Annotated in this window: 105 protein-coding genes, 1 tRNA gene and 1 other RNA gene (1 of these 107 cut by a window edge); 53 read left to right on the forward strand and 54 right to left on the reverse strand. The window is 61.0% G+C overall.

The features are described from left to right. Positions 1-1,646, reverse strand: the 5' portion of a protein-coding gene (gene lepA / locus HB676_RS18325; RefSeq protein ID WP_213739272.1) for a translation elongation factor 4. Its footprint begins 160 nt before the window's first position; only the first 1,646 of its 1,806 coding nucleotides appear in the window; it begins with the start codon at positions 1,644-1,646; the stop codon falls past the left edge of the window. A 114-nt stretch (positions 1,647-1,760) separates the two neighbouring features. Here lepA and HB676_RS18330 point away from each other — a divergent pair, with 114 nt between their 5' ends. Continuing rightward, positions 1,761-3,392, forward strand: a complete 1,632-nt coding sequence (locus HB676_RS18330) for a glycosyltransferase family 39 protein (protein WP_213739274.1) — start codon at positions 1,761-1,763, stop codon at positions 3,390-3,392. Between the two features lie 123 nt (positions 3,393-3,515). On the opposite strand, the gene HB676_RS18335 is transcribed toward HB676_RS18330, so the two are convergent. The 5 genes from HB676_RS18335 to HB676_RS18355 form a co-directional block, all read right to left on the reverse strand. After that, positions 3,516-3,845 carry an HPr family phosphocarrier protein gene (locus tag HB676_RS18335; protein ID WP_213739275.1) on the reverse strand — a complete coding sequence of 110 codons (330 nt, stop codon included), beginning with the start codon at positions 3,843-3,845 and terminating at the stop codon, positions 3,516-3,518. Beyond that, positions 3,842-4,243 carry a PTS sugar transporter subunit IIA gene (locus HB676_RS18340; protein ID WP_024509305.1) on the reverse strand — a complete coding sequence of 134 codons (402 nt, stop codon included), beginning with the start codon at positions 4,241-4,243 and terminating at the stop codon, positions 3,842-3,844. Before HB676_RS18340 ends, HB676_RS18335 begins: the two co-directional genes overlap by 4 nt. A 132-nt stretch (positions 4,244-4,375) precedes the next feature. Next, positions 4,376-4,903 (reverse strand): HPr kinase/phosphatase C-terminal domain-containing protein, encoded by a 528-nt coding sequence (locus HB676_RS18345; RefSeq protein WP_213739276.1) that lies wholly within the window; start codon positions 4,901-4,903, stop codon positions 4,376-4,378. Next, positions 4,900-6,720 carry a sensor histidine kinase gene (locus HB676_RS18350; RefSeq protein WP_213739278.1) on the reverse strand — a complete coding sequence of 607 codons (1,821 nt, stop codon included), beginning with the start codon at positions 6,718-6,720 and terminating at the stop codon, positions 4,900-4,902. The genes HB676_RS18345 and HB676_RS18350 overlap by 4 nt, the downstream gene beginning before the upstream one ends. Positions 6,721-6,844: 124 nt before the next feature. Next, positions 6,845-7,546 (reverse strand): response regulator transcription factor, encoded by a 702-nt coding sequence (locus tag HB676_RS18355; RefSeq protein ID WP_029587720.1) that lies wholly within the window; start codon positions 7,544-7,546, stop codon positions 6,845-6,847. Positions 7,547-7,755: 209 nt separating this feature from the next. Here HB676_RS18355 and HB676_RS18360 point away from each other — a divergent pair, with 209 nt between their 5' ends. The 3 genes from HB676_RS18360 (at position 7,756) to HB676_RS18370 (ending at position 13,104) form a co-directional block, all read left to right on the forward strand. After that, complete coding sequence (locus HB676_RS18360) at positions 7,756-8,517, forward strand: DUF2470 domain-containing protein (RefSeq protein ID WP_213739279.1); 762 nt, start codon at positions 7,756-7,758, stop codon at positions 8,515-8,517. 68 nt (positions 8,518-8,585) lie between these two features. After that, entirely contained in the window at positions 8,586-11,204 is a 2,619-nt protein-coding gene (locus HB676_RS18365; protein WP_213739280.1) for a tetratricopeptide repeat protein, read from the forward strand. 283 nt (positions 11,205-11,487) lie between these two features. Beyond that, on the forward strand, positions 11,488-13,104 hold the full coding sequence (locus HB676_RS18370) for a phosphoenolpyruvate carboxykinase (protein ID WP_213739282.1): 1,617 nt from the start codon (positions 11,488-11,490) through the stop codon (positions 13,102-13,104). Positions 13,105-13,283: 179 nt separating this feature from the next. Here the strand turns inward: HB676_RS18370 and HB676_RS18375 are convergent, their stop codons facing one another. Continuing rightward, a complete protein-coding gene (locus HB676_RS18375) occupies positions 13,284-14,099 on the reverse strand; it encodes a thioesterase family protein (RefSeq protein WP_213739283.1) in 816 nt (271 codons plus the stop codon). Between the two features lie 189 nt (positions 14,100-14,288). Continuing rightward, the gene (locus HB676_RS18380; RefSeq protein WP_213739284.1) at positions 14,289-16,814 is read right to left on the reverse strand and encodes a glycogen/starch/alpha-glucan phosphorylase; all 2,526 of its coding nucleotides are present in this window, start codon (positions 16,812-16,814) and stop codon (positions 14,289-14,291) included. Between the two features lie 444 nt (positions 16,815-17,258). Between HB676_RS18380 and HB676_RS18385 the strand changes: the two genes are divergently transcribed. Next, entirely contained in the window at positions 17,259-17,690 is a 432-nt protein-coding gene (locus HB676_RS18385; RefSeq protein WP_213739285.1) for a hypothetical protein, read from the forward strand. 162 nt (positions 17,691-17,852) lie between these two features. On the opposite strand, the gene HB676_RS18390 is transcribed toward HB676_RS18385, so the two are convergent. Beyond that, entirely contained in the window at positions 17,853-18,605 is a 753-nt protein-coding gene (locus HB676_RS18390; RefSeq protein WP_213739286.1) for a DUF2865 domain-containing protein, read from the reverse strand. A gap of 225 nt (positions 18,606-18,830) precedes the next feature. Next, the gene (gene pyrE / locus HB676_RS18395; protein ID WP_213739552.1) at positions 18,831-19,394 is read right to left on the reverse strand and encodes an orotate phosphoribosyltransferase; all 564 of its coding nucleotides are present in this window, start codon (positions 19,392-19,394) and stop codon (positions 18,831-18,833) included. Positions 19,395-19,581: 187 nt separating this feature from the next. On the opposite strand from pyrE, the gene HB676_RS18400 reads away from it, so the two are divergent. Then, complete coding sequence (locus HB676_RS18400) at positions 19,582-20,208, forward strand: glutathione S-transferase family protein (RefSeq protein WP_213739287.1); 627 nt, start codon at positions 19,582-19,584, stop codon at positions 20,206-20,208. A gap of 54 nt (positions 20,209-20,262) precedes the next feature. On the opposite strand, the gene HB676_RS18405 is transcribed toward HB676_RS18400, so the two are convergent. After that, entirely contained in the window at positions 20,263-20,898 is a 636-nt protein-coding gene (locus tag HB676_RS18405; RefSeq protein ID WP_213739288.1) for a LysE family translocator, read from the reverse strand. Further along, positions 20,898-23,936 carry a DNA polymerase I gene (gene polA / locus HB676_RS18410; protein WP_213739289.1) on the reverse strand — a complete coding sequence of 1,013 codons (3,039 nt, stop codon included), beginning with the start codon at positions 23,934-23,936 and terminating at the stop codon, positions 20,898-20,900. Before polA ends, HB676_RS18405 begins: the two co-directional genes overlap by 1 nt. A 150-nt stretch (positions 23,937-24,086) precedes the next feature. Between polA and HB676_RS18415 the strand changes: the two genes are divergently transcribed. Further along, positions 24,087-24,680, forward strand: coding sequence for a hypothetical protein (locus tag HB676_RS18415; RefSeq protein WP_213739291.1), 594 nt, complete (start codon positions 24,087-24,089; stop codon positions 24,678-24,680). A gap of 49 nt (positions 24,681-24,729) precedes the next feature. Here the strand turns inward: HB676_RS18415 and HB676_RS18420 are convergent, their stop codons facing one another. Next, complete coding sequence (locus HB676_RS18420) at positions 24,730-25,788, reverse strand: acyltransferase family protein (protein ID WP_213739553.1); 1,059 nt, start codon at positions 25,786-25,788, stop codon at positions 24,730-24,732. A 177-nt stretch (positions 25,789-25,965) separates the two neighbouring features. Here HB676_RS18420 and HB676_RS18425 point away from each other — a divergent pair, with 177 nt between their 5' ends. From HB676_RS18425 to HB676_RS18440, 4 genes are all read left to right on the forward strand, one after another. Further along, positions 25,966-27,276 (forward strand): UDP-glucose/GDP-mannose dehydrogenase family protein, encoded by a 1,311-nt coding sequence (locus HB676_RS18425; RefSeq protein WP_213739292.1) that lies wholly within the window; start codon positions 25,966-25,968, stop codon positions 27,274-27,276. Positions 27,277-27,449: 173 nt separating this feature from the next. After that, the gene (gene hrpB / locus HB676_RS18430) at positions 27,450-30,050 is read left to right on the forward strand and encodes an ATP-dependent helicase HrpB (protein ID WP_213739293.1); all 2,601 of its coding nucleotides are present in this window, start codon (positions 27,450-27,452) and stop codon (positions 30,048-30,050) included. Positions 30,051-30,178: 128 nt separating this feature from the next. Beyond that, positions 30,179-30,700, forward strand: coding sequence for a TIGR02281 family clan AA aspartic protease (locus HB676_RS18435; RefSeq protein ID WP_213739294.1), 522 nt, complete (start codon positions 30,179-30,181; stop codon positions 30,698-30,700). Positions 30,701-30,849: 149 nt separating this feature from the next. After that, positions 30,850-32,349 (forward strand): phosphomannomutase/phosphoglucomutase, encoded by a 1,500-nt coding sequence (locus HB676_RS18440; RefSeq protein WP_213739295.1) that lies wholly within the window; start codon positions 30,850-30,852, stop codon positions 32,347-32,349. A 154-nt stretch (positions 32,350-32,503) separates the two neighbouring features. Here the strand turns inward: HB676_RS18440 and HB676_RS18445 are convergent, their stop codons facing one another. The 6 genes from HB676_RS18445 to HB676_RS18470 all read right to left on the reverse strand — a co-directional run bounded on the left by HB676_RS18445 (position 32,504) and on the right by HB676_RS18470 (position 37,615). Further along, positions 32,504-33,982: a methyl-accepting chemotaxis protein gene (locus tag HB676_RS18445; protein ID WP_213739296.1), complete on the reverse strand. Its 1,479-nt coding sequence runs from the start codon at positions 33,980-33,982 to the stop codon at positions 32,504-32,506. A gap of 25 nt (positions 33,983-34,007) precedes the next feature. After that, positions 34,008-34,295: a hypothetical protein gene (locus tag HB676_RS18450; RefSeq protein WP_249780321.1), complete on the reverse strand. Its 288-nt coding sequence runs from the start codon at positions 34,293-34,295 to the stop codon at positions 34,008-34,010. Between the two features lie 300 nt (positions 34,296-34,595). Then, positions 34,596-35,105 (reverse strand): Lrp/AsnC family transcriptional regulator, encoded by a 510-nt coding sequence (locus tag HB676_RS18455; protein ID WP_213739297.1) that lies wholly within the window; start codon positions 35,103-35,105, stop codon positions 34,596-34,598. 71 nt (positions 35,106-35,176) lie between these two features. Then, positions 35,177-36,139 carry a sugar kinase gene (locus tag HB676_RS18460; protein WP_213739299.1) on the reverse strand — a complete coding sequence of 321 codons (963 nt, stop codon included), beginning with the start codon at positions 36,137-36,139 and terminating at the stop codon, positions 35,177-35,179. A gap of 81 nt (positions 36,140-36,220) precedes the next feature. Beyond that, the gene (nudC, locus tag HB676_RS18465; protein ID WP_213739301.1) at positions 36,221-37,171 is read right to left on the reverse strand and encodes an NAD(+) diphosphatase; all 951 of its coding nucleotides are present in this window, start codon (positions 37,169-37,171) and stop codon (positions 36,221-36,223) included. A gap of 18 nt (positions 37,172-37,189) precedes the next feature. Then, positions 37,190-37,615 carry an HIT family protein gene (locus HB676_RS18470; RefSeq protein ID WP_213739303.1) on the reverse strand — a complete coding sequence of 142 codons (426 nt, stop codon included), beginning with the start codon at positions 37,613-37,615 and terminating at the stop codon, positions 37,190-37,192. Between the two features lie 96 nt (positions 37,616-37,711). Between HB676_RS18470 and ffs the strand changes: the two genes are divergently transcribed. The 5 genes from ffs (at position 37,712) to HB676_RS18495 (ending at position 41,168) form a co-directional block, all read left to right on the forward strand. Further along, positions 37,712-37,808, forward strand: an RNA gene (gene ffs / locus HB676_RS18475) — signal recognition particle sRNA small type. A gap of 109 nt (positions 37,809-37,917) precedes the next feature. After that, positions 37,918-39,765 carry a DNA polymerase III subunit gamma/tau gene (locus tag HB676_RS18480; protein ID WP_213739305.1) on the forward strand — a complete coding sequence of 616 codons (1,848 nt, stop codon included), beginning with the start codon at positions 37,918-37,920 and terminating at the stop codon, positions 39,763-39,765. A gap of 20 nt (positions 39,766-39,785) precedes the next feature. Continuing rightward, positions 39,786-40,106, forward strand: a complete 321-nt coding sequence (locus HB676_RS18485) for a YbaB/EbfC family nucleoid-associated protein (protein ID WP_213739306.1) — start codon at positions 39,786-39,788, stop codon at positions 40,104-40,106. Position 40,107: 1 nt separating this feature from the next. Beyond that, a complete protein-coding gene (recR, locus tag HB676_RS18490) occupies positions 40,108-40,713 on the forward strand; it encodes a recombination mediator RecR (protein ID WP_213739307.1) in 606 nt (201 codons plus the stop codon). 23 nt (positions 40,714-40,736) lie between these two features. Next, on the forward strand, positions 40,737-41,168 hold the full coding sequence (locus HB676_RS18495) for a hypothetical protein (RefSeq protein WP_213739308.1): 432 nt from the start codon (positions 40,737-40,739) through the stop codon (positions 41,166-41,168). 54 nt (positions 41,169-41,222) lie between these two features. On the opposite strand, the gene HB676_RS18500 is transcribed toward HB676_RS18495, so the two are convergent. Together HB676_RS18500 and rmuC are read right to left on the reverse strand one after the other, a co-directional pair. Beyond that, positions 41,223-42,584 carry an MFS transporter gene (locus HB676_RS18500; RefSeq protein ID WP_213739556.1) on the reverse strand — a complete coding sequence of 454 codons (1,362 nt, stop codon included), beginning with the start codon at positions 42,582-42,584 and terminating at the stop codon, positions 41,223-41,225. 191 nt (positions 42,585-42,775) lie between these two features. Then, positions 42,776-43,984, reverse strand: coding sequence for a DNA recombination protein RmuC (gene rmuC / locus HB676_RS18505; protein ID WP_213739310.1), 1,209 nt, complete (start codon positions 43,982-43,984; stop codon positions 42,776-42,778). 190 nt (positions 43,985-44,174) lie between these two features. Between rmuC and def the strand changes: the two genes are divergently transcribed. The 3 genes from def to truA all read left to right on the forward strand — a co-directional run bounded on the left by def (position 44,175) and on the right by truA (position 46,593). Further along, a complete protein-coding gene (gene def, locus HB676_RS18510) occupies positions 44,175-44,699 on the forward strand; it encodes a peptide deformylase (RefSeq protein WP_213739311.1) in 525 nt (174 codons plus the stop codon). A gap of 90 nt (positions 44,700-44,789) precedes the next feature. Next, a complete protein-coding gene (gene fmt / locus HB676_RS18515; RefSeq protein ID WP_213739313.1) occupies positions 44,790-45,722 on the forward strand; it encodes a methionyl-tRNA formyltransferase in 933 nt (310 codons plus the stop codon). A gap of 133 nt (positions 45,723-45,855) precedes the next feature. Beyond that, positions 45,856-46,593, forward strand: coding sequence for a tRNA pseudouridine(38-40) synthase TruA (gene truA, locus HB676_RS18520; RefSeq protein ID WP_213739314.1), 738 nt, complete (start codon positions 45,856-45,858; stop codon positions 46,591-46,593). Positions 46,594-46,633: 40 nt separating this feature from the next. Here truA and HB676_RS18525 read toward each other — a convergent pair whose 3' ends face one another. The 12 genes from HB676_RS18525 to rpmH all read right to left on the reverse strand — a co-directional run bounded on the left by HB676_RS18525 (position 46,634) and on the right by rpmH (position 56,776). Next, positions 46,634-47,185, reverse strand: coding sequence for a 5'-methylthioadenosine nucleosidase (locus HB676_RS18525; RefSeq protein WP_213739315.1), 552 nt, complete (start codon positions 47,183-47,185; stop codon positions 46,634-46,636). Beyond that, positions 47,182-48,336: a succinyl-diaminopimelate desuccinylase gene (dapE, locus tag HB676_RS18530; protein ID WP_213739316.1), complete on the reverse strand. Its 1,155-nt coding sequence runs from the start codon at positions 48,334-48,336 to the stop codon at positions 47,182-47,184. The genes HB676_RS18525 and dapE overlap by 4 nt, the downstream gene beginning before the upstream one ends. Next, positions 48,333-48,995, reverse strand: coding sequence for a DUF805 domain-containing protein (locus HB676_RS18535; protein WP_213739317.1), 663 nt, complete (start codon positions 48,993-48,995; stop codon positions 48,333-48,335). The genes dapE and HB676_RS18535 overlap by 4 nt, the downstream gene beginning before the upstream one ends. Positions 48,996-49,124: 129 nt before the next feature. Next, on the reverse strand, positions 49,125-49,970 hold the full coding sequence (gene dapD / locus HB676_RS18540) for a 2,3,4,5-tetrahydropyridine-2,6-dicarboxylate N-succinyltransferase (RefSeq protein WP_213739318.1): 846 nt from the start codon (positions 49,968-49,970) through the stop codon (positions 49,125-49,127). A 208-nt stretch (positions 49,971-50,178) separates the two neighbouring features. Further along, complete coding sequence (locus tag HB676_RS18545; RefSeq protein ID WP_213739557.1) at positions 50,179-50,868, reverse strand: pyrimidine 5'-nucleotidase; 690 nt, start codon at positions 50,866-50,868, stop codon at positions 50,179-50,181. Positions 50,869-51,027: 159 nt separating this feature from the next. Beyond that, positions 51,028-52,014: a DUF1036 domain-containing protein gene (locus tag HB676_RS18550; protein WP_213739319.1), complete on the reverse strand. Its 987-nt coding sequence runs from the start codon at positions 52,012-52,014 to the stop codon at positions 51,028-51,030. Between the two features lie 32 nt (positions 52,015-52,046). After that, positions 52,047-52,943, reverse strand: a complete 897-nt coding sequence (gene argB / locus HB676_RS18555) for an acetylglutamate kinase (protein WP_213739321.1) — start codon at positions 52,941-52,943, stop codon at positions 52,047-52,049. A gap of 210 nt (positions 52,944-53,153) precedes the next feature. Further along, positions 53,154-53,531, reverse strand: a complete 378-nt coding sequence (locus HB676_RS18560; RefSeq protein ID WP_213739323.1) for a DUF423 domain-containing protein — start codon at positions 53,529-53,531, stop codon at positions 53,154-53,156. Next, the gene (yihA, locus tag HB676_RS18565; RefSeq protein ID WP_213739324.1) at positions 53,531-54,181 is read right to left on the reverse strand and encodes a ribosome biogenesis GTP-binding protein YihA/YsxC; all 651 of its coding nucleotides are present in this window, start codon (positions 54,179-54,181) and stop codon (positions 53,531-53,533) included. The genes HB676_RS18560 and yihA overlap by 1 nt, the downstream gene beginning before the upstream one ends. Before the next feature lie 191 nt (positions 54,182-54,372). Beyond that, positions 54,373-56,235 (reverse strand): membrane protein insertase YidC, encoded by a 1,863-nt coding sequence (gene yidC, locus HB676_RS18570; protein WP_213739325.1) that lies wholly within the window; start codon positions 56,233-56,235, stop codon positions 54,373-54,375. Positions 56,236-56,252: 17 nt separating this feature from the next. Then, on the reverse strand, positions 56,253-56,615 hold the full coding sequence (rnpA, locus tag HB676_RS18575) for a ribonuclease P protein component (RefSeq protein ID WP_213739326.1): 363 nt from the start codon (positions 56,613-56,615) through the stop codon (positions 56,253-56,255). A gap of 26 nt (positions 56,616-56,641) precedes the next feature. Beyond that, positions 56,642-56,776, reverse strand: a complete 135-nt coding sequence (gene rpmH, locus HB676_RS18580; protein ID WP_006609582.1) for a 50S ribosomal protein L34 — start codon at positions 56,774-56,776, stop codon at positions 56,642-56,644. A 477-nt stretch (positions 56,777-57,253) separates the two neighbouring features. Between rpmH and HB676_RS18585 the strand changes: the two genes are divergently transcribed. The 21 genes from HB676_RS18585 (at position 57,254) to pstB (ending at position 79,346) form a co-directional block, all read left to right on the forward strand. After that, a complete protein-coding gene (locus HB676_RS18585; protein ID WP_249780341.1) occupies positions 57,254-58,705 on the forward strand; it encodes a HAMP domain-containing sensor histidine kinase in 1,452 nt (483 codons plus the stop codon). Positions 58,706-58,878: 173 nt separating this feature from the next. Then, a tRNA-Arg gene (locus tag HB676_RS18590) sits at positions 58,879-58,955 on the forward strand. A 354-nt stretch (positions 58,956-59,309) separates the two neighbouring features. Next, a complete protein-coding gene (locus HB676_RS18595) occupies positions 59,310-59,723 on the forward strand; it encodes a sigma factor (RefSeq protein WP_249780322.1) in 414 nt (137 codons plus the stop codon). A 477-nt stretch (positions 59,724-60,200) separates the two neighbouring features. Next, positions 60,201-61,028, forward strand: coding sequence for a universal stress protein (locus HB676_RS18600; protein ID WP_213739328.1), 828 nt, complete (start codon positions 60,201-60,203; stop codon positions 61,026-61,028). Between the two features lie 320 nt (positions 61,029-61,348). Further along, complete coding sequence (locus tag HB676_RS18605; protein WP_213739329.1) at positions 61,349-62,464, forward strand: efflux RND transporter periplasmic adaptor subunit; 1,116 nt, start codon at positions 61,349-61,351, stop codon at positions 62,462-62,464. Beyond that, positions 62,461-65,196: a ribosome-associated ATPase/putative transporter RbbA gene (gene rbbA, locus HB676_RS18610; RefSeq protein WP_213739330.1), complete on the forward strand. Its 2,736-nt coding sequence runs from the start codon at positions 62,461-62,463 to the stop codon at positions 65,194-65,196. Before HB676_RS18605 ends, rbbA begins: the two co-directional genes overlap by 4 nt. Before the next feature lie 4 nt (positions 65,197-65,200). Beyond that, positions 65,201-66,325 (forward strand): ABC transporter permease, encoded by a 1,125-nt coding sequence (locus tag HB676_RS18615; protein WP_213739331.1) that lies wholly within the window; start codon positions 65,201-65,203, stop codon positions 66,323-66,325. A gap of 268 nt (positions 66,326-66,593) precedes the next feature. Beyond that, positions 66,594-68,357, forward strand: a complete 1,764-nt coding sequence (locus tag HB676_RS18620) for an alpha/beta fold hydrolase (RefSeq protein WP_213739332.1) — start codon at positions 66,594-66,596, stop codon at positions 68,355-68,357. A gap of 5 nt (positions 68,358-68,362) precedes the next feature. Then, positions 68,363-69,775, forward strand: a complete 1,413-nt coding sequence (locus HB676_RS18625) for a bifunctional enoyl-CoA hydratase/phosphate acetyltransferase (protein WP_213739333.1) — start codon at positions 68,363-68,365, stop codon at positions 69,773-69,775. Continuing rightward, complete coding sequence (locus tag HB676_RS18630; protein WP_213739334.1) at positions 69,772-70,956, forward strand: acetate/propionate family kinase; 1,185 nt, start codon at positions 69,772-69,774, stop codon at positions 70,954-70,956. The genes HB676_RS18625 and HB676_RS18630 overlap by 4 nt, the downstream gene beginning before the upstream one ends. Before the next feature lie 14 nt (positions 70,957-70,970). Continuing rightward, positions 70,971-71,750, forward strand: coding sequence for an enoyl-ACP reductase FabI (gene fabI / locus HB676_RS18635; protein WP_213739335.1), 780 nt, complete (start codon positions 70,971-70,973; stop codon positions 71,748-71,750). A gap of 65 nt (positions 71,751-71,815) precedes the next feature. Next, the gene (gene atpD, locus HB676_RS18640) at positions 71,816-73,270 is read left to right on the forward strand and encodes a F0F1 ATP synthase subunit beta (RefSeq protein WP_213739561.1); all 1,455 of its coding nucleotides are present in this window, start codon (positions 71,816-71,818) and stop codon (positions 73,268-73,270) included. Next, positions 73,267-73,689: a F0F1 ATP synthase subunit epsilon gene (locus HB676_RS18645; protein ID WP_213739336.1), complete on the forward strand. Its 423-nt coding sequence runs from the start codon at positions 73,267-73,269 to the stop codon at positions 73,687-73,689. Before atpD ends, HB676_RS18645 begins: the two co-directional genes overlap by 4 nt. Continuing rightward, the gene (locus HB676_RS18650; protein WP_213739337.1) at positions 73,686-73,967 is read left to right on the forward strand and encodes an AtpZ/AtpI family protein; all 282 of its coding nucleotides are present in this window, start codon (positions 73,686-73,688) and stop codon (positions 73,965-73,967) included. The genes HB676_RS18645 and HB676_RS18650 overlap by 4 nt, the downstream gene beginning before the upstream one ends. Next, the gene (locus HB676_RS18655; protein WP_213739338.1) at positions 73,964-74,269 is read left to right on the forward strand and encodes an ATP synthase subunit I; all 306 of its coding nucleotides are present in this window, start codon (positions 73,964-73,966) and stop codon (positions 74,267-74,269) included. Before HB676_RS18650 ends, HB676_RS18655 begins: the two co-directional genes overlap by 4 nt. Beyond that, entirely contained in the window at positions 74,266-74,964 is a 699-nt protein-coding gene (locus HB676_RS18660; RefSeq protein ID WP_213739339.1) for a F0F1 ATP synthase subunit A, read from the forward strand. Before HB676_RS18655 ends, HB676_RS18660 begins: the two co-directional genes overlap by 4 nt. Next, positions 74,961-75,206, forward strand: coding sequence for a F0F1 ATP synthase subunit C (locus HB676_RS18665; RefSeq protein ID WP_213739340.1), 246 nt, complete (start codon positions 74,961-74,963; stop codon positions 75,204-75,206). The genes HB676_RS18660 and HB676_RS18665 overlap by 4 nt, the downstream gene beginning before the upstream one ends. A 4-nt stretch (positions 75,207-75,210) precedes the next feature. Beyond that, a complete protein-coding gene (locus HB676_RS18670) occupies positions 75,211-75,954 on the forward strand; it encodes an ATP synthase F0 subunit B (RefSeq protein ID WP_213739341.1) in 744 nt (247 codons plus the stop codon). Beyond that, positions 75,938-77,488, forward strand: coding sequence for a F0F1 ATP synthase subunit alpha (locus HB676_RS18675; RefSeq protein ID WP_213739342.1), 1,551 nt, complete (start codon positions 75,938-75,940; stop codon positions 77,486-77,488). The genes HB676_RS18670 and HB676_RS18675 overlap by 17 nt, the downstream gene beginning before the upstream one ends. Continuing rightward, on the forward strand, positions 77,485-78,339 hold the full coding sequence (locus HB676_RS18680) for a F0F1 ATP synthase subunit gamma (RefSeq protein ID WP_213739343.1): 855 nt from the start codon (positions 77,485-77,487) through the stop codon (positions 78,337-78,339). The genes HB676_RS18675 and HB676_RS18680 overlap by 4 nt, the downstream gene beginning before the upstream one ends. Before the next feature lie 215 nt (positions 78,340-78,554). Further along, a complete protein-coding gene (gene pstB / locus HB676_RS18685) occupies positions 78,555-79,346 on the forward strand; it encodes a phosphate ABC transporter ATP-binding protein PstB (protein WP_213739562.1) in 792 nt (263 codons plus the stop codon). Positions 79,347-79,388: 42 nt separating this feature from the next. Here pstB and HB676_RS18690 read toward each other — a convergent pair whose 3' ends face one another. The 5 genes from HB676_RS18690 to HB676_RS18710 all read right to left on the reverse strand — a co-directional run bounded on the left by HB676_RS18690 (position 79,389) and on the right by HB676_RS18710 (position 87,831). Beyond that, complete coding sequence (locus HB676_RS18690; RefSeq protein WP_213739344.1) at positions 79,389-80,399, reverse strand: dihydroorotate dehydrogenase-like protein; 1,011 nt, start codon at positions 80,397-80,399, stop codon at positions 79,389-79,391. Positions 80,400-80,408: 9 nt separating this feature from the next. Further along, positions 80,409-84,065: a pyruvate:ferredoxin (flavodoxin) oxidoreductase gene (gene nifJ, locus HB676_RS18695; protein ID WP_213739346.1), complete on the reverse strand. Its 3,657-nt coding sequence runs from the start codon at positions 84,063-84,065 to the stop codon at positions 80,409-80,411. Further along, positions 84,062-85,732, reverse strand: coding sequence for an NAD(P)-binding protein (locus HB676_RS18700; RefSeq protein ID WP_346347382.1), 1,671 nt, complete (start codon positions 85,730-85,732; stop codon positions 84,062-84,064). The genes nifJ and HB676_RS18700 overlap by 4 nt, the downstream gene beginning before the upstream one ends. A gap of 1 nt (position 85,733) precedes the next feature. Then, complete coding sequence (locus HB676_RS18705; protein WP_213739348.1) at positions 85,734-87,062, reverse strand: MFS transporter; 1,329 nt, start codon at positions 87,060-87,062, stop codon at positions 85,734-85,736. Positions 87,063-87,279: 217 nt separating this feature from the next. Further along, entirely contained in the window at positions 87,280-87,831 is a 552-nt protein-coding gene (locus HB676_RS18710; protein ID WP_213739350.1) for a general stress protein, read from the reverse strand. A gap of 304 nt (positions 87,832-88,135) precedes the next feature. On the opposite strand from HB676_RS18710, the gene HB676_RS18715 reads away from it, so the two are divergent. The 7 genes from HB676_RS18715 (at position 88,136) to HB676_RS18745 (ending at position 95,979) form a co-directional block, all read left to right on the forward strand. Next, the gene (locus HB676_RS18715; RefSeq protein ID WP_213739563.1) at positions 88,136-88,792 is read left to right on the forward strand and encodes a BON domain-containing protein; all 657 of its coding nucleotides are present in this window, start codon (positions 88,136-88,138) and stop codon (positions 88,790-88,792) included. Positions 88,793-89,188: 396 nt separating this feature from the next. Continuing rightward, positions 89,189-89,410, forward strand: coding sequence for a hypothetical protein (locus HB676_RS18720; RefSeq protein WP_213739351.1), 222 nt, complete (start codon positions 89,189-89,191; stop codon positions 89,408-89,410). Further along, positions 89,407-91,836 carry a response regulator gene (locus HB676_RS18725; RefSeq protein WP_213739352.1) on the forward strand — a complete coding sequence of 810 codons (2,430 nt, stop codon included), beginning with the start codon at positions 89,407-89,409 and terminating at the stop codon, positions 91,834-91,836. The genes HB676_RS18720 and HB676_RS18725 overlap by 4 nt, the downstream gene beginning before the upstream one ends. Then, a complete protein-coding gene (locus HB676_RS18730; protein WP_213739353.1) occupies positions 91,820-92,125 on the forward strand; it encodes a GlsB/YeaQ/YmgE family stress response membrane protein in 306 nt (101 codons plus the stop codon). Before HB676_RS18725 ends, HB676_RS18730 begins: the two co-directional genes overlap by 17 nt. A 45-nt stretch (positions 92,126-92,170) precedes the next feature. Next, entirely contained in the window at positions 92,171-93,802 is a 1,632-nt protein-coding gene (locus HB676_RS18735; RefSeq protein WP_213739355.1) for an oleate hydratase, read from the forward strand. A gap of 206 nt (positions 93,803-94,008) precedes the next feature. Further along, positions 94,009-94,848: a slipin family protein gene (locus HB676_RS18740; protein ID WP_213739356.1), complete on the forward strand. Its 840-nt coding sequence runs from the start codon at positions 94,009-94,011 to the stop codon at positions 94,846-94,848. A 93-nt stretch (positions 94,849-94,941) separates the two neighbouring features. Beyond that, positions 94,942-95,979, forward strand: a complete 1,038-nt coding sequence (locus HB676_RS18745) for a zinc-dependent alcohol dehydrogenase family protein (protein WP_213739358.1) — start codon at positions 94,942-94,944, stop codon at positions 95,977-95,979. A gap of 29 nt (positions 95,980-96,008) precedes the next feature. On the opposite strand, the gene HB676_RS18750 is transcribed toward HB676_RS18745, so the two are convergent. The 7 genes from HB676_RS18750 to HB676_RS18780 form a co-directional block, all read right to left on the reverse strand. After that, entirely contained in the window at positions 96,009-98,384 is a 2,376-nt protein-coding gene (locus tag HB676_RS18750) for an HAD-IC family P-type ATPase (protein ID WP_249780323.1), read from the reverse strand. Between the two features lie 84 nt (positions 98,385-98,468). Then, positions 98,469-98,876, reverse strand: coding sequence for a hypothetical protein (locus HB676_RS18755; RefSeq protein ID WP_213739360.1), 408 nt, complete (start codon positions 98,874-98,876; stop codon positions 98,469-98,471). Positions 98,877-99,121: 245 nt separating this feature from the next. Continuing rightward, positions 99,122-99,439, reverse strand: a complete 318-nt coding sequence (locus tag HB676_RS18760; protein ID WP_213739362.1) for an HPF/RaiA family ribosome-associated protein — start codon at positions 99,437-99,439, stop codon at positions 99,122-99,124. A 692-nt stretch (positions 99,440-100,131) separates the two neighbouring features. Next, positions 100,132-100,407 (reverse strand): hypothetical protein, encoded by a 276-nt coding sequence (locus tag HB676_RS18765; RefSeq protein ID WP_213739363.1) that lies wholly within the window; start codon positions 100,405-100,407, stop codon positions 100,132-100,134. A 116-nt stretch (positions 100,408-100,523) separates the two neighbouring features. Then, complete coding sequence (locus HB676_RS18770; protein WP_213739365.1) at positions 100,524-100,976, reverse strand: hypothetical protein; 453 nt, start codon at positions 100,974-100,976, stop codon at positions 100,524-100,526. Between the two features lie 144 nt (positions 100,977-101,120). Beyond that, positions 101,121-102,203 carry a histidine kinase dimerization/phosphoacceptor domain -containing protein gene (locus HB676_RS18775; protein ID WP_213739366.1) on the reverse strand — a complete coding sequence of 361 codons (1,083 nt, stop codon included), beginning with the start codon at positions 102,201-102,203 and terminating at the stop codon, positions 101,121-101,123. A gap of 512 nt (positions 102,204-102,715) precedes the next feature. Beyond that, positions 102,716-103,408 carry a Crp/Fnr family transcriptional regulator gene (locus HB676_RS18780; protein ID WP_213739368.1) on the reverse strand — a complete coding sequence of 231 codons (693 nt, stop codon included), beginning with the start codon at positions 103,406-103,408 and terminating at the stop codon, positions 102,716-102,718. A gap of 372 nt (positions 103,409-103,780) precedes the next feature. On the opposite strand from HB676_RS18780, the gene HB676_RS18785 reads away from it, so the two are divergent. After that, on the forward strand, positions 103,781-104,497 hold the full coding sequence (locus HB676_RS18785; RefSeq protein ID WP_213739565.1) for a Crp/Fnr family transcriptional regulator: 717 nt from the start codon (positions 103,781-103,783) through the stop codon (positions 104,495-104,497). Positions 104,498-104,534: 37 nt separating this feature from the next. Here the strand turns inward: HB676_RS18785 and HB676_RS18790 are convergent, their stop codons facing one another. Beyond that, positions 104,535-104,930, reverse strand: a complete 396-nt coding sequence (locus HB676_RS18790; protein ID WP_213739566.1) for a response regulator — start codon at positions 104,928-104,930, stop codon at positions 104,535-104,537. A gap of 248 nt (positions 104,931-105,178) precedes the next feature. Between HB676_RS18790 and HB676_RS18795 the strand changes: the two genes are divergently transcribed. After that, positions 105,179-105,592 (forward strand): hypothetical protein, encoded by a 414-nt coding sequence (locus HB676_RS18795; protein ID WP_213739369.1) that lies wholly within the window; start codon positions 105,179-105,181, stop codon positions 105,590-105,592. Between the two features lie 103 nt (positions 105,593-105,695). Then, positions 105,696-106,139 carry a Spy/CpxP family protein refolding chaperone gene (locus HB676_RS18800; protein ID WP_213739370.1) on the forward strand — a complete coding sequence of 148 codons (444 nt, stop codon included), beginning with the start codon at positions 105,696-105,698 and terminating at the stop codon, positions 106,137-106,139. 100 nt (positions 106,140-106,239) lie between these two features. Here the strand turns inward: HB676_RS18800 and HB676_RS18805 are convergent, their stop codons facing one another. From HB676_RS18805 to HB676_RS18810, 3 genes are read right to left on the reverse strand one after another with little or no spacing between them, the layout of a single operon-like run. Then, positions 106,240-106,785 carry an FAD-dependent monooxygenase gene (locus HB676_RS18805; RefSeq protein ID WP_213739372.1) on the reverse strand — a complete coding sequence of 182 codons (546 nt, stop codon included), beginning with the start codon at positions 106,783-106,785 and terminating at the stop codon, positions 106,240-106,242. 22 nt (positions 106,786-106,807) lie between these two features. Then, entirely contained in the window at positions 106,808-106,981 is a 174-nt protein-coding gene (locus HB676_RS33880; RefSeq protein ID WP_249780324.1) for a hypothetical protein, read from the reverse strand. Then, positions 106,978-107,478, reverse strand: a complete 501-nt coding sequence (locus HB676_RS18810; RefSeq protein ID WP_249780325.1) for an NAD-dependent epimerase/dehydratase family protein — start codon at positions 107,476-107,478, stop codon at positions 106,978-106,980. The genes HB676_RS33880 and HB676_RS18810 overlap by 4 nt, the downstream gene beginning before the upstream one ends. A 91-nt stretch (positions 107,479-107,569) precedes the next feature. On the opposite strand from HB676_RS18810, the gene HB676_RS18815 reads away from it, so the two are divergent. Together HB676_RS18815 and HB676_RS18820 are read left to right on the forward strand one after the other, a co-directional pair. Further along, positions 107,570-108,394 carry a helix-turn-helix transcriptional regulator gene (locus HB676_RS18815; RefSeq protein ID WP_213739374.1) on the forward strand — a complete coding sequence of 275 codons (825 nt, stop codon included), beginning with the start codon at positions 107,570-107,572 and terminating at the stop codon, positions 108,392-108,394. A 77-nt stretch (positions 108,395-108,471) separates the two neighbouring features. Further along, positions 108,472-109,482, forward strand: a complete 1,011-nt coding sequence (locus HB676_RS18820) for a hypothetical protein (RefSeq protein WP_213739375.1) — start codon at positions 108,472-108,474, stop codon at positions 109,480-109,482. Between the two features lie 625 nt (positions 109,483-110,107). Here the strand turns inward: HB676_RS18820 and HB676_RS18825 are convergent. The 4 genes from HB676_RS18825 to HB676_RS18840 all read right to left on the reverse strand — a co-directional run bounded on the left by HB676_RS18825 (position 110,108) and on the right by HB676_RS18840 (position 113,444). Further along, positions 110,108-111,136, reverse strand: a complete 1,029-nt coding sequence (locus HB676_RS18825) for an alpha/beta hydrolase (RefSeq protein ID WP_213739377.1) — start codon at positions 111,134-111,136, stop codon at positions 110,108-110,110. Between the two features lie 120 nt (positions 111,137-111,256). Continuing rightward, positions 111,257-111,490, reverse strand: coding sequence for a hypothetical protein (locus tag HB676_RS18830; RefSeq protein WP_213739378.1), 234 nt, complete (start codon positions 111,488-111,490; stop codon positions 111,257-111,259). A gap of 208 nt (positions 111,491-111,698) precedes the next feature. Further along, positions 111,699-112,511, reverse strand: coding sequence for an SDR family oxidoreductase (locus HB676_RS18835; RefSeq protein ID WP_213739380.1), 813 nt, complete (start codon positions 112,509-112,511; stop codon positions 111,699-111,701). Positions 112,512-112,568: 57 nt separating this feature from the next. After that, positions 112,569-113,444, reverse strand: coding sequence for an alpha/beta hydrolase (locus HB676_RS18840; protein WP_213739381.1), 876 nt, complete (start codon positions 113,442-113,444; stop codon positions 112,569-112,571). A gap of 119 nt (positions 113,445-113,563) precedes the next feature. Between HB676_RS18840 and HB676_RS18845 the strand changes: the two genes are divergently transcribed. Further along, entirely contained in the window at positions 113,564-114,193 is a 630-nt protein-coding gene (locus HB676_RS18845) for a TetR/AcrR family transcriptional regulator (protein ID WP_213739383.1), read from the forward strand. Positions 114,194-114,249: 56 nt separating this feature from the next. Here the strand turns inward: HB676_RS18845 and HB676_RS18850 are convergent, their stop codons facing one another. Continuing rightward, complete coding sequence (locus tag HB676_RS18850) at positions 114,250-115,197, reverse strand: sensor domain-containing diguanylate cyclase (RefSeq protein ID WP_213739384.1); 948 nt, start codon at positions 115,195-115,197, stop codon at positions 114,250-114,252. Positions 115,198-115,343 lie beyond the last annotated feature (146 nt).

The raw sequence follows: 115,343 nt of genomic DNA on the forward strand, positions 1-115,343 counted from the left end.
GCGCGCACGGTTTCGCGGGCGATCACCTTGCCGCCGATCGCGGCCTGGATCGGGATCTGGAACATGTGCGGCGGGATCAGTTCCTTCATCTTCTCGACCATGGCGCGGCCACGGCCTTCGGCGCGCGTCTTGTGGACCAGCATCGACAGCGCATCCACCGGCTCGTTGTTGACCAGGATCTGCATCTTGACGAGGTCGGCGGGCTTGTAGTCGGTGAGGTGATAGTCGAACGAGGCGTAGCCCTTGGAGACCGATTTCAGGCGGTCGTAGAAATCGAACACCACCTCGTTGAGCGGCAGTTCGTATTTCACCATCGCGCGGTTGCCCACATAGGTGAGCTCTTTCTGCGAACCGCGGCGGTCCTGGCACAGCTTGAGCACGCTGCCGAGATATTCGTCCGGGGTGAGGATGGTGGCCTCGATCCAGGGCTCTTCGATCTCGGCGATCTTCACTACGTCGGGCATGTCGATCGGATTGTGAATCTCGATCACCTGTCCGTCGGTGAGACGCATTTTGTAAATGACCGACGGCGCGGTCGCGATCAGATTGAGATCGAATTCGCGCGACAGCCGCTCCTGGATGATCTCCAGATGCAGCAGGCCGAGGAAGCCGCAGCGGAAACCGAAGCCGAGCGCAGCGGAGGTTTCCATTTCAAACGAAAAGCTGGCGTCGTTGAGCCGCAATTTGCCCATCGCGGCGCGCAGCGTCTCGAAGTCGTCGGCGTCGACCGGGAACAGGCCGCAGAACACCACCGGAATGGCCGGCTTGAAGCCGGGCAGCATGTCCGTCACCGGCTTGCGGTCGTCGGTGATGGTATCGCCGACGCGCGTGTCAGCGACTTCCTTGATCGCGGCGGTGATGAAGCCGATCTCGCCGGGGCCGAGTTCCTCGATCTGCTGCATCTTCGGCGTGAAGAAGCCGACGCGCTCGACGTCATAGGCGGCGTTGGTGCCCATCATCCGGATGCGCTGATTTTTCTTCATCACGCCATCAACGATCCGGACCAGCACCACGACACCGAGATAGACGTCGTACCAGCTATCGACCAGCAGCGCCTTTAACGACGCGTCGCGGTCGCCTTTCGGCGCCGGCAGCCGGTTGACGATCGCTTCCAGCACGTCATCGATCCCAAGGCCGGTCTTGGCCGAAATCATCACCGCATCCGACGCATCGATACCGATCACGTCCTCGATCTGCTTCTTGACCTGGTCCGGTTCCGCCGCCGGCAGGTCGATCTTGTTGAGCACCGGCACGATCTCATGGCCGGCATCGAGCGCGTGATAGACGTTGGCGAGGGTCTGCGCCTCGACGCCCTGGCTGGCATCGACCACCAGCAGCGAGCCTTCGCAGGCCGCCAGCGAGCGCGACACTTCATAGGCGAAGTCGACATGGCCGGGTGTGTCGATCAGGTTGAGGATATAGGTTTTGCCGTCCTTGGCCGGGTAGGTCAGCCGCACCGTCTGCGCCTTGATGGTGATGCCGCGCTCGCGTTCGATATCCATGGAATCGAGCACTTGTTCCTTCATCTCGCGCGCCTGCAGGCCCCCGGTGGTCTGGATCAGACGGTCGGCCAGCGTCGATTTGCCATGGTCGATATGCGCAACAATGGCGAAGTTGCGGATGTTGGAAATAGGGATGGATGTCATGGGCGCGGGATAGCATTCGGCCCCCGACGCGGCAACCATATTACGCCATTTTAGCGGCGGTTCTTCACGCCAAGCTGATTCCACTTCCGCGAAAAACGCGCTACGCACAGGGCCATGTCAACTGCATCATTTTTGCCCGCTTCGTCCCGTGCGCGCCGGCGGCGGCGACCGAGTTTCCGGCGGCTGACGGCGTGGCTGGCGGGGTGGGCTTCCAGCCGCAAGAACGCCCCGTGGCTGGTGATCGGTTTTGCCACCCTCCATGCGTGGTTCTGGACCTTCATCCTGATCAACCTGAAGGCCGCGCAGGACGTCCATATGGACGTCGCCGAAGCGTTCGCCTGGGGTCAGAAATTCCAGCTCGGCTATGGCAAGCATCCGCCGCTGGCGGGCTGGGTCGCGGGTTTGTGGTTCAAGCTGTTCCCGGTCACCGACTGGGCCACGTATGCGCTGGCGATGGCGACCTTGAGCTGCGGCCTCGTGGTTTGCTGGTTGATCGCTGTGCGCGTGGTGGATTACCGCCGCGCCTTTTTCGTCGTGGTGATGCTGGCGCTCTATCCGATCTTCAATTTCAAGGGCTTCAAATATAATCCGGATCTGCTGCAACTGGTAACGCTGCCGCTGGTGGTGCTGGCCTATCTGAACGCGTTCGAAAAGCGCAGCGTCAGATCGGGCCTGTGGCTCGGTCTTGCCGGTGCGCTGGCGCTGATGACGAAATACTGGGTGCTGACCATGATCGGCGCGGTCGGGCTCGCCGCGCTGATTCATCCCGACCGGCTGTTGTTTCTGCGCTCGCCCGCGCCATGGGTCGCCATCGTCACGCTGCTGGTGGCGATGATCCCGCATCTGATTTGGCTGAAGGAAGTGGACTTCGTGCCGCTGACCTATGCCGGCGACGTCTATGGATTGTCGAGCCGCACGCAAAGCGCCGGACTCGTGCTCGGCTATATCGACCACAATCTGGCGCTGCTGGCGGTGTCCGTGGCGCTGGCGGTGCTTGCGCTGGCGCTGCGGCCACGATGGTGGGTGACGCTGCTGCGGCAGCCGCTGGCATTGCTGACGCAGCCCTGGTCGCGGGGCCTGAATGCGGGCGTGAACCTGTCGCAGGCGCTCAACATCTGGATCATCCAGATCGTGGTCGCGATCGGGCCGCCGCTCGGCGGCTTGTTCTTCACGATCTATATGAAGACCGATTGGGGTATCTCGCTGTTCTTTCTGACCCCGTTGGCGCTGGTCGCGATACCGGCGCTGCGGCTGCAGAAGATCGCGCTATTTAATATCGTTGCGATCTGGTTCGTCGCCACGATGGCGGTGCTTTTCGCGTCGCCGCGCATCGCGGCCTACGAGATGAAATTGAACCCCAACGGCGCTTCAGCTTACGGCGCACGCTCTCAACTGGCCCGCCAATTGACGCAGGAATGGCATACGCGTTTCAACACGCGATGGGCTGTCGTCGCCGGCACGACGGAGATCGGCGAACCCATGACGTTCTACAGTCCCGATCATCCGGCGCCGTTTACGCCGGGCGAAGTCTGGTCGTCGGGGCTGACCTCGCTTGAAGAAGCCAGGCGGCTCGGCTTCATCGGCGTCTGTGATACGACGGACACGCGGCTGCCGGTCTGCGAGGCCTGGATGGCGGCCAACGGCAAGGATGCAGAGCAGGTGGCAATCACCACGCAACGCTTCTTTGCGGGTCATCCCGGTCCGGCGATCACCTGGAAGGTCTATATCGTTCCGCCGGGGAAGTGAGCGATTGCGCGAGTCCTGAAGCTCAGCGTCATTCCGGGGCGATGCGCATCGAGCCCGGAATCTCGAGATTCCGGGTTCACGCTTCGCGTGCCCCGGAATGACGTCGAGAAAATTCCCTGCCGCTCACAGGCCTTCTTCGTTGAACTTGCTGCCGACCAGCTCGGTAATCGCGTCAATCGCCGCTTCGGCTTCGGGACCGATCGCGGAGACGGTGATCGATGTGCCGGGGCCTGCGGACAGCATCATCAATCCCATGATCGAGGTGCCGCCGACGGTCTCAGTGCCTTTGGTGACCCAGACTTCGGCGTTGAAGCGCTCGACCATCTGGACGAATTTGGCGGAGGCGCGGGCATGCAAGCCGCGCTTGTTGATGATGGGAAGTTCACGGGACACGGCGCCGGCCGGGACGCTCGGTCCGGCAATTTCTTCGGGCGACGCGTCGTCCTCGCTCATTTGCCTGCGAGGACCCGGCTCGCGATGGTCACGTATTTGCGCCCGGCTTCCTGGGCCATCGCAATGGCGTCGGGAAGCGATCGCTCCTCGCGAACCTTGGCAAGCTTGACCAGCATGGGAAGATTGATCCCCGCGAGCACTTCCACCTTCGGGCGGCTCATACAGGAGATCGCAAGATTTGAAGGCGTGCCGCCGAACATGTCGGTGAGGATCGCAACGCCATCGCCACTGTCGACGCGATTGACCGCTTCGATAATGTCACTTCGACATAAATCGGAGTCGTCTTCGGCACCGATTGTCACGGCTTCGATTTGTTTTTGCGGGCCCATGACGTGTTCGAGCGCCGCCTTGAATTCGTCGGCAAGGCGCCCATGGGTCACAAGTACTAGACCAATCATCGGAAACTCCTCGTGGGTGCTTTTTGGTGCACCGCACGAACGCGCCACTTTGACCATCCAGAGCCCTCGCGCAAGGGGGCATTTTCGCGATTCTCCCTGAATTTAATGCTTGGCAGGAGAGTCAGCGCCGGTCTATTCGGTCGCGAGTGTGGGACTGATATGGTTACCAATTCCCTTCGCACAACTGGACGAAGGTTGAGTATGAGCATAACCCGGAGTTGTCGTTAGTTCAGCTACAATCAAGGGAAGTGCTGAGTAACCCGCTTCTACGGGAATTCGCGGTAAATTGACACCGTGAAGGCGGGTCACCAAGGCTTCCGGTGGCGGCAGCCGCTCGGCGTCCGCCGCGTTGAGGTCGACAACCAGCCCGACAATGGCCTGTTCGGCAAAATCGCAGCGCCGAATGCCTAACCCCCTGATTTCGATCAGGCCCGCCAGCTCGCGCGCCGGTCGCACGATGATGCGGTCCTGGCGGGTCTCGAGATGGACGCGGTCATCGCCGATCAGCACCGCCGGTGCGATCTGCCCGGCACGCCCGGCCAGGATCAGATCGAACGCCAGCCGCGACTTGCCGGCCCCAGACGGCCCGCGGATCAGCACGGCGCAATTTCCAACCAATACCGCCGAAGCGTGGACGCTCGCATTGGCTGCGTCCGTCATGGCACGGGCAGCCTGACCACAAAGCGCGCGCCGGCGATGGTCGCTTCGCCATCGGCACTGACGGGGCCTGCGCGGTTCTCTGCCCAGATACGCCCGCCATGGGCTTCCACGATCTGCTTGGAGATCGATAGCCCCAGTCCGGAATTCTGTCCAAAACCCTGGTGCGGGCGGTCGGTGTAGAAGCGCTCGAAGATCCGTTGCAGCGCGTCGTCGCGAATGCCCGGGCCGTCATCGTCGACCACGATTTCGATTTCCGACTTGATGCGGCGGCAAATGATGCGGACTTTGCCGTCCGCCTCGGAGAACGACTGGGCATTGACCAGTAGATTCGAGATCACCTGGCCCAGCCGTGAATCATGGCCGGGCACCGAGAACGTATCGCCGTGGTTTCGGCCTTCGAAGCGGACTTCGACCGCGACGTTGTTGCCGCGCTTGGTTTCGTTGGCGACCGTGGTCAGGGTGGTCAGCAAACGACGCAGATCGACCGACGTCATATCCTGCCGCTGCAATTCGGCGTCGAGCCGGCTGGCATCGGATATGTCGGAGATCAGCCGGTCCAGCCGCTTGACGTCATGCTCGATCACGGCGAGCAGCCGTGAGCGGCTGTTCTCGTTGCGCGCCAGCGGCAGCGTCTCGACCGCGGAGCGCAGCGATGTCAGCGGGTTCTTCAATTCATGGGCGACATCGGCGGCAAACATCTCGATCGCCTCGATGCGGTTATACAGCGCGTCCGTCATGTCGCGCAGCGCGCCGGAGAGATGCCCGATCTCGTCGCGGCGGCGGGTGAAATCGGGAATCTCGACGCGGGTGCGGATCCGGCGCCGGACGCGCTCGGCGCTGTCGGCCAACCGGCGCACCGGGCCGGCGATGGTGCTCGCCAGCAGCAGGGACAGCGCGATCATCACCACCGCGGCAACGCCGCCGACTTTCAGGATCGCGAGCCGTTCGGCGGTCACCATCTGGTCGATGTCGTCGCCCTGGGTCGAGAGCATCAGCGCGCCATGCACCGCGCGGAAACGCTGCACCGGCACCGCCACCGAGACGATCACCTCGCCGCGTTCGTTGACCCGCACCATGCTGCTCTTTTGGCCGTCCAGCGATTGCGCGACTTCCTGGTAGCCATTGCCGTTCTCCGGCCCGAGCTCGCGATAGAGCGGCAGGTCGCCGCGATTGAGCCATGTACGGACCGCAATCGTGGTGCGTTCGGCGAAGCCCGGCTTCTCCACCGTCGGCGGCGGCAGTTCGAAGCGCAGCACGTCGCCACGGCCGTAGAGATTGCGGCTGTCGAGGATGAGTCCGCCGTCGCGGTCGAAAATTCGGGCCCGGGTCTTGGTCGGCGAGATCAGCCGCCGCAACACCGGCGCGACGCGCTCCGGATTGATCGGAAAATCGAGGCCGGCATATTCGTCCGGCGCGCCGTAGGTTTCACCGGGCTTGAGATCCTGCAGCCGGTCGGGATCGATGGTGATCGTATTGGTCTCGACCGTCGCCGAAGCCGCGATCGCGCCGGCGATGATCTCGGCCTGCACCAGAAGGCTTTGCGCCCGCGCATCGATCAGGCCGGCGCGGAATTGCGAGAGATAGAGAATGCTGGCCACCAGCGCGAGCAGGCCGGCGATGTTGAGTGAAACGATGCGGCGGGTCAGGCTGGAGAAACTGAGCGTCAAGAAAAACTGGCCGAGCCGGCGCAGCCAATCGAGCGGCCGCTGCCAGCCCGGCACCGCCGGCGTGGTGTCGGCGACGACGGCATCCTGCACGGCGGACGACGAGGCGTCCTCGGCATTCAGGCTCGGATCAGGCGGCGTTCGATCTAGCAATGGCCAAAACCGCTGTTGTTTCTCAAAGTCTCGCCTTGGCAAGTCGACTTAGTAAGTCACCTTGGCATGGTACCCCAGACGCGCGGCTGCGTCAGTCAACAAGCCGCGCGCAGAAGTCTTTCAATCAGGTTTCCTTGAAGCGGTAGCCGACGCCGTACAGGGTTTCGATCATCTCGAAATCGTCGTCCACGACCTTGAACTTCTTGCGCAGCCGCTTGATGTGGCTGTCGATGGTGCGATCGTCGACATAGACCTGATCGTCATAGGCCGCGTCCATCAGCGCATTGCGGCTTTTCACGACGCCCGGGCGCGTCGCCAGCGCCTGCAGAATCAGGAACTCGGTCACCGTCAGGGTCACCGGCTCGTTCTTCCAGGTACAGGTGTGACGCTCCGGATCCATCCGCAGCAGCCCGCGATCCAGCGCCTTGGCATCGGTTTCCTTCGGCACGGCGGTCGGATCCTTTGGCGCGGCGCGGCGCAGCACGGCCTTGACGCGCTCGACCAGCAGCCTCTGCGAGAACGGCTTGCGGATGAAATCGTCGGCCCCCATTTTGAGACCGAACAATTCGTCGATTTCCTCATCCTTGGAGGTGAGGAAAATCACCGGCAGATCGGATTTCTGCCGCAGCCGCCGCAACGTCTCCATGCCGTCCATGCGCGGCATCTTGATGTCGAGGATGGCAAGGTCCGGCGGACTGGTGCGGAAGCCGTCGAGCGCGGAAGCACCATCCGTATAAGTCATGATGCGATAGCCTTCGGCTTCGAGCGCGATCGAGACGGATGTAAGAATGTTGCGGTCGTCATCGACCAAGGCGATTGTGGGCATGAGCCTGCTTTCCGAGACGGTGATAGTGGCGAGCACTTCAGCGATGCGCCGTATAAAGGGCTGTGAACGCGGTCAACGAGCAATGCAAGCTGGGCTGAAGTGTGACCGAGTTCCCGAAATGCTTGGCGGACCAAAGCTGCCGAGCCTATATACATTTTACTTTAACCGGAAAAAGGCTCTCATTGCAATGAGATATGCGGATATAAGCAATGCAACCCGCGGCTGATTTCAACCCCTCGAAATTGGCCAGATTGCTGCTGCGGCGTAGCCGGCAGGGGGCTTTGGCAACCCTGATGGCCGGCAGCGGCGATCCCTATTGTTCCCTGGTGAATGTCGCCAGCCATCCCGACGGTTCGCCGATTCTCCTGATTTCGCGCCTCGCTCTCCACACCAAAAACATCCTCGGCGATGCCAGGGTTTCCCTGATGCTGGACGAGCGTGCCGAGGGCGACCCGCTGGAAGGGTCGCGGATCATGCTGGCGGGCCGGGCGGAGGAAGAAAGTGACGCGGATGAGCTGGCTATCTTGCGCCGTCGCTATCTCAATGCGCATCCGTCCGCCGAACTATTCGTGGATTTCAAGGATTTTGCGTTCTTCAGGATCCGGCCCTTGGGCCTGCATCTGGTCGCGGGGTTCGGCCGGATCATCGATCTCAAGCCTGAACAATTCCTGACCGATATTTCCGATGCGGAAACGCTGCTGGAGGCCGAGCAGGGCGCGATCGAGCATATGAATGAAGATCATCTCGATGCGATGAACCTCTACGCAACCAGGCTGCTTGGTGCAGATTCGGCCGATTGGCGCTGCACCGGTTGCGACCCCGATGGCATCGACATGGCGGCCGGGGCGAAGGTGCTGCGGCTGGATTTTCCGGAGCGGGTGACCGGGCCCGGGGGGGTGCGAAAGATGCTGGTGAAGCTGGTGACCGACGCGCGCGCCACGGATGGCGGATCGTCACAGGCGCCCGTTTGAACTGATACGGCCGGTGTCGCGACCCATGGCAGGCCTCGCGCTTGGGGCGCGGTGAGGTCTTGCTGGTCATGAAATCGGGCAATCGGCTGGTCCTGACGCTGGGTGTGGCGCTGGTTGTCGGGGCCTGCCTCAGCGCGCCATCTTCGGCGCAAAAGATCGACATCGCCGCGCGCAGTTCCGCGATCGCCGAACTCAGCCGTGCCGGAAAATACAGCCAGGCGATCCCGCTGGCGCAGCAGTTGCTCGCGGACCTGGAAAAGGCCCGCGGTCCGTCCGACGCGGATGTCGCGGGTGCGCTGAACAATCTGGCGATGCTGTATGGCAGCCAGGGACAGGATGCCGACGCCGAGCCGTTGTATCGGCGGTCGATCGCGATCCTGGAAAAACTTCATGGGCTCGACTCATCCGGGATCGCCCCCGAGCTGAACAATCTGGCTGCGCTGTACCAACGGCAGCAGCGTTACGCTGAGGCGGAGCCGCTGTTCAAGCGCGCGCTGGCGATCCGCGAGAAGGCGCTCGGCCGCGATCATCCCGATCTGGGGCAGTCCCTGAATAACCTTGCGACCAATTATGAGAAACAGGATCGCCACGCCGATTCCGAACCGTTGTTCAAGCGCGCTTTGGCGATCTATGAGAAGGCAGCCGGTCCGCAGCATCCCGCGGTCGCGACCTTGCTGAACAATCTCGGCCAGGTGGACAAGGTTCAGGGCCGCCTCAGTGAAGCCGAGCCGCTGATCAAGCGCTCGCTGGCGATCCGCGAAAAAGTTCTCGGCCCCAATCATCCCGATGTCGCGAGATCCCTCAACAATCTGGCGGATCTGTACGAACGGCAGGACCGCCTCGCCGATGCCGAGCCGCTCTACCAGCGCGCACTGGCGATCCGCGAGCGCGCGCTGGGCATGGCGCACCCCGATGCCGCGACCTCTGCGAATAATATGGCCTTCCTGTACCAAAAGGAGGGGCGCACCGCGGACGCCCTTCCGATCGTGGAAAGAATGATCGCCGGCGGCAATGCGCAGCCGCGTGTGGCGCTGGCGGTGTTGCTGGGTGCGCAGCGGCAGCAATTGATGCCATCAGAGAAAGCATTGGACGGCGCGCTCAATGCCATTCAGCGCGGCACCCAGTCGTCGGCCGCGACCGCCGTGAACAAACTCGCGGTTCGGCTCGCCGCCGGCAACGACCGTCTCGCCGAACTGGTGCGCAGGGATCAGGATCTGTCGAGCGAAGCGGAAACGCTGGACAAGGCGATCGTGGCCGCGGTTTCGAAAGAACCATCGAAGCGCGATGTCGCCGCCGAGCAACGCAGCCGCGACCGGCTGGCCGCGATTGCGGCCGAACGCGCAGGCTTGCAAAAAACCTTCACCTCCGAATTTCCCGACTATGCGGCGCTGTCTAATCCGTTGCCGATGACGGCGATGGAGATTCAGGCGCTGCTGTCGGCCGATGAGGCCATGGTGTTGTTCGCGGTCGCCGACAAAGAGAGCTACGTCATCGCGATCACGCGCGAGCGCTTTGACTGGAAGCCGCTGCCGTCAGGCGCCGAAGCGCTCTCCAACAAGGTCGCGGCCTTTCGCGGCGGGCTGAACGTTGCCGCTGCGAGCGATGCGTCCGCCAAATCCGGGCTTTTCGATCTGGCGCTCGCCAATGAGATGTATGCAACGCTGCTGGGTTCGGTCGAGCCGCTTATCAAGGACAAAAGCAGCCTTCTGGTGGTGCCGGAGGGCGCGCTGACAGCGCTGCCGTTCCATCTCCTGGTGACGGAAAAGCCGGCCGCCGCAATCCCGGAAAAAATGGAGGGCTACCGCGATGCGGCCTGGCTGATCAAACGCCAGGCGGTGTCGGTACTCCCGTCAGTTTCGAGTCTGAAATCGCTGCGCGCGTTTGCGCACAGGGATCAAGGCATCAAGCCGATGACCGGCTTCGGCGATCCCGTGTTCAACCCAACGCAGGAAAATAGCGGCGGCGCGCGTGCCCTCACCAAATCGGCGTCGCGCAGCGTGACGAGCGCGGCCTATACCGATTTCTGGCAGGGCGCGGGGGTCGATCGCGCGAAACTCGCGCAGGCCTTGCCGGCATTGCCGGATACCGCGGATGAGTTGAACGAAGTCGCGAAAGACCTTGGCGTTTCGGCTTCCGACATCCATCTCGGCGCGGATGCCAGCGAAACCACGGTCAAGCATGCGCCCTTGGCCGATTACGGCATCATCTATTTTGCCACGCATGGTCTGGTCGCGGGCGACGTGAAAGGCCTTGCCGAACCGTCGCTGGCGCTGAGCATTCCAAAACAGCCGTCCGAACTCGATGACGGCCTGCTCACCGCCAGCGAAGTGGCGCAATTAAAACTCAACGCCGATTGGGTGGTATTGTCGGCGTGCAATACGATTGCCGGGGACAGACCGGGTGCCGAGGCCTTGTCCGGCCTTGCACGGTCGTTCTTCTATGCCGGCGCGCGGGCGCTCCTGGTCTCGCATTGGGCAGTGGATTCGGAAGCCGCTACGAGGCTGGCGACCTCGACCTTTCAGCGCCTGAAATCAGATCCCAAAGCCGGCCGGGCTCAGGCATTGCGGCAGGCGATGCTGGCTTATCTCGGCGACACTTCGTCGCCCCCGGGCGATATCTCGCCCCGGAATGCTTATCCGGCGTTCTGGGGACCCTTCGCCTTGATCGGCGAGGGTGCCAGCCGCTGAGCCATTGTGCGTTGCAACAAGTCGGAACTCCTATAGTTGATATGCGCTTGCCGCGTCGCGGCATCCGTTGGATCACCTTGCAATGCAATAGTTTTTGTCGGGATCAGCCGCCGCCTCGGAATAAACCAAATACCATGAGACCGGCTTGGCAAGCCCGGCGTTCCTCAATAATAGGTCGCCGGACCGGGGCCATGGGGCTATATTGACTTAAACAGTCACCGCGGCAGGGGCGCGTCTGGCGACATTCGCGCGATCGAGGTACGCGGGTTCAGGAGGGTTATTCGTGCAAGAGACGGGCGTGCATAACGGTGCCTTCGGCGCCGATAAATTCGGCTTAAAAAAACTCAAGGGCGTGAACTGGAATTTCGGCGCACCGCAATTGTGCGAGCATTCGGTACGGGCCGGCGAAGCCGTATTGTCGTCAGACGGCTCCCTGTGCGCGGACACCGGTGACTTCACCGGCCGCAGCCCAAAGGACAAGTTCACCGTTCGCGACGCCACCACTGACAAGAACATGTGGTGGGCCGGCAACCAGTCGATCACCGCGGAACAGTTCGAGGCGCTCTACAAGGATTTCCTCGGCCACGCCGAAGGCATGACGCTGTTCGCGCAGGATCTCTACGGCGGCGCCGATCCGACCTTCCGGATCAAGACCCGGGTCTTTACAGAACTCGCCTGGCATTCGCTGTTCATCCGCACGCTGCTGATCCGCCCGCAGACATCCGAACTCGCGAGCTTCGTGCCTGAGCTGACCATCATCGACCTGCCGAGCTTCCGGGCCGATCCCAAACGCCACGGCTGCAAGTCCGAAAACGTCGTTGCGATCGATTTCGCCCGCAAGATCGTCCTGATCGGCGGGTCTTATTATGCCGGCGAGATGAAGAAGTCGGTGTTCACGACGCTGAACTATTATCTGCCGGAACGCGGCGTGCTGCCGATGCATTGCTCGGCCAATGTCGGACCGAACGGCGATGCCGCGATCTTCTTCGGCCTGTCCGGAACCGGCAAGACCACGCTCTCGGCCGATCCGAAGCGCACGTTGATCGGCGACGACGAGCACGGCTGGGGCAGCGAGGGCATCTTCAATTTCGAAGGCGGCTGCTACGCCAAGTGCATCAAGCTGTCGAAAGAGGCCGAGCCCGAAATCTACGCCGCCAGCAAGCGCTTCGGCGCGGTGCTGGAAAACGTGGTACTCGACGAATTCACCCGCGTTCCGGATTTCGACGATGGCTCGAAGACCGAGAACACCCGTTCGGCCTATCCGCTCGAATTCATCCCGAATGCTTCGAGGACCGGCCGTGCCGGCCAGCCGAAGAACGTGGTGATGCTGGCGGCTGATGCTTTCGGCGTGTTGCCGCCGATCGCCAAGCTGACGCCGGCCCAGGCGATGTATCACTTCCTGTCCGGCTACACCGCCAAGGTGGCGGGCACCGAACGCGGCCTCGGCAACGAGCCGCAGCCGGAATTCTCGACCTGCTTCGGCTCGCCGTTCCTGCCGCGCGATCCCTCGGTGTACGGCAACATGCTGCGCGAACTGATCGCCAAGCACAATGTCGACTGCTGGCTGGTCAACACCGGCTGGACCGGCGGCAAGTTCGGCACCGGCAGCCGGATGCCGATCAAGGTGACGCGGACGCTGTTGACCGCGGCGCTCGACGGATCGCTGCGCAATGTCGATTTCCGCACCGACAAGTATTTCGGCTTCGCGGTTCCGACCGCGCTGCCGGGTGTGCCGAGCGACATTCTCGATCCGGTCAACACCTGGAAGGACAAGGCCGAGTTCGACAAGACCGCGCGTGCGCTGGTCGGCATGTTCCAGAAGAACTTTGCCAAGTTCGAAGCCCAGGTTGACGCCGAAGTCCGTGCTGCCGCGCCCGAAGTGAAGCTCGCGGCGGAATAAGTTCTGGGATCATCGCTTCTCTGAATTTGAAGGGCGGCCAAAAGGCCGCCCTTTTTGCGTTAGAGCGTTTTCGAGCGAAGTGGATACCGGTTCGCGTGAAGAAAACGCGTCAAAACAAAAGACTGGAGCCCGGTTCTGATTCAATCAGAACCGACAAGGCTCTGGGAGTGCTGCGGCTCCTATGCCTTGAAATACGCTATCTGCGTGGTGGTCGCGAGCAGGCGGCCATTGGGCGACCATAGCTTGGCGGTCTGGTCGCCGTAGCTTTTGTGAAAGATATTGGCGTCGGCCACGGTGAGAACGCGGTCGATATTCTCGGCGGCGAGGTCCGCCGCATCAACGTGGAAATAGGTCGTCATCGAAACCGTGCCGAATGGCACCAGTTCACGGCGTGCATGAAAGACGCGGCCGAAGAACGCGTCCGACATTGAGGTCAGCGACAGCATGTCGATCTTGCGCGGTACCCGGTCGCCGATCCACACCTTGGAGAAGGCACTTGCCGGAATTTCTTTCTTCGCGCCGCCGAAATCCGGGTCGCCCTCGACAAAGCGAAAGTCATATTGGTTGGCCCAGGAGACCTTGATTTTCGGATAAGGCCGGATCTGATCGAACGGCGTCGCTTGCGGCAATTCGGCCGGCTGGTGCGACCAGGATGGGCGGCGCTCGGCGAACACGGCGGTCGCCAATGTTGCGACCTCGCCGCCGCTCATCAACTCGACGCACCAATGCTGGGACGAGCGGTTGGCTTTGACGAGGCGTATGTCGAGATCGAAATCGCCTTGCGCGATCGGCGCGCAGAAATTGACAGTCAGCGACAGCGGATCGCCGGACCGTTGCGGATGATCGATCAGTGCCCGCATGATCGTCGCCGCGGTGGCGCCGCCGAACGGGCCGACAAAGGCCCAGTAATCCTCGCTGGTGCGTCCCTGCCAGCAGCTATCGCCGGCCGTGATCCGTGTGGCCTCGTCGAACAGATGGGGCGTGGTTGTCAGCATCAGGAATTTTCTCAGCGTTGGCACGGAATGCGATTTTCGCACTTCCGTCATTGCGAGCCAACGGGTCGCGCGAAATGCGCGCCCCGTTGGCTCGCAATGACGTTGATACATCGAACGTATCATCGCGACGCTTCTACGGAGTTCAATGATCTGCGAGGTAAGTGGCCCGCGACAATCCGGCAAGCCACCTTAGCGGCTCGCCTCACGCTGCGCGCCCGGCTCCTGCACCGGCGGTGCCGCGCCCTGCACCGGCACGTTCCAGATATCCTTCGCATATTCGCGGATGGTGCGGTCGGAGGAGAACCACGCCATGCGTGCGACATTGAGGATGCTGGCCCGCGTCCAGGCCGGGACCACCTGCCAGCGGGCGTCGATGCCGCGCTGGGCTTCGAAATAGGAGTCGAAATCCGCGCTCACCATGTAGTGGTCGAGATGGCGCAGCGCATGCGCGATCGATTCGAACCTGCCGGGATCGCCGGGGGAGAATTCACCGCTGCCGACCGCATTGATCGCACGCGCGAGGCCCGGCGAGCGCCGGATCACGTCGGTGGCATCCAGGCCCTGTTTGCGCCGGACCATCACGTCCATCGCTTCCATGCCGAAGATCGCGATGTTTTCCGCGCCGACATTGTCGCGGATTTCGATATTGGCGCCGTCAAGCGTGCCGATGGTCAGCGCGCCGTTGAGCGCAAGCTTCATGTTGCCGGTGCCGGAAGCTTCCATGCCGGCGGTTGAAATCTGCTCGGACAGGTCGGCGGCGGGAATGATCACTTCGGCAAGGCTGACATTATAATCGGCGAGGAACACGATCTTCAGCCGCCCGGCAATCACAGGGTCGTTGTTGACGACTTCGGCAACGTCGTTGATCAGCTTGATGATCAGCTTGGCGTAGCGGTAGCTCGCGGCGGCCTTGCCGGCGAAGATCTTCACACGCGGCACCCAGTTGCGCTGCGGGTCGTCCTTGATCGCGTGATAGAGCGCGATGGCTTCGAGGATGTTGAGCAACTGCCGCTTGTATTCATGGATGCGCTTGATCTGCACGTCGAACAGCGCCGAAGGATCGACCTTGATATTGTTGCGTTCGCCGATCAGCCGCGCCAGCACGATCTTGTTGTGGTGCTTGACGTCGCGGAACCGCTGCTGGAACGCATTGTCGCCGGCATGGGCTTCCAGAAGCGACAGCCGGGTGGGATCGTCGAGCACGGCTTCGCCGCAGGCCTCGCGCAACAGATCGTTCAGCTTCGGATTGGCCAGCATCAGCCAGCGGCGAAAGGTGATGCCGTTGGTCTTGTTGTTGATGCGGCCGGGATAAAGATGATTGAGATCGTGAAACACCGTCTCCTTCATCAGGTCGGAATGCATCGCCGAGACGCCGTTGATGCTGTGCGAGCCGACAAAGGCCAGTTGTCCCATCCGCACCCGGCGGCCGGATTTCTCGTCGATCAGCGACACCGAGGCGCGGAAATCGACGTCGCCGGGACAACGTACTTCCGCCAGCGCCAGATGCGCGACATTGATGCGGTAGATAATTTCCAGATGGCGCGGCAACAGGCGCTGGAACAACTCGACCGGCCAGGTCTCAAGTGCTTCCGGCAATAGCGTGTGGTTGGTGTAGGACAGCGTCGCGACCGTGATGCGCCACGCATCGTCCCAGCGGATGTTGTGAAGATCGACCAGAATCCGCATCAGCTCGGTGACGGCGAGGCTGGGGTGGGTATCGTTGAGTTGCACCGCGACCTTGGCCGCCAGCCCGCGGATTTGACCATCCGCCGCCAGATGGCGTTTGACCAGATCCTGCAGCGAGGCCGAGACGAAGAAATATTCCTGCCGCAGCCGCAACTCGCGGCCGGCCGGAGACTCGTCGTTCGGATAGAGAAATTTGCAGATCGATTCCGCGCGGGCTTCCTCGGCGGTGGCGCCAAGATAGTCGCCGCTGTTGAAGGCATCGAGCTTGAGCGGATCGGGCGAGCGCGCCGACCACAGCCGCAGCGCGTTAACGTGCTGGCCGCGCCAGCCGACGATCGGGGTGTCGTAGGCGACCGCCTGCACGGTTTCGCCGGGATGCCAGATCGCGACATCGCGCCCTTTGGTTTCGACATGTTCGACGCCGCCGCCGAAATTCACCTGATAGACCACTTCCGGCCGCTGGAATTCCCAGGGGTTGCCGAAGGATAGCCATTCATCGGGATATTCGTGCTGCCAGCCCTGCGCGATGATCTGGCGGAACAGGCCGAAATCGTAGCGGATGCCGTAGCCGATCGCGGGGATCGCCAGCGTCGCCATGCTCTCCATGAAGCACGCCGCCAGCCGTCCGAGACCGCCATTGCCGAGTGCGGCATCCGGTTCGCATTTGCGCAGTTCGGAGAGGCCGACGCCGAGATCGCCGAGCGCGGCATCGAACACTTCCAATAGCCCCATATTGTTCAGCGCATCGGTGAACAGGCGGCCGATCAGGAATTCGAGGCTGAGGTAATAGACCCGCTTGGCGCCGGCATCGTAGCTCTGCTTCTCGCCGGTCAGCCAGTGGTGCACGATGCGGTCGCGCAGCGCGAGCGCCGCCGCCTTGTACCAATCGTGCTTGGTCGCCATGCCGGCGTCCTTGCCGATCGCCAGCCGCAGCTTGGCCAGGATGGCGCCTTTGATCTCGATCAGCGCCAATTCATCGACGGGCTGGCCCAGAGCCGGAAAGTTCACCGGGAAAGATTGTTCTGACAATGTGGGAATCCCCCCAACTGAACGCGACGCAATGATACGCGGCTTATGTCCCGATCGAAACCCGTCGAGGGGTTCCGATTACGCAATTCATGCACGGTTTTTATGCAAGGACCGGGCCGATTCGATAAAGGTTTTTGCGCTTGGATGACGATGACGACGTGTCCTCGAGGATGAGGAATTCGCGGCGATTGTAGGGTGGGCAAAGGCGCATTTGCGCCGTGCCCACCAAAGGAAATCGCACATACAAAAGTAAGTTGGTGGGCACGCTTGCGCTTTGCCCACCCTACGGCCGCGGCTTTTTGATTTATTCCCGGCCTCCATCGAAATGGCGGAAATCAAAATCGGAACAAATTAAGAACACTTTAGCAAGTCTTTGATATATCATTGTGATTCGGCGCAGTGCCGCCACAACATCTATGGTCTATCCGAACGTTCGAGGACTACATGTCCACCATCGCCTTCGATACCTTCGCGCTGACGCGCATTGCCGATTTCGCCCGTTCGTTGTCGCGGCTGCATCAGACCTCGCGCCGGCGGCTGGTCGATGACGACCAGATCGACCGTGAATTCAACGCCGTCTGCATGTCGGTGTGGGGCTACACGACAGACGATTTCAGCGACGAGCTGTTTTCGTCGCAGGATCACGCCTGGCTCGACACGCTCGATGAAGCGCATGCGCGCATCTTCGCCGCCGAACAGGGCTACGACCTCATCGACGATCACGGCATGCTGACGGATTGGTGGGGCTATTGCTGGATGATCCTCGCCGAGAAACGCGGCTTTCTCACGCCGGAGAACCGCGCCGCGGCGCGCGCGCAGATCGAGGAAAAATATCTGTCAGCACCGAATGTGATCGGGGTGATCGTGGGACGGTGAAGTCGTTCGCGCTTCCCATCATTGCGATCATCATGAGGGAGTAGGTAGCATCGTCATTCCGGGATGGTGCGCTAGCACCAGACCTCAGATGCGCAATTGCGCATCGGGGAATCTCGAGATTCCGGGTTCGATGCTTTGCATCGCCCCGGAATGACGGTAGTTCTAATCCACCTCGGCGCGCTTGCCTCCGGCCGGCGAGGATTTCGGCACGGTGCTCATCGGCATCGCCGCCTCGGGCATCGGTGCTTCTTCGCCGACCATCTCGGCTGCAACCGGCGCGACCTTCATCTCGCCAAGCCTGGCGCGCACGTCGGAGGTCAGGCCGGGATAGGAGGCGACCGGCGTGAATTCGGCGGTCTGGTTGATGCCGACCTTGACGCCTGAATAGGCCACCAGCCCGTTGGTGGTCGCGATGACGTCGCCTGCGCGTAGCGATGTATCGAGTGTCAGATCGACCGGCGCCAATCCTGCGGAATCGCGGCCATTGCAGGTGCAGTCGGCGCGCAGCGCTTTACGAAAAGCGTAGGCGTTTTCGCTGTCGGCATAGCGTTCGCCGGTTGCGGACGACGCACTGTCGATCGTGCTGCCGAAGAAAACCTTGGTGGGGCTGGCCGGGCAGAACGCCTGGCACATCTGGACGGGTGTGGCGTTGTTGCGCGCCAGCGGGAAATACCTGCCGTCGCAACTGCGCACGCAAAACGCAGGTCCTGAGCCGCCGGCGGATGCCTGGCGTGTTGCTGGCGGCGGTGCGGCTTGCTGGCTGAACGGATCGGCGAAGAAATTGGCTTGCGGAGGCGCCTGATGCTGCTGCTTCTGCGCTCCCCCGAACAGGAAATCGAGCAGGTTTTGGGCGGACGCCGCCTGCGGCGTCAACGCAGCGATGCCGGCCAAGGCAGCGGCGGCAACGAGTGTCATGCGGCGGCGCGTGGGCCGATAAGATAACTCTGTACGCAACGCCAACTCCACCGCCGCCAAAAATCCCCACCGCGGCACGCCGTGCCCGGCCCGATTCACATTAGTGCGGGATGGTAAACGAGGTATGAGCAGGCGCCGGATGGCCGGAAAGAAATGCCTTATTCTTACCTCGCCCCGCTTGCGGGGCGAGGTAGTAGATAGAGAGCCGCGCGATCGCTCTCGCGATCAATCCTTCAAATACTCACTCGCCCGATAGAGCGCGCGAAAAGGCAACCCGGCCTTCTCGAAGGTTTCGGTGGCGCCTTCTTCGCGGTCCACCATGGTGAGCACCAGCGCGACAGTGCCGCCGGCCTCGCGCACCGCTTCCACGGCCTTGAGCGCCGATTCGCCGGTCGTGGTGACGTCCTCGACGATTACGACGCGCTTGCCTTGCAGGCTCTCGCCTTTCGCAAGCCCTTCGACCGCGAGCCGCGCGCCATGTTCCTTCGGCTTCTTGCGCACGAAGAACGCCGCGATCGGATGGCCCTTGAGCCAGGAGAGCTGCGCGACCGCACCGGCCAGCGGCACCGCGCCCATCTCGAGGCCGCCGACATAATCGAGCCCATCGTCCTTGAGCGCTTCATAAGTCAGTTCCGCCAGCAGCGCGGCGCCTTCGGGGTCGAGCATGGTCGGCTTGAGATTGAAGTAGAAATCACTTTTGCGGCCCGAGGCCAGCACGATTTCGCCGCGGCCGAACGAGCGCTTGCGGATGATTTCGGCGAGACGGGCGCGGGAGGCTGATTTGGACAAGGCTGATATCCGGATGAGGTGGCGCAATCTATCGGTGGTTTCCGGCAGATTCCAGAGCGGATGTGGTGTCGTCAACAGAGCAGGCGCCGTCATCCGCCGGCCCATAACCCGTATTCCGTGCCGGCGGTTGTAAGCCCTGCGGGTTCCGGCTACTGGATAGCCCGCTTTCGCGGGGGGATGACCGAAAATGACAATCGAACTGCACACCTGGAACACGCCGAACGGCCGCAAGATCAGCGTCGCGCTGGAAGAGATGGGCCTGCCCTACAAGGTGGTCCCGGTGAATATCTCCAAGGGCGAACAGATGGCGCCGGCGTTTCTGGCGATCAGCCCGAACAACAAGATCCCTGCGATCGTCGATCCCGACGGCCCTGGCGGCAAACGCGTCAGCGTGTTCGAATCCGGCGCGATCCTGCTCTATCTCGGCGAGAAGACCGGCAAGTTCCTGCCCGTGCCGCTGGCCGAGCGGATTCCGGTCTATGAATGGCTGATGTGGCAGATGGGCGGCTTCGGTCCGATGCCGGGGCAAGTGCATCATTTCATCGCGCTGGAGAACGAGACCGATCGCGCCTATGGCCTCAAGCGCTACATGACGGAAACGCTACGGCTCTATGGCGTGCTGGATCGCCGCCTTGCGGATCGTGAGTTCGTCGCCGGCGCGCTGTCGGTCGCCGATTTTGCGATCCTCGGCTGGGCGTGGCGGCATGAGCGCCACAAAGTGTCGTTCGCTGACTTTCCGAATGTCGGCCGCTGGTACGACGCCCTGATGGCGCGCCCTGGTGTCAAGCGCGGCATGGAAGCAAAGCTGGATTGACCAACGCGCGGAGTGCATTTTCCCCTTCTCACAAGAGGAGAAGGGAAGAAGAGATCACGCCCGCTTCGCCTCGAACGCCATCCGCAACGCGAATCCTGCCAGCACCGTGCCCATCAGCCAGCGCTGTGCTTTCAGCCACATCGGACGCGCAGAGAGAAAGCCGGTGATGGAGCCGGCGGTCACCGCAATGATCGCGTTGACGCTGACGCTGATCACGATTTGAATCAGGCCAAACACAATCGACTGCAGCAGTACGCTTCCCTGCGCGGGATCGATGAACTGCGGCAGCAGCGCCAGATACAGCATTGCGATCTTCGGATTCAGGAGATTGGTGACAAAGCCCATCGCGAACAGTTTGCGCGGCCCGTCGACGGCAAGCTCGCGCACCTGAAACGGCGAGCGGCCATTGGGTTTGAGCACCTGCCAGGCCAGCCACAGCAGATACAGCGCGCCGCCGAACCGTAACGCATCATAAGCATAGGGCACCGCGAACAACAGCGCGGTGATGCCGAATGCCGCGCACAGCATGTAGAACACAAACCCGAGCGCGACGCCGCCGAGAGAAATCAACCCGGCCGCGCGCCCCTGCGAAATCGAGCGCGAGATCAGATAGATCATGTTCGGCCCTGGCGTCAGCACCATGCCGAGCGAGACCAGCGCGAAACCGAGCAGCGAGGAGAGATGGGGCATCAATGCGCCTCATCCCAATTGTTGGCAGCGCGTGCATCGACCTGCAGCGGCAGCGATAACAATACGGCGGGGAAGGGCGCGTCCTGCATGGTGTGTTGCACCACCGGCAGGGTTGCGGCGACTTCGTCGTCGGGCACCTCGAAGATCAGTTCGTCGTGAACCTGCAGCAGCATCTGTGCCGTGAGTTTCTTCTGCGCCAACGCGTCTTCCATCCGGATCATGGCGCGGCGGATGATGTCGGCGGCGGTGCCCTGCAGGCGCGCGTTGATCGCGGCGCGTTCGTTGAACGACCGCACCGAGGCGTTGGACGCCTTGATATCGGGGTAATGGCATTTGCGGCCGAACAGCGTTTCGACATAGCCATGCGCGCGGCAGAAATCGCGTGTCGCATCCATATAGGCCCGGATGCCCGGAAAACGTTCGAAATACTTCTTGATATAGGCGGAGGCTTCCTCGCGGGCGATGCCAAGCTGATTGGCCAGCCCGAACGCGGAGATGCCGTAGATGATGCCGAAATTGATCGCCTTGGCGCGGCGGCGAATCTCGCTCGGCATGTCTTTAACCGGCACGCCGAACATTTCCGACGCGGTCATGGCGTGAATGTCGAGCCCGTCGCGGAACGCCTGCTTGAGCACGGGAATGTCGGCGATCTCTGCGAGCAGCCGCAACTCAATCTGCGAATAGTCCGCCGACACGAGTTTATGGCCGGGCGACGCAATGAAGGCGCGGCGGATTTTCCGGCCGTCTTCGGTGCGCACTGGAATGTTCTGCAGGTTCGGCTCGTTTGATGACAGCCGGCCGGTCGTGGTCGCCGCCAGCGCGTAGGTCGTGTGGACGCGATGGGTCTGCGGGTGCACATAGGTCGGCAGCGCGTCGGTATAGGTCGATTTCAGTTTCGAGACCTGCCGCCACTCCAGGATCTTCTTTGGAAATTCATGGCCCTGCTCGGCGAGTTCGTCGAGCACCTGCGCCGAGGTCGACCATGCGCCGGTCTTGGTCTTGCTGCCGCCCGGCAATCCCATCTTGCCGAAAATGATGTCGCCGAGTTGTTTGGGGCTGCCGACATTGACCGGCTCGCCCGCGATCTCCTGAATTTCGGCTTCGACCCGCGCCGCGGTCTGGGCGAATTCTCCCGACAGCCGCGACAGCACCTGGCGGTCGATCGAGATGCCGCGGCGTTCCATCCGCGCCAGCACCGAGATCAGCGGCCGTTCCAGCGTCTCATAGACGACGGTCATGCGCTCGGCGGCGAGGCGCGGCTTCAGCACGCGCCACAGCCGCAGGATCACATCGGCATCCTCGGCCGAGTAGGCCGTCGCCTTGTCGATCGCGACCTGATCGAAAGTCAGCTTGCCCTTGCCGCTGCCGAGAACATCGCCATCGCTGAGTACGGCGTGGCCGAGCCAGGTTTCGGCCAGCGAATCCAGCCCGTGCGAGTTGCGGCCGGCGTCCAGTGCATAGGACATCAACTGCGCATCGTCATGATTGCGAAGGATCACGCCATGCTGCGCGAACATCACGGCGTTGAACTTGATGTTGAAGCCGATCTTGAGAATCCCTGCGGATTCCAAGAGCGGCCGCAGCGCGTCGAGTACATCAGTCGTTCCGATCTGGTCGGGCGCCAACCCGGCCGCGAACAGACCCGCGCCGTCGCCGGATTGTTTGTGGCTAAGCGGGATGTAACAGGCGTCGTTGGGCGCCAGCGCCAGTGCGATGCCGCACAGTTCAGCCTGCATCGGATCGATCGAATTGGCCTTGGCCTCGATCGCAAAAACGCCGGTCTCTCGCGCGCGCGCGATCCAGGCGGTGAGCTCAGGCAGTGTGCGGATGGTCTGATATTTGTTGCGGTCGACCGGCGTTTTGCGCGCCGCCTCGGCGCGTGCGGCGGCGAGCGAAATCGGCGTGCCTTTGAGGCCCGTGTTCTTGTCTTGCCCGTCCGTGCCCGGTTTAGCCGACGCATTTCCTCGCCCGTTGGCGGATGAGGGTGGGGCAACCTGGTCCGCGAACAGATCGCCGCCAGCGATTCGCGGCGCCGGAGGCGAACCCGCCGATTTGCCGCTTGCGCCGCTTTTGTTGGCGCCGTCGGCTTCGACATCCGAGGGATCGATCTGCGCATATTCGCCGACGCGGCGCGTCAGCGTCGAAAATTCCATCGCCTTTAAGAATGCGATCAGCTTTCTCGCATCGGGCTCTTGCACCGCTAGGTCATCGAGCGGCACGTCGAGCGCGACCTTGTCGTCGAGTAGCACCAGTTGCCGCGAAATGCGCGCCTTCTCGGCATTCTCGATCAGCGCCTCGCGCCGCTTCGGTTGCTTGATCTCGCCGGCGCGCTTGAGCAGCGTTTCAAGGTCGCCATATTCGACGATCAGTTGCGCGGCGGTCTTGATGCCGATGCCGGGCACGCCCGGTACGTTATCGGTCGAATCGCCGGCCAGCGCCTGCACCTCCACCACCTTTTCCGGCGGCACGCCGAATTTCTCGATCACTTCGGCGATGCCGATGCGGCGGTCCTTCATAGTGTCGAACATGGTCACCTTGTCGGTGACGAGCTGCATCAGGTCCTTGTCCGACGACACAATAGTGGCCGTTGCGCCTCGTTCGCCGGCCTCGCGCGCATAGGTCGCGATCAGATCGTCGGCCTCAAAGCCGCCTTGCTCCAGGCAGGGCAGGTCGAATGCGCGCACCGCCTCACGGATCAGCGCGAATTGCGGGATCAGGTCATCCGGAGCCGGCGGCCGGTGCGCCTTGTAATCAGGATAGAGCTTGTTGCGGAAGGTGATTTCCGATTTGTCGAACACGATCGCCAGATGCGTCGGCCGGTTGTCCGGCGGCATGTCGCGCAACAGCTTCCACAGCATGTTGCAGAAGCCGAGTACCGCATTGACCTGCAGCCCGTCGGATTTGCGGTTCAGCGGCGGCAGCGCGTGGTAGGCGCGAAAAATGTAGGAGGAACCGTCGACCAGAAAGACGTGGTCGCCCTTCGCAAGGGCTTTGACGGCAACGGGCTTCGCGGCGGCTTTTTCGGATGTTTTGGGCATGGCCGCAACTTAGGGATTTTTGCGGCGATTGACAGCCTTTGGACGCGGATGTGCCGTGATTTTTGTGCCCGGATATGACCCCCGTGTCAGTTGCACCGGCGGCCGTTCCATGCCCCCTTGCGGCATCTGACGATCCCGAAGGACAAAGCCATGACCGCGCAACTTGACGTATTGATGGACAGGCTGCGATCGGTCGAGGCCGAGATCGAGGTCGAACTGACAAAGCGGCGGGAGGAGCTTCGCTTTCGCTTCGAGAACAGCCGAATCGTCTTCGAGGAAGAGGTGCTGCAGGTGCAGCGCACGATCAAAATTGGCCTGGCGCGTTATCTCCGCGATGCCCATCCGCTGGTCGCGCTGAGCGCCCCGGTGATCTACTCGCTGATCATCCCGATCGCACTGGCCGATCTCTGGGTGATGGCCTATCAGGCAATTTGCTTTCCGATCTACGGAATACCAAAGGTGCGCCGCCGCGATTATCTGGTCTTCGACCGGCATCATCTGGCCTATCTCAACACCCTCGAAAAGATCAATTGCGCCTACTGCTCCTACTGCAACAACGCGATTGCGTTCATCCGCGAAGTGGCGGCGCGTACCGAAGTCTATTGGTGCCCGATCAAGCACGCCCGCCGCGTGCTCGGCCCGCACCCGCATTATCAGGGCTTTGCGGATTTCGGCGACGCCGAAGGATTTCAGAAAAAGCAGGAACAGTTGAAGAACGGTGTCAAGATCGAGGGTGCGAGCTGAACCCCCACCATCGTCGTCCCTGCGTGTGCGGGGGCCACGGCGCGGCCGGCTATTCCGCCGGCTGCAAGGCCGGGCGCGGTTGCTTCGGTGCGATCCAGAACGCGGCGGGGCGCTCGAACAGGAATTTGGCGCCGGCCTTGAGCGCGATCCGCCAGATCACCAGCGCGCCGGCGACCCCGGCGATGGAGACAATCAGTGAAATCGTTCCGACATCGTGGAACGGCCCGGCCCGCAACAACAGCGTTCGCGTCGCGGCCATCGGCAGGAAGAAGGCGAGGTAGATCACGATGGAATGCTCGCCGCAGAAGCGTAAGGCCGTCAGCCACTGCATCCGTGCCAGCAGCGTGGCGCAGGTGACGATGGCGCAGGCGCCGGCCAAGCCGAGGATCAACGAGATCAGCGGCCATTCGCTGAGGCCTGCCATGACCAGACCGCCGTCGATGATGGCCCAGAGCGCCAGCGCCGCGAGCGCCAGCCGGGGATGCGCCCGTGCGCGGTCGGATAGCGCGAACACATAATCGGCGAACAGATAGCCTGAATAGAAATAGACAAAGCGCGCACAGAATTCATCGATCACAGTCCAGCCGGTGACGATGTGGGCTGTCTCCAGCAACGCCGCGATGCTCCAGATCGCCAGCGGCGGCATGCGCCGGGTCGTCTTGGTGACCACGAAGAATATCGGCAGCAGATAGATGAACCACAGCGTGCCGAACGGCTCGATGAAGGATTCGAGATACAGGAACCCGGCATGGCTCCAACTGGTCTCGGCGGCGAATGCCGGTGCCTTGAAGCCGAACTGGATCGTCACCCACAGCACGTAGAAATAGGCGAAGTGCACCACCTTGCGGTCGAGATAGGTCCGCCAGTCGCGATCGATCACCAACGGCAGGAACAGGCCCGAGATCAGGAAGAAATCCGGCATCCGGAACGGCTTTGCGAACGCCACCAGCACATGCATGAAGCCGGTCTTGCCGGCGGCCAGTTCCACGCCCAGCACCGAATGCATCATCACCACCATGATGATGCAGATGCCCTTGGCATAATCGACCCAGTCGACACGTCCGGGTGCGGAACGTGCGTCAACTGTGAGTGTGCCGTTTGATGTCATCGTTGTGTCTTTTTGATGTGGCATGGCGGCATCTTCGGCCGGATCGGTTTCTTTCCCCTTTATCCCTACAAATCATGTGCCGCTTTTTCGCGCTTTTTCCAGTTTCCTCTCATCCATAAAATGCTTTAAGACCGGGTCTACGGACGAACCCGTTAACCATGATCGACAGGCATTGAAATGCGTATTGCGATGATTGGCACAGGCTATGTAGGGCTGGTGTCAGGCGCCTGCTTCGCGGATTTTGGTCACCACGTCACCTGTGTGGACAAGGATGCCGACAAGATCGCGGCGTTACACCGGGGGGAAATACCGATTTTCGAGCCGGGTCTCGATGTTCTGGTCGCCACCAATGTGAAGGCCGGGCGACTGGATTTCACGACCGATCTCGCCGCACCCGTCGCCGAGGCCGATGCGGTGTTCATCGCGGTCGGCACGCCGTCCCGGCGCGGCGACGGTCACGCCGATTTGTCCTATGTGCACGCGGCCGCACGCGAGATCGCCGCGGTGCTGAAGGGCTTTACCGTTGTCATCACCAAATCGACCGTACCGGTCGGAACCGGCGACGAGGTCGAGCGCCTGATTCGCGAAGTTAACCCGACCGCCGATGTGGTGATCGCCTCCAACCCCGAATTCCTGCGCGAGGGTGCGGCGATCCGCGACTTCAAGTTCCCCGACCGCATCGTGGTCGGCACTTCGGATGAGCGCGCGCGCAAGGTGCTTGGCGACGTCTACCGGCCGCTGTCGCTCAATCAGGCGCCGCTGATGTTCACGGCGCGGCGCACCGCGGAACTGATCAAATACGCCGCCAATGCGTTCCTCGCCACCAAGATCACCTTCATCAACGAGATCGCGGATCTCTCCGAAAAAGTCGGTGCCGATGTGCAGGAAGTCGCGCGCGGCATCGGGCTCGATAACCGCATCGGTTCTAAATTCCTGCATGCAGGTCCGGGTTTCGGCGGCTCGTGCTTCCCCAAGGACACCCGTGCGCTGGTGAAGATCGCGCTTGATCACGACGTGCCGTTGCGGATCGTCGAAGCCGTGCTCGCGGTCAACGACAACCGCAAGCGCGCGATGGCGCGCAAGGTCTCGGCTGCGCTCGGCGGCACCCTGCGCGGCAAGACCATCGCGGTGCTCGGCCTGACCTTCAAGCCCGACACCGACGACATGCGCGAGGCGCCGTCGATACCGCTGGTGACCGGCCTGCTCGATCTCGGCGCAAAAGTCCGCGCGCACGATCCGGTCGGCATGGAGCAGGCGCGGCGCGAACTGCCCGATATCGAATACAGCGAGGATCCCTATGCCTGCGCCAAGGGCGCTGATGCGCTGGTGATCGTGACCGAATGGGTTCAGTTCCGCGCGCTCGATCTCGATCGCCTGAAGCGCGAAATGGCGCAACCCATCGTGATCGATCTGCGCAATATCTATCGCCGCGAGGACATGACCGCGCTCGGCTTCGTCTACGAAAGCGTCGGCCGCGGCGCGGTTTGACTCTTCCCTTTCCCTCTCCCCTTGTGGGAGAGGGTGGCTTCGCGAAGCGAAGACGGGTGAGGGGTCTGTCTCCGCGGATAAAGACCCCTCATCCGGCGCTGCGCGCCACCTTCTCCCACAAGGGGAGAAGGGAGGAAGAATCCTGCCGACGGGACCAAACAACAGAGCCACATTTGCCCCGCAGTTTCGACACGCCCCTTCCGATCGACGCGGTGCTGGACGAACTGGCGCGCACGCTGGCTGATCATAGCGCCGCGGTGCTGGTAGCCCCGCCGGGGGCAGGTAAAACCACGCGGGTGCCGTTGGCGCTGCTGGATGCGCCGTGGATCGGAAGCAAGAAAATCATCGTGCTGGAGCCGCGGCGGATCGCGGCCCGCGCCAGCGCCGAGCGCATGGCGCATACGATCGGCGAACGCGTCGGCGAAACCGTCGGCTACCGGGTCCGGTTCGGCTCGAAAATATCGCGCGCGACGCGGATCGAGGTCGTTACCGAGGGCATTTTCTCGCGGCAGATTCTCGACGATCCGGAATTGACCGGCGTCGCGGCGGTGTTGTTCGACGAATTTCACGAGCGCTCGCTTGATGCCGATCTCGGCCTGGCGCTGGCGCGCGACGCGCAAACGGGGCTGCGCGAGGATCTGCGCATCCTTGTGATGTCGGCTACGCTGGACGGGGCGCGGGTCGCAAAATTACTCGGCGACGCGCCAGTCATTGCCAGCGAAGGCCGCGCGTTTCCGGTCGAGACGCGCTATCTCGGCCGCAAGGCCGACGCGCCGCTGGAGCGGCAGATGGCGGATGCGATTGCCACCGCGCTGCGCGCCGATCCCGGCTCGGTGCTGGCTTTCCTGCCGGGCGCGGCTGAAATTCGCCGTACCCAGAATTTTCTTGGCGAGCGCGTTCACGATGCATCCATTGAAATCGTGCCGTTGTTCGGCGCGCTCGATGCCGGCGTGCAGGACCGCGCCATTGCGCCGGCCCCGGAGGGACATCGCAAGGTCGTGCTGGCAACTTCAATTGCCGAGACGTCGCTGACCATCGAAGGCGTCCGCATTGTCGTCGATTCCGGCGTCGCCCGGGTGCCGCGCTACGAGCCTGATATTGGTCTCACGCGGCTGGAAACCGTGCGCGCCTCGCGCGCCGCGGTCGATCAGCGCCGCGGCCGCGCCGGACGTACCGAGCCCGGGGTCTGTTACCGGCTGTGGGATGAGCCGCAGACGGCGTCGCTCGCGGCCTATACCCAGCCGGAGATTCTGAGCGCCGATCTCTCGTCGCTGGTGCTTGATCTCGCGCAATGGGGCGTGCGCGATCCCGCGACGCTGGCGTTTCTGGATCCGCCGCCCGCGCCGGCGTTAAAGGAAGCGCGCAGTCTGTTGCACGAACTCGGCGCGCTCGACGGCGACGATCGAATTACCGCGGAAGGCAAAAGCCTACGCGCGCTGGCGTTGCCGCCCCGGCTGGCGCGGATGATCGTTGATTCGCATCGTCTGGGTGCTGGCGAGGAGGCCGCGGAGATCGCCGCTGTGCTCACCGAGCGCGGCCTCGGCGGCGACAATGTCGATCTCGAAGTCCGGCTCGACCAGTTTCGCCGCGACCGTTCGCAGCGCGCCACCAGCGCGCGCAGCCAGGCGCAACGCTGGGCCTCGCAGGTGGCGGCGAGCGAGCTTTCTTCCCCCTCCCCCCTTGCGGGGAGGGGTTGGGGAGGGGGGTCAAGAGCCTCTGGCCTCTCGGTTGCGGCTACCCCCACCCCCAACCCCTCCCCGCAAGGGGGAGGGGAGCAGACAGCGCAAGCGGATTTGCCCTCGACCGGCATGATGCTGGCGCTGGCATTTCCCGATCGCGTCGCGCGCAATCGCGGCAAGGGCAGTTTTGTGCTCGCCAATGGACGCGGTGCGGCGGTCGATCCGGCTTCCGCGCTGGCGCGCGAGCCTTATATCGCGGTCGCCGAATTGACCGGCACCGCCGCGCAAGGCCGCATTCTGCTGGCGGTGCGGATCACGCTGGAAGAGATCGAATTGCGCTTCGCCGATCAGATCGAGACATCAGACGACGTCACGTTCGATCGGAATGCGATGGCGTTGCGGGCGCGCCGCAAGCGGGCGCTGCACGCGATCACGCTGTCAGAGGCACCGTTGGCGCTGTCGCCCTCGGCGGACACCGCGCTTGTATTGGCCGATGGCCTGATCGCGGCAGGTATCGACCGATTGCCATGGTCCAAACCATCCAAGCAGTGGCGCGATCGCGTGATGTTTCTGCGCAAGGCCGAGGCTGATCCATCCCAGAGCGTCTGGCCCGATTTGTCCGATGACGCGCTCGCCGCGCAACGCGAGAGCTGGCTGGTGCCGGCCCTCTATGACAAGGTCTCGCTGAAAGATCTTTCGGCGACCGATCTGTCGGAGGCGCTGATGACGCTGTTGCCCTGGGAATTGCGGGCGCGGCTCGAGCGGGAAGCGCCGACGCATTTCGAGGCGCCGACCGGCACCATGCTGGCGATCGATTATGAGGCCGAGCAGGGACCGACGATTGCGGTGCGGCTGCAGGAATTGTTCGGGCTCAACACCCATCCGTCGATCGCCAAGGGCGCCATCGCGCTGGTGCTGGAATTGCTGTCGCCGGCACACCGTCCGGTGCAGGTGACGCGCGACCTGCCGGGCTTTTGGCGCGGCTCTTACGCGGCCGTGCGCTCCGACCTGCGCGGGCGCTATCCGCGGCATCCCTGGCCGGAGGACCCCGCCAGCGCCGTGCCGACCCGGCGCGTCAAGCCGCGCGGGACGTGAAGTAATCGCGTCCGTTAACGCTTCACTCATCCTTTTCGTCAAAATGGCAGCCTGCGGCCTTGCCTTTAGTCGCAGTTTTGTCGCCGGCGTGGTGTTATCGGCGAGGTCCTCTGGTCGAGTGTGGCGTCATGCGTTCCATAATGATCTTTGCGGCGATCATGATCGCGCTCGGCACCTTCATGGCGCAGGTCGCCGACCGCATGACTCCCGCGCTCGCCAATACCGCTCCCCGCAAAGCCGCCATTGTCGAGGCGCCGACAACGCCCGTACCGAGCGGCCTGCGCACCCTGAGCATCCCGCGCGACTCCCGGGGCCATTTCGAGACCGAAGGCCGGATCGAGGGCCAGCGGATCGGCTTCATGGTCGACACCGGCGCGTCCGTCATCGCGCTGAATGAAACCTCCGCGGCACGGTTCGGGCTGCGCCCGTCGCGGGGCGATTACAAAGCGTCGGTCGCGACCGCCAATGGCAACGTCAGGGCGGCGCCGACGCGGCTCGCGATGGTCGACATCGGCGGCATCGTGGTGCGCGACGTCGACGCGATCGTGCTGCCGGACGAAGCGCTGTCGGAAAATCTGCTGGGCTTGTCGTTCCTGTCGAAGCTGAAGCGCTTCGAATATGCCAATGGGAAACTCGTGCTGGAGCAGTAACTGCTCATATTTTGGCGCGTCTTCCCGGCTCGAAAGCGCTTTAATCCGCCGCAATTAATCGCAACAAGCTGATATCCCGCCTTTCGCTGCGGCCATGCATTCGCTATGGCTGCGGTAATTCCCTGTTCCTTCACCGCGAGGCCAACTGCATGTTTCCGAAGCCGAAATCCGCGCTGGTCCCGAACACCTATGCGTATGAATCCGAACCGATGGTGAAGGTCACCGGCTTTCGCGAATATGACGCGCGCTGGCTGTTCGGCAAGGAAATCAACCTGATGGGCATCCAGGCGCTCGGCATGGGGCTGGGCGCGCTGATCTCGGAACTCGGCGTCAAGCAGGAAGTCGTCACCGGGCATGATTTCCGCGGCTATTCGGCGTCGATCAAATACGCGCTGATTTCCGGATTGCTGGCGTCAGGCTGCAAGGTGCACGACATCGGCCTGTGCATGACGCCGATGGCCTATTTCGCGCAATTCGAGCTCGATGTGCCCTGTGTCGCGATGGTGACGGCGTCGCATAATGACAACGGCTGGACCGGCGTCAAAATGGGCGCCAACCGCCCGCTGACATTCGGTCCTGATGAGATGACTCGCCTGAAGGAGATCGTGCTCAATGCTGACTTCAAGAACAAGGTCGGCGGCAGTTACGAATTTCACGAGAATTTCCCAGCGCGCTACATCGCGGATCTGACCAAGCGTCCGAAGCTGAAGCGCAAACTGAAAGTCGTGGTCGCCTGCGGCAACGGCACCGCGGGCGCTTTCGCGCCGCAGGTGATGGAGGCGATCGGTTGCGAGGTGGTGCCGCTCGATACCGAACTCGATCACACCTTTCCGAAGTACAATCCCAATCCCGAAGACATGGAAATGCTGCACGCGATCCGCGATGCCGTATTGGCGCACAAGGCCGATGTTGGCCTTGGATTCGACGGTGACGGCGACCGCTGCGGCGTGGTCGACAATACCGGCGAGGAGATTTTCGCCGACAAGGTCGGCGTCATGCTGGCGCGCGACATGTCGGCGATCCACGCCAACGCGCAATTTGTGGTCGACGTGAAATCGACCGGATTGTTCGCGACCGATCCGGTGCTGCAGAAGCAGGGTGCGAAGACGGCCTATTGGAAGACCGGCCATTCCTACATGAAGCGCCGCACCAATGAATTGGGCGCGCTGGCGGGTTTTGAGAAGTCCGGCCACTTCTTCTTCAACAAGCCGTTCGGCCGCGGCTATGATGACGGCCTGATTTCGGCGATCGCGATTTGCGAAATGCTCGATCGCGCGCCCGGCAAGTCGATGGCGGATCTGAAAAACGCGCTGCCGAAGACCTGGTCGTCGCCGACGATGTCGCCGCATTGTGCCGACGAGACCAAGTACGGCGTGGTTGACGCCGTGGTGAAACATTTCGAGGCGCTACAGAAGAAAGGCGAGAAGGTTGCGGGGCAGAATGTCCGCGATCTCGTCACCGTCAACGGCGTGCGCGTCACGGTCGAGGATGGTAGCTGGGGCCTGGTGCGGGCGTCGTCCAACAAGCCGGAACTGGTGGTGGTGGTCGAAAGCCCCGTCAGCGAGCAGCGGATGCGCGACCTGTTCGAGGCGATGGATTCGGTGCTGCGCACCCATCCGGAAGTCGGCGAGTATAATCAGAAGATTTGATGCACCAGATCGTCATTGCCGGGCTTGACCCGGCAATCCATCAGGTTCGAAAAATGGTTCGAAGAAGGTGGATACGCGAGTCACCTAGCGCGAAGACGCGCTTCGCGCTTTTGCCCGCGCATGACGGTCGCGTATATCGACTGCTCGCAGCCGTCTACGCCGCCGCAGCAGCCTGCAGCGATCCCAGGAATTGATCGACCTCCGACTTCAGCCGGCCGGACTGCGTCGTCAATCCATTGGCCGCATCGATCAGCCGGGATGTCGCCACGCCGGCCTCGTCGGAAGCCCGGGTGACGCTGAGGATGTTGTCGTTGACGTCCCTGGTGCCTTCGGCGGCCTGCTGAACGTTGCCGGCGATTTCGCGCGTCGCCATGCCCTGTTGATCGACGGCCGCCGAGATCTGGCTGGATATTTCGTCGATTTCGGCGATGGTCCCGCCGATCGCCTGGATGGCGCTGACCGCTTCGCCGGTGGCAGCCTGGATGCTCTGGATTTGCGAAGAAATTTCCTCGGTTGCCTTCGCGGTCTGGTTGGCCAGCGCCTTGACCTCGCTCGCTACCACGGCAAATCCCCTGCCGTGCTCACCGGCGCGCGCCGCCTCGATGGTCGCATTCAGGGCCAGGAGGTTGGTCTGGCTGGCGATGTTCTGGATCAGCGTAACGACTTCACCGATCTTCTGGGTGCCGCTGGCCAGCCCTTCGACCACGGCGTTGGTGCGGCGTGCCTCTTCGGCAGCCTTGCCGGCGATCTCGGCTGAACGCGTCACCTGCTCGGCGATCCTGCCGATCGAAGCGGTGAGTTCCTCGGTCGCGGAAGCGACCGTCTCGACATTGCTCGAAGCCTGCGTCGATGCGCCCGCAGCCGCGGCGGCCTGTCGTGTCGTGGCCGCATTGGTGCCGCTCATCGTCGAGGACAGGTTCTGGATTTCGCCGGCGGCCACTGTGACAGCCTCGACGATATGTCCGACCTTGCGCTCGAAGCCGGCGGCGAGTTCGCGCCGCGCCGCGTCGCGTTCCTGCTTGGCCAATTTTTCAGCTTCGGCACGGCCGGCAAAGGCGTGCGCTTCGGCGGCGCTCGCCGCTTCCGCCTCGGCGGTTTTCTGCGCGGCGGTCTCGAACAACAGCGCGAGCTTGTGGGCCAGCGCGATCAATACGCCGGCTTCGATCAGCAGGATCACGGCGTGAAGAACGACTCGCCCGAAATCCGAACCGCCGGGGTAGATCGCCGCGGGAAGCAGGAAGTTGAGCGCCAGGTGATGCAGCGCGACTGCGACGGTCCCGGCAATCAGCGGCCGATAGTCGCAGTAGGCGACCAGACAGGCCAATGCCGCGAAGAAATACATGTGCATGTCGATTTGCCAGGGATGGCCCCATAGCTGATAGGCGAACACCGATACGTCGCCCATCAAAGCGACGGCAAAGATCAGGCGGGTCGACAATTCGTTGCCTGTCATGCGCCATGACAGCGTTGCCGCCAGCGCCATTGCGGTAACGAGCACCGCGGGCAGTAGCCAATCGGTGCCGCGCACCATGCTGATGGTCAGGCAGATCGGAAGATGCAACCACAACACGGCGAGCAACGCCTTGCTGGTGGTTTCACGCAATTTTTTCAAATCGTCGCTTTCGATCATCATTTTCGGTTTCCCCCACCTCAAATTTCTAGTTCGAAAAACAAGCCGCGATCGCCCGCGGATCCATCGCCAGCCAGACACCGGCTTCGCGCAATCGTGTCAGCCCGGCATCGTCGCCCGGCCTCACCACCAGGACGGCTGGAATGGCCGTCATCCGCACAATGGCGGCATCCGCGGAAGCCGCAGCCTCAAATACCTGCTGCGTGCTCCACCATGGCGGGAAAGCGACCGCCACGACTTCGGCGCCGGGGCGGATTTGCAATGACAATGCGGCAATCGCGATCCAGCTCACCACGAGCAAGGCGGCCGCGTTCAACCACGCCGGCCATCGAGGTGCTGTGATTCCGTCTCCGTAACCCACGTCAGCAGAATACGGAAACGAAGCTAAGATTTTCTTAGTAATGGGAGCTGCATGAAGCGGCGTTCAGGCCTTTGAATAAAGCCAAAAGTAGCGACGCAAAGGATAAACACCTGGAGCGTGCAAGGCGCGCAGCATTTATGAAGTCTGGCTGCGGCTCAGCGCACCACGAGGGGAGAATGCGGATCACCGGACGCGAAGACGCGCTTCGCGCTTTTGCCCGCGTATGACGACCGCATTATCCGATAGACTGCGCGACTACCCAGCCTGCGCCGCCGGCACCGGCAATGCGGTGACCGATTTGATCTTCTCCATCGCAAAGCGCGACGTGACATTCTTCAGTGGCACCGCGCTGATCAGCTTCTTGTAAAAGATGTCGTAGCTCTGCATGTCCGCGACCACGACGCGCAGCATATAATCGACGTCGCCGGCCATCCGGTAGAATTCCATCACCTCGGGCATCGCGCTGACGGCGTCGGCGAAGGTCCGCAGCCAGGATTCGGAATGATCGGCGCTCTCGACCGACACGAATACCGAAATGCCCAATCCGATCTTGTTCTGATCGACCAGCGCGACCCGGCGCAGAATCACGCCGTCAGCCTCCAGCCGCTGGATGCGCTTCCAGCAGGGGGTCGAGGATAATCCGACGCGGTCGCCGATCTCGGCCACTGACAGCGAGGCGTCCTCTTGCAGCACGGTCAAAATCTTGCGGTCGATGGCATCGAGCCGGCGATTGGGCTCAATGGTCTGGATGGCGAGATCAGTCATGAGAAGAACTTTCTTCCAATTATGGCGCTAAGGACCATAATAGGTAGAAAATTATTCTAGGACAAGCCCAATTATTGCCCACTTCGCGCCGGGTTGGCCGGCCGGCCCTGGCCCAAAAGCGCTGTGACTTCAGCACGTTGCGGGGCCGCGAAAGCGCCGCCGAACCGGGTGCATTTCAGGGCTGCAGCCGCGGAGGCGAACCGCAGTGCCTCCCGCAGCTCCTGGCCTTCGGTAATCGCCAGCGCGAAAGCGCCGTGAAACACGTCGCCGGCACCGAGCGTATCCACGGTGTGAACCGGGAAAGCCGGCGTCTCCTGCAGGTTCTGCTGCTCGTCGAGCCACAGCGTGCCCTTTGCGCCGCGCGTGCCCGCCAGGAAGGAAGACGTCAGCTTGGCAATCTTCTTGAGCGCTTCGCCGTCGTCATTAACAGCGGCGGTGGCCTGCAGCGCCTCGCTGGAAAACACCAGATGCGATGAGGCGGTCAGCAATCCCTCACGGGCCGACATGGTGCGGTCGACATCGACAATGACGGGAATGCCGCGCCGGCGCGCCTCGGCGCACAAATCCGTGCAGAATTCAGCGCAGCGATTCTCGGTCAGGATCGCAGCGCAGTCCTCCAGCAGGCTGTCAGTGTCGGGCAACTGCACCTTCCACAATTCCGGATCGCGGAAGGTTACGATGGTCCGCTCGCCGCTCGGGTCGATCATGATGTTGGAGATCGGCGTCACGAGATTGGGCATGCGCACGATCTGCGAGGTGTCGATGCCCTCATGCGCGAGCTTGTCGAAAATAAACCGGCTCGAGGTCTCGCGCGCGTCGCCCATCGGCCCGCAGATCGAGGCGCGGCCGCCGAGGCGCACGATTCCGATCGCGGCATTGAGCGCATTGCCGCCGCAGATTTCCTCGAAATGAGTGGCATTCGCCTTGAAGCCACGCGCCGGCAATTCCTCGATGCGGAATGTCAGATCGCGTACCGGCATGCCGATACAGAGAATGCGCGGAGGAATCTTCGGCGCGGCAGGGTGAAAGTTCATCGCCTCTTCCATCATATCCGTCCTGCCAGATGACGGAACTTGATATGCCCTGTTAATCGGCGAGTCATGGTGAAGTTCCAGCTATGCGCGAGAGTGGGGGTCTGTCTGCAGCCAGCGGCCGACCAGATGATGGGCAATGGCGAAAGGATGTGGCCCGGTGAGGCTGCCGGGATGTTCCCGCTTCAGCATCAGCGTCGCCTCCGCCCGGTCAAACCATCGGCAGTCCTCGAGTTCCTCGTGATCGACAATAATATCTTCATTGGTGGCGCGCGCGGTGCAGCCGATCATCAGGGACGACGGATAGGGCCAGGGCTGCGTCATGTAGTAATTCACATCGGTGCAGCGAATCCCGGATTCCTCGAAGATTTCGCGCCGGACTGCATCCTCGATGGTCTCGGCGGCTTCGACGAAGCCTGCCAGACAGGACCACATGCCAGGCAGGAAATGCCGTTGCCGCCCAAGCAGGCATTTGTCGCCCGAGGTCACCAGCATGATCACGACAGGGTCGGTGCGCGGAAAATGCTCGGCCTTGCAGTTCGGACATTCGCGTTTCCAGCCGGCTTCCTTCATCACAGAGCGAGTGCCGCAATTGGCGCAGTAGCCGTGGCGCTGATGCCAGGTCACCATCGATTTCGCCATTGCGATAGCCGAGAGCTGGTTCGGCGGCACAATCCCCTGCATCGCCATGCCCCGCAGTTCGGTGACAGCGACATCCTGCCGGGTCAGCAGTTTTTCAACCGCCTCGGCCGATATGCCCATGCCGAACACCGCTGCGCCATCACGCAGACCTAAAAAGATCGTGCCGGGGTTGGCGCCGCATTGACGCGCTTCCTCGATGGTCAGGAGCGCGCGAGGCCCGTTCGGCTCCTGCCTCACGACAAGCGAGTCGCGATGCACGACATAAGCGCGCGCATCGCGGTGGCCTTCCAGCGCCATCAGCTTTTCGTCGTTATTGCGCAGATGCGCGGCGCGATCGAGGATGTTGCTAACGAAGCCCGGCTGTCCCAACGGAAACGAATCGAATGCTGTCATGTGCTCCAACCAGACTGTTCAACCAAGCCAGATCTTGCGGCGTAACGCGCTGATGAAGGTCTGGACCTCTTCGGCATCATGCGCCAGCGGCGGCATCACCCCCCAGACCGGGCGCGGCCAGGCGGCGTCGCTGGAGCGGCGCGCGATGATATGCACATGCAGTTGCGGCACCAGATTGCCAAGCGCTGCGATATTCAGCTTGTCGCATCGGGTGATTTCCTTCAGCGCGCGGGCGGCGCGGGAAATCTCCGTCATCAATTGCGCCTGCTCGACCTCATCGAGATCGATGATCTCCACGGCGTCGGGCCGGCGCGGCACCAGCAACAGCCAGGGGTAATGCGCATCCTTGATCACCAGCACCCGGCACAGCGGCAGGTCGCCGATGTCGATGGTGTCTTCCTTGAGCCGGGAATGCAGCGACCAGGCGGGCGTATCAGTGGGCATAACGGCAACTAATGCCTTTCCGTGTTTTTGCACAAGCCCCGCAAACCGTCCCCTGACGGCTTGCTTTCCGGCCCTTTTGGCCCCAAATAGGGACCGGGAGATTGGCGGTGGACGAGCCACTCGCCAACCGGGTCAGGTCCGGAAGGAAGCAGCCCTAACGAGGTCCGGATCGGGTCGCTCGTCAGTCTCCTACCTGTTTTTCGAGCGAATCGCGCAAAAAGCGGTGATTATGCCGGCGTTTGATTCGGCTCGTATTTGTTCCGCAAGCCGGCTTCGAGACATACTCAATTGCGGATCGATCGATGAACGATGCTGGCACTCCCGTAACGCCCCCGACCGAAGCGGATAGCAGCCAGCAGAATGGCTTCGATCTCGGCGGTCCGCCGGAGGCCGGCAAACATTATCGCGTGCTGGCACGCAAATACCGCCCCTCCAGCTTTGACGATCTGATCGGCCAGGAGGCCGTGGTCCGCACGGTCTCGAATGCGTTCGAGACCGGACGCATTCCGCAGGCCTGGATCCTGACCGGCGTGCGCGGCGTCGGCAAAACCACCACGGCGCGGATTCTCGCCCGTGCGCTGAACTACGAATTACCGGACGGATCGGTGAAAGGCCCGACCATCCACATGCCGGTGCCGGGCGTGCATTGCCAGGCGATCATGGAAAGCCGGCACATGGACGTGCTGGAAATGGACGCCGCCTCCCATACCGGCGTCGACGATGTGCGACAGATCAACGACAGCGTCCGCTATGCGCCCGCCAGCGCGCGCTACAAGGTCTACATCATCGACGAAGTCCACATGCTCTCGACCGCGGCGTTCAACGCGTTCCTCAAGACGCTGGAAGAGCCGCCGGAGCACGCCAAATTCGTGTTCGCCACCACCGAAATCCGAAAGGTTCCGGTCACGGTGCTGTCACGCTGCCAACGTTTCGATCTGCGCCGGGTCGAGGCCGACGTGCTGATGGGCCATCTTTCCAATATTGCCACGAAAGAGAAGGTCGAGGTCGAGCCGGAGGCGCTCGGGATCATCGCCCGCGCCGCCGAAGGCTCGGTGCGCGATTCGTTGTCGTTGTTCGATCAGGCGATTGCACATGCCGCGGGCGCGGTGCGCGCCGATGCCGTGCGGCAGATGCTGGGCCTCGCCGACCGCACGCGGGTGATCGATCTCTTTGACTCGCTGGTGCGCGGCGACATCGCCAGCGCATTCAAGGAATTTCGCGAGCAGTATGATACTGGCGCCGATCCGATCGTGGTGCTGTCGGACCTTGCTGAATTTGTCAATTTCGTCACTCGCGTGAAGATCGTGCCGGCGACCGCCGATAATGTCGCGTTCGGCGAGACCGAGCGCGTGCGCGCCCGCGATTTTGCCACCAAGATCTCGATGCGCGTGCTGTCGCGGATGTGGCAGATGCTGCTCAAGGGCATCACCGAGGTGCAGGCCGCGACCCGGCCGGCGGCAGCCGCGGAAATGGTGCTGGTGCGGATCGCCTATGTCGCGGACCTGCCGACGCCGGATGAAGCGATCAGGATGCTCGATCCGAACAGCGGTGCATCGCCGATCGTCACATCGAGTGCGGCGCCACGCAGTGCGCCGGTGCCGGTCGCTTCGATGTCGTCATCGCCTGCACGCGCGGCCTCTACGCCCCGCTCCGGCGCCGAGGCTTCTGCGCGTCCGCAGATGATCGCGCCGGCGCCGGACGTTCAGAATGCTCCCGCGGCGCTGCGGATCACGAGTTTCCCGGCCCTGGTCGCGCTCGCCGGCGAGAAGCGGGATATTATGACCAAGGCCGCGCTGGAAGCCGATGTCCGTCTGGTGCGCATCGAAGACGGCCGGCTTGAGGTTGCATTGGAGCGCAGTGCGGCGCGCACGCTGATCAACGATCTCTCGCGCAAGCTGGAGCAATGGACCGGGCGGCGCTGGACCGTGATCGTGTCCAACGAAACCGGGCAATCGACGCTGCGCCAGCAGAACGAGATTCAGAAGAACCAGCGCGAGCGCGCCGCCGAAGCCGATCCGCGGGTGCAAGAAGTGCTGACGCGATTTCCGGGCGCCAAGGTGGTCGAGGTGCGCAAGCTCGCCCCCGAGCCGCCGGATTCCGATGCCAGCGTTGAAGATCCCAGTGAGAGCGCCGACGGCGACGATCTGTAACGAGAGACAAGGAACAGTTCATGGCTGATTTTCTCGGCATGATGAAGCAGGCAGCGCAGTTGCAATCGAAGATGCAGGCGATGCAGGAAGAACTCGGCAATGTCGAAGTCGAGGGTATTTCCGGCGGCGGCCTCGTCAGCGTGCGCATGACGGCCAAGATGGAAGTCAAAGCCGTCAAGATCGATCCGTCACTGATGAAGCCGGACGAGCGCGAGATCGTCGAGGATCTCCTGGTGACCGCGCATAATGACGCACGCCGCAAGGCGGAGGCCGCGATGCAGGAAAAGATGCAGTCGCTGACCGGCGGCCTCGGTTTGCCGCCGGGGTTGGGCCTTACCTGAAATGGCGTCTGCGGTTGCCGGTCCGGAAATCGAACGTTTGATCCAGCTCCTGGCGCGCCTGCCGGGGCTCGGCCCGCGCTCGGCGCGGCGCGCGGCGCTGCATCTGATCAAGAAGCGTGAAGCGCTGATGACGCCGCTTACCAGCGCGCTGCAGGTGGCGATCGACAAGATCCAGGTCTGCAAGATCTGCGGCAATATCGATACGCAAAATCCTTGCACGGTCTGCACCGATCCGCGGCGCGATCCCGCCATCATCGTCGTGGTCGCCGATGTCGCCGATCTCTGGGCGCTGGAGCGAGCGCATGCGACCAACGGATTCTACCATGTGCTGGGCGCGACCCTGTCGCCGCTCGACGGCGTCGGCCCGCAGGACCTCACTATCGATGCGCTGGTGGCGCGCGCGCATGATCCGCGGGTGACGGAAATCATCCTGGCCCTGAACGCCACGGTCGACGGCCAGACCACGGCGCATTACATCACCGACCTGCTGCAGGAAGCCGGCGTCAAGGTGACGCGGCTGGCGCACGGCGTGCCGGTCGGCGGCGAACTCGACTATCTCGACGAAGGCACCCTGTCTGCAGCGATGCGGCAGCGGACATTGTTCTAACCACACTCACGGAAATCATGGACATGACGAAACGACGATTCGCCGTACGTTTAAGCTTGATGACGGCCTTGATGGTGGCATGCGCTGCGCCTGCCGCGCGGGCGCAGCAGGCCGATGCGGCGCCGAAGGTAGCCAAGGTGATCAATGCCGGCGACGTGCTGTCGGGAGAACTCAATGCCCTGCGCACCCGCAGCGCCAAGAAGGGCAAACGCTCGGCGAACTATCAGCTCACCAGCGAACCGCGCCGGCTGCCGCCGCCATCAGGGCTTTGCGGTCTCGAGACCGGTCCGGAAACGTTTCAGATCGTCGTCAACAGCGATGCGCAGGCCGCGCAGTTGAAGGCCTTCATCGGCAAGGAAGTCTCGGTCAAGGTCGACGAAGTCTCCTGCGCGCAGGAAGCCGGGCAGATGAGCGAAGCCGTGGTTACGAAATGGAGCGTGGTGACGAAGCATTGAATGCGTAAATTATAGTTGGTCGTCAGGCCCGGGCCATGACGAGGTCAGAGTGCCCTAAACCTTCCTCTCCAGCTCCGCGAAATGCCCGCGCCGCTGCAGCCAGGCCAGCAGGATCAGGCTCGGCACCGCGACCACGACGCAAATCGCAAAAAACAGCGGCCATCCGGTAGCCTTCGCGACAAATCCTGCGCCCGACGACAAATAAGTGCGACCGACCGCGGCCAGCGCGGTCAGCAGGGCATACTGTGTCGCGGTGTGCAGCGGGTTTCTGCACAGCGCCGACAAATAAGCGACAAAGATCACGGTACCGATCGCGCTGGTGAAATTCTCCGCGGTGATCGCGAACGCCAGCGCCCATTGGTTGACGCCGGCCAGCGCCAGCCAACTGAACGACAGGTTGGCGACCGCCTGCAGAATGCCACCGATCCACAGGCTCGTCGCCAGCGAGTAACGCCGCGCCACGAATCCGCCGGCAAAGCCGCCGATCAGCAAGGCGGCAAGGCCGACGCCCTTGACGATCGCGGCGTAGTCGTTGCGGGTAAAGCCGAGGTCGATCACAAACGGCGCGGTCATCGTGCCGGAAAACGCGTCGGTGAATTTGAATAGCACCACGAATGCCAGTGCGGCCCATGCGTCTTTGCGGCGGAGAAATTCCGAGAAGGCGCCAACAGCCGCATGCAGGACTCGGGCAAACGCGGTCTCATCGCGCGTGGCGGCGTCCGCCCGCACGGATTGTTCGGGCTCGGTGGCGGCCAGCGCCGTGACGGTGCCGATCAGCACCAATGCGGCCATCGCCACATAGCCCCACATCCAGGCCGATGTGCGCGCGAGACCAGTACTCTCGAACGCGCTCACCATGAACAGCGCGCCCGCGGTCGAGACCAGCATGCCGACGCGATAGGCCGCGACGTAGGACGCCATGCCCGCGGCCTGTTCGCTCTCGGGCAGGCTCTCGACGCGAAATGCATCGACCACGATATCCTGCGTCGAGGAAGTCGCCGCGACCAGTAGCGCGCCGAGCGCGACGAACAATGGCGAGCGTGCCGGATCGGTCAGCGCCAGCAGCAGGATCGCGATGATCAAGAGCAGTTGCGAGAAAATCAGCCAGCCGCGCCGGCGCCCGAAGCGGCGTGTGAACAGCGGCACATGCAGTGCGTCCACCAGCGGGGCCCAGATGAATTTCAGCGTGTAGGGCGTGCCGACCAGCGCGAACAGCCCGATGGTGCCGAGATCGACGCCGGACTCGCGCATCCACACCAGCAGCGTCGAGCCGGATAATGCCAGCGGCAGGCCTGAGGAGAAGCCGAGCAGCAACACAATCAGCACGCGCGGCTGCAGGTACACAGTGAGGCTATCGCGGAAGCTGGCGCGGGGCGTCGTGATGGGTGTTTCAGGGAGGCTGTCGGGCGCGTTGATCATGCCACAGTGCTAGCAGATTCGCGCTCCTTCCCCTCTCCCCTTGTGGGAGAGGGTGGCCGCGCTGCGAAGCAGCGCGGACGGGTGAGGGGTCTGTCTCTGCGGATAGAGACCCCTCATCCGGCGCTTCGCGCCACCTTCTCCCACAAGGGGAGAAGGAAGAAAGCAGCGCCGGGCGACGATCTGAGTGGCTACTCCCCCGCCTGCATTTTGCGCGGAAGAGGAAACAGCTCGTCCGCCCCGGCTTTCACGAGACGCGGTGTCTCGGCGGGGGCTTCGGTCTTGCTGAAATCCAGCTCCTCGATCCGGCCGGCACGCTTTTCGATCTTGTCGGCGGAGATCAATATTTGCCGGACGTCCTCATTGGCGTCGGAGAAATGCTTCTGCAGCTTCAGCACGCGGTCGCGTAATCTGCCGAGATCGTCGCCGAGGTTGAGCACCTCGGTGCGGATCTGGTCGGCGGCGTCGCGCATCCGCGCGTCCTTGAGGATCTGCTGCATCACCTGGATCGCCAGCATCAGCAGCGACGGTGACACCAGCACCACGCGGGCGCGGTAGGCCTTCTGGATCACGTCGTCAAAGCCATCGTGAATTTCGGCATAGACCGATTCCGACGGCACGAACATCAACGCCGTGTCCTGGGTCTCGCCGGCGATCAGGTATTTCTCGGCGATGTCGCCGACATGCTTCATCACGTCGGCGCGCAGGCGTTGCGTCGCGAATTTCTTTTCTTCGTCGGTGCGCGCATCGTGCAACGCGGTGATCGCTTCCAGCGGAAATTTCGCATCGATGCACAGCGGCCGCTTGTCGGGCAGGAACACCACGCAATCCGGCCGCTTGCCACTCGAGAGCGTGTGCTGGAATTCGTAAGAGCCTTTCGGCATCCCGTCCTGGACGATCGCTTCCATCCGCGCCTGGCCGAACGCGCCGCGGGATTGTTTGTTGGCCAGCACGTCGCGCAGCGTCGTGACTTGTGACGTCAGATCGGTGAGGTTCTTGTGCGCATTGTCGATGATGCCGAGCCGCTCATGCAGCACGCGCAGGCTGTCCATGGTGTTGCGCGTGGTCTGTTCCATCGACTGGCCGACCCGGTGGGTCACCGAATCCAGCCGCTCGCTAACCGCGCGCGCCATTTCGGCCTGCCGCCCCGCCAGTGCCTGTCCCATCGCGTCGACCCGGCCGGTGGCTTCGCTCTGCGCCCGCAGCATGTCGCCGAGGCGCTCTTCCAGTTCGTCGGCCCGTATCGCCTGCGCCATCGCCATTTCAGCGCCGCGCCGGGAGGAGCGGGCGATCACGATGGCAATGACCAAGAGCAGCAGCAGCGCCAGCGCGCCAAAGCCGATCAAAGCTGCACCGGTGCGGATCGGCAGGTCGCCGAGCATGAAAAGGATGTCATTCATGCTGCCCTTGTAGCCGATTCGGTCTTGAACGCGAACGAAGAGGGAACATTTATGGTGAATGGCGGGTAAATTTTTATGGTTAATAGTGGCTTAAGATTCGTGGTTAACGGGAGGCTAACAGCAGCCGTCTCTCGGATTGACCCCGGCAAGTCTCCGGCTTAAATCGCCCGCCACAGCATCCAGAGAAATCATGGCCATCCGAGAAATCATCGTCCTGCCGGACAAGCAGTTGCGGCTCGTCTCCAAACCCGTCGAGAAAGTCACGGCGGAGGTGCGCAAGCTCGCCGACGACATGTTCGAGACCATGTATGACGCGCCAGGGATCGGGCTCGCAGCGATCCAGGTCGCGCAGCCGCTGCGGCTGATCACGATGGATCTCGCCAAGAAGAACGAGGAAGGCGAGACCACGCCAAAGCCGCGCGTCTTCATCAATCCCGAGATCGTGGCGTCGTCGGAAGAATTGTCCGTCTATGAGGAAGGCTGCCTCTCGATCCCCGAATATTACGAGGAGATCGAGCGGCCCGCGAAAGTGCGCGTGCGCTTCATGGACCTCGACGGCAAGATGCATGAGGAAGATGCCGAGGGCCTGTTCGCCACCTGCATCCAGCACGAGATCGACCATCTCAACGGCGTATTGTTCGTGGATTATCTGTCGAAGCTCAAGCGCGACCGCGTGCTGAAGAAGTTTACCAAGGCCGCCAAGCGCGCGGAGTGAGTTAAAAGTATCGCGGGTGCGGTGCTTGTGGCTTACCCCTCTCCCTAACCCTCCCCCACAAGGGGGGAGGGAACGCACCGAGCCAACATCATGTCCCTCCGTCTGATCTTCATGGGCACGCCCGATTTCGCGGTGCCGACGCTGCTGGAACTGGTGGCCCATGGCCATGAGATCGTGGCGGTCTATACCCGTGTCGCGAAACCCGCGGGGCGCGGCATGAAATTGCAGCCGACGCCGGTTGAAATCGAGGCGACACGGCTCGGCATTCCCGTGCTGACGCCGACGACTTTGAAAACACCGGAGGCGCTGGAACAGTTTCGCGCGCATGATGCCGATGCGGCTGTCGTCGTCGCCTATGGCATGATTCTGCCGCAGGCCATTCTCGATGCGCCAAAGCTCGGCTGCTTCAATCTTCATGCCTCGCTGTTGCCGCGCTGGCGTGGCGCAGCGCCGATCAATCGCGCGATCATGGCCGGCGATAGCGAGACCGGCGTGATGGTGATGAAAATGGACGTCGGCCTCGACACCGGCGACGTCGCGATGGCCGAACGGCTGGCGATTTCGGATACGATGACGGCCGCCGATTTGCACGATGCGCTAGCGCCGCTCGGCGGTGACCTGATGGTGCGCGCGATGGGCGCGCTGGAACGCGGCAGGCTGCAACTCACCCCGCAAAGTGCGGAGGGCGTCACCTATGCGGCCAAGATCGACAAGGCCGAGGCGCGGATCGACTGGAACAAGGCCGCCCGTGAGGTGCTCCGGCATATTCATGGCCTGTCGCCGTTCCCCGGTGCGTGGTGCGAATTGCCGATCGAGGGCGAGGCCGTACGCGTCAAGATCCTGCGCGGCGAGATCGCCGGCGGTTCGGGTGCGGCGGGTGAGTTGCTCGACGATCGCCTGGCAATCGCCTGCCAGCAAGGCGCGTTCCGGATTCTCGAATTGCAGCGCGCCGGCAAGGGCGCGATGAAAGCGGAAGATTTTCTGCGCGGCACGCCGTTGAAGGCTGGCGTGAGGCTTACATAACGTCACCCACGCACCCCAAGTCGTCATACGCGGGCTTGACCCGCGTATCCATCTATCTTCACAAGAGTCCAGCGAAGAGGATGGATTGCCGGGTCAAGCCCGGCAATGACGACCAACGTAGATTGCCGCATTGATGCCCCGCTACAAACTCATCATCGAATATGACGGCGCGCCGTTCTGCGGCTGGCAGATCCAGGATAATGGCGCCTCGGTGCAGGGCGCGCTGGAGATCGCGGTCAAGGCGATCTGCGGCGAACAGGTTCGCGTCCATGGCGCGGGCCGCACCGATGCTGGCGTGCATGCACTGGCGCAGGTCGCGCATTGCGACATTGAAAAACATTTCGTGCCTGGCCGTTTGCGCGATGGATTGAATGCGCATCTGCGGCCGCATCCGATCGGCGTGATCAGCGCGGATATCGTGCCGGACGATTTCGAGGCGCGGTTTTCAGCCAAGCGGCGGCATTACCTTTATCGGATCAGCAATCGCCGCGCCAACCTCGCGCTTGATATCGGCCATGTCTGGCGGCTGCCGCGGTCGCTCGATACCGATGCAATGCACGAAGCCGCGCAGCGGCTGATCGGCAAGCACGACTTCACGACCTTTCGCGACACCGAATGTCAGGCAAAGTCGCCGGAGAAAACCCTCGACCAGCTCGATGTCATCCGGGACGGCGACGCGGTCAACATCGTCACATCGGCGCGCTCGTTCCTGCACAGCCAGGTGCGCTCGATGGTCGGCTCCCTGGTGTGGGTCGGCGAAGGCCGCTGGAACGCCGACGATCTCGCGGCTGCTTTGGCGGCTCGCAGCCGTGCTGCTTGCGGTCCAGTCGCGCCGCCAGACGGGCTCTATCTGGTGCGGGTGGATTATTGAGAACTACAACGGGCCATGATGGCGTAGCAATTACCGCGTCTTACGTATCCGCCTTCAACATCCCCACCGCATCCCAAAACAAATCCTGACCCTTGCCGACATCGCCGACCCAGTGATCGGCATCGCCGGCCACGAATTTGAACGCGCGCCAGGGAATGCTGTGGCGCTGGCAGACATGGGCGATCGCGAACAGTTCCATGTCGGCGACATCGACGTGGTTCTCGCTCAGCCATGGATCACCTGAGGTGACAAAATTGTCGCCGGTCCCGCAGGTCACGCCGGCAAATCCGGACGACAATTTGTCGAGATTGGACGAATAGGGCGTGCGGCCGCGCGGCACCAGGGGCATCCCCATCATGTCGCGCTGCACGACATGGGCGACTTCGACGAGACCCGACAGCGCCTCGTTGATGCGTCCCGCTGTGCCGTAATTGATCACGAGCGAGGGCCGCAACACCAGCAGCGCCAGCGTCGCGGCACTGGAGGCATTCACCTTGCCAGCGCCGCTATAGATCACTTCGATGCCATCCGGCGCACGGGGCTTGTCCAACTCGTCGTCGATCGCAGTGAGCACGAGGATTTTGCCGGTCACGCGAAATACCGGTCCAGCATGCCGCGGTAGATCTTCGTCAGCTTCTCGAGGTCGGAGACAGGTGTGCGCTCATCGACCTGATGCATGGTCTGGCCGACCAGCCCGAACTCGATCACCGGACAATAGCCCGAGATGAAACGCGCATCTGAAGTGCCGCCCGAGGTGCTCAGTTCCGGCTTGCGGCCGGTGACGGCCTCGATCGCGGCGACCGCCAGATCAGTGAAGGCGCCCGGCTTGGTGACAAAGACGTTGGCATTGGAATATTCCCAGGTGACGCGGGCCTTGATGCGATTGCCGGCGGCCTTGGTGACGCGCTGCTCGACCAGTTCGCGCAGCGATTCCTGGCTATGCAGATCGTTGAAGCGGATGTTGAACTTGGCGCGTGCCTGCGCCGGGATCACATTGGTCGCGGTGTTGCCGACATCGATCGAGGTGAATTCGAGGTTCGAGGCCTGAAACTGCGCGCTGCCGCGATCGAGCGGCTCCTGGCTCAGCGCCACGACGATGCCGGCGATATCAGGCACCGGGTTCGCCGCCCGATGCGGATAGGCGACGTGGCCCTGGATGCCATCGACATAGAGCGTGCCGGACAGCGAACCGCGGCGGCCGATCTTGATGCAATCGCCGAGCGTCTCGACATTCGAGGGTTCGCCGAGCACGCAGTGGTCCAAGATCTCGCCGCGCGCCTTGACCCATTGCAACAGCTTGACGGTGCCGTTGATGGCGATCGCTTCCTCGTCGCCGGTGATCAGGAACGAGATCGAGCCTTTGGGCTGGCCGCCATGGTCAGCCAGATATTCCAGAGCCGCCGCGACGCTGCAGGCGATGCCGCCCTTCATGTCGACCGTGCCGCGGCCATACAGAAAGCCATCCTTGATGTCGCCGGAGAAGGCGCCCTGGGTCCAGGCGGCCTCGTCGCCGGCCGGCACCACATCGGTATGCCCGGCAAAGCTGATATGCGGCGCTGACGAGCCGATGCGGGCATAGAGATTGTCGATATCGGCGGTGCCGGGTTCGCTGAAGGTGACGCGGTGCACCTCGAAGCCGGCGGCCTTCAGGATGTTTTCGAGAACCCCGAGCGCCCCGGCATCGGCCGGGGTGACGGAGGGACAGCGCACGAGATCGCGGGTGATCGACACAGCATCATTCATGTCCCCCGCATAACATGCGGCCCCGGCGGGGGGCCAGCGCTGGGCGGGACAAATTTAAGCTCACTCTGCTGGTCCCAGCGCGGCTTGGTGTCGATCGGCGCCAGCGGGTCGGGGCCGAACCGGTTGGGTTCGTCGGTCCCCTTTAAAAACATGAGCTCAACGATACCCCAGGCCTTCAGGCCGAATGCGGCATAGGCGAGGGACAAAGCGAGAGCCGTTGCTACATAAGATTCCTCGTCGATCCTGTCGACGATGTTGCCAAGCAATCCCGGCGCGACGAGGAAGGCCAGGATCCACCATCCGCTCTTGTTGCGATCGTGCAGCCGCTTGACCGTGGTCGCCGCGATGAACCAGACGCCGATAACCGCGATTGGCGTGGCAGCGACATAGAAGATACGGGTGACAAGCGCCAACGTCTCCGGGTCGGCGTTGCCGAAATCGGCGCTGAACGGGAATTTCGGAGGAATGCCGAACACACCCAGCAGTTCGACCTGAACGGTCTCGATGTTCGCGCCGAAAATCCGGCTGATGGCGAAGGCCGCCGCCGCCATGAAAACCAGACAGAAAGTCATGCTGGCAAACAGCGCATACCAGTACTTGGCGCGGTTGATGCGCCCCGCGAAGCCGAACAGAAACTGGTTATCCGTCAGTTTGCCCATCGCTCTACCCTGAGGGCTGAGAATGCCCTGTCAGGGTGATTGGTCGCGCTGGCAGGCCTGCGGGTTCGATGGGCATGATCCCGAAAGTGGTTACCGGTTTTCGGATCAGATCATGCCCAAAAATAAACTCTAGTCCCGCAGCAGTTCGTTGATGCTGGTCTTGGCGCGGGTGCGCTCGTCGACGCGCTTGACGATCACGGCGCAGGCCGTGGAGGGGCCGGGCTGGCCGTTCTTCAACGGGCGGGCCGGCAAGACGCCAGGCACCACCACGGCATATTCCGGAACTTCGCCGACAAAGGTTTCGCCGGTGTCGCGATCGACGATTTTGGTCGAGGCCCCCAAGAACACGCCCATCGCCAGCACCGCGCCCTTGCGCACGATGACGCCCTCGGCGACTTCGGAGCGCGCGCCGATGAAGCAATCATCCTCGATGATCACGGGTCCGGCCTGCAGCGGTTCCAGCACGCCGCCGATGCCGACGCCGCCGGAAATGTGCACGCGCTTGCCGATCTGCGCGCAGGAGCCGACCGTCGACCAGGTGTCGATCATGGTGCTTTCATCGACATAGGCGCCGAGATTGACGAAGGACGGCATCAGCACGACGTTCTTGGCAATAAAGGCCGAGCGGCGCACGATGGCGCCCGGGACCGCGCGAAAACCTGCGTCGCGGAAACGATTTTCGCCCCAGCCCTCGAACTTCGACGGCACCTTGTCCCACCACGAGGCCTTGCCGGGACCGCCGGCAATCGAGGTCATATCGTTGAGGCGGAACGACAGCAGCACGGCTTTCTTCAGCCACTGATTGACCTGCCACTTGCCGCTGGCCTCGCGCTCGGCCACGCGCGCCTCGCCCTTGTCGAGCAGGTCGAGCGCGTGATCCACGGCGTCACGGACTTCACCCTTGGTCGCGGCCGAGATGCCATCGCGGGCGTCGAATGCGGCGTTGACGGTGGATTCGAGGGAAGCGAGAGACATCGAGGTTTTCCTTGAGCGGTATTGTTGGTTGGTCGAAGGGCTTTTTCGGGATTTGGGGAGGGAGAGTCAACTGCTCCGGCGCCCGATTCCGGTGTCATCACCCGCGAAAGCGGGTGATCCAGTATTCCGCGGCAGCGCGGCTTATTTCAGGGGCCGCGGCGTACTGGATGCCCCGCCTTCGCGGGGCATGACAGCGGGGAGATGAGGGCTAAGTCAGCCCCTGCAGAAACCCGGTCAGATCATCCGTGACATGATCGACATGGTCGGCGCCGCGGCCTTCCAGTTCCCAGTCTTCGCGCACGACTTCCCTCGTGCCGTCGGGCACCACCAGCACGGTGGTCATCCCGAGTTCATGCGGCACCACGAGGTTGCGCGCGAGATCCTCGAACATCGCCGAGGTCGCCGGATCGACGCGGTGATCCCTGAGGAACTTCTGGTAGGTCTGCGGCGCCGGCTTCGGCTCGAGTTCGGCCGCGATGATGTCGAACACCGCTTCGAACTGCCCGGCGATGCCAAGCCGGTCCAGCACCTTGTCGACATGATCGACCGAGCCGTTGGTCAGGATCAGCTTGCGGCCGGGGAGTCTGGCGATCGCCGCACCCATCGCCGGATTGGGCTCGAGCGGCGAATGATCGATCTGGTGCACATAAGCGAGATAATCATCGGCGCGCACGCCATGTTCGGTCATCATGCCGCGCATGCTGGTGCCGTAGCGGCGGTAATAGTCTTTCTGGATCACGCGGGCCTGTTCCGCGGAAATTTTCAGATGGGCGCTGATGAATTCGCCGATCCGCGCGTCGACCTGCTGCCACAGATTGACGTGATGCGGGTACAGCGTGTTGTCGAGATCGAACACCCATGTGTCGATGTGAGTGAAGGCGCGGGGGTTCTTTTGCAATGTCGTCACAGCTCTCTCAACTCGTCGTCCCGGCCTTGCGCCGGGACCCATAACCACAGTCGTTCGTAATTGGGCGAAAATCGTCAAACAGCGTGTATAAAATGAGAGGCCGCGGCGTATGAGTCCCGGCCTTCGCCGGGACGACGAGCGAAATATCCATCACGGCAACGCGAACCGCAAAGTTTTTCCGCCGCCGGACATATCAACCGCGGCAAAGCCGATCGGGGCGAGGCCGCGGGTGCCGCAGTCGCCTTGTTCGCTGATTTCGAATTTGTTCTCGCGGGTGCAAAGCTGCGTCGTGCCGCCCCAGTTCAGCGGCCGGTCCTTGATTCGGATGGTGCGGTTTTCGGCATCGACGGCTTCAGCGAAACTGAAAATCTGTTTGGGCTGGCCGGTCACATCCGGGTGCAGGCATTTGCCGGGCTCGATGCGATACCAGCCGCGGCTGGTCACCGCCTTGCCGTCGTCGGTGGCGACGGCGGCCATGATCTTGTGCGGGGTGTCGTTGCACCAGGTGAGCCCGGTAGCCGAGGGCGACTGCACCGCGTCGATCATTGCCGTGAAAAAATTCGGCGCCTGCACGATGTCAGGCGTCAGCCCGCGATTTCTGAGGAAGGCCGCGAGGGCCGCCTGCGTCTTCGGACCATCCACGCCATCGATCGGCGCCGCGTCGTAGCCGGCGATTACGAGCAGCCGCTGAATGCCGGCCAGCCTCGCCTGCTCGTCATCATATTCGCTGTCCTCGGCGAGATAGGCCACCAGATTGCCGTCGTCGGTCGGTGTCGGCGTGATCTGGGTAAAAGGCGCCGGGGTCTGTCCGGGGCGGCATTGGCGGGCTGCCGCGATCACGAAATTCTCCGGCGCGATGCACAGCGTGTCGCCGCCGTTCTGCGGGATCGGCGAGGAACCATAAACACTGAGCGCGCGGGCGTTCAGCAAAATACGATCCGCGGTCAGCGTGCCCTGCGCCACCACGCGGCAGCCGGCCGGATCGATGCGAAACCAGCCGCGCGTTGCGGTGGCAGCCTTGTCGTCGATGCCGATCGCGGCCTCGACCACATAGCTCATGCGGTTGCAGAGTTTTAAGTCGGCATGGGCAGGCACGGCGCTCGCGAGCAAAGCGATGGCCGGAATGAATCCGGCCATCAAGGCTCTGAGTTGCGTAGCCGCTGTCATCATCACTTGTGTATCAGCGTGCCCGTGCCCTGATTGGTGAACAGTTCGAGCAAGACCGCGTGCGGCGTCTTGCCGTCGATGATGACGACGCCCTGAACGCCCTGCTCGAGCGAGTAGATGCAGGTTTCGACCTTGGGGATCATGCCGCCGGAAATGGTGCCGTCGGCGATCAGCTTGCGCGCGTCCTTGATCGACAGTTCCGGAATCAGCTTCTTCGACTTGTCGAGCACGCCGGGAACGTCGGTCAGGAGCAGCAGCCGCTTGGCCTTCAGCGCGCCCGCGACCGCGCCGGCAAAGGTGTCGGCGTTGACGTTGAAGGTCTGTCCCGTGCGCGACGTTGCCAGCGGCGCCAGCACCGGAATCAGCTCATAGCCGATCAACTGGTTCAGCAGCGTCAGGTCGACCTTCTCGGGTTCGCCGACAAAGCCGAGATCGACCACCTTTTCGATATGCGAATCCGGATCGACCATGGTGCGCGTCGCCTTTGACGCCGTGACCATGTTGCCGTCCTTGCCGCACAGGCCGACCGCCTTGCCGCCGGCTTCGTTGATGTAGCCGACCAGTTGCTTGTTGATCGAACCGGCCAGCACCATTTCAACGATCTCGATGGTCGCTGCATCGGTGATGCGCAGGCCGGCCGCGAATTCCGACTGGATGCCGAGTCGCTTCAGCATGGTCGCAATCTGCGGCCCGCCGCCATGCACCACGACCGGATTGATGGCGGTCTGCTCCAGCAGAACGATGTCGCGTGCGAACGCCTTGGCGAGATCTTCGGCGCCCATGGCGTGGCCGCCATATTTTATGACGATGGTTTCCTCGTCATATTGCTGCATATGCGGCAGCGCCTCGGACAGGATGCGAGCCTGATCGAGCGGACTGATGTATGGCGCGTCGGTCATGAAGCGGGTCTCGTGGTCATCGGGATGGGGCGGGTTCTAGCTGATTGGCGGGCAGCGCGCAAAGCTTCGCTTTTTCTTCCCCTCGCCCTTGTGGGAGAGGGTGGCTTCGCGAAGCGAAGACGGGTGAGGGGTTCTTTCGGCGGATAGAGACCCCTCATCCGGCGCGCGACGCGCGCCACCTTCTCCCACAAGGGGAGAAGGGAAGGAAGCTCATCCGCGCTTCGGCCAAGCCGCCGCGACCGCAAGCAGCAGCCAGCTCACGATCAGCAGTGTGCCGCCTGTTGGCGCGGCCATCGGGAACAGGCTGTGGCCGGCATATTGGCGCATCGTCAGGTCGCCGGAGAACAAAGCTGCGGCGATCACAAAACCGAAACCGGCTGCGATCCCGATTTTGAAATGAATGATTCCGCGCTCGGCCAGCGCCGCAACCGCGGGTATGGCAGTGGCATGAAAAAGCAGCATCGATGACGCCGGCATCAGCCGCGTCGCGTCGCCCTGATGCGCGGCGGCGGCGGCCAGGATGACGCCGTCAGCGCCCATGATCCCGGCCAGGATGACCAGAATGCGAAACAGGGATGATCCCGTCATCAGCTGCGCTCCTCGAGCAGGCGCACCATCGCGGCGCGCAGTTCCGCCATCCCGGCGCCGGTACGCGAGGAAGTCACCAGCACCTCAGGAAAAGCGGCCGGATGTTTGGCCAATGCGGCCAGCGTGGCCTCGGTGCAGGCTTCAAGCGCGGCGGGCTTCACCTGGTCGGCCTTGGTGAGGACGACCTGATAGCTGACGGCCGACTTGTCGAGCGTGTTGAGCACGTCGAGATCGACGTCCTTGATACCGTGCCGGGCATCGATCAGCACATAGACCCGCGCCAGGCTGCTGCGGCCCTGCAGGAATTTGTGAATCAGCGCGGTCCAGGATGCGACCTTGGCCTTCGGCGCGGAGGCGTAGCCGTAACCGGGCATGTCGACCAGCCGGAAGCCCGCCTTGTCGGGGCCTTCGAAGAAGATCAGTTCCTGGGTGCGTCCCGGCGTATGCGAGGTGCGCGCCAGTGCGTTGCGGCCGGTCAGCGCGTTGATGAGGCTTGATTTGCCGACATTGGAACGGCCGGCAAACGCGACCTCCATCCCGGCCATCGGCGGCAGCGTTTCGATCGAGGGCGATGCCCATATAAATTGCCAGTCGCCGGCGAACAGCTTTCGTCCCTGTTCGATCAGCTTCGCATCGGTGTCGGCGGTCATGCGAAGGGCTCTCTATCACCGTCATGGCCGGGCTTGTCCCGGCCTAACCCGTCATTGCGAGCGAAGCGAAGCAATCCATGCTGCCACAAAGAAAGAATGGATTGCTTCGTCGCTTCGCTCCTCGCAATGACGAGGAGAAATCTGCCCGTAGCTCATCCTTCGAGGCGCGTTCCTCAGGATGAGGGTTGGTGTCACGTCTTCGACTCGGCCTTCTTCGAGGCAAAGGTGGTCTTGAGATTGTCGAACAGTTCGACCTTCACGCCGTTACGATGCATGATGAAGCCCTGCTGCAGCACCGAAAGCAGGTTGTTCCACGCCCAGTAGATCACCAGACCCGCCGGGAAGCCCGCGAGCATGAAGGTGAAGATCACCGGCATCCAGCTGAAGATCATCTTCTGGGTCGGATCCGGCGGGGTCGGGTTGAGCTTGAACTGGAACCACATCGTGATGCCCATGATGATCGGCCACACCCCGAGCGCGAGGTAGTGTCCGAACAGCGGCAGTTGCGTGGGATCGAAGGAGAACAGCCCGAACAGGTTGAACAGATTGGTCGGATCCGGCGACGACAGATCCTTGATCCAGCCATAGAACGGCGCGTGGCGCATTTCGATGGTGACGAACAGCACCTTGTAGAGCGAGAAGAACACCGGAATCTGCAAGGCGACGGGAAGACAACCGGCGATCGGGTTGATCTTCTCCTTCTTGTAGATCTCCATCATCTCCTGCTGCTGCTTCATCTTGTCGTCGGGATAGCGCTCCTTCAGCGCGGCCAGTTGCGGCTGCACCGATTTCATCTTGGCCATCGACGCGTAGGATTTGTTGGCGAGCGGGAAGAACAACAGCTTCACCAGCACCGTCACCAGCAGGATGGCGATGCCGAAATTGCCGACCAGATGATAGAAGAAGTCCAGCGCCAGGAACATCGGCTTGGTGATGAAGTAGAACCAGCCCCAGTCGATCAACAGGTCGAAATGGTTGAGATCAAGCTGCCGGTTGTAGCCGCCGAGACCGCCGATCGGAAAATTGATGCCGACGACACTGGCTTCCTTGGCGCCGGCGAACAGCCGCGCATTGGCGCTGCCGGTGCCGCCGATCGCGATGGTCTGCGCGTCCTGCAGATAGTCGGTCTGGTAGGTCCGTACGGTGCCGACGAGATTCGACGACATCCGCGCCTGCAACTGTGCGGTGGTGTCGGGCAATAGCGCCGACGCCCAGTATTTGTCGGTGATGCCGAGCCAGCCATTGGTGACCTTGAAGCTGACATTCTTGGCGTCGTCGATCTTCTTGTAGGGATATTCCTGCAGGCCCTGGTCGCCGAGATAGCCGATCAGGCCTTCGTGCAGGATGTAATAGCCTGAGACCTTCGGGGTGCCGTGCCGCGAGATCAGCGCGAACGGATAGAGCGTGACCGGCGCATTGCCGACATTGGTGACGTCGTCGCGAATGGTGAAGAGATAACGATCGTCGATCGCGATGGTGCGGCGGAACGTCAGGCCGTCGCCATTGTCGTATTTCAGCGTGACCGGGCTATTCGGCGCGAGGCTATTGGTGCCTTCCTGCTGCCATAGCGTATTCTGGTCGGGCGCCTTGACCCCCGAGTTGTTGGTCGCGACCCAGCCGAATTCAGCATAATAAGGCTCCGCGGTGCCTGAGGGCGAATACAGGATGATCGCGGGCGACGCCGGATCGACGGTTTCGCGGAACTGCACCAGCGAGAGATCGTCGATGCGCCCGCCCTTCAGCGAAATGCTGCCGGTGAGGCGCGGGGTCTCGATCTTGACGCGCGGACTGGCGGCAATGGCGGCATCGCGGCTGACGATCGCGGTCGAGGCGGGTTGATTGGCCGCCGGTGCGTTGGCCGAGGGGGCCGGTGCGGTGCCATTTTGCGGCGTGGCCGTGGCGCCGGCATCGGGCGTCGGCTTGATCAACTCGCTCTGCGCCTGCTGCAAGGCGCGCTGCTTTTCCATCTGCGGGACGTTGTAGAAATATTGCCAGCCGAGCAGCACGAGGCCGGACAGAATGACGGCGAGGATGGTGTTGCGATTGTCGGTCATCGTTCAGGTCTCGTCATTCATTCGGGGGCGCGGACGGCGTCACGCGCTTTCAAAGGCTGCCGTTCGAGGCGATGGAGCGCCGAGCGGAGATCGTCGAGCATGGTCGAAAAGTCGCGGTTCAGGGCCGCACGACGGCCGACTAGCACATAATCGCTGTGCGGTCGCATGGATACGGCGTCGATCCGCTTCACCAGTTCGCGAAGCCTGCGCCGGATGCGGTTCCGCTCGGTCGCGGTGCCGTGCTTTTTGGTAACGGTAAACCCTACCCGGATCGGACCATCATCGTCGCGACGACGGCTTTGCACCACGAAGGCGGCAGCATTGATCCGTGCGCCATCGGCAACAGCGAGGAAGTCCGCCCGCTGCCTTAGCCGATCCATGATGAGATCTCTCCGGGAGGCCCGGTTCAGGCGCTCAGACGCTTGCGGCCCCGCGCGCGGCGCGCAGCCAGAACCTTGCGGCCACCGGTCGTGGCGAGACGGGCACGGAAGCCGTGACGGCGCTTGCGCACCAGTTTGCTGGGTTGATAAGTCCGCTTCACGGGTCGTTCTCCGCTGACAATTTGTTGCCGGTCAAACTGACAACTTGCCTGATATTGAGGTAAGTCCGCCGATGCTGGCAGGCCCAAATCAGGGCCGTTTCCGGCCCAAATCGAGCCGCCCCGGTCAACCGGGTCATCGCGGACAGTTGGCGCGGCTTATACGGGAGCGACCTGTTTTCGTCAACGCTGCCGCGCCCTCTAATCAGGGTCCTTTGAAACGGCGCAATTGGGACGAATAAATCAATAATCGCGGTGTTTAGGTTCGAGGATCATGGCACGCCATCCATGCCGGTTTTTTGCCGGTTTGGGGTGATTTTGGCGAATTCGAGCAATTCTCGGGTTCCCGCGTGTCAATCCCGGAAAATGGCAGCCTATCCATTATAAACTGTCATTTGACCGGGTGCAGTGCACAACGCATTGTCGAAAGGCACGATTCCCAAGGTAGTTATGGTGTCAGTAACCGACGAACAGCCGACCATGGAAAGGCCGCGGCCAAGGCTGTCGCGCCGGCTTGGCTTGTCCGGCAAGCTGTTGCTGCTGACCATTCCGCTGGTCATGATCGCGGAAATCCTGATTTACGTGCCAGCGATCGCAAACTTCCGCATGAACCGGCTCAACGATCGGCTGGCGGCGGCCAATACCGCCGCGCTTGTGCTGGATGCCGCGCCCTCCGGGTTGGTGCCGGAATCGCTGGCGCGGCAGATACTCCACAGCATCGGCGCGCGGGCGGTGGCCATCAAGATGGGCCAGCAGCGCCGGCTTCTCGCCAGCACCGATCTGCCGCAAGGCATCGCCCATGATGTCGACATGCGCTCGCTGACGGTATGGTCGGCGATCATCGATTCCTTTGAGATCATGCTGGAAAGCGGCAATCAGGCGATCCGCGTCATCGGGCCGACGCCGGGCGGCGGGCAGTTCATCGAGGTCGTGATCGACGAGGCGCCGTTGCGTCTGGCGATGTACCGGTTTTCCAGCAATCTTCTGGTGGTGTCGCTGATCATCGCGATTCTCACCGCTGCGCTGGTGTATCTTGCGCTGCATTTCCTGTTCGTGCGCCCGATGCGGAGGCTGACGGCGAGTCTGGTCGATTTTCACGAAAATCCGGAAAGCTCGGCGCGGATCATCGTGCCGTCGCATCGCGGCGACGAGATCGGCGTCGCCGAACGCGAATTGTCCGACATGCAGCGCGACCTGGTGTCGATGCTGCATCAGAAGAGCCGGCTTGCGGCCCTGGGGTTGGCGGTATCGAAGATCAACCATGATCTGCGCAATCTCTTGGCGTCCTCGCAATTGCTGTCGGACCAGCTTTCCAGCGTGCCCGATCCGCGGGTGCAGCGCTTTGCGCCGAAGCTGATGCGCTCGCTCGAGCGCGCCATCGCGTTCTGCCAGTCGACCTTGTCCTATGGCCGCGCGCAGGAAGCTTCGCCGGATCGCCGGATGATGCTGATCGAGCCGGTGGTGACCGAGGTGCGCGAATCCGCGGGCCTCGCTGCCGATGCGTCGATCACCTGGATCAGCGCGATCGAACGCGGACTGACCATCGACGCCGATCCGGATCAATTGTTTCGCGTGCTGCTCAATCTGGTGCGCAACGCGGCGCAGGCGCTGGAAGGCCGCACCCGCAGCGATGCGGCGACCATGCAGATCCGCATCACCGGCCGCCGCGAGGGCGCGGTCGCGATCGTCGAGGTGTCCGACACCGGTCCCGGCGTGCCGACACGGGCCCGCGACCACCTGTTCGAGGCATTCCAGACCTCGGGCCGGCCTGGCGGCAGCGGGCTCGGGCTGGCGATCGCGGCCGAACTGGTCCGCGCCCATGGCGGCGATATCCATCTGGTCGAAGGCACCATCGGCGCCACCTTCCGGATCGTGATACCGGACCGCCCGGTGGAATTGCTCAGCATCCGCAACGAGCGGGCACGGGCGTAAAACCCGGTCTCCCACCCAAACTGCTTTAAATTGCCCTCTCAATCCTGCGGTCGGGGACCTTGCCAAGCCGGGCTGGAGCCGGTAGCTATGGCGCGCTTTCGCGACCTTTCGAAATGTGTCCCGATCGCATGCGGCATCGGCGGGCCCTGCGCCCCAAAATGCCAGCGAAAAACGCGCCCGTAGCTCAGCTGGATAGAGCACCAGACTACGAATCTGGGGGTCAGGAGTTCGAATCTCTTCGGGCGCGCCATTTATCAATTGTTTCAGCGGGTTAAACATTTTCGCCGTTACCGAATTGTTACCGTAAGCGGATGTTGTTTCGATTACCCCAAGGTCAACCGAAATAGCGCGCATCTCGCGCTCATGCACAGCTTTCGCTAGAGGCATGCATTCGAGCCGCCTTCGATTGTCTGGCTGCGAGCCGGAGAGAAGGCAGCAGATGTACGTCGCAAACCTGCGACAGTAACCGTAAGAATCGAGCGGCCGCATCGATTGGTCTCAGTTAATTGCCTGACGGGCGTGTCCAAGATTATCGTCCAATTATCTCGTCAAAAAGTCCCAGCACGCAACCATCAATTGTCTTCCGTGCGTGAGGAGCGGCGACATGGAGGTGTTCCTGAAAGGGTTGGCTCGCCTGCGGCGCACCAGCAATGGCATGAAGCAAGCAGCAAAAGATTGCGAAGGAGCATTAAAGCCGAAGCCATTGGTTCAAAAGTTCGCATACATCTGCACCGAAGATCTCAAGGACATCTTTTCCGATCTCAGCCGTACGACCGACAGGACCGTCCTCATGGTCCGCGCGCAAAACGGCGACTCGGCCGCCTATCGCTTCCTGCTTGAGGAAATAACTCCATATCTAAGGTCGCTGACGGCGCATTGGTCTAAGGGCGGCTCTGATGGTGAGGATATATTGCAGGAAATATTGCTGACCTTGCACTCGGTCCGGCAGACATACGATCCGTCTCGTTCCTTCGAGCAATGGCTCGTCGGTGTAGCGAGACATCGCGTCGACAATTGATCGCACCAAAACGGACGCCGAAGACTTATAGCAGCTGCTCGCTCTCTCATTCGCAAGGCAGGCTTCTATAGGTGGTCGAGAGTTCGATTGTTTCGTTAGAGCCTGTAACTTGCCGTCTCCCAGAGTCCCGACGCCCGCAACTTGTTGCTTCTTACTGTCGAAAGAGGCCGGCAGCCGCCAAATGCCCACGATCCTCCATGCAACATCAACACTTGCGCAGACTTATGGCGGCGACGGTGAGGCCACGGCGATAACGTCGTAGACGGTGTATGGCGCGGGCGCTGAGTAGTTTCCGATCCTACCTCGCAGTATCATTGGGATGTAGTGTCAATTCGTCGGTCGCTGACGCTCCACAAGCAACCATTAAGCACCAGCAACGCGGTATTCGACGGGGTTATCTCACGGGCATGGAGCCTGAGCATCTGGGCCAAACCGGCGATAAACGTTTAGCAAACTTCAGCTTAGAGGACGGATATCGTGACTTATAAGACATTGATGGTCCATTTGGAACCCGGTCGTACGAACGCTGGCCTACTGAAGATCGCAGGTGACCTCGCAGAACGCTTCGATGCCCGAGTGATCGGTATCGCGGCATGCAGACCCATGCAGTTCGACTATAGTGAGGGCTACGTTCCGGCAGACCTGATCGAGCAAGACCGAAACCTATTGGAAAAAGAGATCAAGGTAGCCGAAGCGGAATTCCGAAAGGTGCTGCAGGCTCGTATAAAAAATATCGAATGGCGATCGGCGGTAACGTTTGGTGCGCTCACAGAATACATCGCGCGCGAGGCGCGCAGTGCTGACCTTGTCGTTACCGGTCCTGGTTTCGGCGCCAGATTGGACGCAGCGCGGTTCGTGAATATCGGTGATCTTGTGATGCAGGTGGGTCGACCTGTTCTCGTCGTTCCCGAAGCTGCAGACGAATTGAAGCTGGAACGGGTTGTTATTGGGTGGAAGGACACGCGCGAGACGCGACGGGCGCTCTTCGATGCATTGCCGTTGCTGAAAAGGGCAGCTCACGTAGCGGTCGTTGAGATTTGCGCTGAAGAGGACATAGCTGCGGCACGTACGCGCGTCGAGGATGTCGTCGGCTGGCTCAAATGGCATGGCGTCGTTGCCGATTCTCATGCTTCGCCATCAACCGGTGACGATGCAAGTCTGCTGCATGCCATCGCTCAGGAACAGGGGGCCAATATGGTCGTTGCCGGCGCTTATGGGCATAGCCGCGTGCGTGAATGGGTGCTCGGCGGTATGACCCGCGATCTTCTCTTGAGCGGGAAGAATTTTTCGCTGCTGTCTCATTGATCAAGGGAATGCATAAGTACGTCAATAGCCACAAGTTGGCGGCCAACGATCTGACCTTCATCAAAGTTTACTGTCTGAGTAGTTTCCGAACCTAGCGGCGAGATGCCGGAGGTTCATTGTCTGTTGGGGAAACGCTGCGCGGCGTCATCGTTGCATTGAAACAGCATAAACTCCGAAACGAAAAATCGACGAATTGCAGTTGCAACGATGTCGAAGACCGTTTCTTCGGCCAATTCAGACAACCGCCTCACATTGATGCATGGGGAGCCGCGGTCGATACAGGTACTAAAAGAGCCTGCGTTTCAAAGACCGGAGACCAAATGGACGAAGAGATCAGTTCAGCCTCGAGAGTGTCTGAAGGAGCCAATCCTCCGCCGACGAAGAAGCATGATCTCGTTCCGATTACTCAGGGCCGCGATCTGCAGACCGTGCCTTCAGCAGGCAAACGGGTCAGCCGGCACTGGCTTAAAGTTGCGCTGCCTCTGGCGGTCGTGATCGGTGGCGCTGGCGGCGGAGCTTATTGGTGGTTGCACTCGCAGCCTCAATTGCCGCCAGGAATTGCCTTCGGTAACGGCCGGATCGAGGCGCAAGAGATCGATATCGACACCAAGTTCGCCGGGCGCATTTCCGAGATTCTCGCCGACGCCGGCGATATGGTCAAAACAGGCCAGGTCGTGGCGCGGATGGACACCAAGGATCTCTCGGCATCGCTCAAGAAGTCCCAGGCCGCGGTCTCGCAGGCCAAGAAGGCGATCGACGAGGCCGAGGCGAATGTCGTTCAGCAAACCAGCCTGCTTTTATTGGCCCAACAGGAGTTTGATCGGGCCAGTGCCCTTGTGCAAAAGGGTGCGCAGACGCAGGAAGTTGTAGACCAACGGCAGGAGACGCTGAACGCTACCAATGCGGCGTTAAAGGCCGCAAAGGATAGGGCGGCAGAATCCAAGCACGCGATGGAAGCCAGCACGCATGACGTCGAACTCAACGAGGTCAACATTGCCGACAATACGCTGATCGCTCCGACGGATGGGCGCATTCAGTATCGCATCGCCAATATAGGTGAAGTGCTGCCTTCCGGCGGCAAGGTCTTCACCATGCTCGATATCAGTTATGTCTACATGGACGTCTATTTGCCGACGGATACCGCCGGCAAGGTCAAGATCGGATCTGACGCCCGCATCGTGCTCGATGCCATTCCCAAGCTTGCCATACCGGCAAAAGTGTCGTTCGTCGCCACCCAGGCGCAGTTCACACCGAAGACGGTAGAGACACAAAGCGAACGCGATATCCTGATGTTTCGCATCCGGGCGAAAATCGATCCCGAGCGTCTGCGCGTCCACGCCGACAAGGTGAGAAGCGGGCTGCCTGGCGAGACGTATTTGCTGCTTGATTCCGCGACGGCGTGGCCGGCGCGGTTGCAAGGAAGCGCCACTCCATGACCGCTCGCGAAAGCTCGGTCGCCCACATCGAGAATGTCACGCAGCGATATGGCAAGATGGTCGCCCTCGACGACGTGACGATCGATCTGCCGGCCGGCTGCATGGTCGGATTGATTGGGCCCGACGGTGTCGGAAAATCGTCGCTGCTGAGCATAATCGCGGGAGCGCGGCAAATCCAGTCCGGACGGGTCATCGTTCTTGACAACGATATGGCGGACCCGCGGCATCGGGCGGAAATCTGCCCGCGCATTGCCTATATGCCGCAGGGATTGGGCAAAAATCTTTACGCAGACCTCAGCGTCAGGGAGAACATCGAGTTCTTCGGCCGCTTGTTTGGACAATCCCGCGCCAAGCGCGACGCGATGATCTCCGAACTCCTATGGAGCACCGGCCTTGCGCCGTTTTCCGACAGGATGGCGAAGAAATTGTCCGGCGGCATGCGTCAGAAGCTGGGACTTTGCTGCTGTCTGATCCACGACCCCGATGTGCTGATCCTTGACGAGCCGACCACTGGCGTCGACCCGCTGTCGCGCCGCAGGTTCTGGGAACTGATCGACCAGATTCGCGCGCGCCGCAATGGCATGAGCGTACTGGTTGCGACCGCCTATATGGACGAAGCAGAGGAGTTCAACTGGCTTGTGGCCATGAACGCCGGAAAGGTCCTTGGCACGGGGACCCCAACCGACCTGAAAACCCAGACCAGCGCCTCATCCCTGGAGGACGCCTTCATCGCGTTGCTTCCGGAACAGGCGCGACGTGGTCACAAGGCATTACAAATCCCGCCGCGTCGCATCATCAGTGCCGACCCCGTCATCGTTGCGCGCGATCTGACCTGCCGTTTCGGCGAGTTCACCGCGGTCGACAAGGTCAATTTCACGATCGAGCGAGGCGAGATATTCGGATTTGTCGGTTCAAATGGCTGCGGCAAGTCGACCACCATGAAAATGTTGACCGGCTTGCTGCCTCCCAGCGAAGGCGAGGCATTGCTGTTCAGCAAGCCGCTTGACTCCTCGGACATGAGTTCGCGTTACCGGGTCGGCTACATGTCGCAGTCGTTCTCGCTCTACACCGAACTTACCGTGCAGCAGAATCTCGAGCTTCATGCCCACCTGTTCCATATACCAGCTCAAAGGGCCAAAGCCCGGATCGCTGAGTTGGTTGATAGTTTTGGCTTAAAGGAATATTTCGATCAGCGGACCCTCGATCTGCCGCTGGGGATTCGACAGCGGGTATCCTTGGCTGTCGCTATCGTCCACGAGCCCGAGATTCTGATTCTCGACGAGCCGACTTCGGGAGTCGATCCACTGGCGCGAGACCGGTTTTGGGAAATCCTGATCAATCTGTCACGCAACCAGGAAGTAACTATTTTCATTTCCACGCACTTCATGAACGAGGCGGAGCGCTGCGACCGGATCTCGCTGATGGATTCCGGGCATGTCCTGGCCACGGATACCCCGGCGGGCCTGGTCAAGGCCCGCGGCGTCGCGACGCTCGAAGACGCGTTCATAAGCTATCTCGAGGACGCGACCCGGCAACGCGCCACCGCACCCGCTCCAGCATCGCCGAACAAGGCTGACGAGACGGCGTCCCCAACGCCTCAGCACCCGTTATTCAGCCTGCAGCGCCTGCTCGCCTATACAATCCGTGAAGCCCTCGAATTGTTGCGTGACCCGATACGTCTCGGCTTCAGCCTGTTCGGAACTACCCTGCTGATGCTGGTGTTCGGCTTCGGGGTCTCGACCGATGTCAACAATCTTTCCTTCGCGGTGTTGGATCAGGATCAGACTCCCGAGAGCCGCGCTTATCTCGAGGAGCTTAGAGGCTCCGCTTACTTCATCGAAAAGCCGGTGATCGCCAACGAAGCGGAACTCCTCAGCCGCCTCAAGAGCGGAGATATCAAGGCGGCGATTGAAATTCCTCCGAACTTCGGTCTCGACATCAAACGCGGACGTCCTGCTTGGGTGAGTGCGCTCGTCGACGGCGCCATGCCGTTTCGCGCGGAGACCATCCGCGGCTACCTCCAGGGCATGCACCAACTATACCTCGCGGACCCCACCATCTATACGACGGCGCTTGCCGCACCGCCTCCCTCCAACATCGAAGTAAGGTTCAAATACAATCAGGATTTCGACAGCATCTACGCCATGGTTCCTTCGAACATCGCGTTGCTGCTCGGCCTGTTTCCGGCAATTCTGATGGCGCTTGCCATCGTCCGGGAAAAAGAACTCGGATCGATCACAAATCTTTACGTGACGCCGGTCACCCGGATCGAATTTCTGCTGGGCAAGCAGTTGCCCTATGTCGCCGTCGCGATGGCGAACTTTTCATTGATGTTGCTGATGGCGTTGTTCGTTTTTCACGTTCCTCTGAAGGGAAGTTTCCCGATTCTTCTGGTCGGAGTCCTGATCTACGTCACCGCGATGACGGCATATGGCATGCTGATATCCATATTCACCAGCACGCAGATCGCGGCTCTGTTCGGAACCGCCATTCTGACGGTTCTGCCGGCGACGCAATTCGCGGGCATGATGACGCCGGTATCCTCACTCGCCCCGGGAGCACAGATCATGGGGCGCGCATTCCCGATGACCTACTTCGTCCCGATCAGCGTGGGCGCATTCACCAAAGGTCTCGGATTCGCCGATCTGTGGACCGACCTCGTGGCTTTGGCCGTGTTCGTGCCCGTGCTGGCGCTGCTCAGCGTGCTCATGTTGCGAAAACAGGAGCGCTAGGCCGGTGCGCAAGGCTGAAAACATATTCTGGCTCGGAATCAAGGAGCTGCGGAGTTTCCTGCACGATTTCGTACTTTTGGGATTTGTGGTCTATGCGTTTTCGTTGGCGGTCGTCATGCAGGCGCGGAGCAATTCCCAGGAGCTGCATAACGCCTCGATCGCATTCGTCGACGAGGACAATTCTGAACTCTCGCGCCGCATAGCCCATGCATTCCTGCCGCCTTACTTTCAATTGCCACAGCAAATCGTCGAGAAGGATGTCGTTTCCCTGATGAACAAGGGAAAGTATACCTTCGTCATCGATATTCCTCCCGACTTCGAACAATATGTGCTTGCGAGGCGCCATCCGGCGATCCAGATCGATGTCGATGCGACCGCAATGGTGCAGGCCGGCCTCGGATCCGGCTACGCTCAGCAGATCATCACCACCGAAGTAGCGGACTTTCTCTCGCATTCGGAGGGCGTAAAGTTATCGTCCGTCAACCTCGACGTTCGGATCGCGTTCAATCCGAACGTCACAACGGCGTGGTTCACGACCGTGATGGGGATCATCAACAATGTAACCATGCTGGCCATTATTCTCGCCGGAGCCGCGATCATCCGGGAGCGCGAACATGGCACCATGGATCACCTCCTGGTCATGCCGTTGGCGCCGTTCGAGATCGCGATGTCCAAGGTCTGGGCCAATGGATTGGTGATTACGGTTGCTGTTGGATTGTCGCTCTACCTCGTTATCCGTTGGATGCTGGCGATACCGATCGCGGGCTCAATCCCGCTTTTCATGGTCGGCGTCGTGATCTATCTGTTTTTCGCCACCGCGATCGGCATTTTTCTGGGAACTTTGGCGCGGTCGATGCCGCAGTTGGGATTGCTGTTCATGCTGGTTTACCTGCCGATGAATATGCTTTCCGGCAGCAATACGCCCCTGGAAAGCATGCCGTCGTGGCTGGCGACCGTGATGGAAGCATCGCCGTCGACCCATTTCGTGTTGTTTGCACAGTCGATCCTTTACCGCGGCGCGGGTCTCGACGTGGTCTGGCCGCAATTCCTGGCGGTCGCCGGGGTCGGAGGGTTGTTTTTTGGCTTCGCTATTTTGCGTTTTCGTTCGGTTGCCGCGCAATCGACCTGATCCATATCAATGTCGCGCAGCGTCCGGGAGCTAAGTAGTTTCCGAACCTATCTGCGCCGTATCGGCAGGGCGTATCGTCCTATCTCGTTGCTGCAATTGCCGAACGGACAGCCATTGAGCCGCGCTGATGCTTCCGCACGGCGTGAGAGGAATTCTACGGATATCTCGCAAAAGGAGGTGTCCAGGTTGTTGATCGGGCCCGTAAAGTTTGCCGGACACGAGCAAGACCGGCTCACCCGATCTCACGAGCAACATTCAGAAGGACGTCATGCCCCAAACGCCTTTGCCGGTCCCTGAACGGTTGATTTCGAGAAGTCCTGATTTGCCGGAGACCGGGAAACAGACCATCAGCATGCCGGAAAAGCTCGATCGGATGCTGCACGTCTGGCAGAGCCGATACACCGGCGGGCGTTCGCCCAGCACGGTCGGGCTTGCTTTACTTGATTGGGCCGTCCACGCAACCAACTCGCCATTTCAGACCGCGGCGCTGGCAGGCACTGCATTCGAGCAGTGGTCGCGGCTGGCGCGCACGGCGATGGGAGCTGAAGCGGCGATCATGCCGAAGCCGGATGATCGTCGGTTCGTGGCGCCGGCGTGGCAGCATTATCCCTATAATTTTCTGACACAGGCGGTGCTGCTCGGCGAGGAATGGTGGGACAGCGTCGTGCAAAGTCCGAGCGGCGTTGGCCGGCCTAATACACGCATCGTCGCTTTCAACGTGCGGCAATGGCTCGATCTCATGTCTCCGTCCAATGTTCCCTGGCTTAATCCCGAGGTGATGGAAGTCACCCGCGCCACAGGCGGCGCCAATTTCACAGCCGGAATGCAGAACTTGCTGCACGATCAGGCCGTGGCAAACGGCAGCGCGCCCGCTGACCGTTTCATCGTCGGGAAGGACCTTGCGGCCACGCCCGGCAAAGTCGTCTTCCGCAATGCATTGATCGAATTGATTCAATATGCGCCAACGACGGCCACGGTAGGCGCCGAGCCTGTATTGATCGTGCCCGCCTGGATCATGAAATATTATATCCTGGACCTGTCGCCGGGCAATTCGCTGATCCGCTGGCTGGTCGCGCAGGGGCGCACGGTGTTCGCGATCTCCTGGCGCAATCCGTCCGCCGACATGCGCGATACGTCGCTGGATGATTATCGTACGCTGGGCGTCATGGCCGCACTCGATGCGGTACAGGCGGTCTGCGGCCATGCGAAGATCCACGCCACCGGCTATTGTCTCGGCGGCACGTTGCTGAGCATCGCGGCCGCCACGATGGCGCGCGACAACGATGCCCGGCTCGCGAGCCTGTCGCTGTTCGCCGCCCAGACCGACTTCACCGAGGCTGGTGAATTGCAGCTATTCATCACCGAAGATCAGCTCGATTTTCTCAACGACATTATGCAATCCCAGGGATTTCTGGACAGCGCTCAAATGGGTGGCGCATTCCAGATGGTGCAATCAAACGATCTCATCTGGTCACATGCGATCCGCGGCTATTTGCTAGGTGAGCGCGATGTGCCGAACGACATGATGTCCTGGAATGCCGATGGCACCCGTCTGCCGGCGCGTATGCACATCGAATATCTGAAAAGCCTGTTTCTTGACAATGATCTGGCGGAGGGTCGTTTCCAGGTTGCGGGGCGTCCGCTCGCGCTGGGCGATATCAAGCTGCCGATGTTCGTCGTGGGTACCGAGCGCGACCATATCGCGCCCTGGCATTCGGTGTTCAAGCTGCACCTGCTGAACGATGGCGAACTCACTTTCGTGCTGACTTCTGGAGGCCATAACGCCGGTATCGTCAGCGAACCCGGTCATCCGCACCGCCATTTCCGCATTCGCGTTCGCGATTCAGGCGCCCGTACCCTTGGGCCGGAGGAATGGCAACGCGAGACGGCTCCGCAGGACGGATCGTGGTGGCTGGAATGGAGCGCATGGCTCGATCGGCATTCGAGCAACCAAGTCGGTCCACCGCCGATGGGAGCACCTGGCTCCGTGCCTCTCTGCGAAGCCCCCGGCACTTACGTACGCGAAAGATAAAATCGATGCAGGACGGAACCGTGGACGATTTCTTTATCGAGAACCGCACCTTCGACGAAATGATCGTCGGTGAGACGGCCAGCCTGTCGCACACCGTCACTCAGCGCGACATCGACCTGTTCGCGGTCGCGACTGGAGACGTGAACCCGGCACACGTCGATCCGGTTTATGCTGAAACGGATATGTTTCACCACATCATCATCCATGGGATGTGGGGGGCCGGCCTGATTTCTGCTGTGCTCGGCACCAGGCTGCCAGGACCGGGAACGATTTATCTCGGCCAGGAGTTGCGCTTTCTCCATCCCGTGAGCATCGGCGACACCATGACGGCGAAGGTGACCGTGCGCGAGAAGAAGCCGGCAAAGAGCGACGTCACGTTCGACTGCGTTTGTACCAACCAGCGCGGCGAGACGGTGATCACAGGTACCGCCTATACACGCGCGCCGACCGTAAAGGTCCGCCGCCCGCGGGTTTCGCTGCCCTATGTGCGCGTCGGCCGTCACGATGGTATGCGTGCCATTCTCGATCGCGCCGCCAGTGGCACGCCAGTAAAGACGGCGGTGGTGTATCCGGTCGATGCCGCGTCACTGCAGGCGGCCGTAGACGCGGCAGCGGCGGGGCTGATCGTGCCGGTCCTGATCGGGCCGGCGGCACGCATCCAGGCGGTAGCCCAATCGATCAAGGCGGACATTTCTACGCTCCGCCTGATCGGTGCAGCGGACGGCTGTGCCGCCGCGGAGCAGGCGGTCGCGCTTGCGCGCAAGGGAGAAGTCGCGCTGCTGATGAAGGGCGACCTGCATACGGAAGAACTCATGCACGCCGTTGTCGCTCCCGAGACCGGGCTGCGCACCGCTCGTCGGATAAGTCACGTCTATTTGATGGACGTGCCGGATTATTCCCGTCTCTTGCTGATAACGGACGCCGCCATCAATATCGCGCCGACATTGCAGGAAAAGGTCAGCATCGTCCAAAATGCGATCGACTTGGCTCACATGCTGGGCATCGTGCAACCGTGCGTGGCTATTCTTGCCGCGGTGGAAACCGTTAGCAGCAAGATGCGCTCCACCATCGACGCCGCGGCGCTGTGTAAGATGGCCGACCGCGGCCAGATCACGGGTGGCTTACTGGACGGCCCGCTTGCATTCGACAATGCGATCAACGTCGCTGCCGCCACGGAGAAGGGCATTGTCTCTCCAGTCGCCGGTCGCGCGGATATTCTGGTGGTTCCAGATTTGGAAGCCGGCAACATGCTCGCAAAGCAGCTCTCCTTCCTCGCCGGTGCCGAGGCCGCCGGAATCGTGTTGGGTGCCCGGGTACCCATCATCCTGACCAGCCGCGCCGACAGCGCGGGCGCCCGCTTAGCGTCCTGCGCACTGGCAGTCTTGATGGCCCGGAGCGTCGTGGCGGTTTCAGCATGACCGGATCTATTCTCACCATTAACGGCGGCTCATCCAGCTTGAAGTTCGCGTTGTTCGACAACACCGCCGAACTGACAGCCACGGTACGTGGCGAGATCGAGAACCTCGACGCGGCACCCCATTTGCTTGCCCGCGATGCCGCCGGCGCTGTCATCGCAGAGCACCGCTGGTCGGCAGGCACCGGGCATCCGTTTGCCGTCGCCCTTGATAGCCTGTTGAGCTTTACCGACAGCCATCTCGGTCGCGATGGGCTGGTGGCCGTCGGTCACCGCGTCGTGCATGGCGGGGCCGATCATATTGCGCCCGAAATGATCACCCCCGCGCTTGTGGCGCTGCTGGAGACGCTGACGCCGCTCGACCCGTTGCATATGCCGGACAACCTTGCCCCGATGCGTGCGGTTACCGCTGCCCGGCCGCGGCTCGCTCAGGTCGCATGTTTCGATACCGCCTTCCACCATACCATGCCGCCGGTGGCCGCACGGTTCGCGCTGCCACGCGCCCTGGAGGCAAAAGGCGTGCGCCGTTATGGATTCCACGGCCTGTCCTACGAGTACATTTCATCCTGTCTGAAGAAACAGTCGCCCGCTTTGGCGCACGGACGAGTGATCGCGGCGCATCTCGGTTCCGGCGCCAGCTTGTGCGCAATGAACGAGGGCAGCAGCATCGCCACGACCACCGGCTTCAGCGCGCTGGACGGATTGGTCATGGCGACGCGCTGCGGCAGCCTGGATCCCGGTGTGATCCTCTATCTTGGTCAGCAGGGATACAGCTTCGCAGATGTCGAAGACTTGCTGTATCGGCGCTCCGGTCTTTTGGGCGTGTCGGGCATCAGCGGTGATGTCCGAGTCCTGCTCGCCAGCGACGATCCGCATGCGCGCGACGCCATCGAACTGTTCACCTACCGTATCGCGCTTGAGGCAGGCGCGATGATCAGCGCGCTGGGCGGCCTCGACGGACTGGTCTTCACGGCCGGCATCGGTGAGCACGCCCCCCAGATTCGCGCTGCGGTATGCGCCCGCCTGAGTTGGCTCGGTCTGCGCATTGACGATGCCGCCAACGCCGCGAATGCGGATCGCATCGGCACGCCGGACAGCAAGGTCGAAGTCCATGTCATCGCCACGGACGAGGAACTCATGATCGCGCGCCACACGCAGGCAACGATCAATGGAGCCATTGCTTAACGGGATTTAACGCCATGAAGCCCTCTATAACGACCAGCCTGCAAGGTAAGCGCGGCCTCATCATCGGCATCGCGAACGACGCCAGCATTGCCGCCGGTTGTGCGCGTGCCTTCGTTGCTGCCGGTGCCGAACTCGCTGCAACCTATTTGAACGACAAGGCGCGGCCGTATGTTAGCGCTGTCACCGAGCCCCTTGGCTGCAAGCTGCTGCTGCCCTGCGATGTGCGCATCCCCGGTCAATTGGAGGCCGCCTTCGATCGAATCCGGACTGAGTGGGGTCAGTTGGACTTTCTGCTGCATGCGATCGCTTTCGCGCCCGCCGACGATCTGCACGGCCGGGTGGTAGACTGCAGTGCGGCGGGATTTGCCATGGCGATGGATGTGTCGTGCCACTCATTTCTGAGCATGGCACGGCTGGCTGAACCCTTGATGAAAGCCGGCGGTTGTCTGCTGACTGTGACCTTTTACGGCTCGGAGCGGGTGGTTGCGCATTACAACCTGATGGGTCCGGTGAAGGCGGCGCTGGAAAGCGCGGTCCGCTATACCGCGGCCGAACTGGGTCCCAAGGGAATCCGCGCGCACGCGATCTCGCCCGGGCCGATCCGTACCCGAGCCGCCAGCGGAATCGAGCGATTCGATGAACTGCTCGATGCCACAGCGGCCACTGCGCCGGAGCATCATTTGGTCGATATCGACGATGTCGGTGCGCTCGCTGCGTTCCTCGTCAGCGACGGGGCGCGCCACATCACCGGCACCATCATCCCCGTCGATGGCGGGCAGCATTTAGTCGCATGAAACCGGACCTCAAAGTGTTTGCAGGCGATTCAAGCGCGCAACCGGCCGGCGACGTCCATGCCGCCATGAATATCGCTGCGCCGATCGGGCAAGCCGCCAATCCGGTCGTGTCTGTCGGTGTCGTCGTATCGGTTCGAGGGGCCGTCGTTGACGTCAGATTCGTGGATAAATTACTTCCGCCGATCAACACCGCTCTGGTTGTCGAATGGGATCGAACCGAACCGCTAGTCCTCGAAGTCCACAGCCATGTCGATCCCGTAACCGTCCGTGGTATTGCGCTCCAGGCAACCGGAGGACTTGCCCGCGGCACGCAGGTGCAAGCGACAATGGCACCCATATCCGTTCCGGTCGGGGAGGGGGTTCTTGGCCGTCTCCTTGACGTTGTCGGCACCATCCGGGATCGCGGGCCTGCGTTGCCATCCGATACCCCGCGGCGCGGCATCCACAACTCGCCGCCTGCACTCGAAGACGAGACCTCGGCGACAGAAGTGTTCGAAACCGGCATCAAGGTTATCGACCTTCTCGCGCCGCTCGCTCAGGGCGGCAAAGCGGCGATGTTTGGCGGCGCCGGCGTCGGCAAGACCGTGCTGGTCATGGAGTTGATCCATGCCATGGTTGAAAAATACAAAGGCATCTCGGTCTTTGCCGGCGTAGGGGAGCGCTCCCGCGAAGGTCATGAACTTCTGACGGATATGCAGGGTTCGGGCGTGCTCGCGCGTACCGTGCTCGTGTACGGCCAAATGAACGAGCCGCCCGGCGCCCGCTGGCGGGTGCCGCTCACCGCGCTGACAATCGCCGAATACTTCCGGGACCAGAAGCATCAGAACGTGTTGTTGCTGATGGACAACGTGTTCCGCTTTGTTCAGGCCGGGAGCGAGCTTTCGAGCCTGCTCGGTCGCTTGCCGTCTCGCGTCGGCTATCAGCCGACGCTTGCGACCGAAGTCGCCTTGCTGCAGGAGCGCATCGCATCGGTGGCCGGCGCCGCTGTTACGGCCATCCAGGCCGTTTACGTCCCTGCCGATGACTTTACCGATCCGGCGGTGACGGCGATCTCAAGTCACATGGACAGCATCATCATGCTGTCGCGGACGCTGGCGGCCAGCGGTTTCTACCCGGCGATCGACCCGCTCGCCTCATCGTCGGTTCTGCTTGATCCGCTGGTGGTAGGCGAGGAGCACTATCGGATCGCCGAGCGCGCCCGTGAGGCGCTCGCGCGTTTCAAGGATTTGCAGGACATCATCGCGCTCCTCGGCGTGGAAGAGCTTGGCGCGAGTGACCGGCTGATCGTCAAGCGGGCACGTCGGCTCCAGCGTTTCCTCAGTCAGCCCTTCGTCGTGACGGAAGCCTTCACCGGCACGCCCGGACGCAGCGTCAGTCGCGCCGACACGCTCGCCGGCTGCAAAGCCATTCTCGACGGTGCGGCGGACGAATGGGCGGAAAGTTCGCTCTACATGATCGGAAACCTGGACGAGGCGCGCCAGAAGGAGGCTGCGGCCATCAAGAAGGAACCATCCTCATGAGATTGCGGATTACCACGCCGCTCTCGGTGGTCGTCGATGAAGACGGTATCCTTGCGTTGCGTGCTGAAGATGCCACCGGCAGCTTCGGGATATTGCCTCGGCACGCGGACTTCCTCACCAGCCTGGCTGTCTCCATCGTAAGCTGGCGGAGCGGAAATGAGACGCAGCATTACTGTGCGGTGCGCGGCGGCGTCCTCTCCGTTGATGCTGGGCGGAATATCGCCATTGCCACGCGCGAGGCTGTTACGGGCGACGACCTCGCGGCCCTTGATCAAACGATCCTCGGTCGTTTTCGCGTCGATATCGAGGCGGAGCGGACCGAGCGTGTCGAGAGCACCCGCCTTCAACTCAACGCCATTCGTCAGATCGTCAGCCATCTCGGATCGGGCACGCGGGCCGGCGGAGGTAGTTTCGCATGACCGCACCGGACGAACGCGATCCACTGGTAAAGGCAGCCCGGCAGCGCGGCGAACGTCACACACGCTGGCTGCGTGAGGGCGATCCTTCGGTGGCGCGACGCCTCGCCCAGATCGGCGTGCTCGGTTGGATAATCGTCGTACCGATGCTGATCGGCGTCTTTGCCGGCCGTTGGCTAGACCGAACCTTCAACTCAGGACTTTTCTGCACGGCGCCGCTCCTGATGGTCGGACTGGCACTCGGCTGCTGGTCGGCCTGGAAATGGATGGAGAGCGAATGACATCTCTTGCTTTGAATAACCTGCCGAACTGGGCGACGCTCCTTAGCCTCGTAGCGCACCTCGCCGCCGGGATTGTAGTTGGCGTGCTCTATTTTCGAAGCCTGTGGTGGAACGCGCGCCGCTTTACCACGGGCGGTCGCGTGTCGACGACGATCGCCGTGATGATCGGCCGCTTCGTCATTCTCGGTATGATCCTGACACTGGCGAGTCTGGAAGGTGCACTGCCGCTACTCCTGATGGCGCTGGGCGTCGTCATCGCTCGCCCGGTAGTCATGCGCGGAATTCGGGAGATCACACCATGACATCGCCGCTTGCAAGCGTCGCGCTTTTCCATCTCGGTCCGGTACCGATCACCGCGGGTGTCGTAGCCACCTGGGTCATCATGGCGGTGTTGGTGATCGGCAGCATTCTCATTAGTCGTCACCTGTCACTGGTACCGTCGAAGACCCAGGCGTTCTTTGAGCTGATCGTCGATACCGTGGACGGGCAGATTCGCGATACCATGCGGCTGGAGCCGGCTCCCTATCGCGCCTTCGTCGGCACATTGTTCATCTTTATTTTTGTCGCCAACTGGTCTTCGCTTATTCCAGGTGTCGAGCCGCCGACGGCCCATATCGAAACCGACGCCGCGCTGGCGCTTCTGGTCTTTATAGCTGTGGTCTGGTTCGGCATTCGTGCAAGCGGAATTCGCGGTTATCTGTCCACGTTTGCCTCGCCAAACCCGATCATGATTCCGCTTAATTTCATCGAAAGCCTGACGCGCACATTCTCGCTGCTGGTCCGTCTGTTCGGCAACGTGATGAGCGGCGTCTTTGTGATCGGGATCGTTCTATCGCTTGCGGGCCTTTTGGTGCCGATCCCGCTGATGGCGCTCGATCTGCTCACCGGGGCGGTGCAGGCCTACATCTTCGCGATCCTCGCGATGGTGTTCATTGCCGGTGCAATCGGTGAAGCAAAACCTATCCCGAATACCCCCAGCCAAAGGATGCCCCCATGAACTGGTTAGCTTTCGCCAGCATTATATCAGCCGCTATTGCGGTTTCGTTCGGTGCGATCGGTCCGGCGCTTGGCGAAGGGCGCGCGGTGGCCGCGGCCATGGACGCCATCGCCCGCCAGCCGGAATCCGCGAATGTCATCTCGCGCACGCTCTTCGTCGGTCTCGCCATGATCGAGACCATGGCCATCTATTGCCTGGTGATCGCGTTGCTGTTGCTGTTCGCCAACCCGCTGTTGAAATAACGCCATGACCATCAGTTGGTGGACGCTTGGCATTCAGACCGTCAACGTCGTGATTCTGATCTGGCTGCTTGGGCGCTTCTTCTGGCGTCCGGTCGCGGCGATGATCGAGCAGCGCCGCGCCACGGCGCAGCGGATTGTGGCCGAAGCCGAGGCAAAGCGCAGCGAGGCAACGGTCGCGCTCGCGGAGATCGAGCGTACGCGCGACGGCTTGGCACGAGAACGCGAAACGATCCTGGCGGAGGCCCACGAAGCGGCGGAGCGGGAACGCGCGACGCGCCTGGCGGAGGCGGAAAAGGAGGCGCGAGCCCTGGAAGATGCAATGAAAGCGACGATCGCCAAGGAAAAGCAGGCGATCGATAAAGCCTGGGCCGAGCGTGCAAGCCGGCTTGCGATCGATATCGCCGAGCGTCTTGCGGCGCGTCTCGATGGTCCGGCGGTACGTGCTGCATTCCTGGATTGGCTTGTTAAGGAAATCCGGGCTCTGCCGACACCGGCGCGACAAGCTGCAGCCGCGGAGGGCGTCACGCTGGAGGCTACGAGCGCGACAGCGCTTGTTCCTGCCGACCAGGATCGCTACCGCGAACAAATCGGCGCGGCGCTTGGTGCCCATCCGCAGATCGTCTTCAAGGAGGATCGCACGCTCATCGCCGGCCTGGAACTGCAGGGGCCGCATTTCGTCGTGAGCAATAGTTGGCGTGCCGATCTCACAAAAATCCTCTCAGGCCTTACGCATGACAATCGAGCTTGAAACCCAGGCGGATGCATGGCTGGTGCAGGCCCGCGCCAAGCTTGATAACGCTGCGCTTGGTCCGCGAGCCGAACAGATCGGGCGGGTCGAGGAGGTCGGAGACGGCATCGCGATCGTCTCCGGGCTGCCCAATGTCAGGCTCGACGAGTTGCTGCGCTTCGATAAAGGACAGTTCGGCTTCGTCCAGGTGCTCGAACGCGACCGGGTCGGCTGTGTTCTATTGGACGATGTCGATGCGATCGAAGCCGGCGACATGGTGCGCGGTACCGGCGATGTGGTGCGCGTTCCCGTGGGGCCGACGATGCTTGGCCGCGTCGTCGATCCGCTCGGCCGGCCGCTCGATGGTAAGGGACCAATAGCGAACGACACATTGGAACCTATCGAGCGCCCGGCTCCGGCGATTATCGATCGGGATCTCGTGATCCAGCCAGTTCAAACCGGCCTCGTGGTCGTCGATACCCTGTTCGCGCTCGGCCGCGGCCAGCGCGAACTGATTATCGGCGATCGTGCCGTCGGCAAGACGACGATCGCGATCGACACGATTATCAATCAGAAGACGAGCGATATCGTTTGCGTCTACGTCGCGGTTGGCCAGAAGAGCTCAAGCGTACGCCGCGCCGTCGATGCGATCCAGAAAAGCGGAGCCTTGGAGCGCTGCATCATCGTCGTTGCCGGATCTGCAAGTTCTCCCGGCCTGCAATGGATTGCACCCTTTGCCGGATTTACGATGGCAGAATATTTCCGCGACCGCGGCCAGCATGCGCTGGTCGTGGTTGACGACCTGACGAAGCACGCCGCTACCCATCGTGAGATCGCGCTGCTGACGCGTCAGTCGCCTGGACGCGAAGCTTATCCGGGCGATGTGTTTTACGTGCATGCGCGGCTGCTGGAACGCGCCGCGAAGCTCTCCAAGGAGAAGGGTGGAGGCTCGCTGACGGCACTGCCGATTGCCGAAACCGACGCAGGAAATCTTAGCGCTTATATCCCGACCAACCTGATCTCGATCACGGATGGCCAGATCGTGCTCGATGCCAAGTTGTTTCATGAAGGGCAGAAGCCCGCCGTGGATGTCGGTACCAGCGTCAGCCGGGTCGGCGGCAAGACCCAGGCCCATGCCTTGCGGGAGACGGCCAAGACGCTGCGCCTCGACTATGCCCAGTTTCTTGAACTGGAAATGTTCACGCGATTCGGCGGTATGCCGGATACGCGCGTGCGCGATCAGTTGACGCGGGGCGCCCGGATACGCGCAATCCTCGACCAGCCCCAGCACGCGCCGGTGCGGCTTGCCGATGAGGTGGCGCTGGTTTTGGCAGTTCAGTCCGGCTTGTTGGACCGACTGCCGCTGTCGGCGGTAAGCGCCTTCCGGCAGGGCCTGAGTGAGGCCATCGATCGCGGTGCTCCCGGGGCCGTTCGGACGATCCAGGAGTCCGGCACGCTCGATGATGCCGGGAGGCAGGCGCTGGGCGAGATACTGCGCCGCTATGCACAGGGCTTCATTCCGGCCGCACGTCCGGAAACGGTCAGCCAGCCATGACCGAGCGCCTCGCCGACATCGACGCGCGTATTGACGGCATCGGCCAGCTCAAGGCCGTGGTGAACGCGATGCGCGGCATCGCGGCGGCTCGCGCCCAGCAGGCTCGCAGCCAGTTGACCGCCGTCGACAGCTACGCCGCAACGATTGCGGCCGCGATCGGACGGGCGCTTGCGCTGGCTCCTACCGCTCGCCTTGGCGCGGCCCGTCAACCGATGCGGCCCGCACTCGTGCTATTTTGCGCGGAGCAGGGATTTGCCGGCGCATTCAGCGAGCGCGTGCTCGATGTGGTCGGCGCCGATCTCGCCAAATCCGAATTGTTTCTGATCGGTACACGCGGAGGCATAGCGGCTGCTGAAAGGAACGTCACCGCTGGTTGGAAAACACCCATGCCGTCGCATTCGCTGGGTATTCCAAGGCTCGCCGACACCATCGCGCAAGCGCTTTACACCCGTATCGCCAGCGGCGAAATCGGGCAACTCGATGCTGTCTTCAGCGAACGCCGGCCGGGCCACGCGATAGAGGTGCGGCGCCGCCGGCTGTTTCCCTTCGACGCAGCGCAGTTTCCGCCCCCGTCCGATACCAACGCACCTATCGTGAATCTGGCGCCGGAAGCTCTGCTGCGCGCGCTTGCGACGGATTATCTGCATGCACAGCTCTGCAACGCAGCGCTCCATGCCTTCGCGGCGGAGAACGAGGCGCGTATGGAAGCCATGGCGGCGGCACGTAACCAGATCGAGCGCCAGCTTTCCGAACTGCAGGCAACGCAGCGGCATGTACGGCAGGAGGAAATCACGGCGGAAATCATTGAGCTTGCCGCCGGCGAGACAGCGAGCCGAGCCGGCAAGAACTGACGCCGCTGGAATTGAACCTTGCCGGTCGTAATTTAAACGTCCGGATCAGGCAAAAAATTCACTAGGTAATTTCCGAACCTGTCGTCGCGAATATCTTTGGGGCAGGTTGCCGTCGGAAGCCGATCAACTCGTACAGCGCTTCGCACCACGAAGCAGAAACTATCGTGATGGACGCGTTGATCGAAAAAACATCGGCTGCCGCCACGTCCATTGGTATGGGCGCCTCACGGCTAAGGGCTGCCGAGCCCTTAAATACGCAAAAGATGTCCATCAAAAATCTTGACTTCTACTACGGCGATACTCAGGCGCTGAAAAGCGTGACGCTGAATTTACCGGAGAAGCAAGTGACGGGGATGATGGGGCCATCCGGTTGCGGCAAGTCGACACTGCTGCGGGTATTAAACCGGATGTATGATTTGTATCCGGGTCAACGCGCGACCGGCGAGGTCCGACTTGATGGTCAGGACATTCTCGGGCCAACGATCGACCTCAACCTGCTTCGCAGCCGGGTCGGTATGGTTTTCCAGGAGCCGACGATGTTTCCGATGTCGATCTATGACAACATCGCTTTTGGGCCGAGGATCTACGAAAAACTGTCTCGCGCCCGAGCCGACGAACGGGTGGAGGAGTCGCTGACGCGAGCCGCGATCTGGACCGAGGTGAAAGATCGTCTTGACGAGCCGGCAGGAGAACTTTCGATCGGCCAGCAGCAGCGTCTCTGCATTGCACGCGCGCTTGCGAGACGGCCCGAGGTGATCTTGCTGGACGAGCCGACCAGCGCGCTGGATCCGATCAGTACGCAAAAAATCGAGGAGCTGATCGCCGAGTTGAAGCCGACTTTAACGATCGCTATCGTGACCCACAACATGGAGCAAGCCGCGCGATGCGCCGATCAGGTGGCGTTCTTTTACCTCGGTGAGGTGATTGAGGTGGGACCAACGGCGCAGATATTCTCCGCGCCGCAGCAGCCTAGTACCCAGAATTATATCGCAGGCCGGTTCGGCTGATAGAGCTATTTGCCGCTGCTAAGTATTGGCGCAACGCGCGCGTCACCGGCGTATAGGAGGGCCGCGGTAGCTCATCAAGCTCTGAACGTAGTTGCCGCGCTCCCGGGCCTCCGCCTTTGCTCCAAGAGGAGGACGCATCAATCCCTTGATAGCGGCCACGGAAGCAAGATCGCGGGCCTTCAGCCAAGTCTCCAGGCCGGAAAGCAGTGACCGGATGTGTTCGGGCCCGTTGCGAAGCAGAGCCGAAGTGGTCATTACGGCGTCGGCTCCCGCGAGCAGGTACTTGATGACTTCATCCGCGGTCCGCACGCCCGTACTCCCGGCAAGCGAAGCGTGCGGCAGCCTTTCGGAGAGCAGGGATATCCAGAGCAAACCGAGCCGGATTTCGTCGGCATCGCTCAGCGCGATTTCGTTACTCCAGCGCAATTGAACGAGATCGATGTCCGGCTGATAGAGGCGATTGAACAGGACCAGCCCGTCTGCGCCGGCATGATCGAGTTGGATTGCCAATGCGCCGAAAGCAGAAAAATAGGGGTGTAATTTGACCGCCAGGGGAATACCCACCCGAGCGCGAACGGCTTTGACAAGCGCCACACAATCGGCCTCCGCCTGCGCACCTGTGACAAAGGGATCGGACGCGATCCGGTAGATGTTGAGCTCGAGCGCGGCGGCTCCAGCCTGTTCAATGAGCCGAGCATAGTCGACCCAGCCTGCCTCGGTGGTTCCGTTGAGGCTGGCGATGATGGGGATATCGACGGCGTCGCGGGCCCGGGCTACGAGATCGAGGTAGCCGTGCGGTCCCGCGTTGTAGGCGATACCCGCGGGAAAATAGGAACTTGCTTCCGGCGAGCTTTCCGCGCCGATACTCGTCAGCATCTCCGCCTGCAACTCTTCTTGCCGAATCTGCTCTTCAAAGAGCGATGGAAGCACGACGGCTCCGGCGCCTGAATCTTCCAGCAGCCGAATTGTACCCACGTCTCCCGTGAGCGGGGAAGCTGACGCAATGATCGGGTTACGCAGCCCAAGGCCGAGATAGTCCGTGCCGAGATCCATGTTCTCTCCTCAGCCTTTCAACTCGCCGCCTGGTCGTGTGTCGGGGTGAAACCGGCTGCCATCGCGATTGGCGAGCGCTTCATACTGGGCGTACTTCTCGCTGGCGGCCGTCTGCGCGTGGGCAAGCAACTCGGCGGCGTCCTGCGGCCGGCTGTTGGCCAGGCTGCGATAGCGCAGTTCGTTATAGGCGTAGTCCTTTAGCGGAATTGTGGGCCGCGGGGAGTCAAGACGGAACGGCGCTTCGCCGGCGTTTCGCATTGCCGGGTTGAAGCGAAACAGCGGCCAATAGCCGGAGGCCGTGGCCAGATCCTGCTGGCGCATGCCGAAGCGGAGATCGAAACCGTGCGCGATGCAATGACTGTATGCCAGGATCAAGGATGGCCCGGGCCAGGCCTCGGCTTCACGGAAAGCCAGCAGCGTCTGCTGCGGGTTGGCGCCCATCGCGACCTGGGCAACATAGACGTTGCCATAGGCAATCGCCTGCAGACCGAGGTCCTTGCGCGCGGTGCGCTTGCCGGCGGCAGCGAATTTGGCGACCGCACCGAGCGGGGTGGCCTTGGACGCCTGGCCGCCGGTGTTGGAATAGACCTCGGTGTCGAGCACCAGCACGTTAACGTCGCGCCCGCTGGCAAGGACATGGTCAAGACCGCCATAGCCGATATCGTAAGCCCAGCCGTCGCCTCCCACCAGCCAGATGCTGCGGCGAATCAGATGATCGAGCACGGACAGGAGATCGAGTGCGCGGGGATCGTCGCCTAATTCGGTCAGCCGACGCTTCAGCTCGGCAATGCGCCCGCGTTGAATGAGAATTTCGGACTCGCGAATCTGGGGCGCAGCAAGGATCGCTTCGGCCAATGGCTCGCCGAGCCGCGGCGCCAGATCGTGCAGCAGACGCGCCGCCAGAGCGCCGTGCATATCGGCGGCGAGGCGGAAGCCGAGGCCGAATTCGGCATTGTCCTCAAACAACGAGTTCGACCAGGCCGGGCCACGACCCTCGCGATTCGCCGTCCAGGGCGTGACCGGCAGATTGCCGCCGTAGATCGAGGAGCAGCCGGTCGCATTGGCGATTTGCAGGCGGTCCCCGAATAGCTGGGATAGCAGCCGCAGATAAGGCGTCTCCCCGCAGCCGGCGCAGGCCCCGGAGAACTCAAAGAGTGGCTCAAGGAACTGGATGCCGCGCACATTGGCGAAATCCACCTGGGCGCGGTCGTTGATTGGCAGTTTCTCGAAAAATGCGATGTTTTCCCGCTCAGCCTCAAGCACCGGCGCCTTTGGCGCCATGTTGATGGCTTTGGTGCCGGTTAGGGTAGGGCTATGCGCTGGGCAAACCTCGACGCAAATGCCGCATCCCGTGCAATCCTCGACGTAGAATTGCAAAGTGAAGACACTGTCGGGATAGCCGCGGGCATTGACCGGCGCCGACTTGAAGGTAGACGGGACGGGTTCGCCGGGATCCATGAGTCTCGCGCCATCGTAAAATTTCGCGCGGATCACCGAATGTGGACAGGCAAGCGCGCACTGGCCGCACTGGATGCAGCTATCCGTTTCCCAGATCGGCACCTCGTCAGAGATATTGCGCTTCTCCCAGGCTGCCGTCCCCAGCGGGAATGTACCGTCGACTGGCATCGCACTGACGGGCAATTCGTCGCCCCGTCCAGCCATAATTGCGGCGGTGACCTGTTGCACGAATTCCGGCGCTGACGGCGATACGATTGGCGGTCGCTCGAAATCGCTGGTCGCAGCCTGCGGTATCGTAACCTCGCGCAGATGCGCCAGCGTGTGATCGACGGCGGTAAAGTTTTGCGCGACGACGCTATCGCCCTTCTTGCCGTAAGTTTTCTCGATCATGTGCTTGATGCGTTGCACGGCTTCCTCGCGCGGAAGCACACCGGAAATCGCGAAAAAGCAGGTCTGCAGGACGGTATTGATCTTGCTGCCTAACCCGGTGTCTCGAGCAACCCGAGAGGCGTCGATGACGAACAGACGGAGACGCTTGTCGATGATTTCCTGCTGCACGGAGCGTGGGAGATGGTCCCAGGTCTTTTCCGGCTCGTGCGGGCAGTTGAGCAGGAACGTGGCGCCGGGAGCGGCGAGCCGAAGTACGTCGACCCGATCAAGGAACCCGAACTGGTGGCAGGCGACGAAGCTTGCAGATGAAATCTGATAGGGCGCGTGAATCGGATTTGGCCCGAAACGAAGGTGAGAGACCGTCTGCGCCCCGGATTTATGAGAGTCGTAGACGAAATAACCCTGGGCGTAGCGATCCGCGTCTTCGGCCAGGATCTTGACGCTGCTTTTGTTGGCGCCGACCGTTCCGTCGGATCCAAGTCCGTAGAAAACCGCCCGGACCACTTCGTCCGGTTCGATCATGAATGACGGGTCGACGGCGAGGCTGGTAAAGGACACGTCGTCGGTAATGCCGACAGTGAAGCTGTTTAGCGGCTCGGGCTTGGTCAATTCGTCGAACACGGCCTTGGTCATGGCCGGGGTAAAGTCTTTCGACGACAGTCCATAGCGACCGCCAATTACCCGCGGCAAGATTTTGCGCCGGCCAGAGGCAACCGCCTGGGCCAAGGTCGTGACCACATCGAGATACAGCGGCTCTCCGGTTGATCCAGGTTCTTTCGTCCGCTCCAGGACAGCGATTGCTTGGGTCGTGGCGGGCAATGCTGCCAGGAAGTGGTCGGTCGAAAACGGCCGATACAACCGCACCTGCAGCACGCCAAGTTTCTGTTGATCGCCCTTGGTCCGGTTGAGGACTGCGGCAGTATCGCGCGCCGTTTCCGCTGCGGATCCCATCAGCACGATCACGCGATCGGCGTCCGCCGGACCGTCATATTCGAACAGGCGGTAGGGTCGGCCGGTGATCTCTGCAAAACGGCTCATCGCCTGTTCGACAATTTTCGGCGTGCGAGCATAAAATGGATTGGCGGTTTCGCGCGCCTGAAAGAACGTGTCGGGATTTTGCGCCGTGCCGCGCATGACCGGCCGTTCGGGTGTCAGCCCACGGCCACGATGCGCCCGAACCAGATCGTCCCGGATCATCTTGCGGATATCGTCGTCCGGAATCAGGGTGAGTTTGTTGAGCTCATGTGATGTGCGAAACCCGTCAAAGAAGTGAAGAAAGGGCACACGGCTCTCAAGCGTTGCCGCCTGGGCGATCAGCGCGAGATCGTGGGCTTCCTGCACCGAACCGGAAGCGAGTAGCGCGAATCCGGTGGAACGGATCGCCATCACGTCGGAATGATCGCCGAAGATCGACAATGCCTGAGTGGCGACCGATCTTGCGGCTACGTTGAAGACCGTCGCGGTCAGCTCTCCCGCGATCTTGAACATATTCGGAAGCATCAGCAGAAGGCCTTGCGACGACGTAAAGGTCGTCGTGAGTGCACCGGATTGCAGTGCGCCGTGTACCGTGCCGGCAGCTCCCCCTTCGCTCTGCATTTCCTGCACGACGGGAACACTGCCCCAGATGTTGCGGATACCGTTCGACGCCCACTCATCGGCCAATTCGGCCATCGTGGATGAAGGTGTAATCGGATAGATCGCGCAAACCTCATTCACGCGATAGGCGACATGAGCGACCGCGGTATTGCCATCCATGGTCGCGGTTGTCTGCGCCGCGATTTTCCGAGTGACTGCTTTTTCGCTGACGATCACGTTCATGCTATTTGCTCCGGCTCGGCGACGGCACGTTCCGGCGTCATCTCGATCGCGTGGCAGGGACATTGCTCGAAGCAGACGCCGCAACCCGTGCAAATATCGTAGTTGTAATCGTAGCCGCGGCCCGGGCCGAGCTTGAGGATCGCCTGCTCCGGACAGGCGGCAAAGCATTGATCGCACTCGAAACAGTTACCGCAGGATAAACATCGCTTCGCTTCGTGACGGGCAGCGGCCTCGCTTAATCCCGCCGTTGTCTCCTCGAATCCATGAGCCAGCCGCTCATTCGCAGGCAGCTCGTGCTGCACCGAAGCCAGGGCGTCTGCGAAGATTGGCAGATTGAGTTGTTCGAATTTAACCGGCGGATGCTTGGCGGCGACCTTTAAGACTTCGCCGCGCAGCCACGCATCGATATGACGGGCGGCCTTTTTGCCGTGCCCGACAGCGGATGTGACGGTTCGATCGCCCCTTACGGTGTCGCCGCCGGCAAAGATACCGGGCCTGCCCGTCATCATGCCGGCGTCGACGACAATATTGCCGTCCGGAGTGAGGACGACGCCGGGCAGTTTCCGCAAAAAGCCGCTATCGCTCTGCTGGCCGAGAGCCAGAACCACGGAGGTTGCAGAAAGAGTCTCGAATCTTCCGGTCGGTTGTGGCTTGCCCTGGGAGTCCATCTCCATGCGCTCGACGACCATGTCCTTGTCGCCGATCTCGCGGATGCTGGTCAGCCACTTGATCTTGATCCCCTCAGACAGCGCTTCGTTAGCTTCGAATTCGTGCGCCTCCATATGCGGACGATCCATGATGAAGACGATCATGGCCTCGTCGGCACCGAGGCGTTTGGCGGTTCTCGCCGCATCCATCGCGGTGTTGCCGGCGCCGTACACAATGACGCGGCGGCCGAGCTTCGGAGCTTCGCCGGTCTCGGCGTCGTGCAGCAGATTTATGGCAGTCAGCACCCGGGATGCGTCTCGCGCCGGAATATCGATACGCTTTCCGATCTGGGTGCCGATCGCGATGAATACGGCGTCGAATTTGCCCTCGGTCTGCTCCGCGAGCACGTCTTCGACCTTGTGATTGAGAGTGATCTTCACTCCCATCGATTCGATACGTTTAATCTCCGTCATGAGGTCCGCGCGCGGCAGACGATAGGCCGGAATGCCGAAATGCATCATCCCGCCTGGCATCTCGCCGGCGTCGCGGATCTCAACCGTGTGACCGTCGCGGGCGAGATGGTAGGCCGCCGACAATCCGCTCGGACCGCCTCCGATAACCAGGATTCGTTTTCCGCTGGCGGGTGCCGCGACGGGCAGGGTCCATTTCTGCTTGGCTGCCATATCGCCCAGGAAGCGCTCCACGGAGTGGATATTGACCGCACTGTCGAGTTGACCCCGATTGCAGCCGGTTTCGCAGGGGTGATAGCAGACCCGTCCGTGCACGGCCGGAAACGGGTTGTCGCGCAGAATCGTCTCCCAGGCCTCGCGGTATTTTCCAGCTTGCGCCAGATCCAGCCAGGCCTGGATGTTTTCGCCGGCCGGGCAGGCGCTGTTGCAGGGAGGCATGAGGTCGACATAAATCGGTCGCTGCTCGCGGACCGGACCGGTGCCCTTTTCTCGGAGCAGGTCGATGACCGGGGTGAAATCTTTTTGCAGGGATGTCATGGCGCTCTCGATCCTACTGCGACGCGGGGATAGCTACGTGCTTGGCGGCGGCCCCGGTTTCACGCAGGAAAAATGTCAGGACGAGCGACAGCACGATGGCGGCCGCCCAAATCGTGTCGGTTTGCTGGAAGTTCTCCAGCGTCAGCGTTTTTCCGCCGGAAAGATGCATCAGAGCGAAACCGAATACCGGCGCAAGGAAAGCACTGAGGCTGAAGACCAGAAAGTTCATCGCGCCTGTGGCGCTGCCTTTGACGTTGTCGGGATTGGCTTCCTTGATCATTGTGTAGGGAATCATCGCGGCGCCTGATCCGATCCCGAAGACCAGGCCGCCAATGTAGGGCGGTATGGAAGCGTTCAGATAAGTGATGCAGATGCCCGATATCAGCATCAGGAGAGTGCCTACGAGTAGCACCGGCTTGCGCCGACCGAGACGATCGGCCAAATAGCCGAGCAACGGGGCTCCGATGACCCAGCCGAGCGGTACCATCGAGGATCGTGCAACGGCCTCAGCCGCCGGAACGCCGAGGCCTTGGCCCAGGAACGGGACGCCCCAGATCATGTCACCGATCGTCGTCGGCATGAACAAAAGTCCGCCGATGAAGCCACACAGATAGGATTGCGGGTTGGTCAATACGACCTTGTAGGGCGCGAACATGTCCCAAATCGATCCGCTCTCGGGCTCCCGGCGGGCCGGCGTTGCGACCAGCATCAGCAGCGCGACTAATGCCAGTGCGGCTCCCGCATAGATCCACAACGACTGCCATCCTAGTTCTCCATGCACCAAGGGACCGACAGCAAACTGTCCGGCAAACCCGCCGAGCATTCCAGCAAGCTGGGTAAACCCGATGGCGGTCGCGAGCCAGCGCGCAGAGAAACCGTGGACCGCAAGATAGACGGCTCCCGTGAACGCGAAGGCCGAGCCGGCCCCCTGCAGCAGCCGTCCGCTCTCCGCCGCTCCGATCGAGCCCAGCCCGAACAGCACGCTGCCGAGTGCGGTCGTCAGAACGCCGATGAAAATAGGTAGTTTCGCGCCGTAGCGATCCAGCGTCGCTCCGGCCACGATCGCGAAGCTGGCGTAAGTGTAGTAGTAAAGTCCAACCAGCGAGCCGATGCCCAGGGTCGTAAGCCCAAACGCAGTCGTCAGCTCGGGCATCATCACGCCGGGCGCGGAGCGCAGCGCGTATTGCAGGAAATAGAAGACGAGGCAAAGAACCCACGCAACAATGAATGCGGTCTTTGGCTCCTCGCGAGGGGCAGCTCGTTGCGCGATTGCGATTGTCGGCGCTATCGCGGAAGCCGAAAGTGTGGATGCTGCCTGCGCGGCGATCTGCGGCTGACGCATGTCAAGGTTCCCGATGATTGTGACAAATGGAAACAGGAGCTACGCCTCGAAGTCCTGGATAACCCGGCAGAATTGGGCATCGTATCCGTATCTTCGACGCAAACGACGCGAAGGTGGTAGACTCGGAAACTACTCAGATCGTGGGGCGAGCGATGAGTCCACTTGTACAAAACTCGGCGCTCGCTCCGGGGTATCGAGGCAGGCAGCAGTCGGCGTTTCAGTCGGCTGCGGCGACAGCGGGCGCTGTGGTGTTGGCTCCGGAATGGACGTCGATGCGGGTGGGGTTGACTGTGCCCAGGATCGTTTTTGCTCGGGCGATTTCCGCCGCGGGGCCGTGAGCCATTACCAGAAAGCTGTCGGTTTTCAGCGCGGTTTCGTATTCGATCACGCTGTCCTTTGGCACGCCAATGCTAAAGAGCGCGGCGGCGAGGGCACTTATCCCGCCGACGATGATGGCATTCTCGATACCGGCAATCACGATCGTGGCGATATATCCCAGCACGACAACTTGTCCGACAACGGGAACGGCCATGAACATGCCGCCCAGGAACAAGCCCCAGAACCCACCCCAGAATGCACCTCGTATGCCCCAGAACTTGACTCGATCCCCGGTGTTGTAGAATCCGACAACTTTCTCGTCAGTGTGGTAGCCCTTGCCGACAACACTGAGGTTCTTCATTTCGAAGCCGGCAGTGGTCAACTTCTTGATCGCGGCTTCCACGGCGGGATGGTCAGCAAAGACGGCAATGACGGTATCGGTAATTTCCATCGGATGTTCCTTAGCGGTAAGTGGGATCGCGTTTCGGGTCGTTGAACCTGAGGCCAACGTTAGGTTGGAATGATCCCGCCAGGATAGATTCGGAAATTACTTAGTCCGTGCGTCTATGTAGTTTTGCCAGGATTGATACCGTTGTTGAAAGATCGGGCGTGGCGGGCTGCCGCGTTACCGCGCCCAACTGAGTAATTTCCGAGCCTATCTTCGCGGGGAACGGTTTGTAATCTTGCCGCAACAGATTGAGCCAAGGAGTGCCCCCAGAAAAATTCCACTCAACAAATTGACAGGAAAGATTCGCATGTCTCACGATAGCCATCTGCAGCAGGCTGTACTCGAAGAGCTGAATTGGGAGCCGAGCGTGACCGCCGCGCATATCGGCGTTATGGCGAATGCCGGTGTCATAACACTCACGGGTCATGTCGTAAGCTTCGCACAAAAGCATGCAGCCGAGACGGCGGTCCGTCGCGTAAAGGGTGTCAAGGCCGTTGCCGAGGAGATTGAAGTCCGGCTGCCCTATGAAACAAAACGCAGCGACGAAGAGATAGCCGGAGCGGCACTAGGACGGTTCGGATGGGATGTCTCAATCCCCCGCGACACCATCAAGGTCACGGTCGATGGGGGATGGGTTACCCTGACCGGGGAGGTCGAGTGGTATTATCAAAAGGACGCCGCCAGCATGGATGTTCGAAGCTTGTTCGGCGTTACCGGCGTCACCAATTCGATCACGATCACGATCAAGTCAACCGTCAACACTTCGAATATCAGCGACGACATTATGCATGCGCTGGGCCGCTCATGGTTCTTTGACCCCAAGACGATTTCGGTCAGCGCACAAGGTGGCAGGGTTCGGCTCACCGGCACAGTAAGATCCTGGCACGATCGTCAGTTGGCAAGCGCTGCCGCGTGGGCCGCCCCTGGTGCAACCGCCGTCGAGAATGATATCGCCGTTGTCTGATGACATGATCGAGCGATGCGCGGATAGCGCGGCTTGCAATACCGGAAATGCTGGCTCAACGCGATCCTTCGGCTTGTCCGGGGGAGAAGCGCTTGATTGTTTGGGTCGGCTTGGATCTTCAACCCGCAGAGACAACTTTTCCAGTCAGGAGCGCAAGCGCTCCCGTTCGTCTGCAGATATCAAATTCATAACTGCCCTACTCATTATACCTACATAACGCATTTCATTACTGGTCAATATTGCTCAGTCGAAAGCTCAATTTTAATTTTCGGTCTCACTCTCTCAATTAGTTCGGCCGTTGGAACGAATTGTTGCTTGGCGTCTTACCGCACTGCAATGGCTCCAGATCGGAAAATGCTTTCCGGTCGTGCACGCCGTTGAGAGTGCTGGTGTTACATGACCGACGCCCGGTTAATGGCAGAACTCGCTAAGAGTTGCCGTCTGCTGGCTTGCCATCAACAAAATCCAAATATTCTGGATATGCTGCATGATTTCGAAGAAGATTTTGCGCAGAAAGCAAGGGACATTGAGAGCGGAAAGCGACGCGCCCGCCATGACGAGCCGTTGTCGCAACAAAGCGGGCCGCTCCGGGTTTCTTCGGGGCCCTGGTTCTCATGACGATTTCACCAAATGTACGGCAATTTTCCAGAAACTCCGGAAGGCAAGTGGGAGCCGCGGAGCCGATCGACTTGCAATATCGGTCGGCGAATGAGCGGTTGACCACCCTTAACGCCCAGCTCCAGGATACACTGGAGAGACAACGCACCACATCGGACGATCTTCAAAACATTCTGTATAGCATTGACGTTGCGACGCTGTTCTTGGACGCGGATCTCAATATCCGGTTCTTTACGCCCGCGACGCAGTCGATATTCAATTTCGGCCCGAACGATATTGGTCGATCGGTCGCGAGCTTTCAATCGCTCGTGTCGGATGACACTCTGTTGCTGGATGCCCAAACGGTATTGAAAACGATCACGCCTATTGAGCGCGAAATCGAAGGTCGGAGCGGGGGTTGGTATAATCGTCGCGTGTTGCCTTACCGCACGCGTAATCGAGGGGTTGAGGGTGTCGTCATTACGTTTATTGACATCACAGAGCGAAAGCGCGTCAAACGTGCTTTGGAGCAAGCAAAGCAGCAGGCAGAGCGTGCGAACGCGGCGAAATCGCGTTTTTTAGCTGCTGCAAGTCACGATCTGCGTCAACCGCTTCAGACCTTGCATCTGCTCCAGGGCGTGCTGACGAAAGTAGTGGAGGGCGAAGCCGCGCAAAAGTTGATCGCAAGATTCGACCAGACGCTGGCTAGCATGTCCAGCATGTTAAATACGTTGCTTGATATAAATCAAATCGATTCCGGGGCGGTTCGCGTAGAAAAGACCACGTTTCCGATCGGCGATCTGTTCGATGTGTTGAGAAATGAATTCGCCTGTCACGCAGACGACTGTAAAGTTTCTTTGCATGTCATCCCATGTAGTCTTTCGATCCACAGCGATCCTCGCCTGCTTGAGCAGATGATCCGCAACCTGCTTTCAAATGCACTAAAATACACCAAACGCGGAAAAGTATTGCTCGGATGCCGCCGCCGGAAAGGAAAGTTGCGTATCGAAGTCTGCGATACCGGACCCGGAATTCCCGAGGAGGAGCTTCACGCTATCTTCGAAGAGTATCGTCAACTCGACAACGCCGCGCGCGAACGTAGTCAAGGTCTTGGTCTTGGTCTGTCCATCGTAAAAGGCTTGGGAAATTTACTTGAGCATCGGGTGTACGTGCGTTCGCAGCCGGGCAAGGGATCGGTGTTCGGCATCGAGCTTGAATTGCCCGAAAGCGACATTGCGAAACAGCACCAGGACGAGCGACACACGGGTGAACCGAAAGATGAGGCCATTCGTCGGACGGCCGAGATTCTAATTATTGAGGACGATCCCGAGGTGCGAGATCTCCTCGATCATCTCCTCAAAGACGAGGGTTATCGTACGGCCGTGGCGCGGGACGGTGCTGCCGCGATTGATTTGGTGACACGGGGAACCATGCAACCGGACCTTATACTCACGGACTTCAATCTGCCGAACGGTATGGACGGACTTCAGGCCACAGCAAAATTGCGTGAGAATCTTCACCGAAAAGTTCCGGTCATCATTCTGACGGGAGATATCTCCACGAGCACATCTTGCGAAATCGCCCTTCAGAATTGTGTCAAACTCAACAAACCGGTAAAATTGAAAGAGCTGACGCAAGTCATCCAACAGCTCGTTGCGTTGCCGGTTTCGATCGAGCGGGTGGCGCCGCCAGTCAAGGCGACTGATATTTCTATGCAGCCGGTCATTTTCGTCGTCGATGACGATAGAATGGTACGGGAAGCAATCCGCGATGTTCTTGAGCACGAAGGCCGGAGCGTCCAGACTTATTCGACTTGCGAAGCCTTCATCGAGGCCTATCGTCCTGGCCATGAAGCCTGTCTGCTGGTCGATGCTTACCTGCCAGGGATGAGCGGGCTGGAATTGCTGCGCTGGCTGAGCCATTCGGACCATGGGCTGCCGGCCATCATGATTACGGGCGATAGCGATGTGCCGATGGCGGTCCGAGCCATGAAAGCCGGCGCATGGGACTTTATCGAAAAGCCGATCGGCCACCGCGAACTTCTCGAAAGCGTCGAGAATGCGCTCGGACAGTCGCGGAATTCCAGCAAGCTGCTGGCATCTCAGCAGTCCGCGGCAGGCGCCATCGCCGGTCTTACGCCGCGGCAACGGCAGATCATGGAGCTCGTTCTGGCGGGCCATCCCAGCAAAAATATCTCTGCCGACCTCGGCATTAGCCAACGGACAGTGGAGAATCATCGCGCCTCGATCATGGAAAAAACAGGCTCGAAGTCGCTGCCGGCTCTGGCCCGCCTGGCATTTTCTGCCGCCGGTAACGGCGCTGCGGGACCGCGGAGCAAGGCTTTGACTCAGCGTTCGAGGCCTTTCAAATCTGACGGGGCGCCACCGATCGCGCGAGCGCCGTTACTTCATAAATCAAGGAAAAGAAAAGATGTACATGTCGGGTGAAAGTCTGCTGATCATACTCCTGGTCGGCCTCGCTGCGGGTTGGCTCGCCGGCCAAATCATACAAGGAACCGGCTTCGGGCTCATTGGCGATTTGGTTATCGGCGTTGTCGGAGCGTTCATCGGCGGCTGGCTGCTGCCGCAACTCGGTATCCACCTTGGCTCGGGAATTATTTCGGCGATCATCGACGCCACGCTCGGTGCCTTGTTGCTGTTGCTGATCATGAGGTTGGTTCGTGGCGGAAATGGATGGCGAGCAAGAATCGGCAGGGGTTGGAACAGGCTTTGGTAACGAAGGCGACCGTAGCCGATTTTTTTGCAAAAACGGGAATTCGTAATGGCGTACGCAGACTCTGTTTCCGACGCTTCGGCGCGGCACAAGATCATCGATAGCAGCACATCCAAGGCCTATCTTATCGGTGGAGGGATCGCCTCGATGGCCGCGGCGGTCTTCCTGATCCGCGACGGCGATTTTCTGGGCCGCAACATCACGATTTTGGAAGAGCTTAATGAAATCGGCGGAAGCCTTGATGGCTCCGGTTCTGCCGAAAAGGGCTACGTTTTGCGTGGCGGCCGGATGCTCGAAAGCAAGTATCTCTGCACCTATGAGCTGTTTTCCTCGATCCCAACTCTCGACGAGAGCAAGACAGTCACGGAAGAAATCTTCGCCTGGAATGAGACGATGAAAACGTCATCGAAATCCCGTCTCTTCCGCGATGGCATCCGGCAGACCGCGCCGGCATTCGGCCTCAGCGAAAAGCACATTTTGACGATTGAACGCCTGGCGTTCGAGCCCGAGGCCGTTCTCGGCGATAGCCGCATCTCCGATCAATTTGATCCGGCATTCTTCGAGACCAACTTCTGGTTCATGTGGTGCACGACCTTTGCTTTCCAGCCCTGGCACAGCGCCGTGGAGTTCAAGCGCTATCTGGTGAGATTTTCCCACATGGTTGCCGGTTTCGACCGGCTGCAGGGAATCATGCGTACCGTCTATAATCAGTACGACTCAATGGTCAGGCCTCTAAAAAAATGGCTCGACGATCGTGGCGTCGTGTTTCAAACAAATACCTGCGTTACTGATATCGGGATCAGCGAACGCGATGGCACGACGACGGCCACACGCATCATCCATGAGCGAAGCGGCCGTTCTGAAGAGATTGCGGTCGAAGCGAGCGACTTTGTGCTGGTTACTCTTGGGTCAATGACCGAGGCGTCTACCCAGGGCGGGATGGACGCGATACCGGAGCTGCGCGGCAAGGCGGACGGTGGGGCCTGGAAGCTCTGGCAGAAGATAGCCAAAGGACGGTCCGAATTCGGTCGTCCATCCGCTTTTGATGGTCACGTTGATCGCTCCAAATGGGTATCGTTCACCACGACTCTCCATGATCCGACGTTCCTTCGAATCATCCGCGACTTGAGCGGCAACGTGCCGGGGGAGGGCGGTCTGATAACTTTCCCCGATTCCAACTGGCTCGCCTCGATCGTTATCCCGCATCAGCCGCATTTCATTGATCAACCGGAAGATGTCAGCGTGTTTTGGGGCTACGGTCTGTTTGTGGACAAGCCCGGCAATTTTGTTGGGAAGCCGATGTCGGCCTGTACTGGCCGCGAGATCATGACGGAGTTGCTGGGGCACCTCAAGATCACGACGGAGGCCAGCAAGGTTCTGGATACTTCGATTTGCATTCCCTGCATGATGCCCTTCATCACCAGCCAATTCCTGCCGCGCCAGCAGGGCGACCGGCCGCAGGTTGTCCCGAAGGGTTCGAGGAATCTGGCCTTTACCGGCCAGTTTTGCGAATTACCCCACGACGTCGTGTTCACCGTTGAATATTCGGTGCGCTCGGCTCAGACGGCTGTCTATGAACTTCTCGGCCTGAAGCGGGAGATCCCGGCCGTTTATCAGGGAAAATTCGATCCGCGCGTTCTCTTTAAAGCGTTTATGGCCCTGCACGATTTCCATATGTAAGCGCAGAAATTTGAATGATCCATTCACCCTGGGCCGCATCCTGGGTCGGAACTGATGTGTGCCATCCGAGCGCACCGATCTTCGTCCATTTGATGGTCGCATTACCGCCTTGAGCGGACAGGCGTTAGGTAGTTTCCGAACCTACCGTTGAGAGATTGGTTCTGGCTATTCTTCACGCTCTCCCTTGTTTTGAAAGGAGCAGCGCGATGCTGTTCTCGGAATCCTATCTTCTATATCTCACCCCGGTTCTCCTTATCGTCGCCTTTATCCTGATCGGGGCGAGCGTGAAGATTTTGCGCGAATATGAGCGCGCGGTCGTCTTTACGCTCGGCCGTTTTCAGAAGGTCAAGGGGCCGGGCCTCGTGCTGTTGCTTCCGTTTGTCCAGGAAATGGTCAGAGTGGATCTGCGCATCCAGGTGATCGAAATACCCACCCAGGACGTGATCTCTCATGACAACGTCTCGATGAAGGTCGATGCGGTACTCTATTTCAACGTGGTCAATCCCGAGCGGGCGGTCATTCAGGTTCAGGACTACCTTCCCGCCACCAACATGCTCGCTCAGACGACGCTGCGTGCCGTGCTGGGGCAGCATGAACTCGATGAGATGCTGTCCGAACGGAAAAAACTCAGCACCGACGTGCAAAGCATCATCGATAGCCAAACCGAGACCTGGGGGATCAAGGTAAGCAACGTCGAGATCAGGACCGTCGAGCTCACCGAAAACATGGTACGTGCTATCGCCAAGCAGGCCGAAGCGGAGCGCGACCGCCGTGCCAAAATCATCCATGCGGAGGCCGAGTTCCAGGCTTCGCAGACCCTCGTCAACGCTGCCAAGATACTCTCGAGCGTTCCGGCCGCCATGCAGTTGCGCTACCTGCAAACACTGGCAGAGATCGGCGCCGAGCAGAATTCCACCGTGGTCTTTCCGATGCCGATCGACATCATCAAGCCGTTCCTCGAACTGATCGATCAACCCGGCAGGGCGGCCGGGGCCAACGGCGCAGGTCGCATTCCCCTCGTGAAGGACGTTCCGCTGGGTGCGTAAGATTGTGATCGGGCCAACTCCGACCCAATCCGAGCCATCGGCGGTTGTAATTTGGCAAGAATTATTCGCTCCATAACAAACAGGAAAACCGTCATGAAGGCTTTCGTTTATCTGGGTCCGGCGAAGAAGGCCGTGGAAGAGCGCCCGAAGCCGGAGATCACGGCACCCACCGACGCCATCGTTAAGGTAACCAAGACGACGATCTGCGGCACCGACCTGCATATTCTCAAGGGCGACGTCCCGAGTTGTCAGCCGGGCCGAATTCTTGGCCATGAGGGCGTCGGCGTCATCGAGACAGCCGGGCCTGGCGTCACGGCGTTCAAGCCAGGAGATCGGGTTCTGATCTCCTGTATCAGTTCTTGCGGCAAATGCTCTTATTGCAGAAAGCTGATGTACTCGCACTGCACCACCGGCGGATGGATTCTTGGCAACACCATTGACGGGACGCAGGCCGAGTTCGTCCGCATCCCTTATGCGGACACAAGCCTCTATCACATTCCTGATGGCGCCGACGAAGAAGCGCTGGTGATGTTGAGCGATATTCTGCCGACCGGGTTCGAATGTGGCGTTCTCAACGGCAAGGTCCAACCGGGCACTACCGTAGCAATCGTCGGTGCCGGACCGATCGGACTAGCCGCGCTGCTTACCGCCCAATTCTACTCGCCGGCCGATATTGTGATGATTGATCTCGACGACAACCGGCTTGAGATCGCAAAACGGTTCGGGGCGACGGCGGTCGTCAACAGCACCGACGGCAAGGCCCTGGAGAAGATTCTGAAAATGACAGGCAATCGCGGTGTCGATACCGCCATCGAAGCGGTGGGCATTCCGGCGACCTTCGAATTATGTGAAGGGATCATCGCGCCGGGCGGCATCATCGCCAATATTGGGGTGCACGGTAAGAAGGTCGATCTCCATCTCGAACATTTGTGGGATCGGAATATCACCATCACCACGCGGTTGGTCGATACGGTCAGCACGCCCATGCTGCTCAATAGCGTTCGATCGCACAAGATTGATCCGAAGCTGCTGATAACCCATCGCTTTAAATTTTCACACATCCTTGACGCTTATGACGCGTTCGCCAATGCCGCAAAAACTCACGCGCTCAAGGTGATCATCGAGGCCTAACGACGGCACACCCCGGCGTTCTGCTGCGATTAAGCGATCGCGAAGCGGCGGAACAGAACCACCTTCACCGAGTCCAGCAGAAGGGAGAATATAATCGCGGCTGCGAACAGGCCCGCCACAACTGTTATCGCAAGCGGTTTCATCAGGAACCCGTTGACGGCTAAAAAGCTGATCAGCGTCAAATCTACCGCTGAGGAAACAATGAGCCATTTGCCAGGCATGGAGCGCCAGAGGTGTTGCCGCTCGCGCGCAACATAGAAGACGGCCTGTCCACTGAATACCAGCGTCACCACGGTGAGTGTCTGCAGCGTGCCGATGTCGAGGTTCAGCAGGAATCGCCCGGTCGAAAAACACGCAACGCAGAACATCAGATCGACCATCCCCATAATGACGCCAGCCGCGGTCAAGCGGCCGATTTTCCAGACACTCGGCGTCGGAGACGGCCGAACGTTATCGGTGGATGACGACATGGCCAGAAAGTCGCCGGTCACCATCATCAGGACCATGAGCATGGGTGTCAGGATAGCCTGGCCGGTGATAATCAAGCCAGTAGCCAGGAACAGCACCTGGACAACCTTGTGTACGATCGACCTCAACGTGTAAGTGAGGATTCGCTGGAAGGTCGTGCGTCCTTCCTTCACCGACGCGACGATACCCCCAAGGCCGGGCTCGGTTAGCACAATACCGGCGGCCGATTTTGCCACGTCGGTCGCCGTAGATACTGCGATGCCCATCTGCGCTCGCCGCAGCGCCGGCGCGTCGTTGGCACCATCTCCGCACATGCCAACGATATGGCCGCTTTTCTGCAGCGCTTTGACGAGTTGATATTTATCCTCGGGCAAAACACTTGCGAAAATAGAAAATTTATCCGCCTGAAGATCTCCAGGAAGAGGCGTTGTTTCCCATACTGAGCCGGAGATGCCGATGTCACCCGCCACCACCTGTGCGGTCACTGCAGCATCTCCCGTCACCATAATCGTGCGTACGCCGAGGCCGGTCAGTTCGGAGATGAGCGCCGCGGAGTCCTCGCGGGGTGGATCACTGAGCGCGATCAATCCGACCATTTGCAGCTTCGCCGCGGGCCCTGCTGCGACGGCCAGGACCCTGTAACCTTTGGCTTGCAGCTCATCCACGATGGCCGAACAGGCAGGCGACGGCTGTGACAGGCTCTGGACGACGGCGAACGCTCCCTTGACGACGCGCGCGACGGAGCCGTCCGCCTCGCGAACTGTGGCTTCGGCGCGCTTAACGGCGGGGTCGAAGGGGAGAAAAGTAATGAGCTCAGGTTTGTCTGCGGCCGGTTGGCGAGCGGCGGCGGCGCGAATGGCAGCATCGACGGGATCCTGACCACCGTCGGAACTCGCCAGCGCTGCAAATGACAGGACATGCCCATTGTCAAATCCCGGCATTGAATGGACAGACATCACCGCAAGCTCGTTGCGTGTCAGCGTCCCGGTCTTGTCGGAACAGAGAATATCGATACCGCCGGCCTCATCGACGGCGGACAGGCTGGTTGGCAGGACACCCTGGCGTGCCAGTGCGCGTGCGCCGACCGCTGCTGCCAGCGTGAACATCGACGGTAGCGCGACGGGTATCGAAGACAGGACTGCGACGAGGATAAGCGGGATAATGTCGCCATGTGGCATGGGGAGCCACAGCGCGTAGATGGTCAGCAGGACGGTCACGGCGCCGTTGAACAGCGCGAGATTGCGCACGACACGCAAGATAGCCTTCTGTTCGGAGCTTTCTACCTTGGCGCTTCGGACGAGTTCCGCGGTCCGTCCGAACTTGGTGCGTATTCCCGTCGCGATCACTTCCCCGACGGCTTCTCCCCGCCTTATCAGCGCGCCGGCATAAGTCTCGGTGCCGGCGGCCGCCTCGACGGGCAGGGACTCGCCTGTCAGCATGGACTGATCGACGAGAATCGATCCATCAAGCAAGCGCACATCCGCGGCGACAACGGAGCCGAGTGACAACTTCACGAAGTCGCCGGCAACGAGTGTGGTCGCAGGAATTGTGATCCATACCCCGTCGCGTTGTACCACGGCCACTAGCGCCAGCCGTGACTTGAGAGCATCGAGCGTGGCTTGGGCCCTGCCTTCCTGGAAGAAGCCAATGGCCGCATTTGCGATCAGGAGAATGGCGACGACACCGGCTTCCACATAGTCGCCGAGAAAAAGCTGGAGAAGAATGGCCGCCTCGAGCATCCAGGGAACGGGCGCCCACAGTTTCCCGAGGGCGCGCTGCACGGGGTGCTGCGTCACATCGGCGATAGCGTTTGACCCAAGGGTCAGACGGTGACGGGCATCATCACTGGAGAGGCCATGCCGCGCGGTAACATTCGTCGTGCCGTTCGGCTTGGGGAGACTAATGCCTTCCATCGACGGCCGGGTAATCGCGGCCATAGTCTAACTCCAATTCGATGTTGCTGCCGGCTGGCGGGCATGTCCCACAAGTCGACAGGCTGGTTTTAGGCCCACTTATTTGTCCTAAGTCCTGATCTTTTCCCAAATTGCGGCAAGTTTTTGGGAAGCCGTGTTGAAGGATATCTTGGCACTCTCCCAGTCTTCTGCGCCGACGGTCTCCAATTTGTGGAACGCATCCTCGGTTTCCGTCCACGCCGTGTTGAAATCATTGTGGGCCGTGATGCTCGCCTCGGAATTTTTAGCCTTCGCCTTCTCACGGATGTCATGCAATTTCTGCTGCCAGGCTTGCACGTCGTCGCGCGCTTTCTGGATGTAAGTGTCTCTTTCGGTTTTCCAGTCAGCGGCTGCAGCCGTTCCGGAGGAAGCTGTGGGTTGGGGTGGTTGAGCCGATTGACCCGCGGCGGGCAGCGTACCAATCAGGCCGATCAATAAAAGGGAGCCGACGATGGTCGAGGCGGAACGGATTCGCATGGTAACTCCTGCTGTCTGGCATTCAATGGAAATAGGTGATTGGCCACTCGACACCTGTCGCGAAAGCACCGAAGCCGAGAGTCGCTCAAATGGCGCTTATTGAGCGTGTGTGACGCGGTAACATGACAATACCCGACGGCAATCGCGCTAAGGTAGACTCGGAAACTACCTAGCTCCATTGGCAAACTGGTACATCTGCTGGAGCGTACTTTCCGCTTTGGAGATTTGGAGATTTTAGCCGCGCATCAAGCCGCGAGGTCGTCAAGCTGGCGCCGGGCAGACGCAAAGGCGGTCTTAATGGCGACTTCAGCATATTCATGCGGTGGGTCGTCCGTGGCCGAATGATTTACAACGATGTTTTCATGCGGCGGTATGGTCAGCCAGATGTTGACCTGAAACCCCACGCCATGGCGATGCTTGTGGCTTGGAGCGATAACGGTTATGCGGCATCCCGTGATGCGTTGATTATGTGTCTCCAGCCGCTCGATCTCCCTTAAAATTACCTCACGCGCAGCCGGCGATGGCTCGGAGCCTTCGAACGTGATCTCTGGTGTTATCTGCATTTCGGTCCTTCCGGCGAGAGCGTTGGTCCCCATGCCAATCCGCATCTAACCGAATGGTTGCACCCGCTTCCAGCGTCGGTAGCGGGTGGCCCGCTCCGTCTCTGAATTTCTTTCGGAAGTTGAGCAATATTGAACAGTGGCCGGATCCCGCAGGCGGCAGGATGGGAGGATCGCCGACCGGCCCTCGGCAGTTGCTGGTGACAGAGAGTTCGATAACGCTCCCACCTGATGCAGGGAATACGCTATGACCGAACGTCAAATGCCCACGCTATCGCCTCGCGCAGCGGCAAGGCCTCGTTGTCCCAAATGTCAGTCGCGCATGGAAATTCAGCGCATTACTGCTGCGCGTTCTGGTTTTGAGCATTGGACGCTGAAATGCTGCAAATGCGGCCTTATTCACGAAGCGCAGGTCAGCGCCGATCCAATGAAGGCGGAAGCCGAGGGTTGGGCCTGCGGTCATCTAGTGCCGCCAACGTAAGATCGAACATCGTGAAGCAAGAAGCCTCGCCTGACAGCCGTAATGAGAACGCACGCGCGCTGGATGCTCTCGAGGAAGCGCGCGAAATGCCGCCAGGTCCGCAGCGGATCGATGCGCTCAAAAAAGCTGGTGCGCTTCGTCATGCCGCCGATCATCACGGATTGACTTTTGCCAAGCGAGGCAGACCTCGAAATAAGTGAGCAGGGAGATTGTGTCATGCGTTCGCTTGACGCGGCAAAAACCCGGTCAAAATGGATGGATCGCGAACGACACGAGGCTGAGAGCTATGCGGAAATTTTTCTTTGATATGAAAGACGGCGTCCCGCTGCGCGACCGAATCGGGTTGGAATTCGAGAACAATGCCGACGCGATCGCACATTGCGGGGTCCTCGCAGAGCACTTTTACCGAGATAGCCTGACTAATGATCAGGACCTTGAGATATCCGTCGTCAACGCGCTCGGCCGTGAGATTCATCGCGAGTTCGTTCATCGGCGATAGCGGCTTGTCAGGATTTCGTTTGTACGATTTAGATCAATCTTGGGCTTCGGGCCTGATCTACATCTGAGACCGGCTAGTCACCCCTGGGATCAACGAGCCTCCCAAATTCAGCTTACCTCGTGCGCGAAGCTGGTGGACGACTCGATCGCTTCTTCCCAGAGATCATCGGTGGCAACACCCTTGGCTTCCAGTCTCTGCACAAGCGCGGTTACGGCGGCCGCGGAGACATCTGCAAATCTGTCGGTTCCAGAAGCTCGGTCGCGCATCGTATTTAGAAATGGCCGCAGCGACTCGATCGCTTCGGCGGAAGGAAGGCTTCGCGCCCCATGAAGGATATGGAGAACATCGCGGGCCAGTTGCGGCAATGATACTTCGTGTTTAGGGGTTGCGTGGGCGCGCAGGCCTTCTGCGATGGCTTGATGAGCCTGTTCGATCGCCGCCATTCGATTTGCCGCTTCTCCACTGGTTTTTATCTTGTCCCGATCCTTGATCGATAATTGCCATTTCCACGAACCGTGGGAAGACTCGACCGCAGTAAACTCAACGCCACGATAATCCATAGCCTTTGTCTCCTCTGGCCGAAAGGATACCAAAAAAACGGCCTCAGCGCGGGGGCACACTGAGGCCGGCTTTGCGGACATCCATAGGACAAGGAGGGCGTCCTTATGAAGGCAAGTTGCGCAACCGCTATTCGTTCCGTTCAATCAAGCGATTAACGACTCGGACTCCGGCTTCGGTTTAGCTTTGCCGCTAAATGTCGCGTGAGTGATCGAAACCGTCGTTCCTTGACCGTCGCTCACGGTCTCAACCTGGGCACTCAGTTGTTTCGCCAGAGCCTTGACGATGCCGGTTCCAAGTCCGCTCTTCGGTTGAGCGAATACGCCATCAGGCTTCCCGACACCGTTGTCCGCGACGGAAAGCTTCCAGTCCGTGTCCGCAGTCTCATAAGAGACGACGATTTCTCCGTCTTTTCCGCTCCCTCTGAATGCATATTTCAGTGAGTTTATAACGAGTTCTGTGACGATCAAGCCCAGGCTCTCGGCGTTGCGGCAGGTTGCTGTGCCACCTTCGCCGACGACCTTCAGAATGACCGGCTGATCTTCGCCGATCATGGAGTTCGAGAGAGCTTCGCAGAGCCTTGTTAGATAGGGCTGCATTTCCATAGAGCCGATGGCGGCCGATGCGTGGAGATGTTGCTGCACGGCCGCGACTGAAATGACCCTGCTATGTGCGTCTTGCAAATGACGGCGCGTTTCTTCCGAGTCGACCGACTTTGCCTTCAACAGAATGATGCTGGCGATAATCTGGAGGCTGTTGGCCACGCGGTGCTGGATTTCGTCCAGCAAGACATCTTTTTGCCGCAGCAGTTCATCCTTTTCGCGTTCCAGAGACCGCTTTCCTGTGACATCCTCGATGCCGAGCAGGATGATATTGGCGTGTGAGCCCGCCTCGTAGAACACCTTGCGGGCATTGAGGAGCATTGTACGGTGCCCAATATCGGGAAAGTCGTGATCGACTTCGTAATCCTCCATTTCGCCGCGCTCGGGTATGATTTTTCCCAGGAGCAGGCGAAGCTTTGGAATGTCCCACGCGCCGTCGCCCAATTCGTACAGAAGCCTGCCCTGGGTTTCGTTGCGGTTGACCCGAAACGTCACATAGAATGAGCGGCTCGCGGCGACCACGCGCAGTTCGTCATCGAGCACAATGAGTGGCTCTCGAACGGTGTCCACTATCGCATGAGCAAGCGCAAAAGCATCCCGGTCGTCAGTGAACTGCTTCCTGAACATGTCGCGTCCTTACGCTCTCGCGTCCGAATCGCCTCCTGGAACGCGCTTCCGCGATAGCAGTCCTTGCAAGACTCTAGGGTCTTTTCGCAATGTTTGAGACCGTAAAGCTATGGCTGCATAGTTTGGACGTCTGTATAAAATTGACCATCTATTGCCAATTCTTATTCACGTCGTGGTTGCGACGGTTACGATGTGAGCATGGTTGCAGTTGGCGCAGTCAAATGTGCGAATATCGAAGCCCAAAGGTCCTCGCGTAACAAGAACCAGGGTCATTTGGGCGCTGCACTTTGAGCAGTGAGGACGTTCGGCCGCATTAAGCGGAACGCGAGACGAAGAAAAGGTTTCGGGCATCATTCGTCCGACGTTTTGAAGGATGGCGGCCGCTATTTCATGATCTCAGTTATCGTGATGCCGCTGACCGGATCAATCTGCCAGTCTAATGACGGGATTTTTGGTCAATATTGACCACGCTAAAGAATTTATTTCGGCGATTCACGGGAGGAGCTTGTCATCTACTCGTCTTCCTTGATTTGCGGCTTGTCACGCAGGACAGCATCCAGAAGCAAGCGGTGCACCTCTATCTTTCCGTTGTAGCTGATAAAACCCTTTTTACGAAACTTGTTCATGAAGAAGCTGACGCGCGACCGGGTGGTACCGATCATGTCGGCCAGTGTTTCCTGACTAAGAATGACCGGGATGGGCTGAGTGACGCCCTCTTTGCCGAAATCCGCGAGAATCAGCAGAAGTCGGGCGAGCCGCCGTTCGCTCGAATTGAATAGCTGGTCAATCAAATCGTCTTCGATCCGGCTATTACGCAATAAAAGATATGACAAGAAGAACGCGGAAAACGCGGGCTCTGCCCGGAGTATCGCAATCATCGCCGCTTTGGTTATCGATGTAAGAAGGCAGCCCTCCATTGCATGCGTGGTCGAGGTGCGAAGTTTTACACCATCAAGACATCCTTCGCCGAAGAACTGCCCTTGCGTCAGAATCCCGACGACAGCTTCTTTGCCCTGTTCGGAAAAGACCGTGACTTTAACTTTGCCTTTTTGAATGTAGAATATTGTACCGGCACCTTCACCCTGGGTGAAAATGACATCGTTTTTCCTGTATTTCTTCAGCACCTTCCCAAGTCCTGAGAGACCCAGAAATGCCTTGGGATCAAATGATGCATTCGATGGCGGATGGCGCGGTGGAACAGCCAACGGTGTTGATCCCTGGTCAGGCGGGAGCACAACACTCTCGGTCACCGATGACAGCTGAGGATGGAGCGATGATGCTGGCCAACGGGTCAGCGGCGCAAAAGTTCCCGCGGCCGTTGAACGATGGAAATGGATGTGGTCAATATTGCTCAGACAGCAATTTCGTCATGTGCAACTCTTGAATCGCTGGAATTCCGGATTAGCCGTTTCCGCCGCGGCTCGCTTGGTTTAGGCTCCGCTCACCCCCCCGATACCGCTGCCTCCTTTTCCAGGTCCCTCATCCCCGGAAAAATCTCCTGTTTTTCGGCTTTTTATTTCGGACGTTCGCGGCCCGGCTGGGCTAATGTGGGCGTACCACTGCGGACCACATCAGACATGGCAAACAAGACGAATCAGGCTCCTTTTGACCCCAAGGTGTTTCTCGCCATGGTGGGGGAGGGAAAAACGATACTGGAATATCGCAAGGATCAAATCGTATTCGCGCAAGGAGACGTGGCGGACACGGTTTTTTATATTCAAAAAGGCCGGATCAAGGTTGTTGTCGTATCCGAGCAAGGCAAGGAAGCCGTCGTCGGGATTCTGGAGCCCGGCCAGTTCTTTGGCGAAGGTTGCATGAACGGCCATTCGTTGCGCATCGCGACAACGACGGCGTTGGAACAATGCCTAATCACGGTTATTACGAAATCAGCTATGCTCACCACGCTTCACAGTGAACCGAAATTTTCGGAGCTGTTCATGGCATATCTCTTGACCCGAAATAGCCGGATTGAAGAAGATTTGATCGATCAGCTCTTTAACTCAAGCGAGAAGCGATTGGCTCGCCTGCTGCTTCTGCTGGCGAATTTTGGAAAGGAAGGCAGTCCACAATCTATCAGTCCCAACATCAGCCAGGAAACATTGGCTGAAATGATCGGTACGACTCGGTCCCGCGTGAGCCATTTCATGAACAAGTTCCGCAAACTTGGATTCATTAGTTACAATGGGAAAATTGAAGTTCACAACTCACTGCTAAATGCCGTCTTGTACGACAAGCCTGAGATTAAGCGGGATTCGAAGGACGCTCCGGAAGACACGGAAGCTGAGCAGGATTGAAACGCGCTAGTCGGCTACCAAGGCTGAGCCGTAAGATTTAGCGCGATACTGTGTAACTCTCGCCGGTCAATTCGCGAAGGGCGGCAGTAATCTGCGCGGGGCTGTAGGGCTTCGGAAGAAAACGCCCGCCCTGAGGCAAGTCGCCCGTTCGCACGTCGACGAGGCCGGATGTCGCGATAATGTGGATCGGTGGCCATCGGTCTCTCACAGCTCGGGCTAGCTTCAGCCCATCCATGGAGCCGGGCATTTGGATGTCGGTGAACACCACGGCGACGTCCAATCGGGCTTCGAGTATCCCAACCGCTTCATAGGCGTTCGACGCTTCTACGACCTCAAAGCCGGCCTCTTCTATCATTTCGGCCGCATGCATTCGAATGAGGAGCTCATCCTCGACGACAAGCACGACGGGTTTCTTGGTTGCCGCCCATTCCATTCGCCAGTCCTTCCCGGAACCTAACGCAACGTTCAAGTGCCCGCTATCGTTCCCCGACGAGCAGAAAGAGATCGAACCGGACATGCGGGGTTTTCCAAAGAGACAATTCACAGCGAGTATTTTTGCTCATTGCCGTAGCGGATGCAGCAGCACCGGGCGTAGGTATTTTCCGAGCCTTTCTCGCCGATCTTGCGTTCGTTAAAGGTGACGGCACCGCATGATGCGGGCGCGGGTAAAAGGATCGTCGTATGTCTCAGTTGAGAGTTGCCGCAATCGTCGTAGCGGGATTGATCGCCACGACAGCGCCGGCCGGAGCGGGGATGCTCTCACCGGCAGGTCTGCAAGCGGGAAAGCCTGACGCAGTAGCCGAGCAGATTCGCTATCGCAGCAGCGCCTTTCCAGCAGCGATTATCGGCGGGGTGATCTCCGGGGTGCTGGGTGGGGTGGTTGGTGGCAACTGCTATTTCAATGACTGCGGGTATGGCGATGGCTATGGCGGCGGGTATTACGGCGGAGGTTATGGTGATGGCGGACGCCGCAGTGGATTCAACCGAGGCGGTGGACGTTGGGGCGGGGGTGTCCGCATGAGTCATGCCGCGGTTGGTGGCGGACATGTCGGCGGTGGTCGCGGCGGCGGCGGTCATGGCGGCGGCAGAAGATAAAGCTCTGAGTCCGCTGGTCTGCAAATAGCGTGGCCAACGGTCTCCAGTTGAGAAGACGTGATCAAGTAAATCGCCAACATACAACCCAATACGGGAGCACGAAATGCGGAAGCTGAACGTTACGACCCTAGTCCTGGTGTCTACAGCTTTTGGCGCGACCATGGGCCAGGCGACAGCAGCGCAATACGGTCCGCGCAGAGCTCCCTTTGAGAATCTTTGTGCCGAGCGCGGCGGGCCGTCTCATCACCCCGAGCTTGCGGATCGGTTAGCGGAACATCTGGATTTAAATGACGCGCAGAAGGCGGCCTTCAAGGAATTCCATGAGGCACGCAGGAAGTCGATTGAAGAATCAAAAGCAACTCTCTGCACCAACAAACCGGATCTGTCGTCGTTCGAAGCACGTCTCGTTTTCGGTCAGACGTTCATTGAGGCGCGACTCACAGCTTTGAAAATAGAAAATCCAAAGCTGATTGCCTTCTACAACAGCCTTGATGCACGGCAAAAAGAGAAGTTCGACAGATTCCGCGAACGTCTGGGCCGGGAGTAGAAGGCGCTCGCGTTTGATTATCAAATGCAAGCCCGACGCCAGCGCGACCAATCTCGTGTGGCTGAGACCGGGCACCACTAGACTGAAGGACCGTCGCGACCTAGCCGATGTAATTCACGGCTTCGTCGCCGAAGACACAAGCTCGCACCTTAGAGGCCCCGCCGTCACAACCTAACAAAACTTCGCTGGTGAATGTCTTTCCGCCCACAAACGTCGCGACGACCTCTTTTTGAGCCTGCTCCAAACTCTCAAAACGGTGATCGAGAAAGATGCAGTCCGGATCGTTGCGACGGATGGCAGCGGCAAGTGCCGCGTGAAGATCCGTGCGATGCACTTGATGATACTGAGCGCCGAATTGCTGGAAGTAGTTTGGTCCCGTCCACCTGGTTTTGATCACAGCGCCTGTTTGGAAATGGCGCATGACATATCCCTCCGCGGGCCCGGCTTCCCTCGTCACGCGCTCGCCAATGCCAAGAAAATTAAGCGCAAGCATCGCATTCGGCGAGATAGCCACACCCGCACCGATCTCTTGAAGCTCTCGCGCCTGCTCAAATACCGAAACGCGACAGCCGAAATGCTGGAGCGAGAGTGCGGCGCTCAGGCCGCCGATACCACCCCCGATGATCGATATCCGTGAGAGTCTCAAGGCAATCGCTCCAGATGCTTTGTCACTCCGGCTTGATATCGGTTACGCCTTCCTCGCCAACGGCGTGGTAGATCCTGTCTACCGCGCCCTTCTCCAACACAAGCCAGTATAGGCGGGCGACATCCTGCTGGTGCGCCGGAGCCCAGCGTTCGGCGCCTTCGCCGACATAGGCGGCGGCGACCAGATAAGTGATCAACCCAGCTTTCCCGTCGGCGCCATGCACTTGTGCAGGCGTATCGCCATCGCGCGCACGCCACGCGACGCATAGACCAAACCGGCCTGCTCGGACACGCGCGGGACATGCGGGCTGGAATCGCGCCGCATATCTTCGGTGATCACCACACCTGGCGCGATGAGGCCGGTTCCCGAAGTGACGATGAATGGCTTGTTCGTGCCTGCCAGCGCATCCCCCATTGCTTCGATGGCGGTCTTGTCGATCGCGCCATTCTCCGCGAATTTAGTGAAATCATGGATGAACGCCAAATGGATCACGCCGTCTGAATCCCTTGCGCCGCTCTTCAGGCTTTCGAGGTCCTGCAGCGAGCCGCGATGAACTTCCGTGCCAAGTTTCTCAAGCGTCCTAACGTTCTCTTCAGAGCGCGCAAGGCCGACGACCTGATGCCCGTTTGCGATCAGTTCCTTTGTAGTTTCGCTGCCGATAAATCCGGCGGCGCCGGTGACGAATACGCGCATGAGAAAGACTCCCTGTTCAGGTCGCCGGGATATTGCTACGTTTCTCATTCGGGTAAAGTAGTGAAGTTATACAGGTATAACGGCTAACAGGATGACGGACGCGAATTCACTTGGGGTCTATCTGAAGGATCGCCGCGCCAAGCTCGATCCGACGGCATTCGGCTTTCCGCTGAAGCGGCGGCGGACGCCGGGACTTCGGCGCGAAGAAGTGGCGCAGCGCGCCAATGTGAGCGCCACGTGGTACACTTGGCTGGAGCAGGGGCGCGGCGGCGCGCCCTCCGCCGATGTACTGGATCGTATCGCCCGCGCCATGATGCTGACCGACGTGGAGCGCGAACATCTGTTTCTGCTCGGTCTGGGCCGGCCACCCGAGGTCCATTATCGCGCGCCCGAAGGTATCTCACCCCGTCTGCAACGCGTGCTCGATACGCTGGAATACAGTCCCGCTTTTATTCGCACGGCGACATGGGATGTGATCGCGTGGAACAGGGCCGCCGCGGCGGTCCTCACCGACTACAGCACACTGCCGGATGGGCAGCGCAATGTTCTGCGCATGATGTTCCGCGACAGCCGTGTACGCGCAGCGCAACCGAACTGGCAAAGTGTTGCGCGCTATGTGGTGGGGTCCTTCCGCGCGGATGTGGCGCGCGCCGGTGCTGCGCGCGATGTGCAATCGCTGGTCGATGAGCTCTGCGCGACAAGCTCCGAATTCGCGGCGATGTGGCGTGACAACGATGTGCAAGGGCATGGCGATGGCGTGAAAGTCCTGCATCATCCCGTCGCCGGACAGCTCTCGATGGAATTTTCTGGTTTCGCCGTCGATGGCCGGCCCGACCTCAACATAGTAATCTACAACCCTGCAACGCCCGCGGATGCGGACAATATTCGCGCGCTGCTGAAGTCTTTGCCGAAATAGGTGCGACTGATTATCGTCCGTGTTGAGACGAGCGTGAAGACCCATATGATCCGCGGCGTCGTGTGAAGGAGGCCCTCATGGCGAAAGAAGACGATCCGATAACCGTCATCGATGACCTGCCGCTGCCGGCCTTCGAGCTTCCGAAGTGGCTGGTCGAGCCGGCTGTGCGATCGTGCCGGCTGTTCAACACCGCGCTCGATTTTGTCTTCTACGACGTGCCCGCTTTGCGCGCTGCGCTGGCCGCGAAGGAAGCGACGACCCAGGCTGCCGGCGATGGGTCGCTCTCGTCGATCAGCGGTTTGAACGCACTCAGTGACCCAGAGGGGTCGTTGCTCATCATCGACGCGACGATCGCGCCCCATGTTCACGAATACCGGAACGTGGAGAACTTCCTGGAATCATCCGATCGGCAAGCACGCGACGTTGACATCGCAACAATCACCGGGGTCGGCAGTTCGGCACTGGGAAGCGCGGCCCTGGCCTGGGACATCTCGGTCGCGCTGCAGAAGCCCGTGCTGGCAATCGTGCCGGGCTATGGCGTCGCCGACGTCGTCCTGCAGGCACTGGGCGGCTGGTTTGCCTTCGGCCTGCATGATTTCCTCGGCAGCAAGTCGCTAATCCAGGCGGGGCTTGCGATATCTGCCCCGCAGACCGCACGCATCGGTCGGGAGCTTTCCGCTTCTATCCCGAACGAGCCGACCGTGCGTGGCGCGCCGGTCTTCCGCCACGGCTCGGGCTCGTCGGACGTCCTCCATGCCCTGCTTGAACGTCGGGAGACACCCTTTCGGCTGCTGGTCGGTCACAGCAAAGGTGCACTGCAGATCGGCAACGCGATCGAATCCCTCCCGCCGGAGCGCACGCGCAGTCTGCACGTTGTCACGCTGGGATGTCCGATCGGCAAGAACGTCCCGGGCGTGGACTACCATCAGTATTTGGGCCTATTCGATGCGCTCGGCCAACTCAACGCCTGGGGGCATCGGCCCGACTGTTGGCCGCCGACGTGGCACAGCACCAACCCGGTGCTGCCGCCGGCAATGGCGGCCGGCGAGATGACTTCGGAGTCGTTGCGCGGCTGCGGCACGGCCTGAAATTCGAACCTTGCGCCATGGGATCCCAGCCGCCGACCTACTGCGGGGACGCAACAGATATGCAACACGCTGCACCCAAGTCATGGATGAATAGTGCCGTGATACGGTTACCTAAACCGTAAGTCGGAAGCTCGGATCCATTCCAATCTCGCGGCAGATTGTAGATAAATGCTTACGGCAACCTTCGTGTCGGAGCGGGGCTGAAATTTCGGAGGAATTGCGATTTAGACGGTTCTTAAGGTAACAGACCTCAATGATTTCAATAGTCCGGCCCAGACTACGAATCTGGGGGTCAGGAGTTCGAATCTCTTCGGGCGCGCCATCACTTCGCTAGATCACCCCCACGGCGCCCCACAATCGCCTAAGGCCTTTTTGCTCTAAACGATCGCGCAGCTTCGCAACGATGGCGATCGGAGCGGGAATCGACATTCGCGTCCCAAAGGGTGACAGGCGATCAGCGTTCCGTCGTCGGCCGCCGGCTCGGGGCGGTTTCGCGCCTGGAACTCGCACTGATCTGCGCGAACAGGATCGACGAGTTTTAGAAACCAGAATAAACGCATCCCCCGCCGTCGAGTGACGGGGGGGATGCAGATCGGGGCGGCAGAGATCGAGGCTCCGTCTACGATCAGTTCAGGTGCTCACGGATACCATCAGCGATCTGATCGAGTGCCGCTTCGGTGGTCGGAACCTTGCGCAGGGCGTTGAGCGCGACGAAGTCATGGATCGTGCCGTTGTACTGAACGACTGCGACCGGAACGCCGGCATCGGTGAGCTTGCGGGCATAGGCTTGGCCTTCGTCACGCAGCGGATCGTTTTCCGCCGTGATGACCAGGGCTGGTGGTAGACCGGTCAGTTCGACCTTGCTCGCGCGTAGTGGCGAGACATAGGGGTTGTCGCGCGTCTTGACGTCCGGCGCATACAGATCCCAGCCGTACTTCATGAAAGCACGCGACAGGAAGTAACCGTTCGCGAACTTCTTGTAGGACTCAGTATCGACGCTGGCGTCGGTTGCCGGCACCAGCAGCACCTGATAGGCGATCTTCGGGCCCTTGCGATCCCTGGCCATCAGAGCAATTGCAGCGGTCATATTGCCGCCAACCGAGTTGCCCGCCACGGCGATACGGCTGCCGTCTGCACCGATCTCCTCGCCGTGAGCCGCCACCCATTCCAGGGCGGCGTAGGTCTCGTTCAACTGAGTCGGAAACTTTGCCTGTGGCAGCGGGGTGTACTCGACAAACACGCCGACCTGGCCGGATTTGACGACGAGATCGCGCAGCAGGCGCTTATGGTTGTCGAAGTTGCCGACGATCCACACGCCGCCATGGATGAAGAACAGGACGCCGGGGTTAGCCTTCGCGTGATCAGGCTTCATGATGTAGATCTTCACGGACTGACCGTTCTGCGTGATCGTCCGATCTGTCGTCGTCACACCGGACATATCGACCGGGGACTGGTTCTGCAGGGCCGTCAGGATTTCCTGCGGCTTTGGCTGCGGCAGTTCCCAGAACGGGCTGGGGTTCTTGCTCAGTTCGGTAAGGAATGCGCGCACTGTGGGGTCCAGGTGGGTATTGTTCTTGAAGTCTTCGGCGGAAGCGGACTGGGTCATGACGGTTGCTCCAATGGTGAGGGCCAAAAGGCCATTAAGGCGTTTCATGATGTTCTCCGTGGGGGAGTGGGTGGACTCGGAGAAACTCCGAGATGGGTTCGCCCTGTGACGTCAAGGCGATGGTCTGATGTTCATTCCCTTTTGAGCCGGGAGGCCGGGGCGGCCGGGTCAAAGAAAATGAAGGAGATAAACCGCGTAGGTCGACACGATGACCAAATCGAAGATCACGATCGGGCGCATGTGAGCGGTGTGCGGCTTTTTCCAATCGGCCACGATCAAGCCGATGAGCCCGGCCTTCTCGATGGCGGCGGCCAGCATCAACGGAGCACGGAGCTCCGGGTGCCACGCGGCGTAGATCAATAGCGCTCCCAGGCTCGGCGCCAGCAAGCCCCAATGTCGCATGATCAAGCTCCCGGCCCCACCGGGCGCGTCTATTCCGAACAAGAGTTTTGGGCCGCGCGTCGGGAGCAGGAAAACAACGATTGGCAACATCGTAAAAGCGCCGCTGACCAATAGAACGATCTGAATGTGGTCGGCTATGATCACGGTAGTTCTCCATCGGTCGAGCCGAGGCGCGCAGCCCGGCGTTCATATGAATGGACTTGCAAGGTCAGGGGAACGCGCGCCGCATGAACAGCTCGAACAGCGCGTCCGGCAGCCAGGCTTTCAGTCGCGGGATCCAGCGGGCGAGCGCGCCGACCCGGTAGCGCGGCGCCGGCACTCGGGCATGCACCGCCTGCACGACGGCGGCGGCCACATGCTCCGGCCGGGTGTGGCTGGCGAGGCCGTCGCGGCGCATGCGCCGGACCAGTTCGGCTCGCCGCTGGGCAAACGGGTTGTCGGCTGCGTTGACTTCCCGGATCGACTGATCGAGTGAACCGGTGGCCACCGGGCTCGGGCTGACGGTGCAAGCATAAAGGCCGAGCGGCAGCAGCTCCTGCCGCAGCGATTCAGTATAGCCCTCGAGAGCGAACTTGCTGGCCGAATAGGCCGCATTCATCGGCAGGCCGAGTTCGCCCCCGATCGAGCTTATGTTGATGATACGTCCCGAGCGTCGCTCGAGCATGTGCGGCAGCACGGCCTGGACCATGCGCGCCGCGCCAAGAAAGTTGGTGTCGAGCTGGTCCATGAATTCGTGCCACGGGGTTTCGATCACGGCGCCAAACAGGTCGTAGCCGGCGTTGTTGATCAGCACATCGATGCGGCCCTCGCGCCGCAGCAGCTCGTGTACGCAGGCCTCGACGGACGCTGCGCTGGTAACGTCGAGACTCAGCACCTGCAGGCCGTCCTGCGGTCCGCTCTCGAGTTTGGCGCGCTGGGTCACGTAAACACGGTGGCCGCGTCCGTGGAGCTGGGCGGCGATCGCCGCGCCGATGCCGCGCGTGCCGCCGGTGACGAGTATGACTCGCGATCCGTTTTTCAAAGTCCGGTTCCTCAGGGGTTTCTTGGGGGTTCTTTGAGGCGCGAAGTGAATCGCGCGTCACAGTTCTTCCAAAAAGGAAACGATGGCGCGCGTGGTTTCAGTGGGCGCGTCGACGACCGAAAGGTGGGCGGTCGGCAACGCGACGAAGCGGCCTCGCGGCAGTTGAGCGGCGGCGCGGCGCAGATCATCGACCGGGCACATGGGGTCGCGCGTCCCGGCGATAAACAGCGTCGGCGCGGTGATGTCCTGCAGACGCGAAGCCAGGTCGTCTCTTTCCAGCAGCACCGAGCGAACCGCGTGGGCCAGTGCCGTACCGCGCGCGCGCCGGATGTGTTCGCGGAATTCGTTCATGAAGACGGTCTCGCGCTTGCGCGTTTCGGGCACGAAGTAGCTCTCGGCCACGCCTTGCGCGTACAGGTTGGTGCCTTTCAGCCAGCGTGCGCCCCAACTGACGAAGTTATCGCGCCAGAGCGCGTTGCTCTTGAAGACCGGAGTGTTCAGCATCACGACGGCGCGCGTGCGGTCTGGATGGTTCAACGCGAATTCGCCGGCGACGAGGCCGCCCCACGACGTGCCAATGCAGACGACCGGCCGGACGATCTCAAGCACTTCCAGCACCTGCACGACGGCGTCCGCGCAGTGCGCCATGCTGAAGCTTCCTGTGGATGCACCACTGGCGCCATGACCGGGGCCATCGATGAGGATCAGCCGGTAGCGTTCCCGCAGCGCGGCCACCTGCGCGTTGTAGATGCGGTGATCAGCCAGGACTGAGGGCCAGAGCACCAACACCTCCGGCGAGGCATCCGTGCGGCCGGGAATGCCGGTATCGTAGACCGCTAACCGGCCAAGGTTGGTCGGAATCGACCGCATCTTGACGGCGTTGGGTTCAGCGGCCGTAGTGCGGGCCGCCGTCTCTGGATGGGGTGAAGTCATTTGGTCCAAAGGAGCTATAGACAGGGGCTCCCGCCGGCAGGAGGAAGGAATGTTATAACCGTTAACTTAAGCCCCAAAACCTCCAATGTCAACGCCGTTAACATGTGCCCCATGGCCCTATGAATCCGCCTCCCGAGTCCCCCGCCGCCGGCCGGTATCACCACGGAGACCTGCGACGCGCCCTGCTGGAGGCCGCGGCGAAGGCTTCTGACATCGAGCACATTTCGCTGCGCGAACTGGCCTCGGGGCTGGGCGTCAGCGCCGCCGCCGTGTACCGGCATTTCGACAGCCGCGAGGCCTTGCTGGCGGAGTTGGCCGCGATCGGAATCGCACAGCTCCAGCAGCGCTTTGCCGATGCGTTCGACCTCCACGCCCCGGCCGCCGACGCATCGGAGGCGATCGCGCGCCTGTACCGCCTGGCGGTGGCCTACCTTCGCTTTGCCGACGAACAACCTGCCATGTGGCGCCTGATCTTTGGTGCATACGCCGTGCAGACCCGTGCCACTGCTTTGCAAACGGGTGCGCCGACCAGTTATTCATATCTGCCGGCGGCCTTGCAGGGATTGTACGGAACGGGCGTTATTGTTGCGCCCCCGGCGCCGGGCGACCTGCTGTTCACATGGAGCACCGTCCACGGCGCAGCAGCGCTGCGGGTAGGCAACGTAGCCGCGGCGCTGGGCGAAGTGGAGCAGGTGGGTGCCGAGATGGTGCAACGTATTTTGCGGGGAATAGGCGCGCATAGTCCATGATGGACCAACAGCGGTGCGGCTTCGCTGCGTGAGCAGCCGACGCCGCCGTAACCTGTCTAAGCCGCCCGGCTGTGCCCCTCGTCGCCGAACATGTGGACCTTGTTGCGGCCGGCGGCCTTCGCATCGTAGAGCGCGATATCCGCTTCCGCGAACAATTCGGCGATCCGCCGGCGATGCGGGCGACCGATGAGAGCAACTCCGATCGAGGCGCCGACCTCGAGGCGAAGACCATTCCAGAAAAACGGCCGGCTCAACATCACGATGGTCTGCTGCAGCACATGCGCGATCCGGGCGGGGTTGGTCGGAGCGTGCAGGATAATCGCGAATTCGTCGCCGCCGAGCCGGGCAACCAGGCCGGCCTTGTGGAAAGCGCGCCCCAGACGCTGCGCGACCTCGCACAGGCACGCATCTCCGGCCGGATGGCCGAGCGTATCGTTGAGTTCCTTGAAACGGTCGAGGTCGATCAGGACGAGCGCGGACGCGAAGCCATGATTCAGGCTGTCGCCGACGACGTCGCGATAACAGTCCTGGAAAACGAAACGGTTGGCGAGCCCGGTGAGCGGATCGGTTTCGGCCTGGTGCCGCAGGCTTTCCATGGCCAGCCGATCGGACGTGATGTCCTGTTTGGAGCCGAAGATCCGCACCGGCCGCCCGCCCTCTCGCACCGCATTGATCGAGAGGCGCATCCAGCGTCTTTCGCCGCGCCAGGTCCTGATTTCGGTATCGAGCGTTACCGCGCGGCCGCTCCGGATCACCTCGGCACGGGCGAGTTCCATGCTGCGCCGCGACTCGTCAGTATAGAGTGCGACGATGTTCGCGCGCCGCAGCGGGTTGCCGATCGGATAGCCGAAGATGTCGTGGACGCCCGGAGTCCAGGTCAGGCGCTCCGTTTCGAGTTCACATTCCCAGGCGCCGATGCGGGCGAGATTTAAGGCTTGATCGTAGAGGCGTACGCGAACGTCGTCGGACGGAACCGCGGCAGCATGATCTGCTTCATCTCTCATCGATGTTCCGGCCGCATTCCGGGATTTCGCCCATGCGTCCAAGAAGTAGGGTCACGGTGTTAACGAACTCTATATTTCCGTCTCAACAACGCGTGCCCAGACCCCCTGAATTTTGCTCATGGGGGTCTCAGGTTTTTCGTTTGATC

The organism is Bradyrhizobium sp. dw_411 (genome assembly GCF_018449695.1).
Taxonomy (GTDB): Bacteria; Pseudomonadota; Alphaproteobacteria; order Rhizobiales; family Xanthobacteraceae; genus Bradyrhizobium.

Coding starts and splice junctions, on each gene's coding strand:
- HB676_RS18330 (WP_213739274.1), top strand. CDS start 1,761: ATGTCAACTGCATCATTTTTGCCCGCTTCGTCCCGTGCGCGCCGGCGG.
- HB676_RS18335 (WP_213739275.1), bottom strand. CDS start 3,845: ATGAGCGAGGACGACGCGTCGCCCGAAGAAATTGCCGGACCGAGCGTC.
- HB676_RS18340 (WP_024509305.1), bottom strand. CDS start 4,243: ATGATTGGTCTAGTACTTGTGACCCATGGGCGCCTTGCCGACGAATTC.
- HB676_RS18345 (WP_213739276.1), bottom strand. CDS start 4,903: ATGACGGACGCAGCCAATGCGAGCGTCCACGCTTCGGCGGTATTGGTT.
- HB676_RS18355 (WP_029587720.1), bottom strand. CDS start 7,546: ATGCCCACAATCGCCTTGGTCGATGACGACCGCAACATTCTTACATCC.
- HB676_RS18360 (WP_213739279.1), top strand. CDS start 7,756: ATGCAACCCGCGGCTGATTTCAACCCCTCGAAATTGGCCAGATTGCTG.
- HB676_RS18365 (WP_213739280.1), top strand. CDS start 8,586: ATGAAATCGGGCAATCGGCTGGTCCTGACGCTGGGTGTGGCGCTGGTT.
- HB676_RS18375 (WP_213739283.1), bottom strand. CDS start 14,099: ATGCTGACAACCACGCCCCATCTGTTCGACGAGGCCACACGGATCACG.
- HB676_RS18385 (WP_213739285.1), top strand. CDS start 17,259: ATGTCCACCATCGCCTTCGATACCTTCGCGCTGACGCGCATTGCCGAT.
- HB676_RS18390 (WP_213739286.1), bottom strand. CDS start 18,605: ATGACACTCGTTGCCGCCGCTGCCTTGGCCGGCATCGCTGCGTTGACG.
- HB676_RS18400 (WP_213739287.1), top strand. CDS start 19,582: ATGACAATCGAACTGCACACCTGGAACACGCCGAACGGCCGCAAGATC.
- HB676_RS18405 (WP_213739288.1), bottom strand. CDS start 20,898: ATGCCCCATCTCTCCTCGCTGCTCGGTTTCGCGCTGGTCTCGCTCGGC.
- polA (WP_213739289.1), bottom strand. CDS start 23,936: ATGCCCAAAACATCCGAAAAAGCCGCCGCGAAGCCCGTTGCCGTCAAA.
- HB676_RS18415 (WP_213739291.1), top strand. CDS start 24,087: ATGACCGCGCAACTTGACGTATTGATGGACAGGCTGCGATCGGTCGAG.
- HB676_RS18420 (WP_213739553.1), bottom strand. CDS start 25,788: ATGACATCAAACGGCACACTCACAGTTGACGCACGTTCCGCACCCGGA.
- HB676_RS18425 (WP_213739292.1), top strand. CDS start 25,966: ATGCGTATTGCGATGATTGGCACAGGCTATGTAGGGCTGGTGTCAGGC.
- HB676_RS18435 (WP_213739294.1), top strand. CDS start 30,179: ATGCGTTCCATAATGATCTTTGCGGCGATCATGATCGCGCTCGGCACC.
- HB676_RS18440 (WP_213739295.1), top strand. CDS start 30,850: ATGTTTCCGAAGCCGAAATCCGCGCTGGTCCCGAACACCTATGCGTAT.
- HB676_RS18445 (WP_213739296.1), bottom strand. CDS start 33,982: ATGATGATCGAAAGCGACGATTTGAAAAAATTGCGTGAAACCACCAGC.
- HB676_RS18455 (WP_213739297.1), bottom strand. CDS start 35,105: ATGACTGATCTCGCCATCCAGACCATTGAGCCCAATCGCCGGCTCGAT.
- HB676_RS18460 (WP_213739299.1), bottom strand. CDS start 36,139: ATGAACTTTCACCCTGCCGCGCCGAAGATTCCTCCGCGCATTCTCTGT.
- nudC (WP_213739301.1), bottom strand. CDS start 37,171: ATGACAGCATTCGATTCGTTTCCGTTGGGACAGCCGGGCTTCGTTAGC.
- HB676_RS18470 (WP_213739303.1), bottom strand. CDS start 37,615: ATGCCCACTGATACGCCCGCCTGGTCGCTGCATTCCCGGCTCAAGGAA.
- HB676_RS18480 (WP_213739305.1), top strand. CDS start 37,918: ATGAACGATGCTGGCACTCCCGTAACGCCCCCGACCGAAGCGGATAGC.
- HB676_RS18485 (WP_213739306.1), top strand. CDS start 39,786: ATGGCTGATTTTCTCGGCATGATGAAGCAGGCAGCGCAGTTGCAATCG.
- recR (WP_213739307.1), top strand. CDS start 40,108: ATGGCGTCTGCGGTTGCCGGTCCGGAAATCGAACGTTTGATCCAGCTC.
- HB676_RS18495 (WP_213739308.1), top strand. CDS start 40,737: ATGACGAAACGACGATTCGCCGTACGTTTAAGCTTGATGACGGCCTTG.
- rmuC (WP_213739310.1), bottom strand. CDS start 43,984: ATGAATGACATCCTTTTCATGCTCGGCGACCTGCCGATCCGCACCGGT.
- def (WP_213739311.1), top strand. CDS start 44,175: ATGGCCATCCGAGAAATCATCGTCCTGCCGGACAAGCAGTTGCGGCTC.
- fmt (WP_213739313.1), top strand. CDS start 44,790: ATGTCCCTCCGTCTGATCTTCATGGGCACGCCCGATTTCGCGGTGCCG.
- truA (WP_213739314.1), top strand. CDS start 45,856: ATGCCCCGCTACAAACTCATCATCGAATATGACGGCGCGCCGTTCTGC.
- dapE (WP_213739316.1), bottom strand. CDS start 48,336: ATGAATGATGCTGTGTCGATCACCCGCGATCTCGTGCGCTGTCCCTCC.
- HB676_RS18535 (WP_213739317.1), bottom strand. CDS start 48,995: ATGGGCAAACTGACGGATAACCAGTTTCTGTTCGGCTTCGCGGGGCGC.
- dapD (WP_213739318.1), bottom strand. CDS start 49,970: ATGTCTCTCGCTTCCCTCGAATCCACCGTCAACGCCGCATTCGACGCC.
- HB676_RS18550 (WP_213739319.1), bottom strand. CDS start 52,014: ATGGCCGGATTCATTCCGGCCATCGCTTTGCTCGCGAGCGCCGTGCCT.
- argB (WP_213739321.1), bottom strand. CDS start 52,943: ATGACCGACGCGCCATACATCAGTCCGCTCGATCAGGCTCGCATCCTG.
- HB676_RS18560 (WP_213739323.1), bottom strand. CDS start 53,531: ATGACGGGATCATCCCTGTTTCGCATTCTGGTCATCCTGGCCGGGATC.
- yihA (WP_213739324.1), bottom strand. CDS start 54,181: ATGACCGCCGACACCGATGCGAAGCTGATCGAACAGGGACGAAAGCTG.
- yidC (WP_213739325.1), bottom strand. CDS start 56,235: ATGACCGACAATCGCAACACCATCCTCGCCGTCATTCTGTCCGGCCTC.
- rnpA (WP_213739326.1), bottom strand. CDS start 56,615: ATGGATCGGCTAAGGCAGCGGGCGGACTTCCTCGCTGTTGCCGATGGC.
- HB676_RS18585 (WP_249780341.1), top strand. CDS start 57,254: ATGGAAAGGCCGCGGCCAAGGCTGTCGCGCCGGCTTGGCTTGTCCGGC.
- HB676_RS18595 (WP_249780322.1), top strand. CDS start 59,310: ATGGAGGTGTTCCTGAAAGGGTTGGCTCGCCTGCGGCGCACCAGCAAT.
- HB676_RS18605 (WP_213739329.1), top strand. CDS start 61,349: ATGGACGAAGAGATCAGTTCAGCCTCGAGAGTGTCTGAAGGAGCCAAT.
- rbbA (WP_213739330.1), top strand. CDS start 62,461: ATGACCGCTCGCGAAAGCTCGGTCGCCCACATCGAGAATGTCACGCAG.
- HB676_RS18620 (WP_213739332.1), top strand. CDS start 66,594: ATGCCCCAAACGCCTTTGCCGGTCCCTGAACGGTTGATTTCGAGAAGT.
- HB676_RS18625 (WP_213739333.1), top strand. CDS start 68,363: ATGCAGGACGGAACCGTGGACGATTTCTTTATCGAGAACCGCACCTTC.
- HB676_RS18630 (WP_213739334.1), top strand. CDS start 69,772: ATGACCGGATCTATTCTCACCATTAACGGCGGCTCATCCAGCTTGAAG.
- fabI (WP_213739335.1), top strand. CDS start 70,971: ATGAAGCCCTCTATAACGACCAGCCTGCAAGGTAAGCGCGGCCTCATC.
- atpD (WP_213739561.1), top strand. CDS start 71,816: ATGAATATCGCTGCGCCGATCGGGCAAGCCGCCAATCCGGTCGTGTCT.
- HB676_RS18645 (WP_213739336.1), top strand. CDS start 73,267: ATGAGATTGCGGATTACCACGCCGCTCTCGGTGGTCGTCGATGAAGAC.
- HB676_RS18650 (WP_213739337.1), top strand. CDS start 73,686: ATGACCGCACCGGACGAACGCGATCCACTGGTAAAGGCAGCCCGGCAG.
- HB676_RS18655 (WP_213739338.1), top strand. CDS start 73,964: ATGACATCTCTTGCTTTGAATAACCTGCCGAACTGGGCGACGCTCCTT.
- HB676_RS18660 (WP_213739339.1), top strand. CDS start 74,266: ATGACATCGCCGCTTGCAAGCGTCGCGCTTTTCCATCTCGGTCCGGTA.
- HB676_RS18665 (WP_213739340.1), top strand. CDS start 74,961: ATGAACTGGTTAGCTTTCGCCAGCATTATATCAGCCGCTATTGCGGTT.
- HB676_RS18670 (WP_213739341.1), top strand. CDS start 75,211: ATGACCATCAGTTGGTGGACGCTTGGCATTCAGACCGTCAACGTCGTG.
- HB676_RS18675 (WP_213739342.1), top strand. CDS start 75,938: ATGACAATCGAGCTTGAAACCCAGGCGGATGCATGGCTGGTGCAGGCC.
- HB676_RS18680 (WP_213739343.1), top strand. CDS start 77,485: ATGACCGAGCGCCTCGCCGACATCGACGCGCGTATTGACGGCATCGGC.
- pstB (WP_213739562.1), top strand. CDS start 78,555: ATGGGCGCCTCACGGCTAAGGGCTGCCGAGCCCTTAAATACGCAAAAG.
- HB676_RS18690 (WP_213739344.1), bottom strand. CDS start 80,399: ATGGATCTCGGCACGGACTATCTCGGCCTTGGGCTGCGTAACCCGATC.
- nifJ (WP_213739346.1), bottom strand. CDS start 84,065: ATGAACGTGATCGTCAGCGAAAAAGCAGTCACTCGGAAAATCGCGGCG.
- HB676_RS18705 (WP_213739348.1), bottom strand. CDS start 87,062: ATGCGTCAGCCGCAGATCGCCGCGCAGGCAGCATCCACACTTTCGGCT.
- HB676_RS18710 (WP_213739350.1), bottom strand. CDS start 87,831: ATGGAAATTACCGATACCGTCATTGCCGTCTTTGCTGACCATCCCGCC.
- HB676_RS18715 (WP_213739563.1), top strand. CDS start 88,136: ATGTCTCACGATAGCCATCTGCAGCAGGCTGTACTCGAAGAGCTGAAT.
- HB676_RS18720 (WP_213739351.1), top strand. CDS start 89,189: ATGACCGACGCCCGGTTAATGGCAGAACTCGCTAAGAGTTGCCGTCTG.
- HB676_RS18725 (WP_213739352.1), top strand. CDS start 89,407: ATGACGATTTCACCAAATGTACGGCAATTTTCCAGAAACTCCGGAAGG.
- HB676_RS18730 (WP_213739353.1), top strand. CDS start 91,820: ATGTACATGTCGGGTGAAAGTCTGCTGATCATACTCCTGGTCGGCCTC.
- HB676_RS18735 (WP_213739355.1), top strand. CDS start 92,171: ATGGCGTACGCAGACTCTGTTTCCGACGCTTCGGCGCGGCACAAGATC.
- HB676_RS18740 (WP_213739356.1), top strand. CDS start 94,009: ATGCTGTTCTCGGAATCCTATCTTCTATATCTCACCCCGGTTCTCCTT.
- HB676_RS18745 (WP_213739358.1), top strand. CDS start 94,942: ATGAAGGCTTTCGTTTATCTGGGTCCGGCGAAGAAGGCCGTGGAAGAG.
- HB676_RS18750 (WP_249780323.1), bottom strand. CDS start 98,384: ATGGCCGCGATTACCCGGCCGTCGATGGAAGGCATTAGTCTCCCCAAG.
- HB676_RS18755 (WP_213739360.1), bottom strand. CDS start 98,876: ATGCGAATCCGTTCCGCCTCGACCATCGTCGGCTCCCTTTTATTGATC.
- HB676_RS18760 (WP_213739362.1), bottom strand. CDS start 99,439: ATGCAGATAACACCAGAGATCACGTTCGAAGGCTCCGAGCCATCGCCG.
- HB676_RS18765 (WP_213739363.1), bottom strand. CDS start 100,407: ATGAACGAACTCGCGATGAATCTCACGGCCGAGCGCGTTGACGACGGA.
- HB676_RS18770 (WP_213739365.1), bottom strand. CDS start 100,976: ATGGATTATCGTGGCGTTGAGTTTACTGCGGTCGAGTCTTCCCACGGT.
- HB676_RS18775 (WP_213739366.1), bottom strand. CDS start 102,203: ATGTTCAGGAAGCAGTTCACTGACGACCGGGATGCTTTTGCGCTTGCT.
- HB676_RS18785 (WP_213739565.1), top strand. CDS start 103,781: ATGGCAAACAAGACGAATCAGGCTCCTTTTGACCCCAAGGTGTTTCTC.
- HB676_RS18790 (WP_213739566.1), bottom strand. CDS start 104,930: ATGGAATGGGCGGCAACCAAGAAACCCGTCGTGCTTGTCGTCGAGGAT.
- HB676_RS18795 (WP_213739369.1), top strand. CDS start 105,179: ATGTCTCAGTTGAGAGTTGCCGCAATCGTCGTAGCGGGATTGATCGCC.
- HB676_RS18800 (WP_213739370.1), top strand. CDS start 105,696: ATGCGGAAGCTGAACGTTACGACCCTAGTCCTGGTGTCTACAGCTTTT.
- HB676_RS18810 (WP_249780325.1), bottom strand. CDS start 107,478: ATGCGCGTATTCGTCACCGGCGCCGCCGGATTTATCGGCAGCGAAACT.
- HB676_RS18815 (WP_213739374.1), top strand. CDS start 107,570: ATGACGGACGCGAATTCACTTGGGGTCTATCTGAAGGATCGCCGCGCC.
- HB676_RS18820 (WP_213739375.1), top strand. CDS start 108,472: ATGGCGAAAGAAGACGATCCGATAACCGTCATCGATGACCTGCCGCTG.
- HB676_RS18825 (WP_213739377.1), bottom strand. CDS start 111,136: ATGAAACGCCTTAATGGCCTTTTGGCCCTCACCATTGGAGCAACCGTC.
- HB676_RS18830 (WP_213739378.1), bottom strand. CDS start 111,490: ATGCGACATTGGGGCTTGCTGGCGCCGAGCCTGGGAGCGCTATTGATC.
- HB676_RS18840 (WP_213739381.1), bottom strand. CDS start 113,444: ATGACTTCACCCCATCCAGAGACGGCGGCCCGCACTACGGCCGCTGAA.
- HB676_RS18845 (WP_213739383.1), top strand. CDS start 113,564: ATGAATCCGCCTCCCGAGTCCCCCGCCGCCGGCCGGTATCACCACGGA.
- HB676_RS18850 (WP_213739384.1), bottom strand. CDS start 115,197: ATGAGAGATGAAGCAGATCATGCTGCCGCGGTTCCGTCCGACGACGTT.